The sequence below is a fragment of the Streptomyces mesophilus genome, from assembly GCF_040300965.1.
GTDB lineage: Bacteria > Actinomycetota > Actinomycetes > Streptomycetales > Streptomycetaceae > Streptomyces > Streptomyces mesophilus_A.
This window is the reverse complement of the sequence record NZ_JBEPEW010000013.1, coordinates 1-92,678: the sequence shown is the minus strand read 5'-3', so window position 1 is coordinate 92,678 and position 92,678 is coordinate 1. Positions and strand designations below refer to the sequence as shown.

General features: G+C 69.5%; 90 protein-coding genes and 1 pseudogene. 63 read left to right on the top strand and 28 right to left on the bottom strand.

Annotated elements, in window-relative coordinates; genetic code table 11:
* The first annotated feature begins 364 nt into the window (after positions 1-364).
* Entirely contained in the window at positions 365-1,387 is a 1,023-nt protein-coding gene (locus ABT367_RS07795; RefSeq protein WP_352250656.1) for an NADP-dependent oxidoreductase, read from the top strand.
* A 98-nt stretch (positions 1,388-1,485) separates the two neighbouring features.
* Entirely contained in the window at positions 1,486-2,037 is a 552-nt protein-coding gene (locus ABT367_RS07790) for an NAD(P)H oxidoreductase (protein WP_352250654.1), read from the top strand.
* A 54-nt stretch (positions 2,038-2,091) separates the two neighbouring features.
* On the opposite strand, the gene ABT367_RS07785 is transcribed toward ABT367_RS07790, so the two are convergent.
* Positions 2,092-3,549: an FAD-dependent oxidoreductase gene (locus ABT367_RS07785; RefSeq protein WP_352250653.1), complete on the bottom strand. Its 1,458-nt coding sequence runs from the start codon at positions 3,547-3,549 to the stop codon at positions 2,092-2,094.
* Positions 3,550-3,651: 102 nt separating this feature from the next.
* Between ABT367_RS07785 and ABT367_RS07780 the strand changes: the two genes are divergently transcribed.
* Entirely contained in the window at positions 3,652-4,326 is a 675-nt protein-coding gene (locus ABT367_RS07780; RefSeq protein ID WP_352250651.1) for a TetR family transcriptional regulator, read from the top strand.
* Between the two features lie 66 nt (positions 4,327-4,392).
* Here ABT367_RS07780 and ABT367_RS07775 read toward each other — a convergent pair whose 3' ends face one another.
* Positions 4,393-5,490, bottom strand: a complete 1,098-nt coding sequence (locus ABT367_RS07775) for a magnesium and cobalt transport protein CorA (protein ID WP_352250649.1) — start codon at positions 5,488-5,490, stop codon at positions 4,393-4,395.
* Positions 5,491-5,772: 282 nt separating this feature from the next.
* On the opposite strand from ABT367_RS07775, the gene ABT367_RS07770 reads away from it, so the two are divergent.
* The gene (locus ABT367_RS07770) at positions 5,773-6,321 is read left to right on the top strand and encodes a hypothetical protein (RefSeq protein ID WP_352250647.1); all 549 of its coding nucleotides are present in this window, start codon (positions 5,773-5,775) and stop codon (positions 6,319-6,321) included.
* 106 nt (positions 6,322-6,427) lie between these two features.
* Here the strand turns inward: ABT367_RS07770 and ABT367_RS07765 are convergent, their stop codons facing one another.
* A complete protein-coding gene (locus ABT367_RS07765; RefSeq protein WP_352250646.1) occupies positions 6,428-7,300 on the bottom strand; it encodes a YhjD/YihY/BrkB family envelope integrity protein in 873 nt (290 codons plus the stop codon).
* A gap of 209 nt (positions 7,301-7,509) precedes the next feature.
* Here ABT367_RS07765 and ABT367_RS07760 point away from each other — a divergent pair, with 209 nt between their 5' ends.
* Entirely contained in the window at positions 7,510-8,781 is a 1,272-nt protein-coding gene (locus ABT367_RS07760; RefSeq protein WP_352250644.1) for a DUF5979 domain-containing protein, read from the top strand.
* A gap of 193 nt (positions 8,782-8,974) precedes the next feature.
* On the opposite strand, the gene ABT367_RS07755 is transcribed toward ABT367_RS07760, so the two are convergent.
* Together ABT367_RS07755 and ABT367_RS07750 are read right to left on the bottom strand one after the other, a co-directional pair.
* Entirely contained in the window at positions 8,975-9,730 is a 756-nt protein-coding gene (locus ABT367_RS07755) for a L,D-transpeptidase family protein (protein ID WP_352250642.1), read from the bottom strand.
* Positions 9,731-10,007: 277 nt separating this feature from the next.
* Positions 10,008-10,613, bottom strand: coding sequence for a hypothetical protein (locus ABT367_RS07750; protein WP_199548583.1), 606 nt, complete (start codon positions 10,611-10,613; stop codon positions 10,008-10,010).
* A 238-nt stretch (positions 10,614-10,851) separates the two neighbouring features.
* On the opposite strand from ABT367_RS07750, the gene hemL reads away from it, so the two are divergent.
* From hemL to ABT367_RS07695, 11 genes are all read left to right on the top strand, one after another.
* Positions 10,852-12,168, top strand: a complete 1,317-nt coding sequence (gene hemL, locus ABT367_RS07745) for a glutamate-1-semialdehyde 2,1-aminomutase (RefSeq protein ID WP_352250640.1) — start codon at positions 10,852-10,854, stop codon at positions 12,166-12,168.
* Positions 12,165-12,857 (top strand): histidine phosphatase family protein, encoded by a 693-nt coding sequence (locus ABT367_RS07740; protein ID WP_352250638.1) that lies wholly within the window; start codon positions 12,165-12,167, stop codon positions 12,855-12,857. Before hemL ends, ABT367_RS07740 begins: the two co-directional genes overlap by 4 nt.
* A 157-nt stretch (positions 12,858-13,014) precedes the next feature.
* On the top strand, positions 13,015-14,238 hold the full coding sequence (locus ABT367_RS07735; RefSeq protein ID WP_352250636.1) for a hypothetical protein: 1,224 nt from the start codon (positions 13,015-13,017) through the stop codon (positions 14,236-14,238).
* 66 nt (positions 14,239-14,304) lie between these two features.
* Positions 14,305-14,904: a TlpA family protein disulfide reductase gene (locus ABT367_RS07730; RefSeq protein ID WP_352250635.1), complete on the top strand. Its 600-nt coding sequence runs from the start codon at positions 14,305-14,307 to the stop codon at positions 14,902-14,904.
* On the top strand, positions 14,901-15,674 hold the full coding sequence (locus ABT367_RS07725) for a cytochrome c biogenesis CcdA family protein (RefSeq protein WP_352250633.1): 774 nt from the start codon (positions 14,901-14,903) through the stop codon (positions 15,672-15,674). The genes ABT367_RS07730 and ABT367_RS07725 overlap by 4 nt, the downstream gene beginning before the upstream one ends.
* Positions 15,675-15,676: 2 nt before the next feature.
* The gene (gene resB / locus ABT367_RS07720; RefSeq protein WP_352250631.1) at positions 15,677-17,392 is read left to right on the top strand and encodes a cytochrome c biogenesis protein ResB; all 1,716 of its coding nucleotides are present in this window, start codon (positions 15,677-15,679) and stop codon (positions 17,390-17,392) included.
* Complete coding sequence (gene ccsB / locus ABT367_RS07715) at positions 17,389-18,465, top strand: c-type cytochrome biogenesis protein CcsB (protein ID WP_352250629.1); 1,077 nt, start codon at positions 17,389-17,391, stop codon at positions 18,463-18,465. Before resB ends, ccsB begins: the two co-directional genes overlap by 4 nt.
* A 79-nt stretch (positions 18,466-18,544) precedes the next feature.
* Positions 18,545-19,162 carry an RNA polymerase sigma factor gene (locus ABT367_RS07710; RefSeq protein WP_352250627.1) on the top strand — a complete coding sequence of 206 codons (618 nt, stop codon included), beginning with the start codon at positions 18,545-18,547 and terminating at the stop codon, positions 19,160-19,162.
* A complete protein-coding gene (locus ABT367_RS07705) occupies positions 19,159-20,115 on the top strand; it encodes a CU044_5270 family protein (protein WP_352250625.1) in 957 nt (318 codons plus the stop codon). Before ABT367_RS07710 ends, ABT367_RS07705 begins: the two co-directional genes overlap by 4 nt.
* A 37-nt stretch (positions 20,116-20,152) precedes the next feature.
* Positions 20,153-20,668, top strand: coding sequence for an SRPBCC domain-containing protein (locus ABT367_RS07700; protein WP_352250623.1), 516 nt, complete (start codon positions 20,153-20,155; stop codon positions 20,666-20,668).
* Between the two features lie 78 nt (positions 20,669-20,746).
* Positions 20,747-21,709 (top strand): isopenicillin N synthase family dioxygenase, encoded by a 963-nt coding sequence (locus ABT367_RS07695; protein ID WP_352250621.1) that lies wholly within the window; start codon positions 20,747-20,749, stop codon positions 21,707-21,709.
* 11 nt (positions 21,710-21,720) lie between these two features.
* Here ABT367_RS07695 and ABT367_RS07690 read toward each other — a convergent pair whose 3' ends face one another.
* A complete protein-coding gene (locus ABT367_RS07690; protein ID WP_352250620.1) occupies positions 21,721-22,119 on the bottom strand; it encodes a PLD nuclease N-terminal domain-containing protein in 399 nt (132 codons plus the stop codon).
* A 103-nt stretch (positions 22,120-22,222) separates the two neighbouring features.
* Here ABT367_RS07690 and ABT367_RS07685 point away from each other — a divergent pair, with 103 nt between their 5' ends.
* The 3 genes from ABT367_RS07685 to mqnP are packed head-to-tail and all read left to right on the top strand — an operon-like array spanning position 22,223 to position 25,049.
* Positions 22,223-23,674, top strand: a complete 1,452-nt coding sequence (locus ABT367_RS07685) for a menaquinone biosynthesis decarboxylase (protein WP_352250618.1) — start codon at positions 22,223-22,225, stop codon at positions 23,672-23,674.
* Positions 23,671-24,138: a hypothetical protein gene (locus ABT367_RS07680; RefSeq protein WP_352250616.1), complete on the top strand. Its 468-nt coding sequence runs from the start codon at positions 23,671-23,673 to the stop codon at positions 24,136-24,138. Before ABT367_RS07685 ends, ABT367_RS07680 begins: the two co-directional genes overlap by 4 nt.
* On the top strand, positions 24,135-25,049 hold the full coding sequence (gene mqnP / locus ABT367_RS07675) for a menaquinone biosynthesis prenyltransferase MqnP (RefSeq protein ID WP_434975423.1): 915 nt from the start codon (positions 24,135-24,137) through the stop codon (positions 25,047-25,049). Before ABT367_RS07680 ends, mqnP begins: the two co-directional genes overlap by 4 nt.
* A gap of 18 nt (positions 25,050-25,067) precedes the next feature.
* Here the strand turns inward: mqnP and ABT367_RS07670 are convergent, their stop codons facing one another.
* A complete protein-coding gene (locus ABT367_RS07670) occupies positions 25,068-25,511 on the bottom strand; it encodes an SRPBCC family protein (protein ID WP_352250614.1) in 444 nt (147 codons plus the stop codon).
* A gap of 160 nt (positions 25,512-25,671) precedes the next feature.
* Between ABT367_RS07670 and ABT367_RS07665 the strand changes: the two genes are divergently transcribed.
* The 3 genes from ABT367_RS07665 (at position 25,672) to ABT367_RS07655 (ending at position 27,769) form a co-directional block, all read left to right on the top strand.
* Positions 25,672-26,391, top strand: coding sequence for an SDR family oxidoreductase (locus ABT367_RS07665; RefSeq protein WP_352250612.1), 720 nt, complete (start codon positions 25,672-25,674; stop codon positions 26,389-26,391).
* Between the two features lie 198 nt (positions 26,392-26,589).
* On the top strand, positions 26,590-26,991 hold the full coding sequence (locus ABT367_RS07660; RefSeq protein WP_352250666.1) for a hypothetical protein: 402 nt from the start codon (positions 26,590-26,592) through the stop codon (positions 26,989-26,991).
* A 115-nt stretch (positions 26,992-27,106) separates the two neighbouring features.
* On the top strand, positions 27,107-27,769 hold the full coding sequence (locus ABT367_RS07655; RefSeq protein WP_352250610.1) for a deoxynucleoside kinase: 663 nt from the start codon (positions 27,107-27,109) through the stop codon (positions 27,767-27,769).
* Here ABT367_RS07655 and ABT367_RS07650 read toward each other — a convergent pair.
* On the bottom strand, positions 27,766-28,368 hold the full coding sequence (locus ABT367_RS07650) for a rhomboid family intramembrane serine protease (protein WP_352250608.1): 603 nt from the start codon (positions 28,366-28,368) through the stop codon (positions 27,766-27,768). The two genes, ABT367_RS07655 and ABT367_RS07650, sit on opposite strands and share 4 nt — an antisense overlap.
* A gap of 104 nt (positions 28,369-28,472) precedes the next feature.
* Between ABT367_RS07650 and ABT367_RS07645 the strand changes: the two genes are divergently transcribed.
* Complete coding sequence (locus tag ABT367_RS07645) at positions 28,473-29,153, top strand: UbiX family flavin prenyltransferase (protein WP_352250606.1); 681 nt, start codon at positions 28,473-28,475, stop codon at positions 29,151-29,153.
* Between the two features lie 13 nt (positions 29,154-29,166).
* On the opposite strand, the gene ABT367_RS07640 is transcribed toward ABT367_RS07645, so the two are convergent.
* Positions 29,167-29,304, bottom strand: a complete 138-nt coding sequence (locus ABT367_RS07640) for a hypothetical protein (RefSeq protein WP_352250670.1) — start codon at positions 29,302-29,304, stop codon at positions 29,167-29,169.
* A gap of 166 nt (positions 29,305-29,470) precedes the next feature.
* Between ABT367_RS07640 and ABT367_RS07635 the strand changes: the two genes are divergently transcribed.
* From ABT367_RS07635 to ABT367_RS07610, 6 genes are all read left to right on the top strand, one after another.
* Complete coding sequence (locus ABT367_RS07635) at positions 29,471-29,926, top strand: Lrp/AsnC family transcriptional regulator (protein ID WP_199548546.1); 456 nt, start codon at positions 29,471-29,473, stop codon at positions 29,924-29,926.
* Between the two features lie 106 nt (positions 29,927-30,032).
* Complete coding sequence (mqnE, locus tag ABT367_RS07630; RefSeq protein WP_352250664.1) at positions 30,033-31,199, top strand: aminofutalosine synthase MqnE; 1,167 nt, start codon at positions 30,033-30,035, stop codon at positions 31,197-31,199.
* 12 nt (positions 31,200-31,211) lie between these two features.
* Positions 31,212-31,736 (top strand): GNAT family N-acetyltransferase, encoded by a 525-nt coding sequence (locus tag ABT367_RS07625; RefSeq protein ID WP_352250604.1) that lies wholly within the window; start codon positions 31,212-31,214, stop codon positions 31,734-31,736.
* A 117-nt stretch (positions 31,737-31,853) separates the two neighbouring features.
* The gene (locus ABT367_RS07620) at positions 31,854-32,141 is read left to right on the top strand and encodes a DUF4229 domain-containing protein (RefSeq protein ID WP_352250602.1); all 288 of its coding nucleotides are present in this window, start codon (positions 31,854-31,856) and stop codon (positions 32,139-32,141) included.
* A gap of 365 nt (positions 32,142-32,506) precedes the next feature.
* Entirely contained in the window at positions 32,507-33,820 is a 1,314-nt protein-coding gene (locus ABT367_RS07615) for a dicarboxylate/amino acid:cation symporter (RefSeq protein ID WP_352250600.1), read from the top strand.
* Positions 33,821-33,887: 67 nt separating this feature from the next.
* Positions 33,888-35,057, top strand: coding sequence for a hypothetical protein (locus tag ABT367_RS07610; RefSeq protein WP_352250598.1), 1,170 nt, complete (start codon positions 33,888-33,890; stop codon positions 35,055-35,057).
* 90 nt (positions 35,058-35,147) lie between these two features.
* Here ABT367_RS07610 and ABT367_RS07605 read toward each other — a convergent pair whose 3' ends face one another.
* From ABT367_RS07605 to ABT367_RS07595, 3 genes are read right to left on the bottom strand one after another with little or no spacing between them, the layout of a single operon-like run.
* Positions 35,148-35,528 carry a DUF1801 domain-containing protein gene (locus tag ABT367_RS07605; RefSeq protein ID WP_352250596.1) on the bottom strand — a complete coding sequence of 127 codons (381 nt, stop codon included), beginning with the start codon at positions 35,526-35,528 and terminating at the stop codon, positions 35,148-35,150.
* 22 nt (positions 35,529-35,550) lie between these two features.
* Entirely contained in the window at positions 35,551-36,189 is a 639-nt protein-coding gene (locus ABT367_RS07600) for a disulfide bond formation protein B (RefSeq protein ID WP_352250594.1), read from the bottom strand.
* Position 36,190: 1 nt separating this feature from the next.
* A complete protein-coding gene (locus tag ABT367_RS07595) occupies positions 36,191-36,355 on the bottom strand; it encodes a DUF5993 family protein (RefSeq protein WP_352250592.1) in 165 nt (54 codons plus the stop codon).
* Positions 36,356-36,584: 229 nt separating this feature from the next.
* Here ABT367_RS07595 and ABT367_RS07590 point away from each other — a divergent pair, with 229 nt between their 5' ends.
* Complete coding sequence (locus ABT367_RS07590; protein ID WP_434975424.1) at positions 36,585-37,118, top strand: GNAT family N-acetyltransferase; 534 nt, start codon at positions 36,585-36,587, stop codon at positions 37,116-37,118.
* A gap of 220 nt (positions 37,119-37,338) precedes the next feature.
* Positions 37,339-37,956: a TetR/AcrR family transcriptional regulator gene (locus ABT367_RS07585; RefSeq protein WP_165334897.1), complete on the top strand. Its 618-nt coding sequence runs from the start codon at positions 37,339-37,341 to the stop codon at positions 37,954-37,956.
* A gap of 9 nt (positions 37,957-37,965) precedes the next feature.
* On the opposite strand, the gene ABT367_RS07580 is transcribed toward ABT367_RS07585, so the two are convergent.
* Positions 37,966-38,808 (bottom strand): MaoC family dehydratase, encoded by an 843-nt coding sequence (locus ABT367_RS07580; RefSeq protein WP_352250588.1) that lies wholly within the window; start codon positions 38,806-38,808, stop codon positions 37,966-37,968.
* A gap of 224 nt (positions 38,809-39,032) precedes the next feature.
* Here ABT367_RS07580 and ABT367_RS07575 point away from each other — a divergent pair, with 224 nt between their 5' ends.
* Positions 39,033-40,595, top strand: coding sequence for an alpha/beta hydrolase (locus tag ABT367_RS07575; protein ID WP_352250586.1), 1,563 nt, complete (start codon positions 39,033-39,035; stop codon positions 40,593-40,595).
* A 119-nt stretch (positions 40,596-40,714) separates the two neighbouring features.
* Here ABT367_RS07575 and ABT367_RS07570 read toward each other — a convergent pair whose 3' ends face one another.
* Together ABT367_RS07570 and ABT367_RS07565 are read right to left on the bottom strand one after the other, a co-directional pair.
* The gene (locus tag ABT367_RS07570; protein WP_352250584.1) at positions 40,715-41,878 is read right to left on the bottom strand and encodes a lipase family protein; all 1,164 of its coding nucleotides are present in this window, start codon (positions 41,876-41,878) and stop codon (positions 40,715-40,717) included.
* Between the two features lie 85 nt (positions 41,879-41,963).
* On the bottom strand, positions 41,964-43,007 hold the full coding sequence (locus tag ABT367_RS07565) for an AraC family transcriptional regulator (protein WP_434975422.1): 1,044 nt from the start codon (positions 43,005-43,007) through the stop codon (positions 41,964-41,966).
* Positions 43,008-43,116: 109 nt separating this feature from the next.
* Here ABT367_RS07565 and ABT367_RS07560 point away from each other — a divergent pair, with 109 nt between their 5' ends.
* Positions 43,117-44,943 (top strand): AMP-dependent synthetase/ligase, encoded by a 1,827-nt coding sequence (locus ABT367_RS07560; RefSeq protein WP_352250580.1) that lies wholly within the window; start codon positions 43,117-43,119, stop codon positions 44,941-44,943.
* Positions 44,944-44,985: 42 nt separating this feature from the next.
* Here ABT367_RS07560 and ABT367_RS07555 read toward each other — a convergent pair whose 3' ends face one another.
* Complete coding sequence (locus ABT367_RS07555) at positions 44,986-45,678, bottom strand: trypsin-like serine peptidase (RefSeq protein WP_352250578.1); 693 nt, start codon at positions 45,676-45,678, stop codon at positions 44,986-44,988.
* 36 nt (positions 45,679-45,714) lie between these two features.
* Positions 45,715-46,518: a thioredoxin domain-containing protein gene (locus tag ABT367_RS07550; protein WP_352250576.1), complete on the bottom strand. Its 804-nt coding sequence runs from the start codon at positions 46,516-46,518 to the stop codon at positions 45,715-45,717.
* A gap of 167 nt (positions 46,519-46,685) precedes the next feature.
* On the opposite strand from ABT367_RS07550, the gene ABT367_RS07545 reads away from it, so the two are divergent.
* A complete protein-coding gene (locus ABT367_RS07545; RefSeq protein ID WP_352250574.1) occupies positions 46,686-47,099 on the top strand; it encodes a hypothetical protein in 414 nt (137 codons plus the stop codon).
* Positions 47,100-47,218: 119 nt separating this feature from the next.
* Here the strand turns inward: ABT367_RS07545 and ABT367_RS07540 are convergent, their stop codons facing one another.
* Positions 47,219-47,422 (bottom strand): cold-shock protein, encoded by a 204-nt coding sequence (locus tag ABT367_RS07540; RefSeq protein ID WP_052580872.1) that lies wholly within the window; start codon positions 47,420-47,422, stop codon positions 47,219-47,221.
* Positions 47,423-47,746: 324 nt separating this feature from the next.
* Here ABT367_RS07540 and ABT367_RS07535 point away from each other — a divergent pair, with 324 nt between their 5' ends.
* The gene (locus tag ABT367_RS07535; protein WP_352250572.1) at positions 47,747-48,598 is read left to right on the top strand and encodes a menaquinone biosynthetic enzyme MqnA/MqnD family protein; all 852 of its coding nucleotides are present in this window, start codon (positions 47,747-47,749) and stop codon (positions 48,596-48,598) included.
* On the opposite strand, the gene ABT367_RS07530 is transcribed toward ABT367_RS07535, so the two are convergent.
* Both ABT367_RS07530 and ABT367_RS07525 read right to left on the bottom strand, forming a co-directional pair.
* Positions 48,595-49,446: a MerR family transcriptional regulator gene (locus ABT367_RS07530; protein WP_352250570.1), complete on the bottom strand. Its 852-nt coding sequence runs from the start codon at positions 49,444-49,446 to the stop codon at positions 48,595-48,597. The genes ABT367_RS07535 and ABT367_RS07530 overlap by 4 nt on opposite strands.
* A 41-nt stretch (positions 49,447-49,487) precedes the next feature.
* A complete protein-coding gene (locus ABT367_RS07525; RefSeq protein WP_352250568.1) occupies positions 49,488-50,501 on the bottom strand; it encodes an alpha/beta hydrolase in 1,014 nt (337 codons plus the stop codon).
* A gap of 207 nt (positions 50,502-50,708) precedes the next feature.
* Between ABT367_RS07525 and ABT367_RS07520 the strand changes: the two genes are divergently transcribed.
* The 6 genes from ABT367_RS07520 (at position 50,709) to ABT367_RS07495 (ending at position 58,854) form a co-directional block, all read left to right on the top strand.
* Complete coding sequence (locus tag ABT367_RS07520; RefSeq protein WP_352250566.1) at positions 50,709-52,379, top strand: serine/threonine-protein kinase; 1,671 nt, start codon at positions 50,709-50,711, stop codon at positions 52,377-52,379.
* An 84-nt stretch (positions 52,380-52,463) separates the two neighbouring features.
* Positions 52,464-53,663 carry a cyclic dehypoxanthinyl futalosine synthase gene (gene mqnC, locus ABT367_RS07515; protein ID WP_352250564.1) on the top strand — a complete coding sequence of 400 codons (1,200 nt, stop codon included), beginning with the start codon at positions 52,464-52,466 and terminating at the stop codon, positions 53,661-53,663.
* 7 nt (positions 53,664-53,670) lie between these two features.
* Complete coding sequence (locus tag ABT367_RS07510; protein WP_352250562.1) at positions 53,671-54,261, top strand: imidazolonepropionase-like domain-containing protein; 591 nt, start codon at positions 53,671-53,673, stop codon at positions 54,259-54,261.
* 130 nt (positions 54,262-54,391) lie between these two features.
* Complete coding sequence (locus ABT367_RS07505) at positions 54,392-55,084, top strand: demethylmenaquinone methyltransferase (protein ID WP_165334884.1); 693 nt, start codon at positions 54,392-54,394, stop codon at positions 55,082-55,084.
* Positions 55,085-55,112: 28 nt separating this feature from the next.
* Entirely contained in the window at positions 55,113-56,054 is a 942-nt protein-coding gene (locus ABT367_RS07500; protein ID WP_352250560.1) for a glutaminase, read from the top strand.
* A 187-nt stretch (positions 56,055-56,241) separates the two neighbouring features.
* Positions 56,242-58,854 carry a proline-rich domain-containing protein gene (locus ABT367_RS07495; protein WP_352250558.1) on the top strand — a complete coding sequence of 871 codons (2,613 nt, stop codon included), beginning with the start codon at positions 56,242-56,244 and terminating at the stop codon, positions 58,852-58,854.
* Positions 58,855-58,961: 107 nt separating this feature from the next.
* On the opposite strand, the gene ABT367_RS07490 is transcribed toward ABT367_RS07495, so the two are convergent.
* Both ABT367_RS07490 and ABT367_RS07485 read right to left on the bottom strand, forming a co-directional pair.
* Positions 58,962-59,282 carry a PASTA domain-containing protein gene (locus tag ABT367_RS07490; protein ID WP_352250556.1) on the bottom strand — a complete coding sequence of 107 codons (321 nt, stop codon included), beginning with the start codon at positions 59,280-59,282 and terminating at the stop codon, positions 58,962-58,964.
* Between the two features lie 137 nt (positions 59,283-59,419).
* Positions 59,420-59,950, bottom strand: a complete 531-nt coding sequence (locus tag ABT367_RS07485) for a GNAT family N-acetyltransferase (RefSeq protein ID WP_352250554.1) — start codon at positions 59,948-59,950, stop codon at positions 59,420-59,422.
* A gap of 99 nt (positions 59,951-60,049) precedes the next feature.
* On the opposite strand from ABT367_RS07485, the gene ABT367_RS07480 reads away from it, so the two are divergent.
* Positions 60,050-61,372, top strand: coding sequence for a geranylgeranyl reductase family protein (locus tag ABT367_RS07480; protein ID WP_352250552.1), 1,323 nt, complete (start codon positions 60,050-60,052; stop codon positions 61,370-61,372).
* A 13-nt stretch (positions 61,373-61,385) separates the two neighbouring features.
* Here the strand turns inward: ABT367_RS07480 and ABT367_RS07475 are convergent, their stop codons facing one another.
* Positions 61,386-61,718, bottom strand: coding sequence for a DUF952 domain-containing protein (locus ABT367_RS07475; protein WP_352250550.1), 333 nt, complete (start codon positions 61,716-61,718; stop codon positions 61,386-61,388).
* Positions 61,719-61,775: 57 nt separating this feature from the next.
* On the opposite strand from ABT367_RS07475, the gene ABT367_RS07470 reads away from it, so the two are divergent.
* The gene (locus ABT367_RS07470) at positions 61,776-62,288 is read left to right on the top strand and encodes a hypothetical protein (RefSeq protein WP_352250548.1); all 513 of its coding nucleotides are present in this window, start codon (positions 61,776-61,778) and stop codon (positions 62,286-62,288) included.
* Positions 62,289-62,378: 90 nt separating this feature from the next.
* On the opposite strand, the gene ABT367_RS07465 is transcribed toward ABT367_RS07470, so the two are convergent.
* Positions 62,379-63,167: a C40 family peptidase gene (locus ABT367_RS07465; protein ID WP_352250546.1), complete on the bottom strand. Its 789-nt coding sequence runs from the start codon at positions 63,165-63,167 to the stop codon at positions 62,379-62,381.
* A gap of 711 nt (positions 63,168-63,878) precedes the next feature.
* On the opposite strand from ABT367_RS07465, the gene ABT367_RS07460 reads away from it, so the two are divergent.
* The 15 genes from ABT367_RS07460 to recQ all read left to right on the top strand — a co-directional run bounded on the left by ABT367_RS07460 (position 63,879) and on the right by recQ (position 82,340).
* Positions 63,879-64,238, top strand: a complete 360-nt coding sequence (locus ABT367_RS07460) for an NADH-quinone oxidoreductase subunit A (protein WP_093617117.1) — start codon at positions 63,879-63,881, stop codon at positions 64,236-64,238.
* A gap of 14 nt (positions 64,239-64,252) precedes the next feature.
* Positions 64,253-64,807, top strand: a complete 555-nt coding sequence (locus tag ABT367_RS07455; protein ID WP_352250544.1) for a NuoB/complex I 20 kDa subunit family protein — start codon at positions 64,253-64,255, stop codon at positions 64,805-64,807.
* Positions 64,804-65,538 (top strand): NADH-quinone oxidoreductase subunit C, encoded by a 735-nt coding sequence (locus ABT367_RS07450; RefSeq protein WP_352250542.1) that lies wholly within the window; start codon positions 64,804-64,806, stop codon positions 65,536-65,538. Before ABT367_RS07455 ends, ABT367_RS07450 begins: the two co-directional genes overlap by 4 nt.
* A complete protein-coding gene (locus tag ABT367_RS07445) occupies positions 65,538-66,860 on the top strand; it encodes an NADH-quinone oxidoreductase subunit D (RefSeq protein WP_352250540.1) in 1,323 nt (440 codons plus the stop codon). Before ABT367_RS07450 ends, ABT367_RS07445 begins: the two co-directional genes overlap by 1 nt.
* Before the next feature lie 29 nt (positions 66,861-66,889).
* Positions 66,890-67,696, top strand: a complete 807-nt coding sequence (gene nuoE, locus ABT367_RS07440; protein WP_352250662.1) for an NADH-quinone oxidoreductase subunit NuoE — start codon at positions 66,890-66,892, stop codon at positions 67,694-67,696.
* Positions 67,693-69,057, top strand: coding sequence for an NADH-quinone oxidoreductase subunit NuoF (nuoF, locus tag ABT367_RS07435; protein ID WP_352250538.1), 1,365 nt, complete (start codon positions 67,693-67,695; stop codon positions 69,055-69,057). The genes nuoE and nuoF overlap by 4 nt, the downstream gene beginning before the upstream one ends.
* Positions 69,054-71,552, top strand: a complete 2,499-nt coding sequence (locus ABT367_RS07430; RefSeq protein ID WP_352250537.1) for an NADH-quinone oxidoreductase subunit G — start codon at positions 69,054-69,056, stop codon at positions 71,550-71,552. The genes nuoF and ABT367_RS07430 overlap by 4 nt, the downstream gene beginning before the upstream one ends.
* A complete protein-coding gene (gene nuoH, locus ABT367_RS07425; protein WP_352250535.1) occupies positions 71,549-72,904 on the top strand; it encodes an NADH-quinone oxidoreductase subunit NuoH in 1,356 nt (451 codons plus the stop codon). Before ABT367_RS07430 ends, nuoH begins: the two co-directional genes overlap by 4 nt.
* A 40-nt stretch (positions 72,905-72,944) precedes the next feature.
* Positions 72,945-73,610: an NADH-quinone oxidoreductase subunit NuoI gene (gene nuoI / locus ABT367_RS07420; RefSeq protein WP_352250660.1), complete on the top strand. Its 666-nt coding sequence runs from the start codon at positions 72,945-72,947 to the stop codon at positions 73,608-73,610.
* Positions 73,607-74,452, top strand: coding sequence for an NADH-quinone oxidoreductase subunit J (locus ABT367_RS07415; protein WP_352250533.1), 846 nt, complete (start codon positions 73,607-73,609; stop codon positions 74,450-74,452). The genes nuoI and ABT367_RS07415 overlap by 4 nt, the downstream gene beginning before the upstream one ends.
* The gene (gene nuoK / locus ABT367_RS07410) at positions 74,449-74,748 is read left to right on the top strand and encodes an NADH-quinone oxidoreductase subunit NuoK (protein WP_055529377.1); all 300 of its coding nucleotides are present in this window, start codon (positions 74,449-74,451) and stop codon (positions 74,746-74,748) included. Before ABT367_RS07415 ends, nuoK begins: the two co-directional genes overlap by 4 nt.
* A gap of 15 nt (positions 74,749-74,763) precedes the next feature.
* Positions 74,764-76,707 carry an NADH-quinone oxidoreductase subunit L gene (nuoL, locus tag ABT367_RS07405; protein WP_352250531.1) on the top strand — a complete coding sequence of 648 codons (1,944 nt, stop codon included), beginning with the start codon at positions 74,764-74,766 and terminating at the stop codon, positions 76,705-76,707.
* Positions 76,708-76,711: 4 nt separating this feature from the next.
* Positions 76,712-78,304 (top strand): NADH-quinone oxidoreductase subunit M, encoded by a 1,593-nt coding sequence (locus ABT367_RS07400; RefSeq protein WP_352250529.1) that lies wholly within the window; start codon positions 76,712-76,714, stop codon positions 78,302-78,304.
* Positions 78,301-79,986: an NADH-quinone oxidoreductase subunit NuoN gene (gene nuoN / locus ABT367_RS07395; protein ID WP_352250527.1), complete on the top strand. Its 1,686-nt coding sequence runs from the start codon at positions 78,301-78,303 to the stop codon at positions 79,984-79,986. Before ABT367_RS07400 ends, nuoN begins: the two co-directional genes overlap by 4 nt.
* A 389-nt stretch (positions 79,987-80,375) precedes the next feature.
* On the top strand, positions 80,376-82,340 hold the full coding sequence (gene recQ / locus ABT367_RS07390; RefSeq protein ID WP_352250525.1) for a DNA helicase RecQ: 1,965 nt from the start codon (positions 80,376-80,378) through the stop codon (positions 82,338-82,340).
* A 125-nt stretch (positions 82,341-82,465) separates the two neighbouring features.
* Here the strand turns inward: recQ and fahA are convergent, their stop codons facing one another.
* The gene (gene fahA, locus ABT367_RS07385; RefSeq protein ID WP_352250523.1) at positions 82,466-83,695 is read right to left on the bottom strand and encodes a fumarylacetoacetase; all 1,230 of its coding nucleotides are present in this window, start codon (positions 83,693-83,695) and stop codon (positions 82,466-82,468) included.
* Positions 83,696-84,039: 344 nt separating this feature from the next.
* Here fahA and ABT367_RS07380 point away from each other — a divergent pair, with 344 nt between their 5' ends.
* The 5 genes from ABT367_RS07380 (at position 84,040) to ABT367_RS07360 (ending at position 90,582) form a co-directional block, all read left to right on the top strand.
* Positions 84,040-84,846, top strand: a complete 807-nt coding sequence (locus ABT367_RS07380) for an HAD family hydrolase (RefSeq protein WP_352250521.1) — start codon at positions 84,040-84,042, stop codon at positions 84,844-84,846.
* 404 nt (positions 84,847-85,250) lie between these two features.
* Positions 85,251-86,261, top strand: a complete 1,011-nt coding sequence (locus tag ABT367_RS07375; RefSeq protein ID WP_352250519.1) for a polyprenyl synthetase family protein — start codon at positions 85,251-85,253, stop codon at positions 86,259-86,261.
* A gap of 123 nt (positions 86,262-86,384) precedes the next feature.
* Positions 86,385-87,425, top strand: coding sequence for a CHRD domain-containing protein (locus ABT367_RS07370; RefSeq protein ID WP_352250517.1), 1,041 nt, complete (start codon positions 86,385-86,387; stop codon positions 87,423-87,425).
* A gap of 261 nt (positions 87,426-87,686) precedes the next feature.
* Positions 87,687-88,973: a LolA family protein gene (locus tag ABT367_RS07365; protein WP_352250515.1), complete on the top strand. Its 1,287-nt coding sequence runs from the start codon at positions 87,687-87,689 to the stop codon at positions 88,971-88,973.
* Between the two features lie 166 nt (positions 88,974-89,139).
* Positions 89,140-90,582 carry an alpha/beta hydrolase family protein gene (locus ABT367_RS07360; protein ID WP_352250513.1) on the top strand — a complete coding sequence of 481 codons (1,443 nt, stop codon included), beginning with the start codon at positions 89,140-89,142 and terminating at the stop codon, positions 90,580-90,582.
* A 69-nt stretch (positions 90,583-90,651) separates the two neighbouring features.
* Here ABT367_RS07360 and ABT367_RS07355 read toward each other — a convergent pair whose 3' ends face one another.
* The 3 genes and pseudogenes from ABT367_RS07355 to ABT367_RS07345 all read right to left on the bottom strand — a co-directional run.
* Positions 90,652-91,104 carry a VOC family protein gene (locus tag ABT367_RS07355; protein ID WP_352250511.1) on the bottom strand — a complete coding sequence of 151 codons (453 nt, stop codon included), beginning with the start codon at positions 91,102-91,104 and terminating at the stop codon, positions 90,652-90,654.
* Between the two features lie 138 nt (positions 91,105-91,242).
* Positions 91,243-92,145, bottom strand: a complete 903-nt coding sequence (rarD, locus tag ABT367_RS07350) for an EamA family transporter RarD (protein ID WP_352250658.1) — start codon at positions 92,143-92,145, stop codon at positions 91,243-91,245.
* A 173-nt stretch (positions 92,146-92,318) separates the two neighbouring features.
* Positions 92,319-92,678, bottom strand: a pseudogene (locus ABT367_RS07345) (KR domain-containing protein); the annotation flags it as partial.

Genomic DNA, 92,678 nt, shown 5'->3' with positions numbered 1-92,678 from the left:
TTCCGATCTGCCGGGCTGGGCGGTGAGCGGGCGCCTGCGGCGGGCGGATTTCCCCTACCCGCCCCTTCCCGAAACCGGGGGCTTCGCCCCCGGCCCCCCGGCATCCGAACTTCGTTCGGATCTGCTCAATCGCCGCAGAGGCTCAATTTGCCGGACCGGCCGAAGACGCGAGACCTACCGAATGTGCCGGACGCGATCACGGCTCTTCGTGCGTGAGCCATCAGTGACCCGTGACCACCCGCCCGCACTGTGGTTTCCGTGACCAGGACCGGTTGCCTCGCCGTCCGAGAGGGCGGGGAGTCGTCAGTCCGCGCAGGGGTGGGAGTCCCGAGGTGCGGGCTAACTTGGAGCGAGAAGAGAAGCCATGTCCTCCACCCTGCGTTCCCGTGAGATCCGCCTCGCCGCCCGTCCGTCGGGTCAACCAGGTGCCGAGAACTTCGAGTCGGCGACCGTGGACGTGCCCGAGCCCGGTGCCGGCCAGATCGTGGTCCGCAACACCTGGATGTCCGTCGACCCGTACATGCGAGGACGTATGGACGATGTCCCCTCCTACATCCCTCCCTTCGCACTCGGCGCCGCCCTGGAAGGCAGCGCACTCGGTGAGGTCGTCGCCTCGCGTGCCGAGTCCGTGCCGGTCGGCGCGACCGTGACGCACTTCCTGGGCTGGCGCGAGTACGCCGTGCTCGACGCGGCCGGTGCCACCGTCGTCGACCCCGCACTCGCCCCGCCCGAGGCTTGGCTGGGCCCGCTGGGCACCACCGGACTGACCGCCTACGCCGCCCTCACCCGAACCGCCCCCGTACGAGAGGGCGATGTCGTGTTCGTCTCCGCCGCGGCCGGGGCCGTCGGCAGCGTCGCAGGTCAACTGGCCCGCAAACTCGGTGCGTCCCGGGTCATCGGCTCCGCGGGCGGGCTCGCCAAGACCAAGAAGCTGCTCGACACCTTCGGGTACGACGCCGCGCTCGACTACCGCCAGGGCGCACTGGACGAGCAGCTGGCCCAGGCCGCGCCGGACGGGATCGACGTCTATCTCGACGCCGTCGGCGGTGACCATCTGCAGGCCGCCATCGGTGCTCTGCGCACCGGCGGCAGGATCGCCCTGGTCGGCGCGATCAGCGGCTACAACACCGCGGCCCCAACGCCCGGTCCCGACAACCTGTTCCGCGCCGCGGCCAAGGAGGCCACTTTGCGAGGCATGCTCGTCAGCAGTCACTTCGACCTCTTCCCCGAGTGGATCGGCAAGGCCGCGGGCTGGCTCGCCGACGGCTCACTGCGCACCGAACAGACCGTCGTGGACGGTATCGAGCAGGCACCCGGCGCCTTCCTCGGAGTGCTCAGCGGCGCCAACACCGGCAAGATGCTGGTCCGTCTGGAGGCAGCCCGATGAGCCCCGCGACCACCCCCTCAAGCGGCGCCGGAACCCCAAGCGGCGCCGGAACCCCAAGCGGCAGCACCCCCGCAAGTGAGGACCGTACGGCGCTCCTCGTGGTGGGCCACCCCCGTACCGACTCGCTCACCGCGGAGCTGGCGCGGCAGGCCCAAGTCCGGCTCGAGAGCTCCGGGTTCACGGTCGACGTGCTCGATCTGTACCGCGAGGGCTTCGACCCCAGACTGGGTCCTGAGGACGAACCCGACTGGGCGGACCGGGACAAGGCGTACTCCGCGGAGGTGCACGCCCATATGCGCCGCGTCGAAGCGGCCGAGGTGATGGTCATCGTCTTCCCCCTGTGGTGGTTCGGTCCGCCGGCGATCCTCAAGGGCTGGATCGACCGGGTGTGGAATCACGGTTTCGCCTACGGCCGCAGCCGGCCGCGCCTGGCCGGGAAGCGGATGCTCTGGCTGACAGCGGTCAGTTACACCGAGGCCGATTTCACCTCGCTCGGCTGGGACCGGACGGTCACTCATGTGCTGCGGACGGGAATCTCCGAGTACTGCGGGATCACCGACGCGGCGGTCCATTTCGTCCACGACTCGCTCAACGCCGACGAGCCCACAGTCAATTCGGCGGGCGAGGCACTGACGAAGTTCCTCGGCTGAGCACCGCTGCCGGCGGGCGGCCGGAACCCTCCGACCGCCCGCCGGCAGCCGCACTCAGTCCCGGGCCCAGGCCACATACCCGTCGGGCCGCACCAGCACCATCGACCCGTTCCGCTCATCCGCCCACTGCACCCGTATGCACTCCGCCCCGGCCAGCGACTGAAGCTCGGCCGGGAGCGGTGTCTCCTTCGGTGCGACGAACACGAACTGCCCCGAGCGCAGCGCCTCGTACAGCCTGCTGCCGTCCATGAGCTGTCCGTCCTGTGCGCGCCGGCCGACGAGAGCGTGGGACCCGCGCGGTGCCTGATAGGCGTAGCCGATTCCGGTGATCTGGCCGATCGCCTTTCGCCTCAACGGCGCCGCGTGGTTGAGCGCCTTGGACGCCAGCCAACGCACCGCCAGCTGGGCCGGGTTGTGGGCCATCGCGAGGCGCACGATCGTGCCGCTGCTGCGCAGTACCGCGGAGCCGACCGGGTGGCGCTCGTCCTGGTAGGAGTCCAACAGTCCGTCCGGTGCCCGCCCGTTGAGGACCGCGGCCAGTTTCCAGCCCAGGTTGTTGGCGTCCTGCAGACCGGTGTTCATGCCCTGGCCGCCCGCGGGGGAGTGGGTGTGCGCGGCGTCGCCGGCGAGGAAGACCCGGCCCGTGCGGTACTGCGGGACCTGCCGCTCGTCGCTGTGGAAGCGGGAGATCCAGCGCTCGTCGTGCATCCCGAAGTCCGAGCCGAAGGCGCGGCGGATGATGTCGCGCAGCTCGTCGAGCGAGGCGGGGGCGTCGTCGGGGATCTGTGCGCGCTCGCGGTTCCAGCCGCCGACCCGCCAGTACCCGTCACCGAACGGGATCATGAAGCCGAAGGCTCCTTCGCCGCCCCTGACCGCCACGGTCAGGTCGGGCTCGCTCTCCAGGAGCACATCGGCGAGGACGATCGAACTGATCACGGACTTGCCGGGGAAGGGCTGCCCGAGCGCCTTGCGGACCGCGCTGCGCACACCGTCCGCGCCCACGGCATAGGCGGCCCGGTAGGCAGAGCTCTCCCCGTCCTTGTCCCGGACATCGACCGTCACACCGTCGGCGTCCTGCCGCAGCCCGGTGACCTCGGCATCGTGCACGAACCGCACCCCGTGCTCGGTCGCCCTGCGGTGCAGCAGCTTCTCCACCTCGTACTGCGGAGTGCTCAGGAGGTAGGGGAAACGGGACGGAAGGCCGGCGAGATCGAGGGAGAGCGAGCGGAACAGGCGCAGCTGAGTGAGCTTCTGCCCGGTGGGGACCAGTTCGTCGGCCAGACCGCGGGCGTCCAGGACCTCCAGGGTGCGGGCGTGCACACCGAAGGCGCGGGTCAGATTGCTGATCTTGGCGGGGCGCTTCTCCAGGACCGTCACCCGTATCCCGGCCGCCGCGAGATCGCCGGCCAGGAGCAGGCCGGTGGGGCCGGCGCCGACGATCACGACGTCTGCGGGGCCGGTGCCGTGCTGCTCGGTGCTGTGGGTCTCGTTCGTGCCGGTCGTGCCGTTCATTGCGGCCTCCTCGGGTGCCAACGCCTGTTGGTCAACGCTTGTTGGCAACAGTAGAACGCCTCGCGGTGGACTGTCAACACATGTTGGCCTACGCTCGTTGGCATGCAGGATTCAGAGACTCGCAGCACGCCCGCCACGCCTGAAGCCAAGCCCCGCCGCTCCGACGCGACTCCCGAAGTCAAGCCCCGCCGCTCCGACTCCACCCCCGAACCCAAGCCCCGCCGCTCCGACGCCACCCGCGCCGCGATCCTCGCCGCGGCGCGTGAGCGCTTCGCGGCCGACGGGTACGAGCGCGCCACCATCCGTTCGATCGCCAAGGAGGCGGGCATCGACCCGTCGATGGTGATGCGCTATTACGGCAGCAAGGAAGGACTGTTCGCGGCCGCGGCGGAAATCGATCTGAACCTGCCGGCGCCCATGGATCTGCGTATGCAGCCAACCGACCATGTCGGACGCTCGCTCGTCTCCCACTTCCTCGACCGGTGGGAGCAGGACGAGGTGCTCACGGCGCTGCTGCGCGTGGGCGCCACGAACCCTGCGGGCGCCGAGCGGATGCAGCAGATCCTCAAGGAGCAGATCGGCCCGATCGCCGCCCAGGTCTGCCCCGATCCGGCCGACGCCCCGCGCCGTGCCGCGCTCGTCGCCTCCCAGGTCCTCGGCATGGCGCTCGCCCGCTTCGTGCTGCGCTTCCCCGTGGCCGTAGCGATGCCGAAGGAGGAGGTCGTCGACTGGCTGGCGCCCACGGTCCAGCGGTATCTGACGGCGCCGGAACCGTAGATCCGCAGCCAGCCTCCAGGCCGGACCCGTACCCCTAAGACCAGCCCCCGCGCCGAAGCCGTACCCCTACAGCCAACCCCTGCGCCGGAACCCCCGGTGCACCAGAAAACAGGCCACCGCCGTCACCGACACCACCAGCAAGTAGCCGTAGCGCCAGCCGAGTTCGGGCATGTGCTCGAAGTTCATCCCGTACACACCGCACACCATCGTCGGCACGGCGATCACCGCCGCCCACGCGGTGATCTTCCGCATGTCCTCGTTCTGCGCGACCGTCACCTGTGCCAGATGGGCCTGCAGGATCGAGTCGAGCAGGGAGTCGAAGGACGCGATCTGCTCGACGGTGGTGGTCAGATGGTCGCCGACATCGCGGAAGTACGCCTGGACACCGGGATCGATCAGCGGGCTGCGCCGCTCCGCCAGGACCGCGAGGGGACGGGCGAGCGGGGCCACCGACCGCTTCAGCTCGAGGAGTTCACGCTTGAGCTGGTAGATACGGCCCGGGTCCACCCGGCCCGCGTCCGGTGAGAAGACCTGGGTCTCGACGGCCTCGACATCGTGCTGCACGGCGTCGGCGACGCTCAGATACTCGTCGACCACGAAGTCCGCTATCGCGTGCAGCACCGCCGAAGGCCCCTTGGCCAGCTGCTCGGGGTCCGCTTCGAGGGCCTCGCGCACCGGCCCGAGCGAGCCGTGCCGGCCATGGCGGACCGTGATCACGAAGTCCCGGCCGGTGAACACCATGATCTCGCCGGTGTCCACCACCTCGCTGGTGGCGGTGAGTTCATCGTGCTCGACGTAGCAGACCGACTTGAACACGGCGAAGAGCGTGTCGTCATACGGCGCCACCTTGGGCCGCTGATGCGCCTGCACCGCGTCCTCGACGGCCAGCGGATGCAGTCCGAACGGCTCGGCGAGCGCGGCTGTCTCCTGCTCGTCGGGCTCGTGCAGCCCGATCCATACGAAGCCGTCGCCCTCCTCGCGTACGCGCCGCAGCGCCTCCGGCCCCGTCAGGCCCGCCCAGGAGCCGGACTGCCGCTTGCCGCCCCGGTAGACCACGCAGTTGACCACCGCGCTGCCCAGCGGGGAGCGCGACGGATGGCTGAGGTCCACGGCCTTGCGCTGCACGCGGCGCACGATGCGGCGCAGCCTGCGGATCATCGGCATGCGTGGAGTCCCCCTCGGATCTCTGTGCGCGCCGGACTGCCCGGCTTCGGGGCAGCCTGCCACGCTCCTGCCCGTACGTCACCAGTCCATGCCCTCGCCATGAGGCCCTTGACCTGCGGTGATTACGGTACGAATCGGATTGCGCATGCGGGCCTACGGCAACCTGCTTACAGTCGACTCCCGGAGAACTCCGGCCGTACTACGGCTGCACGACCGCCGCCCACGGCCGTACGGAGCACTCCGGTTCCGGCAGGCTCGGGGAGCCGAAGGAGAGCAAGCGAAATGAGCAGCGGCATACCGGACGACGATAAGTACTCCCGCCGTAAGAGGCTGCAGGCCACCGCGAGAGTGCGCGCCCGGCGGGTGGAACTCGCCCTCGACAGAGCCCGGACCCGCGCGGCCCAGGCGATCGGCCCGGCCCCGGAGAGCGTCGCCGCACATCGGCAGGCCGCCGCGACCGCGGAGCGGGCGCTGGCCGAACTCGACGCCGAGGGGCGTGTGTTCACCCGGCGCGACACAGGGGCCCGAGTGGTGCTGCGGGACACGCTCGCGACCGCACAGGGAAGGCCCGCGGAGGCGACGTCGGCGCGCGGCGACCGCTACGAGGTCGAATGCCTGACGCACCGGAGCGACCCGCTGTTCTTCGACGAGATCGCCGCGGCCACGCGTGCGGCCCGGCACTCCGACACCTGGTGCGAGGCCTGCCGTCAGCTGGCATCCACCCCGCACACGGTGCGCGCCCGTGCCCGCAAGGTCCTGGCCCCGGCCAAGCCCGAGATCCGCTACACCCCGCCCGAGCCGCGGCTGCGGTTCGACCCGCCGGCCACATAGACCTCGTAGAGCCCACTCAGGCCTGGTACGGAGCCCACTCAGGCCTGGTACGGAGCCCACTCAGGCACGCATGCCCGCCACCTGCGTCGTCTTGAGAGCCCGCCACCTACGTCGCCTTGAGATACGTGCCCCGCCCGCGGTCCAGGAGCCGGTTCAGCGGCGGCTCCTGGGCCGCGACCGCGCCGATGGTCACCGCGAAAGTGATCGCGGTGCAGACCAGGATCAGCCAGGACAGCAGCGTCAGGACCAGGCCGAGGGAGCCGTACTCGCCCAGCGCGCGGTTCAGCGCGGCGGGCATGTAGAGCCGCGCGCTCAGGGCGAGGGCATTGGTGGCGGCCGCTGCGAGGAGCGCGCCCGGGAGCAGCGGCAGCCAGGCGACGCGGGCGGCCAGGAGCAGATGCTGGGTCCACAGCCATACGCCGGTGCTGAGCACGAAGAGCAGCGGGGCGCCCAGCCACATCCCGGCGCCGAAGCCGTCGCGTACCGGCCCCTGGAGCAGCAGGAAGAGCAGGAGCGCGAACAGCCACACCAGCCAGCGCCAGGCCGCGATCCTGGTCGACGCCTTCGGCAGCTTCCAGGCCCGCTCGCAGACCCGTGCCATGGCCCGGCTGAAGCTGGTCGCGGAGACCAGTGCGAGAGCCAGACCGATGACGCCGCTGGTCTCGCGCAGCGTGTTCTCGCCCGAGTTGCCGAGCACCTGCTGGAGCTCACCGTCGGCCTGCCCGGTCAGTCCGAACACGCTGCGCAGCGACTCCCGCAGTTGGTCGCGGACGCTGACCGGAGCGAAGGCGGCGACCGCGAACAACAGAGGGATCGAGGCCAGGAACGCCTGCGCCGCGAGCCGGGTCGCCGCGTCCAGGAGGTGCGAGGAAAGCAGTCGGCCCGTCAGCTCCCCCACCACGGGGAAGCGCGCCTCGGCGGTGCTGCGCAGGCGCTCGGCGTCGGTACGGAAGCGCTGCAGCCGCGCCGTCCACACCATGCCGCCTCCCGCTGTTCCGCCGGCCGGTGGGCCGCGCCGTCGAAGGCCAGTCAAGGCGTCGACCTGGGCGGGAGCGAGCGAAGCTGACCCGATCGGGGTGCACCCCGGGCCACTCGCACCGCGCCAGCGCGCGCCGCCCTCCTCGCGGTCCTGCGGCGACATATGTGTCGCATACCAGACGAAAGCCGCAGAACCAGGAGGCCTTCCCCATGATTCGCTTCAGCCGGCGTTCCCTCAGGCGGATCCGTTCCTCAGGACCCGTCGGACTGCTCGCTTCAGCCCTGACCGCGGCGATGCTGCTCAACGCGGCACCCGCGTCCGCCGTACCCGCCTCCGCCGCAACCGCGTCCGCCTCCACCTCCACCTCCGTCTCCACCTCCGCCGCACCGAACCCGGAGCCGTCCGACAGCCGGGCGCAGTTCGTGCCGGAGAACATCACCACCTGCGCCCAGGCCGGCTATCCCGACGACGTGCAGATCTCCGGCCAGAACAACGACGACGCGGGCGACACGTACGTGAAGGGCACGGGCACGGGGTCGAGTCCCACGATGGTCCAGGTCGAGATCACTCCCGCCGGTACGAGCGCCGGAGTCGTGGTCGACGCCGTGGTCATCAAGGGAGGCGACGCCTCCAATGTCTACAAGGCCCCGAACGTGCCGCCGCAGCTCCAGGCTCCGCAGAACTACATCTCGCCCAAGAACACGGGCGGCAACGTGGCCGACGTCAGCCACTACCTGATCTGCTACCACTTCGCGGCGATGCCGAGGGGTGTCCAGGGCGAGCTGCTCGTCCTCAAGCGGGTCGCCATGCCCGTGGGCACTCCGGCCGAGCCGCTGCCCACCGAGTACACCGTGGACGTCGTCTGTACGGCCCCCAGCGGCGACACCGGGGAGGAGACGCTCACCTTCGGCTCGGGCGGTGGCCTCGGTACGACCGCGGACGGCAGGCACATCCTCAGGAACATCCCCGCGGACTCGACCTGCACGGTCACCGAACAGGGAACGGACGACTTCCCCGAAGGCGCCACGGTGACCTACTTCCCGGCCGGCGCGCCGGACCCGGGGGTCAACACGGACCGGGTCAACACCGTGATCGTCACCAATGACTTCTCCGGTGTCCGGACCATGCCGTCCAGGTTCAAGATCACCAAGAATGTCGTGCCGCCCGCCCACGGCCAGGTGCCGTCGAGCTTCACGGTCACCTACTCCTGCCAGGACGGAACCGCGGGCGCAGCCGAGCTGAGCCCCGGTGAGATCGTGACCGTCAGGAACGTCATGGCCGGCACGTACTGCATCGTCCGCGAGGGCAAGGGTGAACTGCCGGCCGGCTGGAAGGTCTCCTACGCGGTCGACGGCCGGTCGAGCACCGACGCCCCGGTGTTCAAGGTCGAGGACACCCGGACCGTCACCGTCACCGTCAGCAACGACGGCACGGGCGCCTCGGACGGCGGCGCCCCCGACAAGGACGGCACGAAGGACTGACGCCGCCGCCCAGCACGGCAAGCGACACCAGCACGGCAACCGACACCAGCACGGCAACCGACACCAGCACGGCAACCGACACCAGCACCGCAAACCGCCCAGCACCGCACCCGCCCAGCACCGCACCCGCCCCACCCACTCGGCCATGAGGGCCGCGCCCACCCGTGCGCGGCCCTCATGTCGCCTCGGCCGTCTACGACTTGGGCGCCGCCGGTTTCCGCCCGAACACGAACACCGCGTCACCGGTACGCAGCACCTTCCAAAGCCGCTCCGCATCGCGGTACCCGAGGTTGACGCACCCATGGGACCCCGGCTCGTAGTAGATGGTCCGGTACCGCCCGTGGAACGCTTGGCCACCGGAGAAGAACTGGGCATACGGCATGGGGGCGTTGTAGAGCGTGGACGTGTGCTCCGCGCTGCGCAGATATACGGAGAATGTGCCGGTACGGGTGCGGTAGCCGGGCTTTCCGGAGCGGATCGCGGCGGGCCCGAAGACGATCTGCTTCCCCCGCTGCACCCACATCAGCTGGCGCGACAGATCCACACACGCCACCCCCCGCCCGGCCCGCACCGGGCACGTCCCGCCGGGGTTCGGGTGCTTCTTCGCGTGCAGGAGCTGCGCGGTGCCCCAAGTGTGCGGACCGGCATAGCCGAGCGGCGGCGCGATGCCGTGCCGCAGCTGGAACTTCTGGACCGCCTGGCAGTCGGCCGCGGACTGCCGGCCGTCGACCGGCCGCAGTTTCAGACGGCGTTCGAGCTCCTTCTGGTACGGCCCCGTCGCACCGGTGCAGTACGGGAAGAGCCGGCCCTTGCCCTGCTCCTGCCTCGGCACGACCTCCAACTCCCGCAGATCCCGGTACTTCCTGTACTGCGGGAACGGACCGTCAGGGCGCCGCGGCGCACCGGGGAGCGAGGGCGTGTGCTGCGGCACCGTGAGCCAGGGCGGCATCCACTGATCCGGGGTGTCCTCGGGAAAGGGCAGCGGCGAGTGCGAGTGCAACGTCGGCCCGGGGTCGGGTTCAGGTCGCGGTTCCGCTCCGACGGGCGCGCCGGCGCCCCAGGCCAACAGGACCACACAGAGGGCCACCGCCCACGGCCCCGACGGCCGTCTTCGCATCCGCACGGGTCCACCGTGCACATTCCCGTACGGAAAGTCGGCGCACCACGGCGCACGCGTCGCGCCACCGACCGTAAAAGCGTCAGCTCACCCGCGGGAACTCACGGACTCACGGCCACACCAGGCAATAGGGCTGATGCCCGGCCTCATGCAGCCGATGGCTGAAGTCCTGCCATTCGTGCAGCAGTTGGTAGACGTTGAACGCATCCCGCGGCCCCCCGCGGTCCGGGACCGTCGACCAGATGAAGGCGGCCGCGCCCACGGCCTCCTCGCCGATGCCCCGAAGGGGGTCGACGACGGTCATCGGAAGCTTGACCACCGCATAGTCGGGGTGCAGGACGACCAGTTCCAGCGGCGGGACCTTGTGCAGAGGTATGCCCTCGATGCCGGTGAGGACCATCGCGGCCATCGTCTCGGGCTTGATCTTGGTGAACATGCCGCCCATGCCGAGCTCATCGCCGCCGAGCTCCTCCGGGCGCATCGTGACCGGGACGCGGGCCGCCGTCGCCCCGTCGGGGGCGCCGAAGTACTTGTAGGTCACCCCCACTCGGCCACTCCTGATTCCCGTGTGCTCAGCATTCTCGCCTGCATGGGGGATGGCCGACTGTGCATCGTTCTCATGCGCCTCGCGCCTGTGCTTGCCCCGACGGGCACGTCGCGGTCCGAGGGCACCCTGGTCACCGGTCCCCTCGCCCAGCCCTCCACCGCGATGCATATCTTTCACCCAGACTGCTTTGTGGCCCGACTCGCTTTGTAGACGGCAGCGCCCCCGCCGCGCAACCCGATCATCGTGACAGTGACCTCCCCCACGGCCCGGCGGTGAAACGTGCGAGGGCCGCATTGCCCCGGGGGGTAACCCCCGGACCCCCAGCCGAGTCCACCGACTGCTGTCGATCTTCGTTCGCCCGATAAGGGAATCACCGGTCCGCAGGAAGTCCGGAGCCTCTGACACCATGGCTCGTGTGAGCTTTCCCTATGACGCCCCAGTTTCGCAGACGCTTTTCGACCGTGCGGCCCTCGTGACACCCGGCGGCGTGAACTCTCCGGTGCGCGCCTTCCGCGCCGTGGGTGGTACGCCCCGTTTCATGGTGTCCGGTCAGGGTCCGTACCTCACCGATGCCGACGGTCGCGAGTATGTCGACCTCGTGTGCTCGTGGGGACCGATGATCCTCGGCCACGCGCACCCCGAGGTGATCGCCGCCGTACAGGAGGCCGTCGGGCGCGGCACTTCCTTCGGTACGCCCGGTGAGGGCGAGGTCGCGCTCGCCGAGGAGATCGTGGCCCGGATCGGCCCGGTCGAGCAGGTGCGGCTCGTGTCCTCCGGTACCGAGGCCACGATGTCCGCGATCCGGCTCGCCCGCGGTTTCACCGGGCGCGCCAAGGTCATCAAGTTCGCCGGCTGCTACCACGGGCACGTGGACGCGCTGCTCGCCGCTGCGGGCTCCGGTGTCGCCACCTTCGGGCTCCCGGACACTCCCGGTGTCACGGGTGCGCAGGCCGGCGAGACCGTCGTGCTCCCGTACAACGATCTCGAAGCCGTCCGTGCCGCCTTCGCCGCGCACCCCGGCGAGATCGCCTGTGTGATCACCGAGGCCTCGCCCGGCAACATGGGCGTCGTCCCGCCGGCTCCCGGCTTCAACCAGGGCCTCAAGGACCTGTGCGCCGAGAACGGTGCGCTGTACATCTCCGACGAGGTCATGACGGGCTTCCGTACGAGCAAGGCCGGCTGGTTCGGTGTCGACGGTGTCGAGCCCGATCTGATGACCTTCGGCAAGGTCATGGGCGGCGGCTTCCCGGCCGCGGCCTTCGGCGGCCGCGAGGACGTCATGGCGCACCTCGCGCCGGCGGGACCGGTCTACCAGGCGGGCACCCTGTCCGGTAACCCGGTCGCGACCGCCGCCGGTCTCGCGCAGTTGAGGCTGCTCGACGACGCCGCGTATGCCAAGGTGAATGCTGTGTCCGGCGAGATCCAGTCCCTGGTGACGGCGGCGCTCACCAAGGAAGGTGTGGCGCACCGGCTGCAGACCGCGTCCAACATGTTCTCGGTGTTCTTCACCGACCAGGACGTGCGCAACTACGAGGACGCCAAGACGCAGGAGGCCTTCCGCTTCACCGCGTTCTTCCACTCGATGCTGTCCGACGGCGTCTACCTGCCGCCGTCCGCGTTCGAGTCCTGGTTCGTGTCCACGGCGCATGACGAGCGGGCCGTCCAGCGCATCGCGGACGCCCTGCCCGCCGCCGCCCGCGCCGCCGCGGAGGCCACCGCATGAGCAGCTTGCACGACGAGAACGAGATCACCGTCGTCCACCTGATGCGCCACGGCGAGGTGGAGAACCCGGACGGCGTGCTCTACGGCCGCCTGTCCGGCTACCACCTCTCCGAGCTCGGCCGGCAGATGGCCGACCGGGTCGCCGAGCACCTCTCCACGCGCGACATCACGCATGTCGTCGCATCCCCGCTGGAGCGCGCACAGGAGACCGCGACCCCGATCGCCAAGGCGCACGGGCTCGACCTCGCGTCCGACGAGCGCCTCGTCGAGGCGGACAACGTCTTCCAGGGCAAGACCTTCGGCGTCGGCGACGGTGCGCTCAAGCGTCCCGAGAACTGGAAGCACCTGGTCAACCCCTTCAAGCCGTCCTGGGGCGAGCCGTATGTCGAGCAGGTCGTGCGGATGATGGGCGCGCTCGACGCGGCCAAGGATGCGGCGCGCGGGCATGAAGCGGTGTGCGTCTCCCACCAGTTGCCGATCTGGATCGCGCGCAGCTTCGTCGAGAAGCGCCGTCTGTGGCACGACCCGCGCAAGCGGCAGTGCACGCTGGCGTCGCTGACCACGTTCACGTACCGCGGCGACAAGATCGTGTCGGTCGGCTACAGCGAGCCCGCCATCGATCTGGTCCCCGCGCATCTGCGGGCGGGCGCCAAGCCGGTGAAGGGCAAGGACAAGGCGTTCGGCGCGTAAACCGTACGAAGGAAAGGGCCGGTCACCGTCATGGTGAGCGGCCCTTTTCTCGTACGGAACGCAAAGTTTTGGCAAGTCGCAGGAACCTCCGTGTTCCCCCTGCCCTCTAAGGGGACGTGCACCGTAAACGGGGAGCAACACGGAGGCAGGGGACGTAATGCAGCAAATGAGCCGAAGGGGACTGATCGGCCTGGGACTTGGGGCCGCGGCGGCAGCGGGACTGACCGCGTGCAGCGGACGGGAAGGCGGGCCGCGCGGCGACGCCAACGACCATCAGCCCGCAGGCAAGGCGCGTTCCCAGTCCCCGGAGGGCAAGCCCCTCGGGGACGGTTCCACCGCCTACACCGGCAAGCAGCCGCATCAGCCCCCGGCGCCGATACCGCTCGAACCCGGCGAGATACCACCGCAGTTCGTCATCTTCTCCTGGGACGGCGCGGGCGAAATCGGCAACGGTCTCTTTCCGCGCTTCCTGAAGCTGGCCCAGGAGCACGACGCGAAGATGACCTTCTTCCTCTCCGGCCTCTATCTCCTGCCGGAGTCCAAGAAGCGTCTCTACCGTCCGCCGAACAATCCCGTCGGCGCTTCCGACATCGGCTATCTCAAGGACGAGAACATCAAGCGCACGCTGAAATACGTGCGTCAGGCCTGGCTCGACGGCCATGAGATCGGCACGCATTTCAACGGCCACTTCTGCGCGGGCTCAGGTTCGGTCGCCAACTGGAGCTCCGCGCAGTGGCGGGACGAGATCCGTCAGGCCAAGTCCTTTGTGCAGCAATGGCGTACGAACACGGGCTGGACCGATCTGCCGCCACTGCCCTTCGACTACGACAAGGAACTGGTCGGCGGACGCACCCCGTGCCTGCTCGGCCAGGACCGGCTCCTTCCCGTCGCGCGCGAGCTCGGCTGGCGCTACGACGCCTCCTCGCCCGGCGGCCGGCAGCGCTGGCCGGTGAAGAAGCAGGGGGTGTGGGATCTGCCCCTGCAGGCGATGCCGTTCCCGGGGCACTCCTTCGAGGTGCTCTCGATGGACTACAACATCCTCGCCAACCAGTCGCAGAACTCCACGAAGGCGCCGCCCGCCAACTACCCGCGCTGGCGCGAGCAGGCGACCGGGGCGTATCTCGCCGGGTTCAACCGAGCGTACGAGACAAATCGGGCGCCTTTCTTCGTCGGGAATCACTTCGAGCAGTGGAATGGCGGGATCTATATGGATGCCGTCGAGGAAGCCTTGAAGAAGATTGCCGACAAAAAGGACGTAAGGCTCGTCTCCTTCCGGCAGTTCGTGGACTGGCTCGATGTCCAGAAGCCCGAGGTGCTGGCCCGGCTGCAATCGCTCGACGTGGGCCAGAAGTTCCCGAAGGGCCATGACAAGGCCGCCTGAACTGGGTGTTCCGCGGCTTTCGGGGGGCGGCCGAAACCACTGAAACGGTCATGCGAAACTTTTCACATGAGTCATGGACGTCCTGCCTCCCGACGTGCCCTTTTCGCTGCGGGGACCGCGCTCGCCGCACTCGCGCTGAGTGCTTGCACCGACGGCGGTACGCAGGGCGGTGGTGGGGACACCAACTTCGTGGCCGGCAAGAGCGGCATCTCGGTCTCCGAGAAGGGTGAGCGGGCCGCGGCACCGGACATCAGCGGCGAGACCCTCGAAGGCGAGCAGCTCAGCCTCGCCGACTACAAGGGCAAGATCGTCGTCATCAACACCTGGGGTTCGTGGTGCGCGCCCTGCCGGGCCGAGGCCAAGTACCTCAAGCAGGTCTCCGAGGCGACCAAGACCAAGGGCGTGGAGTTCGTGGGCATCAACACCCGTGACCCGCAGAAGAGCTCGGCCGTCGCCTTCGAAGAGGACTACGAGATCGAGTACCCGAGCCTGTACGACCCGGCCGGCAAGCAGATCCTGAAGTTCCCCAAGGGCAGCCTCAGCCCGCAGTCCATCCCCACCACGATCGTCGTCGACCGTGACGGGAAGATCGCCGCCCGCTTCCTCGGGCCGGTCAGCGACAAGCGCCTGTACGAGATGATCGACCCCGTACTCGCGGAGAAGTGACGCACGTGCACGCCCTCGCCGCGGCCACCGACCCGAACTCCACCGTGCTCGGGGGAGCGCTGCTTCTCGCGATCCCGATCGCGCTGCTCGCCGGCCTCGTCTCCTTCTTCTCGCCGTGCGTGCTGCCGCTCGTCCCCGGCTATCTCTCCTACGTGACCGGGGTCACCGGCGCCGATCTGGAAGAGGCCAAGCGGGGGCGGATGGCGGCGGGGGCGTCCCTGTTCGTGCTCGGGTTCACCGCGGTGTTCGTGTCGTTCGGCGCGCTCTTCGGCGAATTCGGCCGGACGCTCCTCGAGCACCAAGCGGTGATCACCAAGGTGCTCGGCGCGCTGACCATCGTGCTCGGCCTGTTCTTCATGGGCGCCATGCCCTTCCTGACCCAGCGCGAGTTCCGCTTCCACAAGAAGCCCACCGCGGGTCTCGTCGGCGCCCCCATGCTCGGTGTCCTCTTCGGCATCGGCTGGACCCCGTGCATCGGCCCGACGCTCTCGGCGGTCCAGACGCTCGCCATCACCGAGGCCAGCGCGGGCCGCGGCGCCCTGCTCACGGTCGCGTACTGCCTGGGCCTCGGGCTGCCCTTCATACTGGCCGCCATCGCCTTCCGCCGGGCGCTCGGCGCCTTCGCCTGGGTCAAGCAGCACTATGTGTGGGTGATGCGGATCGGCGGCGCCATGCTGATCGTCACCGGCCTGCTGCTCGTCACCGGCGCCTGGGACCGCATCGTGCAGGAGATGCAGGTCTGGACTTCCGGCTTCACCGTGGGGATCTGACAATGAGCAAGACGGACACCAGCCCCAGCGCGGCGGCCGAGGACCTCGGGGCCGCGGGCTCGCAGCTGTCCACCGCCCCCAAGGAGGAGCTGCCGAATCTGCCCTCGCTCGGGGTGATCGGCTGGGTCCGCTGGTTCTGGCGGCAGCTCACCTCGATGCGGGTCGCGCTGATCCTGCTCTTCCTGCTCTCGCTCGGCGCGATCCCCGGCTCCCTGGTCCCGCAGAACAGCGTGGACGAGCTCAAGGTCGAGCAGTTCAAGATGGCGCACGAGACGCTCACGCCGATCTACGAGAAGCTGCAGCTCTTCGACGTCTACAGCTCGGTGTGGTTCTCGGCGATCTACATCCTGCTCTTCATCTCGCTGATCGGCTGCATCGTCCCGCGCACCTGGCAGTTCGTCGGCCAGCTCCGCGGCCGCCCGCCGGGCGCCCCCAAGCGGCTGACCCGCCTTCCCGCGTACACGACCTGGCGTACCGAAGCGGATCCCGAGGACGTACGGGAAGCGGCGCTGGGGCTGCTCAAGGGCCGCCGCTTCCGCTCGCACATCGAGGGCGACGCGGTCGCCGCCGAGAAGGGCTACGCGCGCGAAGCCGGAAATCTGCTCTTCCACATCGCGCTGATCGTGATGCTGGTGGCCTTCGCCGTCGGCGTCCTGTTCAAGTCCGAGGGCGGCAAGCTGGTCGTCGAGGGCGACGGCGGCTTCGCCAACGTCCTGCCGCAGTACGACGACTTCCAGTCGGGCCCGCTCTTCGACAACAACAACCTGGAGCGCTTCAGCTTCCAGCTCGACGAGTTCGAGGACGACTACGAGCGCAGCGGCCCGGGCACGGGCACCGCCCGTACCTTCAAGGCCCACGTCACCTACTCCGAGGGCGTCGACGGGCCGGCGAAGAAGAAGGCGATCGAGGTCAACTCGCCGCTCGAGGTCGGCGACTCCACGGTCTACCTGATCGCCCACGGCTACGCGCCCGTCGTCACCGTCAAGGACGCCGCCGGCAAGGTCGTCTTCAGCGGCGCGGTGCCGCTGCTCCCGATCGACGCCAACATCACCTCCACCGGCGCCATCAAGATCCCCGACGGCTACCGCAACAAGGCCGGCGAGAAGGAGCAGCTCGGCTTCAACGCCTTCTTCGTCCCGACGTTCGCGGGCCACGGCAAGGGCGACATGCTCTCCCAGTTCCCCGCCCCCGACTTCCCCGTCCTGGCTCTGTCCGCGTACCACGGTTCGCTCGGGATCGACTCCGGTCTCCCGCAGAACGTGTACCAGCTGGACACGACCAAGATGAAGGAGTTCAAGGACAAGAACGGGGACCTGCTCAAGCAGCGGCTGCTCCCCGGCGAGACCATGAAGCTCCCCGGAGGCCAGGGCTCCATCACGTACGAGAAGGAGCTCAGGGAATGGGCCTCCTTCCAGATCAAGCAGCAGCCGGGCAACATCTACGCGCTCGCCGGAGCGATCGCCGCGGTGCTCGGCCTCGTCGGCTCGCTGTTCATCCAGCGCCGCCGCGTCTGGGTCCGCGCCGTGCGCGGTGAGGACGGCGTCACCGTCGTCGAGATGGCGGGCCTCGGCCGCAGCGAGTCCGCGAAGGTGCCCGAGGAACTCGGCGACCTGGCCGCGCTCCTGCATGCCACGGCGCCGAGCGCGCCGGAACCCTCAGAAGACCCCGTATCAGACTCCGAATCCGAAGCTGTTCCTGCCGAAGGGGCTGAGAAGTGAATCTCGCCGCCGCCACCAACGAGAACCTGGCGAGCATCAGCAACACGCTGATCTATTCGTCGATGGCCGTCTACACCCTGGCCTTCCTCGCCCATATCGCCGAGTGGGTCTTCGGCAGCCGCAGCAAGGTCGGCCGTACGGCCGCGGCGCTCACCGCGCCCGAGGCCGCCGAGGCGCCGAAGGTGCAGGTCCGCGGGGCCGGCGGCACGACGGTCCTCGATCGCCCGAAGGTCGTCACGCGCTCCGCCGCCGGCAGCCGCGACGTGCCCGACGGCCCGGGTGCGCACGGCGGTACGGAGCAGGGCGACATGTACGGCCGTATCGCGGTCTCGCTCACCGTGCTCGCCGCCCTCATCCAGATCGGCGGTGTGGTCACCCGCGCCCTGTCCGTGATGCGGGCGCCGTGGGGCAACATGTACGAGTTCTCGATCACCTTCTCCGCGGTGGCAGTCACCGCGTACCTGGTGTTCCTGGCGCTCGGCAAGAACGTCCGCTGGATGGGCCTGATCCTCGTCACGACCGTCCTGCTCGACCTGGGCATCGCGACCAAGTGGCTCTACACGGCGAGCGACCAGCTGGTCCCGGCCCTCGACTCGTACTGGCTGTGGATCCACGTCTCCACCGCCATCTTCTGCGGCGCGGTCTTCTACCTGGGCGCCGTCGGCACGGCGCTCTACCTCTTCCGCGACTCCTACGAGAGCAAGCTGGCGTCCGGCGGACAGCCCGGCACCTTCGCGCGCTCGGTCCTGGAGCGCCTGCCGTCCGCGGCCTCGCTGGACAAGTTCTCGTACCGCATCAACGCCGCGATCTTCCCGCTGTGGACGTTCACGATCATCGCGGGCGCGATCTGGGCGGGCGACGCCTGGGGCCGCTACTGGGGCTGGGACCCCAAGGAGGTCTGGTCGTTCGTGACCTGGGTCGCGTACGCCTGCTACCTGCACGCGCGCGCGACGGCGGGCTGGAAGGGCCGCAAGGCCGCCTACCTGGCGCTCTTCGCCTTCGCCTGCTTCCTCTGGAACTACTACGGCGTCAACATCTTCATCTCCGGCAAGCACTCGTACGCCGGGGTCTGAGCAGCTCCTTTCCTCGACGGCCGGTTTCCGCAAGGGTCTTGCGGGAACCGGCCGTCGTGCTGCGGACAGGGGGGAGGGTGTGGACACGAATCTGCGCGCTTCCGTACAGGCGGGGGACCCCGATGCGTTCGGGAAGCTCTTCGACGCGTACGCACGGTCTGTGTACAACCACGCGTTCCGGCTGTGCGGGGACTGGTCGACCGCCGAAGAGATCGTCTCCCTGACGTTCCTCGAAGCGTGGCGCCTGCATGAACGCGTTGACGCGGAGGGCGGCTCGTTGCGGCCGTGGCTCTTGGGCATCGCCACGAACGTGGCGCGCAATACGCGGCGCGCGGCCCGCAGACACGCGGCCGCCGTCGCCCGGCTGCCGCGCGTGGAGGCCGTGGGCGACTTCGCCGAGGCGGTTGCCGGGCGGCTCGACGACACGGCGTATCTGGCCGCCGTTCGCCTCGCCGTACAGCGTCTGCGCCGTTCCGAGCGTGAGGTGCTCGCGCTGTGCGTCTGGGGAGATCTCGACTACGCGGCGGCCGCTGAGACCCTCGGCATCCCCGTCGGGACCGTGCGCTCCCGTCTCTCCCGCGCCCGTCGCAAGCTCGCCGCGGAACTCGGGCGCGACGTGGAACCGGGCCGGGTGCCCGGACAGGTCAGAGATGGCCGCAATTCCGCGGCCGGGCCCATCCAGGAGGGGACCCGATGAAAGAAGAACAGCTACCGGGCAGCCCGTCCCCGCACGACAGGGAGCTTCCGCCGGGGCGCCACCGCTCCTTGAGGGAGCACCTCGTGAACGAGATCCGCATGCGGTCGTCCGAGAAACCGCCGGAAGTACGCGCGCTCTGGCGCCGTCCGTCCGTCGGCTATCCGGTCCTGGCCGCCCTGCTCTCCGGAACCCTCGTCGTCACCCTCAGCCTGATCGGAGGCGGGTCGGCGCCCGATCCGGCCGACAGCCCTCGCCGTCTCCTCGAACGGATCGCTCGGGCCGCCGAGCGGGCGGAGGTGGAAGACGTCAGGGACGACCAGTTCATCTACCAGAAGAGCACGTCGGGGTATCCGCTGCGGCAGGCCGACGGCGCCGGAGGCCTCTGCGCACAGTCCGGGTCCGGCCGGCCGGTCGGAGACAGGGAGGAGTGGAAGTCGGTCGACGGCACCCGCTGGGGGCTGCGGAGGGAATACGGGGACGAGTTGCGGCTGAAGCCGGATGGAGCCGAGGGCTCACGCATCCCCCAGAACTACCGGGACCTGGAGAGGCTGCCCACCGACCCGGACGCGATGTACGACTGGTTGCACGGGACGGGCGAGTGGCAGAAAAACCTCGACGACTTCGCGGTGGCCGGAAACCTCCTGGCGGACAACCTGATGCCGCCCGAGGTCGGCGCCGCGCTCTTCCGGGCGGTGGCCGAGATCCCCGGACTGAGGGTGGTCCAGGACGTGGTGGACGAGGTTGGCAGGAGGGGCTTCGCGATCACTCGTGCCGACGAGAGCGACAGCGTCCGTACGGAGTGGATCTTCGACGGGACGTCTCTCGCGTACCTGGGCCAGCGGACGATCGTGGAGAAGGAGACGGGACCGTGCCCCTTGAAGCCCGGATCCGTGGCGGGCAGCAGGGCCCTCCTGGAGCGAGCCGTGACCGATGAGGCGGGACAGCGTCCGTAGTGGTGCAGATCGGGGCCGGCCGGGCCAGGCTGGTGTCATGACCGAGAACAGCGGAGCAATCGGGCATGGCACCAGCACCACCGACGGCACCACGCAGACGCTGCACTTCGTGCTGCACCTGCCGCACTCCGTGGAGCGCGTCTGGACCGCTCTGGTCAGGCCCGACGAACTGCCCGGCTGGCTCGCCGCCGCCGATGTCCTCGAACCGAGGCTCGGCGGCGCGGTCACGCTGCGGTGGCTGAACAACGAGGAGGACGGCGTGCACTCCGGGCACGTCACGGCCTGGGACGTGGAGCGGATCGTCGAGTACACCATCGATCTGCACGGCCGCTGCCGCTTCCACCTGGAGCACGCGGGGCCGGACACCCCTGCCACGACCGTCCGCTTCACCAACGAGTTCGAGGGCGACGACAGCCTGCGCCTGGACTGCCTTGCGGGCTGGCACAACCACTTCGAGTTCCTCCTCGACGCACTGGACGGCCGGCCCAAGGACTGGTCGACGTGGAGCCTGGACCGGTGGCGTGAGCTCAGGGAGTCGTACGCGAAGGGTTGAGCCGTTCCGTACGGGGAGGGCTGAGCCGTTCCGTACGAGGAGGGGTGACCGGAGCCCGGGAGTGGGCAGTCTGGTCCCGTGACCTCACGTATCCCGGCCATCGATCTGCGGCCCTGGCTCGCGGGCGACCCCGCCGTACGCGCCGGCCTCGCCGCCACCGTCGACCGTGCGCTGCAGAGCGCCGGGTTCCTTCTGGTGACCGGGCACGGGGTCGACCCCGGGGCGCGCACCCGGATCAGGGAGGCGGCCCGTGCGTTCTTCCGGCTGCCCGACGAGGCGAAGGCCGCGTACGCGGTGAAGGTGGGGGAGCGCGGCTGGCTGGGCCCGGGCGCCGAGGCCAACGGCTATGCGGAGGGCACCGAGACACCGCCCGACCTCAAGGAGTCGCTGTCCTTCGCGGCCGAGGAGCCGACAGGTGACAAGGCGGTCGACGCCGAGTGGTTCAAGCCCAACACCTGGCCCGCCGAAGTCCCGTATCTGCAAGGGCTCGTGGAGTCGTATCTCCGGCAGATGCGCACCCTCTCCGACCAGCTCCTGGAGCTGCTCGGGGCGGCGCTCGGCGAGCCGGAGGACTTCTTCACGCGGCACACCGGGCACCCCACCTGGGGGTTCAACATCAACTGGTATCCGGCGCGGGAGGTCGTGGGCGAGCCGCGGGAGGGCCAGTTCCGGATCGGTCCGCACACCGACTTCGGCACGGTCACCGTGCTCGACCGGCAGGACGGCAAGGGCGGTCTTCAGGTCTACACGGACGACGGCGGCTGGCAGGACGCGCCCTACGATCCGGCCGCGCTGACCGTCAACATCGGGGATCTGATGGCGCGTTGGACCGGCGACCGCTGGCGCTCCGGACGCCATCGCGTCCTGCCGCCGCCCGCCGCCGCACCGAGCGAGGAGCTGATGTCGCTCGTCTACTTCTACGAGTGCGATCCGGGCACCCGCGTCGAGTCGCTGCCCGCCCCCACCGGCCGGGTCTCCTACGAGCCCGTGGACTCGCACACGTATCTGCGGGCGAAGCTGGACGCGATCAGCGTGGACTGACCCGGGCGGCGCTACTTGCCGGGCTCGTCCTTGGGCTCGTCGCCGCCCTCGCGGTTCTTCAGCTCCTCCTCGCGGCGGCGCAGGTCCGCCTCCCAGTCCTTGAGGAGGGACTCGTCCTTCTTGTTCTCGTCCTTGATGGACTTCAGGAACTCGGGGTTGTCATCCGGCGCGACCCACGTCGTGCGGTGGTTGCGGTGCCATTCCGAGGGGGTGCGGCCGCCCTGCGGAGGCGTGCGCTGCTTGCCGGCGGCGAGCCAGACGATCGGGCCGACGACCCAGAAGAGAAGGATGATGAAGACCCACGCGATCTTCGGCAGGTGCTTGGCCTCGTCCTCGGGGGTGTTCAGACAGTCGATGAACGCGAAGATCGTCAGTGCGAGCGGGATCAGGATCATCAGGATCCGGAGCATGGTGTGCGCATTCCCCCTGAAGCGGTGGCGGGGCGGGCCCAGGACCTGTCCGAGCCGCCCCCGGTGACGGGGCCAGGGTAGCGGGTGCCGGATACTGGGACGTATGGCTTATGACGATCTTCGCTCCCTGCTCCGGGCCCTGGAGCGCGAGGGCGACCTGAAGCGCATCAAGGCCGAAGTCGACCCGTATCTGGAGGTCGGCGAGATCGTCGACCGGGTCAACAAGGCGGGCGGCCCGGCGCTCCTCTTCGAGAACGTGCGCGGCTCGTCGATGCCGCTCGCCATGAATGTGTACGGGACGGACCGGCGCCTGCTCAAGGCGCTGGGCCTCAAGTCGTACGCGGAGATCAGCGACAAGATCGGCGGGCTGCTCAAGCCCGAGCTGCCGCAGGGGTTCATCGGCATCCGCGAGGCCTTCGGCAAGCTCGGCGCGATGACCCACGTACCGCCGAAGAAGGTCAAGGACGCCCCGGTCCAGGAGGTCGTCCTGACCGGCGACGACGTGGATCTGGAGCAGCTGCCCGCGCTGTTCACCTGGCCCGAGGACGGCGGATCCTTCTTCAACCTCGGCCTCACGCACACCAAGCACCCCGAGACGGGCGTACGCAATCTCGGCCTCTACCGGCTCCAGCGCCACGACAAGCGCACTATCGGGATGCACTGGCAGATCCACAAGGACAGCCGCAACCACTACCAGGTGGCGGCCAAGCGCGGCGAGAAGCTGCCGGTCGCGATCGCCTTCGGCTGCCCGCCCGCGGTGACGTACGCGTCGACCGCGCCGCTGCCCGGGGACATGGACGAGTACCTGCTCGCCGGATTCATCCAGGGCAAGCGCGTCGAGATGGTCGACTGCAAGACCGTGCCGCTGCAGGTGCCGGCCAACGCCGAGGTCGTCATCGAGGGCTGGCTCGAGCCCGGCGAGATGCTGCCCGAGGGGCCCTTCGGCGACCACACCGGGTTCTACACGCCGCAGGAGCCGTTCCCCGCGCTGAAGATCGACTGCGTGACGATGCGGAAGCGTCCGCTGCTCCAGTCGATCGTGGTCGGCCGGCCGCCGACGGAGGACGGTCCGCTGGGCCGTGCCACCGAGCGCTTCTTCCTGCCGCTCCTCAAGATCATCGTGCCGGACATCGTGGACTACCACCTGCCCGAGTCGGGCGGCTTCCACAACTGCGCGATCGTCTCGATCGAGAAGAAGTACCCGAAGCACGCACAGAAGGTGATGCACGCCATCTGGGGCGCGCACATGATGTCGCTGACCAAGCTGATCGTCGTGGTCGACGCCGACTGCGACGTGCACGATCTGCACGAGGTCTCCTGGCGGGCGCTCGGCAACACGGATTACGCAAGGGACCTGACGGTCGTCGAGGGGCCGGTCGATCACCTCGACCACGCCTCGTACCAGCAGTTCTGGGGCGGCAAGGCGGGTATCGACGCCACGAAGAAGCTGCCCGAAGAGGGTTATACGAGGGACGGCGGCTGGCCGAACATGGTCGAGTCCGACCCCTCGACGGCGGCGATGGTCAACCGTCGCTGGAAGGAGTACGGCCTGTGAGCCCCGTGGCGATGGGCGGGCCCGCCCTCTTCCTCGGCGAGAGCGACTACGTGGCCCTGGTGCGGCCCGAGATCGATCCGGCCGACCCCGAGGTGCGGCAGGCCGCCGCGCAGGCCGGGGTCACACCCGAGGAGTTCGCGGGGCCGTCCGGGACCTGGGCCGTGCTGTGGGAGCTCGGCGGTGAGGGCGACGGCTTCGAGCTGCCCGGTGTGCGCGACGCCGAGCCCACGGCCTTCGCCGAGGCGCTGCGGGCCGAACTGGCCGCGGGGAGCGAGAAGTTCACCGTCGACGGCGGTGCCGTACTGCGTCTCGAGGGGGCCGCGCAGGGCGACGGCGCCTGGTCCCTGACCGCGCACCTCACCCCGCCCGGCGACGAGGCGGCCCCGCTCACCGTCGTGACCGGCCCGCTGCCCGCCGCCGGGCTCCTGGCAGACCTTGACGCGTTCCTGGAGAGCCTCGCATGATGACCACCGCCGACGAGGTCGTGGGCCCGACACCCTCGAGCAACAAGCTGAAGGCGTTCCTGCGCCTGGTGATGATCGAGCACTCGGTGTTCGCGCTGCCCTTCGCGTACATCGCCGCGCTGACCGCGATGTTCCAGCTCGACAAGAACATCCACTGGGGGCGGCTGCTCCTGGTCACCGTCTGCATGGTGGGGCTGCGGACGTTCGCGATGGCCGCGAACCGGATCATCGACCGCGAGATCGACGCCCGCAATCCGCGCACGGCCGGGCGCGAGCTCGTGACCGGTGCGGTGTCGGTGAAGTCCGCGTGGACCGGCGCGATCGTAGCGCTCGTGATCTTCCTGGGCTCGGCGGCGCTGCTCAACCCGCTGTGCCTGGCCCTCGCGCCGCTCGCCGTCGTGCCGATGGTGGTCTATCCGTACGGCAAACGCTTCACGAACTTCCCGCACGCGATCCTCGGCCTCGCGCAGGCCATAGGGCCGATCGGCGCGTGGCTCGCGATCACCGGCGAGTGGTCCTGGGACGCGGTCATCCTCGGGCTCGCGGTCGGCATCTGGATCGGCGGCTTCGACCTGATCTTCGCCTGCCAGGACGTGGCGGCGGACCGCGCCGAGGGCGTGAAGTCGGTGCCGGCCCGCTTCGGTATCGCGGCCGCGCTGTACGGGGCGCGGGGTGCGCATGTCGTCACGATGGCGCTCTTCGCCTGGTACGCGTACACCACCGACGCCGGCTTCTTCTTCTGGCTCGGCCTGATGATCGTGGCGGCGGCCTTCGCGTACGAGCACTCGATCGTGACGCCGAAGGACCTGTCCCGCCTCAACCGCGCGTTCTTCACGGTGAACGGCTTCATCGGGATCGCGCTCTTCGTGTGCGCGCTGCTCGATCTGATGGTGCGGGGCCTGACGGTCTAGCCGCATACGGGGCAGTGCCTACGACACCGTCATCCGCCGATTCAGCTCGGCGAGGCGGTGTCGTTGCACTTTGGTCGCCTGGCCGATCACCAGGGGGCGCAGCGGCCTCGGATACGTGACGCGGACGGTCTCGCGCACGTGGGTGCCCGTCCCGTCCTGGGCGAGGTCCACCGTGGCGGTCAGCCGGACGCGGCCGGGGCTGCGGACGTCGCTCACGATCCGCCGCCCGTGCTCGGGGAACGTCATCGTCACGCGGATCGGGTTGTCCCAGCGCAGCGGGCCGAGCACACGGAAGCGCTCCACCGCCACGTACCGGACCTCGTCGCCGTCGGTGACGACATCGCGTACCGCGACCAGCAGCGGAGAGAGCCCGATATAGCTCTCCGGATCCGCGAGGTGCGCGAAGATCCGGGCCGCCGGGGCGGGAACGGTGACGTCGTGGCTGAACTCCTCGGTGGTCACGGCGACATCATGCCCCGGTGATCGCGCAGGGAACAGGGGCGAGCCGGCGCGGGCTCGCCCGCGGCAGGCCCCGGCCTGCGGGGACGCGCGGTCGGTGGTGCGATGGAGAGATCCGAGGTCCACCGTCCGCACCCACCGGACCGTCCGAAAGGCGCCCCGCATGCCCGAACCCCTCGTCGTCGTCACCGGTGCCAGCTCGGGCATCGGCGCCGCCACCGCCCGGCTCCTTTCCACGCAGGGCCACCCGCTGCTGCTGCTCGCCCGCCGCGTGGACCGCCTCGAAGCGCTCGGGCTCCCGGACGCCATGTGCCGCAAGGTGGACATCACCGACCGCGCCGCCGTCGCCGAGGCCGTGACGGAGGCCGAAGCGGCGTACGGGCCCGTGGACGCTCTGATCAACAACGCGGGCGTGATGCTGCTCGGCCGGATCGCCGACCAGGACGCCGGTGAATGGGACCGCATGCTCGACGTGAACGTGAAGGGACTGCTCGGCGGGGTGCGTGCGGTGCTCCCCGGCATGATCGAGCGTGAGCGCGGCACCATCGTGAACATCGGCTCGGTGGCCGGGCGCAAGACCTTCCCGAACCACACCGCGTACGTGGGCACGAAGTTCGCCGTGCACGCGATGTCGGAGAACCTCCGCGAGGAAGTCGCGCCGCACGGTGTCCGCGTGACCGTCATCGGCCCCGGTGCCGTCGAGACCGAGCTCCTCTCGCACACCACCGACGACGGCATCAAGGCCGGATACGAGGAGTGGAAGAAGGAGAACGCGGCGCTCTCCCCGGACGCCGTGGCCCAGGCCGTGCTCTACGCGTACGGGCAGCCGCAGGAGGTGTGCATCCGCGAGATCGTGCTGGCCGGAACGCGCCAGCAGGCCTGAAATCCGGTGATACCGGCCGTAGTTGACCGCCCCGGGGCTACCACGGACGGCCCCGGAGCGGCCAACTGTCAGTCGCTGTCGTAATGTTCAGCGGATCATCAGCACGCTCACCGTGCGCCGGCCGATCCGCCGGGCGCCGCGACGAGGGGGAAGTCCGTGCAGTTCAAGCTCCTGCCGCGTTCGTTGTCCGGCTGGACCATGTCCGTATTCGGCGTACTCGCCGCCGGCATGGGCATCGTGGGCCTGATCGCGCCCGACGTCCTGATCAAGATGATGGGCTTCTCGGCCGCGCCGGACGGCGGACGCGGCGACGGCGATCACACGGTGGTCTTCCTGACGGCCTCGTCCATGGCCGCGCTCAACATGGGCGTCTACTACGTCCTCGCCGCGGCGGGCGACTGGACGGCCTTCTTCCGCTGGACCGTTCCGTTCCGGCTCCTCACGTGCACCGTCTTCACCCTGGCCGTGCTCGGCGACCGCGCTCCCGCGGGGTTCATCGGGGTGGGCCTGTGGGAGGGACTCGGCGCCGTGGCGACCGCGATCGCCCTGCGCAAGGACAAGCAGCGGGCCGCGCGATCGGCGCCTGCCGCGGCTGTCTGACCGGGTCCGTTCGTCCTTTAAGCTTCACTGCGGCTCCGGGGGTTGTCTCGTGGCTCGCGACTTGGTTCGTGACTTGGCTCGTACGAAGAGACGACCCCGCAGGGAGAAGTGAGGTATGCCGGTGATCTGCGTCGGAGGCATGATCGGAATCGGCAAGACAAGTGTCGCCGAGCTGATCGCCAAGGATCTGGGCAGCGAGGTCTTCTACGAGAGCGTGGACGACAACCCGATCCTGCCGCTGTTCTACACGGCGAGCCCCGAGGAGATACAGGCCAAGCGCTACCCCTTCCTCCTCCAGCTCTACTTCCTGCAGACCCGGTTCGCCTCCATCAAGCAGGCGTACAAGAAGGGCGACAACGTCCTCGACCGGTCCATCTACGAGGACTGGTACTTCGCCAAGGTCAACCATGACCTGGGCCGGATCAGCTCCCTCGAGATGCAGGTGTACGAGGGGCTGCTCGACGAGATGATGCGCGAGATCGACGGCCTGCCGTACCGCAAGGCGCCGGACCTCATGGTCTACCTCAAGGCGGACTTCGAGACGGTCCTGCACCGGATCGGGCTGCGGGGACGCGACTTCGAGCAGGACGAGAGCCTCGTCGCGTACTACCGGACCCTGTGGTCCGGCTACGACGCCTGGGTGCACGAGCACTACTCGGCCAGCGAGGTCCTCGTCATCGACATGAACCACACGGACGTGGTGAACAACCCCGAGGACGCCGCCCGCGTCGTCCAGCAGGTCAAGGACGCCCTGACGGCGGCCCGCGCCGCGCTCTAGCGCGCCCGGCGGAAGGTGAACGCCGCCACCACTCCGCCGAGCAGACCGAACAGGTGCCCCTGCCAGGAGATGCCGTCCGTCGTCGGCAGGACGCCCCACAGGATCGAGCCGTACACGGCGCCGACCAGCAGGCCGATCACGACATCGCCGATCCGGCGGTCCACGAAGCCGCGGACCAGCAGATAGCCGAAGAGACCGAAGACCACGCCCGAGGCGCCGGCCGTCACGGAGTACGCGGGCGCCGTGAGCCAGACGCCCAGACCGCTCACGAGCACGATCGTGGCGACCACCGCCGCGAAGCGCCGTATCCCCGAGAGCGCCGCCAGGAAGCCGAGCACGAGCAGCGGCATGCTGTTGGCGATCAGGTGGTCCCAGCCGTAGTGCAGGAAGGCCGCCGGGACCACGTCGCGGAGCTCGCCGAACTCGCGCGGGGATATGCCGTACGTGTCCAGGGCGTGGTCCGAGGCGACATCGACCGCTTCGAGCAGCCAGAGCAGCGCAAGCCACCCGGCCATGACCAGACCGGCCGCCTTCGCGCGGTCGCGGCGGCGCTCGGCGGGCGCGGGCGGCGGGAGCGGTGACGTGTACCCGTACGACATGAGCGGACCCCCAGGCTCGCGGGCCGCTCACGCAGCGCGGCCCTCACTTCGCTCAACGCATGGGAGGCGCGGCCTGGTTCCGGGCCGCCGGATAGGCTCGGGGTATGAAAGACGCCGAGCGCATCCCCTGGGTCGTAGGGGTCTCCGGAGCCTCCGGGACGCCGTACGCGGCAGCCGTCCTGCGCGGGCTCCTCGCGGCGGGCGAGAGCGTGGACCTGGTGGTCAGCCGGGCCTCGCGGCTCACGCTGCTCGACGAGACGGGCATCGCCTACAGAGACGCGCACTGGCGCGAGGACCTGGGGGAGTGGCTCGCCCGGGGAGCGGACGGCAAGCCCGAAACGTTCCCGCACCCCGACCTCGGCGACGTACGGCACTGGACCGCCGGTGACCTCGCGGCCGGGCCGAGTTCGGGCTCGTACAGGACGAAGGGGATGCTGATCGTGCCCGCCTCGACGGCCTGTGTGGCCGGAGTGGCACTGGGACTCTCGAAGGACCTGCTCCAGCGGACGGCGAGCGTGACGCTCAAGGAGAGCCGCAAGCTGGTGGTCGCGGTGCGCGAGACACCGCTGAACGGTCAGACGCTCAGGCATCTGGTGAGCCTGGACGAGGCGGGAGCCGTGGTGCTCCCGGCCTCGCCGGCGTTCTACGCGGGGGCGACGCACATCCAGGATCTGGTGGACTTCGTCGCGGGGCGGGTGCTCGATGCGGCAGGGGTGCCGCACGGGCTGTACCGCCGCTGGGAGGGTGAACTCGGCGGCGGCTCCCGCGAAGGGCCTCAGCGCTGACGCGCAGGGGCGTTCAGCGCTTCTTGCCGCGCACCGGGCGGGACACCTTGTCCGCGCGGGCAGCGGCGGTCGGGGACTTGTGGGCACGCGAGCGGTCGGCCAGCTCCTGCAGCGAGCGCATGTGGGCGTAGGCCATCTCGAGCGTGTACACGGTGAGGACACTCCTGTAGATCGTCGTTGATCTTCTGCAGACCCCAGGCCGCCGAAAACGCGAGAAACCCGAAAAGTTCTGCAAGAATCGCAGGGGAACTGCCCTGCATGCCTTAGATTTTACACCTAAACTCGCAGAATCGCTAAATAATGGAAGGTGCCGGCGCATGGACGCGGTGGACAGGCAGCTCATTCAGGCCCTGAGAGAGAACGGCCGGGCGTCGTACGCCGAACTGGGCCGTCTCGTAGGCCTGTCGGGACCCAGCGTCACCGACCGCATCAACCGGCTCGAGAGCGCGGGCGTCATCACCGGCTACCGCGCCACGGTCGACTCCGCCTCGCTCGGCCTCGGCGTGACGGCCCTCATCGGCATCTCGCTCTCCGACGCCGCCGACCACGAGGACGTGGCGCGCCGGCTCAGGGACCTCAGCGAGATCGAGGACTGCTGGTTCATCGCGGGCGACGACTCGTACATGCTCAAGGTGCGCGCGGGCGATGTGGACGGTCTGGAGAAGACCATCCGCCGGCTCAGCGGCACGAAGGGCGTCTCGCGTACGCGCACGACCATCGTGCTCTCCACCAAGTGGGAGAACCGGGTCGGAGAGCTGCCCGAGCAGCTCTGAGCCGTGGTTGTGCAGGGGGCGGTCGCCGGAGGTGTCGGTGGTGGGGCGTACCGTGGACGGTCGGCACAAGTAGTCAGGTTTGGGAGGCGGCCAGGTGACTGCATCTATTAAAGATGTGGGACTCAAGCGCGATCTTGAAGACAAGGTCCGCTCCGGGGAGCGGCTGACCCGTGAGGACGGCATCGCGCTCTACGAGAGCGACGATCTGGCCTGGCTCGGCGGGCTCGCCCACGAGGTGCGGACGCGGAAGAACGGCGACGTCGTCCACTTCAACGTCAACCGCCACCTCAACATGACCAACGTGTGCACCGCGTCGTGCGCGTACTGCTCGTTCCAGCGCAAGCCGGGCGAGAAGGACGCGTACACGATGCGCATCGAGGAGGCCGTCCGCCTCGCCAAGGCGATGGAGAACGACAACCTCACCGAGCTGCACATCGTCAACGGCCTGCACCCCAACCTGCCGTGGCGCTACTACCCGCGCTCCCTCAGCGAGCTCAAGAAGGCGCTGCCGAACGTCTCCCTGAAGGCCTTCACCGCCACCGAGATCCACCACTTCGAGACGATCTCCGGGATGTCGGCCTCCGACATCCTCGACGAGCTCATCGAGGCGGGCCTCGAGTCCCTGACCGGCGGCGGCGCCGAGATCTTCGACTGGGAAGTGCGCCAGCACATCGTCGACCACCGCACCCACTGGGAGGACTGGTCGCGCATCCACCGGCTCGCGCACTCCAAGGGTCTGAAGACCCCGTGCACGATGCTGTACGGGCACATCGAGGAGCCCCGCCACCGCGTCGACCACGTCCTTCGGCTGCGTGAACTGCAGGACGAGACCGGCGGCTTCCAGGTCTTCATCCCGCTGCGCTACCAGCACGACTTCGTCGACATGCAGGACGGCAAGGTCCGCAACAAGCTCCAGGCGCGTACGACGATGGCGACCGGCGCCGAGGCCCTGAAGACCTTCGCGGTCTCCCGCCTCCTCTTCGACAACGTGCCGCACGTCAAGGTCTTCTGGGTCATGCACGGCGTGCAGACCGCCCAGCTCGCGCTCCAGCACGGCGCCGACGACATGGACGGCTCGGTCGTCGAGTACAAGATCACGCACGACGCCGACAACTACGGGACGCCCAACAAGCTCTCCCGCGAGGATCTGCTCGACCTGATCCGCGACGCCGGCTTCCAGCCCGTCGAGCGCAACACGCGCTACGAGATCATCCGCGAGTACCCCGGCCCCGAGGCGGACCGCCGGGAGTCGCCGCAGCCGATGCGCGTCTGAGGCTCCCGGCCCATGTCCTTGCGTTTCGAACTGGACCCCGCCATAGGTCCGGAGCTCCGTGACGGCCTGCTCGCGCTCTGGGCCGATGTGTCCAACGCGGGCGGCGCCGTCGGGTTCGTCCCGCCCGTCACCGCCGAGGAGATACGGCCCGAGCTGGTCAAGCACTTCGCCGCGATGGCGGAGGGCAGGACCCGGCTCCTCGTCGGGTACGACGAGGAGGGCGCCGTCGCCGCGACGGCCTTCCTCACGTACAACACCCACCGCCTCATGCGGCACTGGATCTGGGCGTACACCGTGATGGTGCACCCGAAGCACCAGGGCAAGGGGTACGGGCGTGACCTGATGGCCGCCGTCGAGGAGGCCGCGCGCGGGTTCGACGGCATCGAGCTGATCCGGCTCACCTGCCGAGGCGGCACCGGGGTCGACCGGTTCTACGCGTCCTGCGGGTACAAGGACGGCGGCCGGGTGCCCGGTGCGATCCGGGTCGAACCCGGGGACGACCGGGACGACATCACCATGTACCTGCCGCTGTACTGAGCGGACGTACGGGCTCTGCTGTGCGGACGTACGGGCTCTGCCGACCGGCTGTACCGGCCCGAAATCGGACATGGTTCACTGGTCGGGCAGGATTCTCGGAATGAAAAGAGGCCAGCCGTGGCAGCCAAGGTGAACGCCACTCTCCGCTACAGCCTGATGCGTATCGGCATCTTCGTCGGCAGCTTCGCCGTGCTGTGGGCCCTGGTCTACTTCGGGGCCCTCCCGCGCGGCCTCGGCGACTCCAACTACCTGTGGGTGCTGCTGCTCGCCATCGTCATCTCCGCGCCGCTCAGCTTCGTGCTCCTGCGCAAGCAGCGCGACGAGATGTCCGAGCAGATCGTCACCCGCGTCGACCGCGCCAAGACCCGGCTCGCGGAGAACCGCAGCATGGAGGACGGCATCTGAGGCGCAGGCCGCGCCGCGGAAAGCCTGTAAGACTCGTCACACTTCGCAACCCCTGGGCCCTTCGGCCCAGGGGTTTCCTGGTCTTTGGGCCCTTCGGCCCCAAAGCAGCCCTTTGAGTTCCCCAAAGTTCAAGTGTTAACGTGTTCGACATGAAGACAGCAGCTGCGCCCCGCGACCCGAAGAGCATCCCGCTCGTCGCGCGCCTGCATGTCGATCTTTGCCGCTGCATGTCCGCGGCCTGTTGCCGCGCTTGAGCTAGCGACACAATGCAGCGGCGCCGCTTCACCTGACACTTGCGGCCGTCGCTCCACCTTGAAGTCCGTACGTCCCCCCATGCCCCCGCGCACCTCAACTGGAGTGCCCCCGTGTCCTCGACTGTCCAGGACTCCCCGCAGAAGCCCACCGGCTTCCGCATACCCCTGCCCTTCTGGGCGCAGATCCTCATCGGTCTCGTCGTGGGTGTCGGCCTCGGTGCCATCGCCCGTAACGGCGAGGTCGAGTGGCTGACCACGACGCTCGACCAGATCGGCTCGATCTTCGTCCAGCTCCTGAAGCTGGCCGTCGCCCCGCTGGTCTTCTTCGCGATCCTGGTGTCGATCACCAACCTGCGGAAGGTCAACAACGCGGCGCGGCTCGCCTCGCGCACGCTGCTCTGGTTCATGATCACGTCGCTGATCGCGGTCGTCATCGGCCTCGTCATCGGCCTCGTCACCAACCCGGGCGCCGGCACCGGCCTGACCCCGAAGGACGGTGCGAAGCCGGACTCCACGGGTTCCTGGATCGACTTCCTGACCGGCATCATCCCGACCGACATCATCACGCCGTTCACCGAGCTGAACGTGCTGCAGATCGTCTTCATGGCCGCCGTCGCCGGTATCGCGATCCTGAAGATCGGCGAGAAGGCCGAGCCGATCCTCACCCTGAGCGAGTCGATCCTGGAGCTGCTGCAGAAGGCCCTGTGGTGGGTCATCCTGCTCTCCCCGATCGGCACCGTCGGCCTCATCGGCAACGCCATCGCCACCTACGGCTGGGACCTGATCAGCAAGTACGCGACCTTCACCGCGGACATCTACATCGGTTGCGCCCTGGTGATGTTCGGCGTCTACCCGCTGCTCCTGTCGACCGTGGCCAAGGTCAACCCGCTGCAGTTCTTCAAGGGCGCCTGGCCCGCGATCCAGCTGGCCTTCGTCTCCCGCTCCTCGGTCGGCACCATGCCGCTCACCGTCAAGGTCACCGAGCGCCTCGGCGTCCCGAAGGAGTACACCTCCTTCGCCGTCCCGTTCGGCGCCACGACCAAGATGGACGGCTGCGCCGCGATCTACCCGTCGATCGCCGCGATCTTCGTCGCGCACATCTTCGACGTGCAGCTCGGCATCAAGGAGTACCTGCTCATCGTCTTCGTCTCGGTCATCGGCTCCGCCGCCACGGCGGGTCTGACCGGCGCGACGGTCATGCTCACCCTGACCCTCTCCACCCTGGGTCTCCCGATGGAGGGCGTGGGCCTGCTCCTGGCGATCGACCCGATCCTGGACATGATGCGCACCGCGACGAATGTGGCCGGCCAGGCCGCCGTCCCGGTCATCGTGGCCGCCCGTGAGGGCATCCTCGACAAGGAGGCCTACGACTCGGCCACCGCGTCCCCGATCGACGACCGCGAGTCGGTGGCTGTCGCCGCCTGACCGTTCCTCGGCAGACGTGCCCGTACCCCTGTGGGGGTGCGGGCACGTCGTCGTTAGGATCCCGGGCATGCCGAACGGGAAGCAGACCGTGCCGCCCAGGCCGCTGGCGGTCGGCGATGTGGTGGCCGCCCCGGCGCGGGTCCTCGGGGAGTGGACGGCCGCGCAGATCGTCCGTATCGACGCCGATACGCGGACCGCGGCCGTGCTCGAGCTGGACTGGTCCGGCCCCGAGCCGTCTTCCGTGGGCGAGCTCGGCGCCGTCGCTCCCCTGCGGCTGAGCCACCACGCATGGAACGGGGCACTCTCCTACTGCAACCACGCGTGGATCCTGCCGCGCAGCCACAAGGTCATCGGATCGACGGCCCTGCTCCATGACGCACCTTCGAACTCCTATGCCTCCTCATGGCGCCTGGGCGATCAACTCGCCCGGCAGCGGCGGTGGGACGCGGGTGTGCGCGAGGACCCGGCCGACGCCTGGACGGCGGAGTACACGGGTGCGGCGGTCGACGAGTTCCTCAGCCGGCCGGCGGCGCCCCGGCCGGAGGTGGCGCACCTGACGATCAGGGACATCGACGCGCTCGACTGCGCGCGGCTCGTCAAGCGCTTCCCCGGGGTGACGCGGCTTCAGCTGTACGGACGCCTCGGCCTGCTCACCGCTGCGGGCGAGCTGAACCGGCTGACCGCACTGCGGGGCATCGGCATCAGCGACCTCTTCGGGATGACCGGTGAGGACGTCCTCCGTCCGCGGTGTGTGCCACAGCTGGAGTCCGTCGATCTGTACAGCGTTCCCGCCGCGTACGCCTCGGCCATGCGCAGCACCTGGCGACCCGAGATTCCGGCAGGGACGTACGTGTCCGTCCTGCGCTCCCGCAAGCCCGAGTGGGTCGAGGAGAACCGGAACAATCCCCTCCGAGACTGGGACGGCCGCGAACACATCGGCGCCGCCACGTACAGGAGGGCCGTCTCCCAGTACAAGGCGACGCGGAAGGCGGTCCTTCAGGCGGCCGAAGGGCCCGCAGACGTCCGGCCGGCACGCATGGAGGAGATCGGGCGCGCATACGGCGAGGCGTTCAACCGGCTGGACCGCCGGTCCGGCTTCATCGAGACCGTCGAGCGGGAGGAGCTCTTCGAGGCCCTCGACCACATCGTGCAGGAAGCCGAGGCGCACCACGGCCCGCTCCCGCGAGCCGCCCGCGACAGCCTCATCTCCGGTGTGGAGGGCGTCCGGGACTGGTAGCGGGTGCCTGCACTCCTACCGTCCTACGAAGGTGCCCGCCCCCTCGGAACCGGGGGGCGGGCACCTTCGCGTTGCCGCTGCGGGATCGCCTCAGGCCCGGATCCAGCGCCCGACCAGGTCGATGAAGGCCTTCTCGTGTGCCTTCACATCGGCGAGGTCCTTGAACGTGACTGTCGCGCGGTCACTGGACCGCCACTGCATCAGACCGCTGTCCTCCTTGAAGGAGAAGTCGCCGGTGCCGTCCTTCACCTTGGCGCCCCGGTGGAAGATCAGCTGGACGTCCGGGGACTTGAGCTGGAAGGTGATCCGGTCGGTGCCCTCGTAGCAGAAGCTCGGTGCGTTCCACTTCACCTGCTCGGTGAGCTCGGGGTCGGCCGCCAGGATCGCGGTGCGGAGATATTCGACCGCCTCTTTGTGCGGGTGCTCGACCGTCTCCATGAACGTGTCGACCTTGCCGCTCCGGTTCGTCATCGCGTGGGCCCCTTGTCGTAGGTCAGTCGGTGATACCCACATCGTGGAAGAACTGGTAGCGGCTGGGGTCGTCCGGCAGGAACCAGTGGAAGCCCTCAAGGAAGAACACGGCCACCAGATTCACCGCGATCACCAGGCCGACGAAGCCGAGCACGGCCAGACCCGCCGTGCGGTACAGCGGGGACGTGGGGAGTTCGGTGTCGGACGTGAGGTGGGCGAAGGTGAGGACGATGCCGACGGCCACCACCGAGGCCATGAAGAGGATCCAGGCCCATACGTACATGTGCAGGCCGAGCACCGGACTTCCGTACCCCTTGTCGCCGGGCAGGATGTGCAGCATCGTCTGGCGCCAGGACGTGAAGCCGCCCGCCATGACGGCGACGAGCGCCATGCCCCAGCCCATCATGTAGTCGCGGCCGGTGATGGTCCCGCTCATGCCGCGGCGCACGATCCAGGCCGCGCCGAGCGCCGCGAGCAGCATGAACATCCGCTGCACCATGCACAGCGGACACGGATAGTCCCAGCTGATGAACTGCACGCCGAGTCCGCCGCAGACCACGCCGGTCCAGCCGACGGCGAAGAAGCAGGCGAACCAGAACTGGAGCCGGCCCAGGAGGCCGGGGCGGATGGTGTCCGCGGGCGCGGAGGTCGTCGCCGCCATGTCAGTAACTCAGTCCGAGCTTGAGGCTGCTGGTGATGTGGTGCGACAGCAGGCCGATGGTGGCCAGCAGCACCACCCACCAGATGGTGAGGATGATCTTTCTCGGGCGGTCCTGGTACAGGACCACCAGGGCGGCGAGCAGACCGCCGAAGATGAGGGTGTCCATGCGCGCGGACGGTAGGCGCCGAGGCCCGCGCACGGGGTGACCTGGCGGTCGGCGCCCCGGTGCGATCACCCGTGAGGCCGCCGGGTTGCGCCCTTCGGACCTGGGGACGGCAGGGCGTACGGCCCGCTGCTGAGGCGTCGAACGGGTCTGGCCCGGCGCCGTTCCCGTCGCCGAGGATGGAGGTCGCGACGGGAGTATCCGGTCGCGAAGGGAGCATCTGGTGAAGAGGATCGAGACCGGGCGGCTCGTGCTGCGGCGCTGGCGCGACGAGGACGTGGCCGCGATGGCCGCCGTCAACGCCGACCCCGAGGTGATGCGCTGGATCGGCGACGGGTCGGTGCGGGATGAGGCGCGGACCCGGGCCGGGATCGAGGCGGTCGAACGGGAGTGGGAGCACCAGGGGTTCGGGCTCTTCGCGGTCGAGGTGCGCGGGAGCGGCCGGCTTGCCGGGTTCACCGGGCTCACGGTGCCGCACTTCCTGCCCGAGGTGCTGCCGGCGGTCGAGATCGGCTGGCGGCTCGGGCGTGAGTTCTGGGGCAAGGGGTACGCGACGGAGGCCGCCGCAGCGGCGTTGCGCTTCGGGTTCCTCGACCGGGGTCTGAACCAGATCGTCAGCATCTCCCAGCCCGAGAACACCGCTTCGGAACGGATCATGGCCAAGCTGGGGATGCGGCTGCTCAGGGAGACGGTGGATCCGGGGGCCGGGCGGATCGCCCGGGTGCACGGTCTGAGCAGGGTCGAGTACGAGGCGGCCGCGGCGTAATCCGGCGACGGGGAGCAACGTGCGTGCCGGGGAGCAGCCTGCGCGCGGCCTGGGAGCAACACCGTGCCGCGGTCGGGCGGCAACGCCCACCCCCGGTCCGCCCTGGCATATGCATGCGTACGCTTGCCTCGACGTGCAGGGGCAGGACGCGGGGAGGGCGGGGCCGGTGCAGGAGACGGGCGCTGGGAAGAAAGCGGCCGGCGGCCGTAGAGGCAAGCGGATGCCGCGGGCCGAGCGGGAGCGGCAGATGATGGACGCCGCGGTCGCCACCTTCGGCAGGCGCGGCTACCGGTCGGCCTCCATGGACGAGATCGCCGAACTCGCCGGTGTCTCCAAGCCGTTGGTCTATCTGTATCTGAACTCGAAGGAAGACCTCTTCAGCGCCTGCATCCGGCGCGAGGCCGCCGCTCTGGTCGAGGCGGTGCGCAGTGGCATCACGCCCGGTGAGCCCGCCGATCAGCAGTTGTGGGCCGGCCTGCTCGCCTTCTTCACGCACACCGCCGAGAGCCCCGACGGCTGGGCGGTGCTGCACAGCCAGGCCCGCACCCACGGCGAACCCTTCGCGCGCGAAGTGGCCGTGATGCGCGAGGAGATCGTCGCCTTCGTGACGCTGCTCATCGCCGAGGCGGCCCGCGAGGCGCACAGCAATCCGACCCTTCCCGAGGGCGAGGTCGCCCCGCTCGCCGAGGCGCTGGTCGGCGCGGCCGAGGCGCTCGCCGTCTGGGCCAATGCGACCCCCGGCGTCACCGCCCGCGAAGCCGCCACCACCCTGATGAACTTCGCCTGGTCGGGCCTGGCCAACCTCATGCATGGAAAGCCCTGGTCACCTCCCAAGTGACGTGGGGGCTCACCCGCGCAGTGACACCTGGCCCGACAGATGCAACCGCCCGTCCCCGCCCCGCAGTTCGAACGCGCCGGCCTCCGCCCCGTACGCCACGGTGCTCGGCAGCAGTACGGGCGCCTTGAAGTCCACCCGTACATCCACCGGCCCTTCGAACGGCTGCTCCGCCAGACACCGCGCCGCCGTCCACATCCCGTGGGCGATCTGCCGCGGGAAGCCGAAGGCCCTGGCCGTCAGCGGGTGCAGATGGATGGGGTTGCGGTCGCCGGAGACGGCACCGTAGCGCCGGCCGAGCGAGGCCGGCAGGCGCCAAGTCGCCTGTACGGGAAGGGGGTTGTCCGCAGGGCGGTCCGGCGCCTGCCCGGGCTTCCCGTGCCGTGCCAGATACGTCGACCGCGACATCCACACCGTCCCGGCCCGGCCCGCGCACCGCACCCGCGTCACCACGGTCGCCTCCGTGCCGCGCCGATGGGGCGCCAACTTCTCGGCGTGTACGAAGAGTTCGAGCCGGTCCTCGACCCGCAGCGGCGCCGCCTCCTGCCGGATCTCGATCGACGTGTGGACCAGACCGAGCAGCGGGAGCGGGAAGTCCCGCGCGGCCATCAGCTTCATCGCGAGCGGAAAGCCGAGCACATGCGGATACGTGACGGGCAGCCGCCCGTCCGCCGGGAACCCGCACAGCTCCGCGTACGCGGTGAGCCGGGCCGGATCCACCGCGGCCTCGGCGAGCTCGACCGAGCGCTCGGGCAGGTGCGCGTCCGGGCGGGGCCGCTTCAGAGGTGAGCGCACGGCGCCCGCGAACAGCACGGGGGCGAGGCGAGGGGGGTGCCCCAGGCGTACGACGGTCATCGGCGGGCTCCCGGGCTGCGGATTGGTTGATTCTCGAATGATCTTCGGATGCGCAAGCTACTCGACGGTCGGGGTCCAGGTCGATGCCCTGAGCAGGGCCGATACCCCGACATCGGCCGGCTGCGCCACCAGGTACCCGGCCACCAGTGCCATCAGGCCGAAATGCCCGGAAAGCTCCCCCCACCTATCGTGGCCCAAGGGGCACCCCCAGCGAAGGGCTGCCGATGCACATACGCGTGATCGCCTCAGTAGCCGCCCTGACCCTGCTCGGGAGCGGCACCGCATGGGCCGGCTCCGCCGACGAGGACCGGCAGCCCGATCTGCGCAGCTTCTACAGCCAGCAGATCAAGTGGGGCGCGTGCAAGGGGCTCGCGCATGCGCCGAAGGGCCTGGAGTGCGGCACGGTCAAGGTCCCGCTGGACTATGCCGACCCCGGCAAGGAGACCCTGCAGCTGGCGATGGCCCGCTTCAAGGCCTCGGTGAAGAAGCCGCGCGGCTCGGTGGTGCTCAACTTCGGCGGCCCCGGCGGCCCCGGTGTGCCCGGCCTCGCGGGCGGCGAGAAGGTCTTCGGCGAACTGACCAACGCGTACGACGTGGTGAGTTTCGATCCCCGAGGTGTGGGCCGCAGCGCACCCGTGACCTGCGGTGACGGTTCGGATATGCCGGAGCTCGAGCCGCCGGGGGAGGACGGGGACGAGGCCGTGCTCGCGCTGGACATGCTGAAGGCGCAGTACGAGGTGTGCCGCAAGCACTCCGGTCCCGTCCTCGCGCACATGGGGACCGTGGACGTCTCGCGCGACCTCGATGTGATCCGCGCGGCGCTCGGCGACAAGAAGCTCAACTATCTCGGCTTCTCCTATGGGACGCGGCTCGGCGCCGTGTACACCGCGCAGTTCCCGAAGAAGGTCGGCCGGATGGTGCTCGACGGCGTGGACACCCTGACCGAACCGCTCGCCGAACAGGCCCTTGTGGGCGCCAAGGGCCAGCAGACCGCTCTGGACAACTTCGTCACCTGGTGCGCGGGCAACACCGGCTGCGCGCTCGGCCCCAACTCGCGCGAGGCCAAGGAGAACATCGTCAAGCTGGTGAAACAGCTCAACTCCGACCCCGTGCAGAGCATGTTCGGCCAGTTCACCGGAGAGGATCTGGTCGCCGCCATGGGGCATGCGCTCTACCAGCGCGATCTGTGGCCGTATCTCTCCCAGGGCCTGCTCTCCCTGCTCACCGACGGCGATCCGCGGACCCTGCTGCGGATCTCCGGTGCCTTGGTGCTGCCCGCACCGGACGAGGCTGCGCCCGTGCAGCGGCGTGACATCGGCCCCTACGAGGAGGATGTCCCCTTCGACAACTCCACCGCCGCACTGGTCGCCGTCAACTGCGCCGACGATCCGGACCGGTTGACCGCCGCCGACCTCAAGGACGAGGAAGGCATCAAGCAGTTGGAGGCCGACTTCACCCGGGCCTCGCCGGTGTTCGGCCCGGCCCGGCTCTACGAGGTGCTGCTGTGCGCCGGCCGCCCGAAGGGCACCGACTACATCCGCAACATCGAGGACGTGGACAGCCCGAAGTTCCTGATGGTCGGCACCCGCGGCGACCCGGCCACCCCGTACCAGTGGACGACCGAGACCGCCCGCCGGCTCGGCGACTCGGCCGTGGTCCTCGACAACAAGGGCGAGGGGCACACCGGTTACGCCTCGTCGAAGTGTGTGAGGGGCAAGGTCAACGCCTTCCTGCTGTACGGCTCGCTGCCGAGCGACGGGTCGTCCTGCGGCCCGGAAGTTCACTGAGGCGGGGCCCGGACGGGCACTGAGGCGGGGTCCGGGCGGGCACTGAGGCGGGGTCCGGGCGGGCACTGAAGCGGGGCCCGGCACAAAGCCGGGCCCCGCTTCCCGCCGCGTCCGCCCCGTCAGCAGTTGCCGGACGTCGGCTTGCCCGCGAACCGGTCCGCGAGCCAGTTCTGCACCCGCGTCACCTCGGTGATCACGCCGGACACATGCTCCCCGACCACGATCGTCCGCCAGTCCACGGCGGCCCCCCGCGCACACCAGTCCTTGCGCAGCCCCGTCCCCAGCGAGTACGGGATGAGCTCATCGGCCAGCGCGTGGTACAGGTACACCGGGTGATCCGGCTTGTGCGTCCCGAGATCCGACTCGTTGAGCCGCTGCTGCCACTCGGGTGTCGCCAGCGGGTTGCTCGTCGTCAGGTCCGAGATCCGCTTGAAGGACCCCACCGTCGAGTCGATGACCACGCAGTTGGTGCGGAAGAACCCGACCAGCGCCTTGCCCGCCGTATTGAGATACGAGTCGAGCTTCAGCTCCGGGTACGCGGCGTCCTGGCCCGCGGCCGCCATGAAGAGAAGGCCCGATCCGTAGCCGCCGTCGTGCACCGGCACCAGCTTCTCCAGATGCGCCGGGACGCCACCGGTCGCCGTGCCCTTGACGTTCAGCTCGGGCGCGTAGGAGTCCTTCAACTCCGCGGCCCAGGACGAGGCTTGACCGCCCTGCGAGTAGCCGACGATCCCGATCGGGCTCTGCGCGGTGATCCCCGAGGAGGCCGCGGCCGGGATGCGCTGGGCGGCGCGCGCCGCGTCCAGCATGGCGTGCCCGGCCGAGCGCCCGGCCGTGTAGGTGTGCTCGCCCGGGGTGCCGAGCCCTTCGTAGTCCGTGACGACCACGGCCCAGCCGCGCCACAGGTACTGCTGGATCAGACTGGCCTCCATCGTGGTGCCCTTGGGGAAGCCCGCGCTGGGCGCGCAGGAGTCCCCGAGTCCGACGGTGCCCACGGCGTAGGTGATCAGCGGGCGCGGCCCGCTCCTGCCGTCCTTGGGGACGATCACGGTGCCGGTGACGGTGTTGGCCGCCCCGGTCGCCGAGGTCGACCGGTAACTGATCTTCCAGGCCTTGGTGTTGGTGGGTTGCAGCGGAAGCGGGTGGAAGGATGAATCGGCGACGCTCAGCACGTCGCCGGGCTGCTCCGCGGCCTGGGGCGCCGCGGCGGCGGTGGCCGGCAGCAGGGCCACGGCAAGGACGGCGGTGCACAGTCCCGAGAGGAGCGATCTGGGGATACGCATGCGGCTCTCCCAACTGTCCTGTGGGGATGGGTCAGTTGAGGTGAAGGTAGTGACTGGCGAGTAAGTTACGGGCTGACCGGGCAGCTCAGCTTTGCTGACTCCGCGTCTCACCAGGTGCCGCGGTGGCCAGCCGGTACGCGCCCGGTGTCGTCCCCGTCCACCGCCGGAACGCCCGGTGGAAGGCCGTGTCCTCGGAGAACCCGAGCCGCGCCGCCAGCTCCGCGATCGGCTCGCTGCCCTCGGCGAGCCCCGCGATCGCCGCGTCCCTGCGCACGCTGTCCTTCAGTTCCTTGTACGAGGTGCTCTCCGCCGCCAGCCGCCGCCGCAGCGTCGCCGGGCTCACCGCGAGGCGCGCCGCGATCTCGCCGAGCGCGGGCAGCCGCGGCGAGTCCCCGAGCGCCCGCACGAGCGCCCGCCGTACCTGCTCGGCCACCGTCGTCCCGTACTCGCGACGGCTGAGCAGCTCGAACGGCGCCCGCCGCAGCATCTGCGCCAGCTCGCCCTCGTCGCGTACGAGGGGTGCGGCGAGGTACCGGGCGGGGAAGGCGGCGCCCGTACGCGAGGCCCCGAAGTGCACCGGGCAGCCGAAGAGTTGGGGGAACTCATCCTTGTACGGGGGCGCGGGAGAGGTGAAGGAAGCCCAGCTCAGCGGGATGCGCCGCCCGATCAGCCAGCTGCAGAGCCGGTGCCAGATGATCACCACGCACTCGGCGAGGAAGCGCTGCTCCTCGGATGCGAAGTCATTGCGTACGACGAGCACCGCCTCGTCGCCTTCCCGTACGAGGGTCAGATCCGGACCGCCGGGAAAGAGCCCGTAGAACGTGACCCCGCGTTCGATCGCCGCCCCCAGGTCGCGACTGCCGAGCGAGGCGTGGCACATCATCGCGAAGGTGCCGGGCCGGCTGGGTGCGGTGCTGAGCCCGAGGAACTCGTCGCCCGTCAGCTCGTACAACTCCCGGAAGAGGCGGACGAACTGCGCCGGGGTGACCCGCGCCCGCTCGTCGCCGAGCAGCAGCGGAGGTATCTGCGCCCGCTGCAGCAGGGGAACGGTGTCGACGCCTCGGCGCCGGACGCCGCTCAGCAGCGCCCGCACCTGGTGCACGGTGATCGTCCGCCTCGCCATGGTCATGACGGTAGCGGGACTGAGCTCCAAGGTCAGTGGTGCTGACGTCACCGGTCATCCCTTCTCGTCGCTCAGCGTCCCTAGCGTCGTACGCACCGTGGATCCGGGAGGCGCCGTGCAGCAGTCCGAACACCCCAAAACCGCAGTGCAGCAGTCTGAACACCATGAAACCGTCGCGCATCAGACCGAACACCCCAAGACTCTGGCGCTGTTGGCCGACTGGGCGGGCGAGCGCTACGGCGAACGCCCCGCCCTGCGCTTCAGGACTCCCGAGGGCCCGCGCTCCCTCACATACACCCAACTGCGCACCACCGTGCGGCAGGTGGCCGCCGGTCTGATGGGGCTCGGGGTGTGCGCCGGCGACCGGGTGGCGATCCTCGCGGAGACCCGGCCGGAGTGGACGTATGCGCATCTCGGGGCGTTCGCGGCGGGCGCCGTGGTGGTGCCGGTGTATCCGACGGCGGGGGACGAAGAGGTCGTCTGGGTCCTCACCGACTCCGGTTCCTCGGTGGTGATCTGCGAGAACGCCGCGCAGGCCGCCAAGATCGACCGCCTGCGCGAGCGGCTGCCCGGGGTGCGCGAGGTGGTCCTGATGAGCGAGGCGGGCGAGAAGGACCACGACCTGCTGCGGCCGGCGGACCTGGCCACGGACGACGCGCTGGACGCCCGCGCGGACGCCCGCACCGACGGCGATGTGGCCACGGTCATCTACACCTCGGGCACCACCGGCATGCCCAAGGGCTGCCTGCTCACGCACGGCAACTTCGCGGCGGTACGCGACGGAACCCTCGATCTGATCCCGGAGTCCGAGGGGGACTCCACGTATCTCTATCTGCCGCTCGCGCACGCGATGGCGCAGCTGGTGCAGTTCAAGACGCTGCTCAAGGGCACGGAGCTGATCTACTTCGGCGGCCGGATCGAGGACATCGTCGGGGAACTGGCCGAGGCCCGGCCGACCCATCTGCCGTCCGTACCGCGCCTGTTCGAGAAGATCCACTCGGTGGTGCTCTCGCTCGCCGAGTCCCAGGAGGGCGGCGCGGAACGCTTCGAGGAGGCGCTTCGGGTCGGTGTCGAGGTCGCCGACCTGCGCGAACGGGGAGAGGAGCCCTCGCCCGAACTCCTCGAGGCCTGGCGGTCGGCCGACGAGAAGCTCTTCTCCCTCGTACGGGGAGCCTTCGGCGGCCGGCTCACGTGGGCGCTGACCGGAGCGGCCCCGATCGCCCCGGCCACCCTCAACTTCCTGCGCGCCTGCGGTATTTCGCTCTTCGAGGGATACGGGATGACCGAATCGGGCGGCGTCATCTCGCTCAACCACCCGGCCGCCTGCCGCTACGGCTCGGTGGGCCGCCCGATGCCCGGCTGCGAGGTGCGGATCGCCGAGGACGGCGAGGTCCTCACCCGCGGCCCCCACGTCTTCCCCGGCTACCACGCCGACCCGGCCGCGACCGCCGAGGCGCTGGACGCCGACGGCTGGCTGCACACCGGTGACCTCGGCCGGCTCGACGAGGACGGCTATCTCTTCATCACCGGCCGCAAGAAGGACCTGATCATCACGTCCGGCGGCAAGAACCTGACCCCCTCGCTCACCGAATTCGCCCTCCAGGAGTCGCGGTTCATCTCGCGCGCGGTGATGGTCGGCGACCACCGCCCGTACCCGGTCGCCCTGCTCACCCTGGACGAGGAGGAGATCCGCGGCTGGGCGTCCCGCGCGGGCATCACGCTCACCTCGCTCGAGGACCCGCAGGTGCACGCCTTGATCGAGAAGGCCGTCGAAACCGCCAACGCCCAACTCGCCCGCCCCGCCCGCATCCGCGCCTTCGCGCTCCTGGACAAGGACTTCGACGTCGAGGGCGGGCTGCTCACCCCGAGCATGAAGGTGCGGCGCAAGGCGGTCATCGACCGGTACGCGACGGAGATCGACGCACTGTACGAGCAGAACTGAGCCGCGCCGCACGAGCGCAGTTGACGTGCCGTACGAGCAGAGCTAGCTGTTCGCGTGTTCGTACAGGCGGGCCGTCAGTTCGCCCAGCACGATGCTGTACGAGGTGTCGTCGGTCTCGCCGCCGGCCTCGTATCCGCCGAGCACCCCCACGAGCCGGCCGTCCCCGGTCACCCAGGGGCTGCCGCTGGTGCCGGTCGTGAAGTCGGGGCAGTCGATGCGCTGCTGGGTGCCGGACACTTCGACGGCGTCGACCGTGCAGGTCAGCGGATGGTCGAGGTCGCTGGGATAGCCGGTCACGGTGACCTTCTCGCCGGTGCTGCCGCCGGAATCGAGGGTGTTCGCCCCCGTGACGTCCTCGATTTCCTGGCCGTCCAGGGGCGCGAGCGTCGCGAAAGCGATATCCGCGTCCTCGTCCTCGCGCTCCAGCCAGGACGCGTCCTCGTGGATTTCCTCCACGGTCCAGACGCCATAAGGAGCCTGGCCGTTGTGATATCCGGGCGCGAACACCTTTCCGTCCGCGTCCCCGAGACAGTGCGCCGCGGTGGCGATGAGATTGCGGCCCTTGCTCTGCACGACCGAGGCGGTGCAGAAATGTCCGCCGTCCAGATCATTGCTGAAGAGCGCGCCCACGTACGACGGAATGTCCGGGTCGGGTTCAGGGGCGTCCCGCACATCCGAGAGCGCGACGATGGAGACAAGCGCGGCCGCGGAGGCGAGCGCCCGTAGTTTCCACACCCATCGCCGCCGGATGACGCACTCCTCGCTCGTGAACTACTTGATGTTCTCGTCCACGAGCTCGGTGAACTGCTCGGGCGAAATGGACTCGATCCCCTTGCCCGAGTTTACCTGGATCTTTTTGCCGTCGATCAGGACCGTCGGCGTCCCGTTGATGTCCTGCTCATAGAACTGCTGCGAGACCTTCTCGACCCACGGCATATACGTGAGTTCCTTGACGGCCTTGTTGAATGCGGGCGTCCGCAGTCCGTCGACCTTGTCCGCGAGTTCGAGCAGCGTGGCGGTCGAGCCGAACTTGTCGTCCGACTCCTTCTCGGGGTGGTTCGCGTACAGGACATTCATGTATTCCATGAATTTCTCGGGGCTCTCGTTCACCGCGGCGCCCAGCGCGTTCAGCGCCCGCTTGGAACCCTTGCCGCCGAGCGACCCGTCGAGGAAGGTCGCGAAGTGGTATTCGATCCGGTACTCACCGTCATCGGCCTGCTGCTTCATCGTCTTGCCGAGCCCTGTTTCGGCGCCCGCGCAGTAGGGGCAGCGCGGATCGAGCCAGACGGTGAGCACGTGCTCGTTGTCCGCCTTCCCGTACGGGATGACCACCCCGTCCTTGCCGGTGGTGTGGGCCGGGCGCACCAGCGGTCCCTCGGCCGCCGCGGCGTCCGCGGTCGGCTGCGTGACGTACCAGGCGACACCGCCGACGAGGGCGAGCGAGGAGACGATCGCGGCCGACACGAGCACGCGCCCGCGCACCTTCGCCTTGCGCGCCGCGGCCGCCCGCTCCGCGTGCAGCCGTTCACGGGCCGCCCTCTGCCGGTCCTTCTTGCTGCCGCTGTTGCCGCTCATGCGTGTGCCGGTCCCTTTCACGATGCAGTACGCGTTCACCGTAAGAAGAGAACCGGCCCGCCCGGCAGGGTAGTTCGGCCCGCAGTGAAGGGGCCTTTGACCAGGACGTACGCTGAAAGAAGCAGCGGTGGGGGCCGTTGGGCACCAGAACATCCGGGGGGATGGACATGACCATCGGCGAGAGAGCACCGCTCGGGAGCTTCGGCCCCAGGACGCGTTGGACCTGGCTGAGCATTCTGCGGCACGGGCTGCTCTTCGTGGCGGGGATCGTGCTGTACGGCGTGATCTACACGGCCGTGTCCGGGGAGCTGCCGATGGTGGCCGAGCTGCTGTTCGTGTTGGGGCTCGCCACCGTGTGGATCGGCGTACCGTCGGCCGCCGTGCTCGCCCTGATCGCGGGCCGCCGCGACGCCGTGCCGCCCTGGGTCTTCCGGGCCGTGACGGCCGCACTCCTCGTGCTCGTGCTCGCGCCGGTCGCCGCCGCCTTCTGGGATGTGGAGCCCGCCGTGCCGCTCGCCTTCGCCGGCGGCCAGCTCGCCTATGCGCTGCTGCTCCTGCCCGTACCGAAGAAGCAGAAGTAGCGGGCAGGGAAAAGGCAGGAGCCCCGCATCCCCGCCGAGGCGGGGAGGGGGCTCCTTGGGTACTGCAATCCGTTGCCCGGCCAGGGCAGGCCGGGCGGATCAAGCGAATGTCGCCCGAATTAGATCGGGGTGACGTTCTCCGCCTGCGGGCCCTTCGGGCCCTGCGTGACGTCGAAGTTCACGGCCTGGTTCTCCTCGAGGGAGCGGAAGCCGGACGCGTTGATCGCGGAGTAGTGGACGAAGACATCCGGGCCGCCGCCTTCCTGGGCGATGAAGCCGAAGCCCTTTTCAGCGTTGAACCACTTCACGGTTCCGGTAGCCATAAAGCCCTCCTATGGGCCAAAGGGTGTCCCTGCTCCCAGAACCCGCGAGTGTCACCACTACTGCAAAAGTCTGAAAACGACGAGAGCCCGCGGTTACATGCTCCGCAGGCTCTGTACTGCAAGGGAAACCAAACTGCAACTTGCGCCGAGCGTAGCACGCAGTCTGTGGGAAGCGATAGAGGGCAAGATCACGTCACTCGTATGTTTGACAGGCGCCTCGCACGTGTTGACGAAACTGTGACGTAATGGATGAAAGTGGACAAGTCTGAAGGTCGGGGCCGCCCCGGGCTCCGTGCCGCGCGGCGCCGGGTCTAGCCTCGCGATGTGGACAATTCTCCCCGCAGCCGGCCACGAGTCGGTCACATCCAGTTCCTGAACTGTCTGCCGCTGTACTGGGGCCTTGCCAGGACCGGCACCCTGCTCGACCTCGAGCTCACGAAGGACACCCCGGAGAAGCTCAGCGAGCAGCTCGTACGCGGCGATCTGGACATCGGTCCGATCACCCTCGTCGAGTTCCTGAAGAACGCCGACCAGCTGGTCGCCCTGCCCGATATCGCGGTGGGCTGCGACGGTCCGGTGATGTCCTGCGTGATCGTCTCGCAGCTGCCGCTGGACCGGCTCGACGGGGCGCGCGTGGCGCTCGGCTCCACCTCGCGCACCTCCGTACGCCTGGCGCAGCTGCTGCTCGCCGAGCACATCGGCGTGCGGCCCGACTACTACACGTGCCCGCCCGACCTCGGCGTGATGATGCAGGAGGCCGACGCGGCCGTCCTGATCGGGGACGCGGCACTGCGCGCGAACCTGCACGACGCACCGCGGCTCGGTCTGCAGGTGCACGACCTCGGCGCGATGTGGAAGGAGTGGACCGGGCTGCCCTTCGTCTTCGCGGTCTGGGCGGCCCGGCGCGACTACCTGGAGCGCGAGCCCCATGTCGTACGGCAGGTGCACGAGGCGTTCCTGGCCTCGCGCGATGTGTCCCTCGAAGAGGTCGCGAAGGTCGCCGAGCAGGCGGCGCGCTGGGAGAGCTTCGACGCCGGCGTGCTCGAGCGCTACTTCACGACCCTCGACTTCCGCTTCGGCCCCGACCAGCTGGCCGGCGTCACCGAGTTCGCCCGCCGGGTCGGCCCGACGACGGGCTTCCCGGCGGACGTGAAGGTCGACCTGCTGGACGGCTAGACCAAGTCGCCGGTGGGTTCGTCGATCGGCCAGGCGATTTCCAGGCGGTTGCCCGGGGCGGCCGGTGTCCCGGTCCACCGGCGGTAGATCAACCGGACGGGTCCCGCGAAGGCGAAGCCGTGTTCGGTGATCCAGTTGGCGACGGCGTCGTACGCGCCGAGGATCTGCGGGAACGCGGCGGCCGCTCCCTCGACCTTCGTGCAGGCCACGGTGGTCTCGGGCAGCTCGCACACAACCATGCCCTCGGGCAGGTCCGCGGGCTGCGCGCCGTCCTCCCGGAACGGCAGGCACGCCTCGACCAGCGTCTCGTTCTCGTCGTCGCATACTCCGTGGAAGCGGACGAACGCGGGCCCGGTGAAGGTGAGCGGGCCGCGACCGGCGACCTCGTACATCTCCTGGTAGGCACCGCGAAGGAAGGGGTCGAGCCCGGAGTTGTCCAGGGTTGCCCCGCGGACGAGGATCCGGTCGGCGGCTACCTGGCGCACGGTGACGTGGTGGGTCATCTCTGCTCCTTCGGTCAGTCGGCTCAACAGGCTGTGGACCAAGGAACGCTGTACCTCCAGTCGCCGTTCGGCCGCCCTCAGATGCGCCCGCAGGGCGGCGACCAGCTTCTCCTCGCCGCCACCGAGCAGCCGCCGCACCTCTTCGACCGGGATGTCCAACTGCCGCAGCGCCCTGATCGACTGCGCCGTACGCACCTGGTCACGCCGGAAGTACCGGTAGCCACTCGCCGGGTCGACGAAGGCCGGTACCAGCACGCCGCTGGCGTCGTAGTGCCGAAGGGCGGTGACGGAGAGGCCGCTGGCCTGCGAGAACTGCCCGATCGGCAGCAGGTTTGTCCTGTCCACGGCATCGACTGTGCCGTCTCTCGTAACCCGAGAGTCAAGCCCTAGCCGGCCACGGGTCCCGGGACGTGCTTGCTGATGTTCTCCAGGGGGCCCTGGAAGAGGGCGGTGCCGTACTTGTAGCCATCGTGGCCGGCGTTCGGGATCATGTGCAGGTCGATGGCGACCGGGCCCTTGTTGTACATCGCGATGAAGTCCTTGATCCGCTCGAGGTCCTTCGCGGGCTCCTTGTCGCCCATCAGCATCGTGATGCGCACCTTGGTGGGGCCGCCCTTCTTGATCAGATCGGCGGCCAGCTGCTCCGGGTTGTTGGCCTGCTTCTCCTTCTCGTGGCCCTTCCAGAGGGGCGAGTCGGGGAAGGTGTCCGGGCCGCCGGCGATCGCGAAGCTGAACTTGTCCGGGTGCTCCAGCGCCATCTTCATGCCGATGTAGCCGCCCGAGGACGAGCCGAAGAAGCCCCAGCCCTCGGGGGACTTGTACGTGCGGAAGTTCTCCTTGACGAGGTTCGGCACGTCCTCGGACATCCAGGTGCCCATCTTCGGCTGGCCTGGGATGTCGGCGCCGTCGTAGTAGTGGTCCCGGTTCGGGTTCTGGACGGGCATCACGATGATGTACGGCTTGCTCTTCCCCTGGGCCGCGGCCTGCGCGACCTTCTCCTGGAGCGAGAAGTCCTTGCCCCACCAGTAGTTGTTCGGGAAGCCGTACGCACCGGGCAGTGCGATGAGGACCGGGAAGGCGCTGTTCGCGTACTTCGGGTCCTTGTACTCCTTGGGCGCCCACACCCAGACCTTGCCCTCGAAGCCCGACTTCGCGCCGTGCAGGGTCGTGACGCCGATCGTCGTGCCGTCGGCGAGCGTGCGCTGGGTCTCCCAGTCGCGCGGGTTCGTCGGCAGCTGCACGTCGGCGGCCGGGTTGGCCTTGGCCTGCTGCGTCGAGTGCGTACCGCCGAAGCTGACCTCGTCCTTCCCACTGCCCGGCCGCAGGACGGCGACGAGGGCGGCGGCGATGGCGAGGGTGGCGATCACCGCCGTGATGTACGGACGCTTCAGGCGCTTCATGGTCTTCTCCGGCAGGGCAAGGGCAGGGGCAGGGACGTTGATTTTCCGGACAGAAAGAGGCAAACGGGATACATCGGGTTGCCTGTGACGGAAGGTGATCCGGGCCACTGCACCCGCACCCTTCGGGCCTACGCTGCTGGGTAGCGCATCGCGGCCGGGGAAGGGCGGTGCGCCGAGGGCCAGTGACATCCGGGGGAGGCCGACACCATGCAGCCGCTCGAAGCGGGCGAACCCGCCACCATCGGCCCGTACCGGCTGCTCGGACGTCTGGGCGCGGGCGGGATGGGGCGGGTCTATCTGGGCCGCAGCGCCGGCGGGCGGACCGTGGCCGTCAAGGTCGTGCATCCGCACTTCGCCCTGGACGAGGAGTTCCGCGCCCGCTTCCGGCGCGAGGTCGACGCCGCCCGCAGGGTCGGCGCCGCCTGGACCGCCCCCGTGCTCGACGCGGACGCCGAGGCCTCCGTGCCGTGGGTCGCCACGGGCTATGTCGCGGGGCCCTCGCTGTCGGACGCGGTCGGCGAGCGGGGAGCACTGCGGTCGCTGCCGGACCATTCCGTACGCGTGCTCGGCGCCGGACTCGGCGAGGCACTCGCGGCCGTACACGCGCTCGGCCTGGTCCACCGGGACGTCAAGCCGTCCAACGTGCTGCTCGCCCTGGACGGCCCGCGCCTGATCGACTTCGGTATCGCCCGCGCCACGGACGGCACGGCCTCGCTCACCTCCACCGGCGTCTCGATCGGGTCGCCCGGCTACATGGCACCCGAGCAGATCCTCGGCAAGGGCGTCACCGGCGCATCGGACGTCTTCTCGCTCGGCGCGGTCCTCGCGTACGCGGCGACCGGCACCGCACCCTTCACCGGCGACTCGTCGGCGGCGCTCCTCTACCAGGTGGTGCACACCGAACCCGAAGTCGCCCTGCCCGGCGGTGACTTGCGCGAGGTGATCCTCGACTGTCTGGCCAAGGAGCCCTCGGCCCGTCCGGCTCCGGCGGAGGTCGCACGGCGGCTCGCCCCCGCCGGTGCGGCAGAGCTCGCGGCGGCGGGCTGGCTGCCGGGGCCGCTGGTGGAACAGGTCAGCCGAAGCGCCGTACGCCTGCTCGACCTGGAGCCCTCGTCGGATGCCTCGGGTCCTGTGGCGTTCAGCAAGCCCGGCGTATTCGGGCCGCCGGACCCCACGTATGCGGCCCCGGTCGTGCATGCGGCGCAGGCTCCCGAGGACCGGGGGCCCGCGGCGGCCGACACCCCGCCGCCGCCCGGCAAGGTCTCCGTCTCGATGACCGCTGCGAGCACGCAGGGGGACAACGGGCGGGGGCGCAAGGTCAGTTGCACGCTTGCCCTCGCGGTCGCGAGCGCCGTCGCGGCGGTCACTCTGGGCGGGGTGTTCGTCTTCAACATGCTGCCGGACGACAACGGCGGCTCCGACGGCACCGACCAGGGCAGGAAACCGCCGGCGGCCACGCAGTCCTCCGAGCCCGGGGAGACCTCCGAGCCCGGAGGGAACGGCGGCGGCTCCGGCGAGTCGCTCGAAGAGATCCCCGAGCGCTATGCGGGCGCCTGGGAGGGCAAGGCGCAGATACTCGAGGGCCTGCCGGCGGGAACGGTCAAGGTGACCGTGAAGCAGGTGAAACCGGGTGCGGAGCTGGGCAGCGCGAGCATGACGGACGAGCTCGGCCTCAGCACCTGCACCGACATCCTGATCCTGAAGTCCGTCACGGACAAGGAGCTGATCGCGACGGGCAAGGCGAAGAACAAGAACGACTCGCGCTGCACGCAGAACGACCACACGGTGCGTCTGACACCGGTCGGCGACGACCTCCAGTACTCCTCGGAGAATCCCGAGGGAGGGAACGCGCAGGCCCGGCTCTCGAAGACCGGCTAGCCGGGGCCCGGCCCCCGGAAAGGTCCCGACCCCCCTGGCGTACGCTGGATCGGTCCGCTCTCCACGTCCGAAAGGGACCAGCCGGTGACCGAGAAGGCCGCACTCCAGTCGATTCTCGACCGCGCCGCCGAGGGCGGTCGGATCACCCCGGAAGAGGCCCTCGACCTCTACCGGCACGCGCCGCTGCACGCGCTCGGCGCGGCCGCCGACGCCGTACGCCGCCGCCGCTACGCAGGTACGGAGCACATCGCGACGTACATCATCGAGCGGAACATCAACTACACGAACGTCTGCGTGACGGCTTGCAAGTTCTGCGCCTTCTACGCCCCGCCCAAGGACACGGACAAGGGCTGGACCCGCGACCTCGACGACATCCTGCGCCGCTGCGCGGAGACCGTGGAGCTCGGCGGTACGCAGATCATGTTCCAGGGCGGACACCACCCGGACTTCGGCGTCGAGTACTACGAAGAGCACTTCTCGGCGATCAAGAAGGCCTATCCGCAGCTGGTCATCCACTCCCTCGGCGCGTCCGAGGTCGAGCACATGGCCCGTATCTCCGGGGTCTCCGCCGAAGAAGCCATCCGCCGGATCCACGCGGCCGGTCTCGACTCCTTCGCGGGCGCCGGCGCCGAACTGCTTCCCGAGCGTCCCCGCAAGGCGATCGCCCCGCTCAAGGAGTCGGGCGAGCGCTGGCTGGAGATCATGGAGATCGCCCACAACCTGGGCGTCGAGTCCACCTCGACCATGCTCATGGGCACGGGCGAGACCAACGCCGAGCGGATCGAGCACCTGCGCATGATCCGTGACGTGCAGGACCGCACAGGCGGCTTCCGCGCCTTCATCCCGTACACGTACCAGCCGCAGAACAACAAGCTGAAGGGCCAGACGCAGGCGACGCTCTTCGAGTACCTGCGGATGATCGCGATCGCCCGGCTCTTCCTCGACAACGTCGCCCACATCCAGGGCTCCTGGCTCACCACCGGCAAGGAGGTCGGCCAGCTCACGCTGCACTACGGCGCGGACGACCTCGGCTCGGTGATGCTGGAGGAGAACGTGGTCTCGTCGGCGGGCGCCAAGCACCGCTCCAACCTGCACGAGATCATCGAGATGATCCGCACCGCCGACCGCGTGCCGGCCCAGCGCTCCACCACGTACGAGCACCTGGTCGTGCACGACGACCCGGCGAACGACCCGGTGGACCACCGCGTGGCCTCGCACATCTCGTCCACGGCGATCGAGGGCGGCACGGCTCATCCCGAGCTCAAGCTGCTCTCGGCCAACTGAGCGCGCTTTGCTGACCCTTCACGCCACGGACGACGGCTCGGTCCTCGTCGACGGTGACACGATCGCGGCCCTCGGGTCGTACGAGGACCTGGCCGCCGCCCATCCCGCCGTGCGGGTGCGGCGCTGGCCCGGGATCCTCACGCCCGGGCTGCTCAACCCGTACGGTCCGGAGATCCTCGAGACCACGTACCACCCGGACCCGCGCGAGGCCGGTACGTACGGCACGACGCCGATCGGCGGTGCGCGCGCCCGGGAGATCTTCCTCGCCGAACCCGCGCGGCTCGGCCCGAGCGCACGTCGCGGCGTCCAACGGCTGCTCGCGCACGGCACGGTGGCGATCGGCGGCGAGCTGAAGTCAAAGGCCGCGCTGGACGCGGCACGCGGAGTGGGCCTGGCCTTCGGGGGCCGTCCGCCGAAGCTCCCCGGCCCGGTCTCGCTGTCCCCGAGACCGCTGGTCCTCCTGCCCAAGCTCGCGGTGGGCGGCCCGGCCCGCTTCGCGGTCTTCGACGTACCGTCCCGCGAGGAGCTGGTGCAACGGGGCGCGTCGACCTGCGTGGCGACGGTGCTCGGCGGACGGCTGGTGTACCGGGGGCAGTAACCGCTCGGCCCCGCCGGCGTTCGAGGCGGTCCGAACGAAGTTCGGCTGTGACATTGTGCGGCTCCGCCGCGTGGGGCCCGGGGCGGAGCCCCGATGGGGAACAGGACCCCCCACCTGAGAGGATGCAGAAGTGACCCGCGCATCCCTGGACAAGCAGCCGCACGAAGTCGCCTCGATGTTCGACGACGTCGCGGAGAAGTACGACCTCACCAACGACGTGCTCTCCCTCGGTCAGGACCGGGTGTGGCGCAAGGCCGTCGCGCAGGCGGTGGACGCGCGGCCGGCACAGAAGGTGCTCGACCTCGCGGCCGGTACCGCGACGTCGAGCCTGCCCTTCGCGCAGACCGGCGCGTACGTCGTGCCCTGCGACTTCTCGCTCGGCATGCTCCGCGTCGGCAAGCGCAACCACCCGCATCTGCCGCTGACCGCGGGCGACGCCACGAAGCTGCCGTTCAAGGACGACGTCTTCGACGCCGTCACCATCTCCTTCGGCCTGCGCAACGTGCAGGACACCGACCAGGCCCTGCGCGAGCTGTACCGCGTGACCAAGCCCGGCGGCCGGGTCGTCATCTGCGAGTTCAGCCACCCCACTTGGGCGCCGTTCCGCACCGTCTACACCGAGTACCTGATGCGCGCGCTGCCCCCGGTCGCGCGGGCCGTGTCGTCCAACCCCGACGCGTACGTCTATCTCGCCGAGTCCATCCGCGACTGGCCGGATCAGCCCGCGCTCGCCGCGAAGCTCCAGGGCGCCGGCTGGTCGAAGGTGGCCTGGCGCAATCTGTCCGGCGGCATCGTGGCGCTGCACCGGGGCTTCAAGGCCTGAGCGCGGCAAGGACCGGGAGGACCGAGCCATGCCGTTCGCACACGACGCGCCGAAGGCCGGGACATATCTGCCCGTACTGGAGGAGATCGCCGCCGAGGTCTCCGCCGTGCCGGGCCGCGGCCGCTCCGCCGACTACATCCCCGCGCTCGCCTGCGTGGACCCGGACCGCTTCGGCATGGCCGTCGCGGATCTCGACGGCGGCGTGTGCGGGGTGGGGGAGTGGCAGACGCCGTTCTCCACTCAGTCGATCACCAAGGTGTTCGCGCTCGCCCTCGTCCTCGCGCACGAAGGCGGCGCGCTGTGGGAGCACGTCGGCCGCGAACCCTCGGGCAACCCCTTCAACTCCCTTGTGCAGTTGGAGTACGAGAACGGCGTCCCGCGCAATCCGTTCATCAACGCGGGCGCCCTCGTCGTCACCGACCGGCTGCAGACCCTGACCGGTGACGCGAGCGCCGATCTGCTCGAATTCCTGCGTGCCGAGAGCGGCAATCCGCAGATCGGCTTCGATCTCGAAGTAGCCGCGTCGGAGGCCGCGCACGGCGACCGCAATGCCGCGCTCGCGCACTTCATCGCTTCGTACGGTCACATCCGCCAGCCGGTTCCGCCGCTGCTCGACCACTACTTCCGCCAGTGCTCGATCGAGATGAACTGTGCCGATCTCGCCCTGGCCGGGGGTTTCCTGGCCCGCCACGGCGTACGCGCGGACGGCTCGCGGCTGCTCAGCCGCAGCGAGGCCAAGCAGGTCAACGCGGTGATGATGACCTGCGGGACCTATGACGCGGCGGGCGAGTTCGCCTACCGGGTCGGGCTGCCCGGCAAGAGCGGTGTGGGCGGCGGCATCGTCGCGGTCGTGCCCGGTCGGTGCACGGTGTGCGTATGGAGTCCGGGCCTCGACGAGCGCGGGAACTCGGTGGCAGGGGTCGCGGCGCTCGACCGGTTCACCACCCTCACGGGTCTTTCGGTCTTCTGATGCCCAAGGGGTCTTCGGTGAAGGGGAGTTGACGGGAACCGCGGCAGGGGCAGGCTGAGTCCGTACGGATGCGGAACACCGCTCCCGTCCCCGGATCTGACGCCAGGAGCCCGGCTTGTCCCCTCAGCGGCCACAGTGGCCTTGCCCTGACTGCGGCACCCCCTTCCAGGAGGAGGCCCGCTTCTGCATGAAGTGCGGGCGGGCGAGAGGGGAACTCCCGGCGCCTCCTGCCGACGCGGCCCCCGGCACTCCGCCTGCGGACGCGGCCCCCGGCACTCCGCCTGCGGACGCGGCCCCCGGCACAACGCCGCCGCCGCCGAACGCCCCCGCACCGAGCGTCCCCACGCCGCACGCCCCGCCTCCGCCCACCGCTCTGCCCGGCGCCCCGGCCGGACCCCTGGGACCGCCTCCGCCCGCGTACGTTCCCGCGCCCGCGGGCCCCTCGCCCGTCGGCGCCTTCCTCGGGCGTGCCTTCCGCGGCGGCTGGGCCGCGTCCGCGCAGGCCGCGCTCTGGCCCGTCGGGATGCTGCTCATCGCCTCCGCCGCGATCGCGATTCCTTCGTACGGGCAGGAGGACGAGGTCGTCGTCTCCTTCACCGACCGTTTCCGACTGGTCCTGGCCCTGCTGTTGCAAGGGGTCGGCGGCGGGTTCGAGGTGAGCGGGCCGGGTGAGGACTCCAACCCCTTTGGATCCGGCGGTGATTCGGGCCTCTTCGAGGGCAGCGGAGGGGACTCCGGCACCGCCTCCCTCTCAGTGGTACCGCTCACCCTCACGGCCCTGTGGATCGTGGCCCTGCTCATCGGCGTCCGCATGCTGCGCGCCCGCCAGGCCCTCGTGCCGCGGACCTCCCGTACCGCCGGTCTCGAAGCGGCCGTACGGATCGCGCTCCTGACGTGCGGTGCGGTTCTGGTGCTCGCGCTGTTCGCGGCGCCCACCATCGACGGCGTCGAGGTGTCCTCGGCCCCGCTGCTCTCCGCGCTCGGCGCCCTGGGCCTCTCGCTCGCGACGGCCGCCGCGCTGCTGCACCGGGACGATCTGGCGGAATGGCTCGCGGTACGCCCGGGTGTCCACGCCTTCGTACGGGCCGGGGCAACTGCCCTGCGCGCCCTGGCTGTCGTCCTGGCGCTCGGCGCACTCGTCGCGTATCTCTGCCTCGCCGCCCAGGAGGACATGGAGAAGGAGGGCCTGCTCGTCCTGCTCGCGTTCCTGCCCAATCTGGGCGCCGCGGCGGTGGGTCTGGGCTGGGGCGGTGCGCTGGAGTTCAGCGCGCGCGGCAGCAGCGGCTTCTCGGGCGGAACGGAGTCCGAGACCGTCGATCTGTCCGAGCTCGCCGATCTGACCAACGACTGGGCGCTGGCCGGCGGGCTCGCGCTCGGCGCGGTGTGCGCGCTGACCGTCGGTGTGCTCGCCGCTCGCCGGCACGCCGGGCGGGGTGAACAGGTCCTGGTGGCAGGGCTGTTCTTCGCCGTCCTGCTGATCGTGGGCGCCGTCTCCGGGCCGGCCCTCGAGGGATCGTCCGGCGAGATCGCGGAGCTCAGCGGACAGGGCAGCTTCGAGGCCGGCCTGAGCATCCCGGAGATGCTCCTCTTCGGCCTGCTGTGGCTTTCGGCGGCCACCTTCCTCGGGCCGTACGTGCTGCGGATGACCGGCAACGGCAGCGTGCCGCCCGCGCCCTACGCCCCGCCGACGCCGCTGTACGCACCGCCGTTCACCGGTGCCCCCGCCGCTCACCCGGTGTACGAACTGGGGATGCTGGGGGGACCGGCCGCCGACCAGGACGTACCCGACGCCGCGCGGCCGCCCGGTCAGGAAGCTCAGACCGGTCAGGACGAGCAGGCGCCGGGTCAGGGCGAACCGGTCCCCGGTCAGGGCGAACCGGTCCCCGGGCAGGGCGGACCGGTGCCCGGTCAAGGCGAACCGGTCCCCGGGCAGGGCGGACAAGCGCCCGGTCAGGTAGGACAGGCGCCCCACCCGCAAGGTGCGCCCCCGCCGGGCCCGTACACCCCCTTCGCCGCCCAGCCCACCCAAGTCCCCTCCGCCCCCGACGCGTTGTACAGCCACGGCTACGGATACCCGCCCCCTGCGCCGACCCCCGCCGGACCGCCCGCGCAACGCTCCCGCGTCGCGCTCTGGGTCGTCACCCTCACCGCCGCGCTCGCCCTCGGCGGTGGCGCGACGGCCGGTTTCCTGCTGCTCCAGAACGAGGACGGCGGGGATCCGGGTACGGACGATGCCAAGCCCTCGGTCTCCGCTTCCCCGTCCCCCAGCGCTGAGCCGCCCACCACAGAGCCGCCCACCACCGACCCCGTCCCCTCCGAGACGCCCGCGACCGACGCGTCCGGGAGCCCCACCGCAGGGACCAGCTCGCGGATCGTCACCGACCCCGCCGGCTTCTCCTTCGCGGTCCCGGACGTCTGGAGCCGCGTCGGCGAGGAGAACGGGCAGATCACCTATGCCGGTTCGACCGGGTTCGGGCACTTCCTGATCGGTGTCGTCCCGGACGCCCCCGTCTCCTCGTACGAGAACTTCCTGACCATCGAGCAGAAGTCGCAGAATCAGCCCGACTATCAGCGGGTGCGGCTGGAGGAGAACACCTTCCGCGGGCTGCCGGGCGCCATCTGGGAGTACACGTACACCGAGAAGGAGACCGGCCGCACCGTGCACGCCATCGACCAGGGGTATGTGGCCGAGGACGGCACGGAGTACGCCATCTACTTCACGGACTACGAGGAGAACTGGGAGCTCGGCGGCCAGGAGATCTTCGACGAGGCGCTCGCGACCTGGCGCCTCACGAACTGACGCCTGGCACGGCATTTCGCCGAACTGACGCCTGGCACGGCACCTCGCCGAACTGACGCCCGCCGCCCGGAGGTTGAGCATCCGGGCGGCGCCCGCACGGCACCGGCTCACCGCACGGGCAGGATCCACTCCCCGCTGCCGCCGGGCTCGTCCAGCTCCCGCTGCATCCCGCCGTGCGGTGGGCGGGGTGTGCGCGGTTCGCGGACCCCGCTGCCGCCCTCGCCCTCGTCGGGACCGAAGTCGAACCAGAGGGTGACGACCGCGCCGAAGGGCACCCGCGCGCCCGGCTCGGGGAACTGCCGTACGACATAGTCGGTGACCATGAACGGGAAGTCGGGCTCCTGCGGAGCGTCGACCAACAGGCCGACGAGCGCTGCCTGTTCACGTACGTCCATCGCCATCTGACCGACGAACTTCGGGACCGTCACTTCGGGTTTTCTGCGCAAAGCCGTCACCCCCAGGCGTACCGGAAGGGTAGACGGCAACCGGTCCGACCGGAAGGCGGCGGACCGGTCACAGCGGGACCCCGGGAACCGGGCGGGAGGTCAGAGCGGCACGCGGAGACTCACAGCACCAAGCGGTACCGGCGTCCGCGCTTGTTGCCCACGGGCGTGACGTACTCCTCGGCCAGCTCCATCCCGAGCCGCTCGATCACGGCGATCGACCGGTGGTTCTCGGCGTTGACCATCGCGACGACCTCCGGCACACCGGCCGCCTCGAGGCGTTCCAGGGTGGTGAGCGCGGCCCCGGTCGCCAGGCCCTTGCCCCACGCGGACCGGCCGAGCCGCCAGCCGATCTCTATGGCACCCACCGGCCCCCACTGCGGATGCGGCCAGGGCTGTGCGCCCGTGAAGCCGGCCACCCGGCCGTCCTCGCCGAGGATCGTCCAGAAGCAGAAGCCGAGTTCGGCGTCATGGCGGCGCTGGCGGGCCGTGAGCTCCTCGTACACCGAGACCTCGGCGGACTTCCCGCCGTGGAACTCCATCACCTCGGGGTCGTCGAACACCTGATGCCAGGCATACGCGTCCTCCTCGGTCGGGACGCGCAGGCGGTCGGCGGGCAGGGGCACGAGCGATCGAGGCGTGGGTGGTGTCATGCGGGCGGCCCTCCGATTCGTGATCAAGCGGCCCCCATAGACTGCCCCTGTCCAGTGCTGTTCAGCACGCAGATTCTTTACGCCAGGGGAGAACCCGCCGTGACCGAGCCCCTCTCCGAGCCCGTATCCGACGCCCTCACCAAACCCCTGTCCGAGAACACCGCCGATGTCATCGTGGTCGGAGCCGGACCGGCCGGAGCCACGACGGCGTACTACCTGGCGAAGGCCGGACTCGACGTCCTGCTCCTGGAGAAGACCGCGTTCCCGCGCGAGAAGGTCTGCGGCGACGGCCTGACCCCGCGCGCCACCAAGCAGCTGGTGTCGATGGGCATCGACATCTCCGAAGAGGCCGGCTGGCTGCGCAACAAGGGGCTGCGCATCATCGGCGGCGGCGTGCGGCTCCAGCTCGACTGGCCCGAGCTCGCCTCGTATCCGGACTACGGGCTCGTCCGCAAGCGCGACGACTTCGACGAGCAGCTCGCACGCCAGGCGCAGAAGGCGGGCGCACGCCTCTACGAGCGCTGCAACGTCGGCGCCCCGATCCTCGACGACCGCACGGGCCGCATCACGGGCGTGCACGCCAAGCTCGGCGAGGAGAAGAAGGAAGTCACCTTCCACGCCCCGCTGGTGGTCGCCGCGGACGGCAACTCCACGCGGATCTCCCTCGCGATGGGCCTGCACCGCCGCGAGGACCGTCCGATGGGCGTCGCGGTCCGTACGTACTTCGAAAGCCCCCGCCATGACGACGACTACCTGGAGTCCTGGCTGGAGCTGTGGGACCGCCGCGGTCCGGGCGAGGACCGGCTGCTGCCCGGCTACGGCTGGATCTTCGGCATGGGCGACGGCACGTCCAACGTCGGCCTCGGCATCCTCAACTCCTCGAAGGCCTTCCGCGAGCTGGACTGGCGCGAGGTCCTCAAGGCCTGGTGCGCCTCGATGCCGGAGGACTGGGGCTACACGCCGGAGAACATGACGACCCCGATCCGGGGCGCCGCTCTCCCGATGGCCTTCAACCGCCAGCCGCACTACACGAAGGGCCTGCTGCTCGTCGGTGACGCGGGCGGTCTGGTGAACCCCTTCAACGGCGAGGGCATCGCGTACGCCATGGAGTCCGGCCAGATCGCGGCGGACGTCATCGTCCAGGCGCACTCCCGCCAGACCCCCTCGCAGCGCGAACTGGCCCTGCAGCGCTACCCGAAGATCCTCAAGGAGACCTACGGGGGCTACTACACGCTGGGCCGCGCCTTCGTGAAGCTGATCGGCAACCCGAAGGTCATGAAGATCGCGACGCAGCGGGGCCTGACGCACCCGATGCTGATGCGCTTCACGCTCAAGATGCTCGCGAACCTGACGGACCCGTCGGGCGGCGACGCGATGGACCGGATCATCAACGGTCTGTCGAAGGTGGCCCCGAAGGCCTGACCGCGTACGCGGCTCAACCGGTGGCGGGCCAGGGCTCCAGAGCGACGACGGCTTCCGTGGGGATCGGACCGTAGACGTGCGGGAACTCGGGCCCGCCCGGCGACGCGGCCTCGTAACGCACGGGAGCCGTCAGGCGTTCGGCCTCGACGACCAGGACGACCAGCTCGCCGTGGTGCGGATCCTCGCCGTACAGGAACCGCGCCACGGCCGGGAGCTGCTGCCGGGTCGAGCAGTGGATGAATCCCTCCTCGGCGAGGGTCCGGCCGCGGGTGGACTGTTCGTACGAACCGGTGCGAACGGCCTCGTCCCACAGGGCGCGTTCGGTGAGATGCAGGAGCTCCGTCATGGCGGCCGAGCCTAACAACGGCTCCGGGGGCGGGGGTACGGGACAAGGGGTGGGACTGTGAACGAGGCGATACCGGACGGCTCCTGGCAGCTGGAGCCCCGGGTGGGCGGCGCGCTGGCCGGGCGCTGGTGGCAGTGGGCGCTGTCCGCGCCCGAGGAGCTGAGCCCGGTCCGGGACGAGACGGGGGAGCACGCCGCCTGGAACCAGCCGGACGACCTGTGGTTCCTGGCGGGGACGTACGGGGGCAAAGTCACCCGCACCTGTGCGATCCCGGCGGACCGGCCGGTGTTCTTCCCGGTCTTCAACATCCAGACCGTACGGGGCCGGCTCGACCAGGAGCCGCCGAGGATGCCCATCGCGCGGGCCGAGGCCTGGCTCAACGGCGTGCCGCTGCGACTGACGCAGTTCTCCGGGCAGTTCGGCCCGGACGGCGAGCGCCGCCACACCTGGGGCCTGTGGGGCGCGCTCGCCCCGCTGCACCCCGGCGAGTACGTCCTGGAGATCAAGGCGGACACGGGCAGGGGCTTCTGGGTGGACACGACGTACCACCTGACCGCGTCCATGGACTGACCGCACGGAAAAGCGAAGGGCCGCTGCACCCCCGAGGGTGCAGCGGCCCTTCGCCGTACGCGGTGTGACGCGGAATCAGGGAACGCGGACTCAGAGAACGCGGACCGCGCCCGAAGCCGGGTAGCCCGACAGGTCCTGGATGACGACACCCTTCGAGGGGTTCGCGGCGTCCAGGTACTGGCCGTTACCGATGTAGACGCCCGTGTGGTACGCCGAGCCCTTGCCGCCCCAGTAAAGGATGTCGCCCACCTGGAGGTTGGACGTGCCGACCTCGGTGCCGACCATCGACTGGTCCTGGGAGACGCGCGGCAGATCCACGCCGGCCTGCTTGAACGCGGCCTGGACGAGGGAGGAGCAGTCCCACGCGTTGGGGCCGGTGGCACCCATGACGTAGGCGTCGCCGAGCTGGGCCTTCATGAAGGAGATGACCGCGGAGACCGAACCGGAGGCGGGGGCCTCGGCGGTGGCGGAGGCGGAGGCGGTGGAGAGCGTGGTGCGCTCGGAGTCGCGGGCGGCGCGCTCCTTGGCGGCACGCTCGGCGGCGCGCTTCTTGGCGGCGGCCTTGGCCTTGGCCTCGTCCTTGGCCTCCTTGGCGTCCTTGGCGGCGGCCTCGATGGCCGCGTCCTTGTCCGCCTGGAGCGTGTACGCGTCGGCCGCCTGCTGCGTGGCGTCCGCGGTGGCGGCCACCTGGGTTGCCAGGTCGGTGGTGAGCGTCGGCATTTCGATGGTCTCGGTCACCGGCTCGGCCGCGTTCGCCATGCCAGTGGTGCCGGCCACCGCGAGGGTGCTGAGGACGCCACCGGCAACTCCGGCGCGCAGCTTGGTGACGCGCTGCGGGCGGGGCTTCCGGTGGCTGGGTATGTGAGCGGTGTGGGACATGAGAACAACCGGTATCAGGGCGTCAGGGTTCCCTTCAAGAAACGTGTGCTGCGCCACAGTTGTGGCCGATCGAGCCGAATCCCGCGCGTGTCGACGCTTATTGACGCCGTAACGGGCAATTTGGACAGCCATGATCGGCGCTGTGATCATGGGTTTTCCAAGTAACGCCCGTTTTGCCCCGCACTTACCACTGCTCGCTGTTGTTGGCCAAGCCCGGTTCTTCACGGTCCTCACAGAAGTGGCACAGGTCACGAACAGGTCTCCATCGCGAGCTGGCGAACGGGCACGGAATCGCTCGTGAATGTGTGCACGCGTCAGCAGCCGTACAAAAGGGTCCCCCGAGCGAGGGAAGGCTGCCCTTATCAGGTTGCCGATCAAGGCGCCAATTTGCTTGCAGCTGCCATCACTTGATAGTGAGCGCACCCTCGTGACCAGCGGTAACTGGCTAATTGATCACCATTGGTGATCACTCCGGAGCTTCGCGTATGAAGATCACCGCTCATCCGACTTCATGATCCTTCGTCAGGTGGTGGAGATCACAAAGGCGTTGTCGTACCCCGTGTCGCAGATCACAGACCGGCAGGCATAGGATGCGGGGCAGTTGGGCTTGTGAACTGCCTCACATAAGCACGATCTTGGTGAGTCGGGGCACGCGCCCCAAGAAGTCAGTCCGCCGAAGCAGTCAATGTCGACTGAGAGGAGCGAGGAGCGGTGAACGCTTATGCGCCCATCCTCGTACTGGGAGCCCTAGCGGCAGGCTTTGCGATCTTCTCCGTGGTCATGGCCACGCTTATCGGTCCAAAGCGGTACAACCGCGCCAAACTCGAAGCCTATGAGTGCGGTATCGAGCCGACGCCGACTCCGGCCGGCGGTGGGCGCTTCCCGATCAAGTACTACCTGACGGCGATGCTCTTCATCATCTTCGATATCGAGATCGTCTTCCTCTATCCCTGGGCGGTCACCTTCGACGCCCTGGGTGTTTTCGGGCTCGTGGAGATGTTGCTCTTCGTGCTCACCGTCTTCGTCGCCTACGCGTACGTCTGGCGACGCGGCGGCCTGGAATGGGACTGAGGGGCTAGGGACCTATGGGACTCGAAGAGAAGCTGCCGAGCGGTTTTCTGCTGACGACGGTCGAACAGGCAGCGGGCTGGGTGCGCAAGGCATCCGTCTTCCCCGCCACCTTCGGCCTCGCCTGTTGCGCCATCGAGATGATGACCACGGGCGCAGGGCGTTACGACCTCGCCCGTTTCGGCATGGAGGTGTTCCGCGGTTCGCCCCGCCAGGCGGACCTGATGATCGTCGCGGGCCGGGTCAGCCAGAAGATGGCGCCGGTCCTCAGGCAGGTCTACGACCAGATGCCGAACCCCAAGTGGGTCATTTCCATGGGCGTCTGCGCCTCCTCCGGCGGCATGTTCAACAACTACGCGATCGTCCAGGGCGTCGACCACATCGTCCCCGTCGACATCTATCTGCCCGGCTGTCCGCCGCGGCCCGAGATGCTCATGGACGCGATCCTCAAGCTGCACCAGAAGATCCAGGGTTCCAAGCTCGGTGTGAACGCCGAAGAGGCCGCTCGCGAGGCGGAGGAGGCGGCCCTCAAGTCGCTCCCCCTGATCGAGATGAAGGGGCTGCTCCGGTGAGTGACAGCAATGGCGTGAACCCCGAGAAGGACCTCGGCGCCTCCAACCTCCCCGGCCAGCGCGGTGAGCACGGCGAGGAGATCCGCGTCCAGCGCGGCATGTTCGGCGCCAACAACGGCGGCGACACCTCGGGTTACGGCGGCCTCGTCCGCTCGGTGCGGCTGCCCGGTCCCAGCAACCGCCCGTACGGCGGCTGGTTCGACGAGGTGGCCGACGAACTCGAAGGCGCCCTGGAGGAGCAGGACCTCCTCCCTTCGAGCGCGATCGAGAAGACGGTCGTCGACCGCGGCGAGCTCACCTTCCACGTCGTACGAGAGCACCTGCTCCAGGTCGCACGCACCCTGCGCGACGACCCGGCCCTGCGCTTCGAGCTGTGCACCGGCGTGAGCGGTGTGCACTACCTGGAGGACAAGGGCCGTGAGCTGCACGCGGTGTACCACCTGCGCTCGCTCACGCACGGCCGGCTCATCCGGCTCGAGGTCAGCGCTCCCGACAGCGATCCGCATGTGCCGTCCCTGGTCGGCATCTATCCGACCAACGACTGGCACGAGCGTGAGACGTACGACTTCTTCGGGCTGATCTTCGACGGTCACCCGGCGCTGACGCGGATCATGATGCCGGACGACTGGCAGGGCTTCCCGCAGCGCAAGGACTATCCGCTCGGCGGTATCGCCGTCGAGTACAAGGGCGCCCAGATCCCGGCTCCGGACCAGCGGAGGTCGTACAGCTGATGAGCACTTCACACGCTTCCGCCCGCGAGACCACCGAGGGGACTGTATATACAGTCACCGGCGGCGACTGGGACGAGATCGCGCAGGCCGCGGCCAAGTCCGACGACGAGCGCATCATCGTCAACATGGGCCCGCAGCACCCGTCCACTCATGGGGTTCTCCGCCTGATTCTTGAGATCGACGGCGAGACGGTCACCGAGGCCCGCTGCGGCATCGGCTATCTGCACACCGGCATCGAGAAGAACCTCGAGTACCGGACCTGGACGCAGGGCACCACCTTCGTCACGCGCATGGACTACCTGACGCCGTTCTTCAACGAGACGGCGTACTGCCTCGGCGTCGAGAAACTGCTCGGCATCGAGGAGCAGATCCCGGACCGCGCGAGCATCATCCGCGTCCTGCTCATGGAGCTGAACCGGCTTTCCTCGCACCTGGTCTGCATCGCCACCGGCGGTATGGAGCTGGGCGCGACCACGATCATGATCTACGGGTTCCGGGACCGCGAACTGATCCTGGATCTCTACGAGTTGATCACAGGGCTCCGGATGAACCACGCGTACATCCGCCCCGGCGGTCTCGCCCAGGATCTGCCGCCAGGCGCGGTGGACCAGCTGCGCGAGTTCGTGAAGACCATGAAGAAGAACCTTCCCGAGTACGACAAGCTCGCGACCGGGAACCCGATCTTCAAGGCCCGTATGCAGGACGTCGGTTACCTCGACCTCGCGGGCTGCATGGCCCTCGGGGCCACGGGCCCGATCCTGCGCTCGGCCGGTCTGCCGCACGACCTGCGCAAGACCGACCCGTACTGCGGCTACGAGACGTACGAGTTCGAGGTCCCGACCTCCGAGACCTGCGACTCGTACGGCCGCTTCCTGATCCGGCTCGAAGAGATGCGGCAGTCGCTGCGGATCATCGAGCAGTGCCTGGACCGGCTCGCGCCGGGACCGGTCATGGTCGCCGACAAGAAGATCGCCTGGCCCGCGCAGCTCGCGCTCGGCCCGGACGGACTCGGCAACTCGCTCGACCACATCAAGAACATCATGGGCACCTCCATGGAGGCCCTGATCCACCACTTCAAGCTGGTGACGGAGGGCTTCCGGGTCCCGCCCGGCCAGGCGTACACGGCCGTCGAATCGCCCAAGGGCGAGCTCGGCGTCCATGTCGTCTCCGACGGCGGCACCCGCCCCTACCGGGTCCACTTCCGCGACCCGTCCTTCACCAATCTGCAGGCCATGGCGGCGATGTGCGAGGGCGGGCAGGTCGCCGACGTCATCGTCGCCGTCGCGTCCATCGACCCCGTGATGGGAGGCGTCGACCGGTGACCACTTCTCAAGAGGGCGTCAGCCTGGGCATGCCCCAGCTGCCGGCCCCCGACTACCCGGCCGATGTCCGTGCCCGGCTCGAAGCGGACGCGAAGGAAGTCATCGCCCGCTACCCGGACTCGCGCTCGGCGCTGCTTCCGCTGCTGCACCTCGTGCAGTCCGAGGAGGGGCACGTCACCCGGACCGGCATGCAGTTCTGCGCCGACGTGCTCGGTCTGACGACGGCCGAGGTCACGGCCGTCGCGACCTTCTACACGATGTACCGGCGCAAGCCGTCGGGCGACTACCAGGTCGGCGTCTGCACCAACACGCTGTGCGCCGTCATGGGCGGCGACGCCATCTTCGAGGACCTCAAGCAGCACCTCGGCGTCGGCAACAACGAGACCACCGAGGACGGCAAGGTCACCCTCGAGCACATCGAGTGCAACGCGGCCTGCGACTTCGCGCCCGTGGTGATGGTCAACTGGGAGTTCTTCGACAACCAGACCCCGGGCAGCGCACGGCAGTTGGTCGACGACCTGCGGGCCGGACGCGAGGTACAGCCCACGCGCGGTGCGCGCCTGTGCACCTTCAAGGAGACCGCGCGGATCCTGGCCGGTTTCCCGGACGAGCGCGAGGGCGCGGTGGACGAGTCCGGCGGCGCCGGTCCCGCCTCGCTGATCGGTCTGCGGCTCGCCAAGGGCGAGGCGGTCCCCGCCCGCGTGGTGCACCCGCGCGGCGAGGCCCCGCAGGGCGAATCCGCCCCCGAGCACCTGTCGTCGCACGACGCACCGCAGCAGACGTCGGCCTCAGACCCTGCCCACCCGGCAGGTCCGACCGCCGAGGAGGGGGAGTGATGACCTTGGCAGCCGAGATCGATCACGAGATGAGCCCCGAGAAGCTCCTGGCCCCGGTCCTCTCCGCGTTCTGGGACGAGGACAAGCCGTGGACTCTTGAGACGTACAAGCGGCACGAGGGATACGAGGGCCTGCGCAAGGCGCTCGCCATGACGCCCGACGACCTCATCGCGTACGTCAAGGACTCCGGTCTGCGCGGACGTGGCGGCGCGGGCTTCCCGACGGGCATGAAGTGGCAGTTCATCCCACAGGGAGACGGCAAGCCGCACTACCTCGTGGTGAACGCGGACGAGTCCGAGCCGGGCACCTGCAAGGACATCCCGCTGCTCTTCGCCAATCCGCACAGCCTGATCGAGGGCATCATCATCGCGTGTTACGCGATCAGGTCGAACCACGCGTTCATCTATCTGCGCGGTGAAGTCGTCCCCGTACTGCGGCGCTTGCACGAGGCCGTACGCGAGGCATACGAGGCCGGATACCTCGGCGAGAACATCCTGGGCAGCGGACTGAACCTCGAACTCACCGTGCACGCCGGCGCCGGCGCGTACATCTGCGGTGAGGAGACCGCGCTCCTCGACTCGCTCGAAGGCCGCCGCGGCCAGCCCCGCCTGCGTCCTCCCTTCCCGGCTGTCGCAGGTCTTTACGCGTGCCCCACTGTGGTGAACAACGTGGAGTCCATCGCGTCTGTTCCCGCGATCCTGAACAAGGGCAAGGACTGGTTCAAGTCGATGGGCAGCGAGAAGTCCCCGGGCTTCACGCTGTACTCGCTCAGCGGCCATGTCTCCTCGCCGGGCCAGTACGAGGCCCCGCTCGGCATCACGCTGCGCCAGCTGCTCGACATGAGCGGCGGGATGCGGCCGGGCCACCGGCTCAAGTTCTGGACGCCGGGCGGCTCTTCGACCCCGATGTTCACGGACGAGCACCTCGACGTCCCGCTGGACTACGAGGGTGTGGGCGCCGCGGGTTCGATGCTCGGCACCAAGGCGCTGCAGTGCTTCGACGAGACCACCTGTGTCGTACGGGCGGTCACGCGCTGGACCGAGTTCTACGCCCATGAGTCCTGCGGCAAATGCACACCGTGCCGCGAAGGGACGTACTGGCTGGTCCAGTTGCTCCGTGACATCGAGGACGGCAAGGGCCAGATGTCCGACCTCGACAAGCTGAACGACATCGCCGACAACATCAACGGCAAGTCCTTCTGCGCCCTCGGCGACGGCGCCGCCTCGCCGATCTTCTCCTCGCTCAAGTACTTCCGCGAGGAGTACGAGCAGCACATCACCGGCAAGGGCTGCCCGTTCGACCCCTCCCGGTCGACTCTCTGGGCCGACAAGCACGCTTCAAGCGCGGAGGTGAACGTATGACCGTCACGACCAACGCTCCCTCCGGGGGCGGAGAGGCGGCGGTTCCGCCGGAAGATCTCGTCTCGCTGACGATCGACGGCGTGGAGCTGAGCGTGCCGAAGGGCACCCTCGTCATCCGGGCCGCCGAACAGCTCGGCATCGAGATCCCGCGCTTCTGCGACCACCCGCTGCTGGACCCCGCGGGGGCCTGCCGGCAGTGCATCGTCGAGGTCGAGGGCCAGCGCAAGCCGATGGCCTCCTGCACCATCACCTGCACCGACGGGATGGTCGTCAAGACGCATCTCACCTCGCCGGTCGCGGAGAAGGCGCAGAAGGGTGTGATGGAGCTCCTGCTCATCAACCACCCGCTCGACTGCCCGGTCTGCGACAAGGGCGGCGAGTGCCCGCTGCAGAACCAGGCGATGTCGCACGGCCAGTCGGACTCGCGCTTCGAGGGCAGGAAGCGCACGTACGAGAAGCCGGTGCCGATCTCGACACAGGTGCTGCTCGACCGCGAGCGCTGTGTGCTCTGCGCCCGCTGCACCCGGTTCTCGAACCAGGTCGCGGGCGACCCGATGATCGAGCTGATCGAGCGCGGGGCGCTGCAGCAGGTCGGTACCGGTGAGGGCGACCCCTTCGAGTCGTACTTCTCCGGGAACACGATCCAGATCTGCCCGGTGGGCGCGCTGACTTCGGCCGCGTACCGCTTCCGCTCGCGACCGTTCGACCTCGTCTCGTCGCCTTCCGTGTGCGAGCACTGCGCGGGCGGTTGCGCGACCCGCACCGACCACCGGCGCGGCAAGGTCATGCGGCGGCTCGCCGCCGAGGACCCCGAGGTCAACGAGGAGTGGGTCTGCGACAAGGGGCGGTTCGGGTTCCGGTACGCGCAGCAGCGCGACCGGCTCACGACTCCTCTTGTACGCGGCGCCTCGGGTGAGCTCGAACCGGCTTCGTGGCCCGAGGCATTGGAGGCGGCGGCCCAAGGTCTGCTTGCCGCCCGTGGCCGGTCCGGCGTGCTGGCCGGCGGCCGGCTGACCGCCGAGGACGCGTACGCGTACAGCAAGTTCGCGCGCGTGGCCCTGGACACCAACGACGTCGACTTCCGCGCCCGCGTGCACTCCTCCGAGGAGGCCGACTTCCTGGCCGCCGCGGTGGCCGGACGCGGCCGAGACCTCGACGGCTCCGGAGTCACGTACACGAAGCTGGAGAAGGCGCCCGCCGTCCTGCTCGTCGGCATCGAGGCCGAGGAGGAGGCGCCCGGCGTCTTCCTGAAGCTGCGCAAGGCCTGGCGGCAGTCCAAGCAGCAGACCTTCGCGCTGGCGCCCTACAGGACCCGCGGTCTGGAGAAGGCCGGCGGCACGCTGCTTCCCGCCGCTCCCGGCACCGAGACCGAGTGGCTGGACGCGCTCGCCTCCGGCGTCGGGCTCGAAGGGGAGGGTGCGAAGGCGGCCGAGGTGCTGCGCGCCGAAGGCTCCGTGATCGTCGTCGGTGAGCGGCTCGCGTCCGTCGCGGGCGCGCTGACCGCGGCGATGCGTGCGGCCACCGCGATCGGCGCCCAGCTCCTGTGGATCCCGCGCAGGGCGGGTGAACGCGGCGCCATCGAGGCGGGCGCGCTGCCCTCGCTGCTTCCGGCCGGCCGCCCCGCGACGGATCCGCGGGCGCGCGAGGAGGTGGCCGTCGCCTGGGGCGTGGCCGAACTCCCGCACCGCTACGGCCGCGACACCGGCCAGATGATCGAGGCCGCGGCGACCGGCGAACTCGGTGCTCTGGTCGTCGCCGGCGTCGAGGTCGCGGACCTGCCGGACCCGGCGCGGGCGCGTGAAGCGCTGAGCGCGGCGTTCGTGGTCTCCCTCGAACTGCGGCCAAGCGAGGTCACCGCGGTCGCGGATGTCGTCCTTCCGGTGGCCGCGGTCGCCGAGAAGGCGGGGACCTTCCTCAACTGGGAAGGCCGGGCAAGGCCGTTCGAAGCGGCCCTGAAGCCCGACCACATGACCCGCGCCCTGTCGCCCACCGACGCCCGCGTGCTCCACATGCTCGCGGACGCCATGGACGTCCACCTCGCGCTGCCGGACAACACGTCCATCCACCGTGAGCTGGAGCGCCTCGGCCCCTGGGACGGACCGCGCGCGACCGAACCGCTCGAGACCGCGGGGCAGTTGCCCCGGCCGGCCTCCGGCGAGGCGGTGCTCGCGGGACACCGGCTGCTGCTCGACCAGGGCAGGCTCCAGGAGGGCGACGAGGCGCTTGCCGGCACACGGCACGCGGCCGTCGCCCGGGTCTCCGCCGCCACGGCCGCCGAGGCCGGGGTCAAGGACGGCGACGAGCTCGCCGTGACCGGGCCCGCCGGCTCCGTACGACTGCCGCTGCAGGTCACCGAGATGCCCGACCGCGTGGTCTGGCTCCCGCTGAACTCGGTCGGCGGAGGCGTCGCCTCCGACACCGGGGCCCACCCGGGCGAGCTGGTCAAGATCGGCCCGGCCACGGGCACTTCGGATGTCGCGGAGGTGGAGGCATGAGCCCCGCAGTGACTCTCGCCGCGGAAGACCTGTCGATGTTCGGCACCGACCCGTGGTGGCTGGTCGCCGTCAAGGCGGTCTTCTGCTTCGCGTTCCTGATGGTGACCGTGCTGCTCTCCATCGTGTGGGAGCGCAAGGTCGTCGCCTGGATGCAGCTGCGCATCGGCCCCAACCGCCATGGCCCGTGGGGACTTCTGCAGTCCCTCGCGGACGGCGTGAAGCTGATGCTCAAGGAAGACGTCATCGTCAAGCGGGCCGACAAGGTCGTCTACGTCCTGGCGCCGATCGTCGCGGCCATCCCGGCCTTCATGGCGATCGCGGTGATCCCCTTCGGGCCCGCCGACAACCAGGTGTCGATCTTCGGCCAGCGCACCACGATGCAGCTCACCGACCTGCCGATCGCGATGCTCTACATCCTCGCGGTCGCCTCGGTCGGCATCTACGGCATCGTGCTCGCGGGCTGGTCCTCCGGGTCCACGTACCCGCTGCTCGGCGGCCTGCGCTCCTGCGCCCAGATGATCTCGTACGAGATCGCGATGGGCGCCGCGTTCGCCTCGGTCTTCCTCTACTCCGGCTCGATGTCGACCTCGACGATCGTGGAGGCGCAGGGGGACCGCTGGTACATCCTGCTGCTCCCGGTGTCGTTCCTGCTCTACATCGTGACCATGGTCGGTGAGACCAACCGCGCTCCGTTCGACATGCCGGAGTCCGAGGGCGACCTGGTCGGCGGCTTCAACACCGAGTACTCGTCCATCAAGTTCGCGCTCTTCATGCTCGCCGAGTACGTGAACATGGTGACGGTCTCGGCGGTCGCGACCACCCTCTTCCTGGGCGGCTGGCGGGCCCCGTACCCGATCAGCACCTTCTGGGAGGGCGCCAACTACGGCTGGTGGCCGATGCTCTGGTTCATCGTCAAGGTCCAGCTGCTGTTGTTCTTCTTCATCTGGCTGCGCGGCACGCTCCCGCGTGTGCGCTACGACCAGCTGATGAAGCTCGGCTGGAAGGTGCTCATCCCGGTCTCCGTGGTCTGGCTGATGCTCGTCGCGACGGTGCGCACGCTGCGCAACGAGAACTACGACTTCGCCGAGATCGTGATGTACGTGGCCGGCGGAGTCATCGCGCTGCTCCTCCTTTCCTTCGTGGTGGACATGTTCCGCGGCAAGGAGAAGGACACGGAGCTCAAGCAGGCTCCGGAGGTCTTCGACCCGATGGCCGGCGGCTTCCCCGTACCGCCGAAGCCCGGTCAGAGCCTGCCGCCCGTGCCACGCCGACGGTCGCGCCAGGAGCGGGAGTTGGTTGTCAGTGGTGGCCCCGATACTCCCAGTGACGGAAAGGAGGCGGACGGTGTCTGAGGAAACAGGAAAGTCCATCGAGCCGACCGGGTCCGCCGGGCTGCCCGCACAGGCGGCCGGGTCGGGCTCCGGCGAAGGCAAGGACACGGCGCAGGGGTTCCAGAACCCCGTGGCCGGGTTCGCCGTGACCTTCAAGGCCATGTTCAAGAAGCGGCTCACGGAGCAGTACCCGGAGCAGCAGAAGACCACGGCGCCGCGCTTCCACGGCCGGCACCAGCTCAACCGGCACCCCGACGGGCTCGAGAAGTGCGTCGGGTGTGAACTCTGCGCCTGGGCCTGTCCCGCCGACGCCATCTACGTGGAGGGCGCGGACAACACCGACGAGGAGCGCTACTCGCCCGGTGAGCGCTACGGCCGCGTCTACCAGATCAATTACGCGCGCTGCATCCTGTGCGGACTCTGCATCGAGGCGTGCCCCACGCGGGCGCTCACGATGACGAACGAGTTCGAGCTCGCCGACTCCAGCCGCGCCAACCTGATCTACACCAAGGAGCAGCTGCTCGCCGGGCTCGAGGACACCATGGTCGACAGCCCGCACGCGATCTACCCGGGCATGGACGAGAGCGACTACTACCGCGGTCTGGTCACCGAGGCGGCGCCCGGGACCGTGCAGCAAGTCGCGCACTCCAAGGGCGAAGTGGTGCAGGAGGGCGACTCCACCTTCGGCGGGACCGAGCCCGCGTCCGGGAAGGTGATCGGCCGATGAGCGCGCTCGCCTCCCACGCGGTGACCGACCTCGCCGCCTACACCACCTCCACAGGTGAGGCCTTCCAGTTCTGGGTGCTCGGCACCGTCGCCGTGATCGGCGCGCTGTGCACGATCCTGATGAAGAAGGCCGTGCACAGCGCGCTGTGCCTGGCCGGCACCATGATCATCCTGGCGGTGTTCTACCTCGCCAACGGGGCGTACTTCCTGGGCATCGTCCAGGTCGTCGTCTACACCGGCGCGATCATGATGCTCTTCCTCTTCGTGGTCATGCTCGTCGGTGTCACCGCGGCCGACTCCCTGAAGGAGACCATCAAGGGGCAACGCTGGCTCGCGGCCCTGTGCGGTCTCGGCTTCGCGGTGCTGCTCACCGCGGGCATCGGGAACGCCGCGATCACCGAGTTCAACGGGCTCGGCGCGGCCAACGCGGGCGGGAACGTCGAGGGCCTCGCGGCCCTGATCTTCACCAAGTACGTGTTCGCCTTCGAGATCACCGGCGCGCTGCTGATCACCGCGGCCGTCGGCGCCATGGTGCTCACGCACCGCGAGCGCACCGAACGCGCCCTCACCCAGCGGGAGATGGCCGAACGGCGCGTACGCGAAGGCAAGCACCTGCCGCCGCTGCCGGCGCCCGGTGTCTACGCCCGGCACAACGCGGTGGACATCGCCGGTCTGCTCCCCGACGGCACCCCGTCCGAGCTCACCGTGATGAGGACGCTGCGGGACCGCGGTCAGATCCGTGATGTGTCCAGCGAGGCGCTGAAGGACCTGGCGGCCCTCGAGCAGCGCTCCGCGGAGCGGCTCGGCAGGGACAACGACCGGGAAGAGGAGGCCGCGAAGTGAACCCCGTCAACTACCTCTATCTCGCCGCCCTGTTGTTCGCGATCGGCGCCACAGGCGTGCTGATCAGGCGGAACGCGATCGTCGTGTTCATGTGCATCGAGCTCATGCTCAATGCCTGCAACCTCGCGTTCGTGGCCTTCTCGCGGATGCACGGCAATCTCGACGGCCAGATCATCGCGTTCTTCACGATGGTCGTCGCCGCCGCCGAGGTCGTGGTCGGGCTGGCGATCATCGTGTCCCTGTTCCGTTCCCGCCACTCGGCCTCGGTCGACGACGCCAGCCTGATGAAGCTCTAAAGGGGTCGCTGAATCGTGGAGAACTTGATTGCGCTGCTCGTCGCGGCGCCTCTGCTCGGAGCGGTGGTCCTGCTGTGCGGTGGGCGCCGGCTCGACCGGACCGGCCACTGGCTCGGCACGCTGCTCGCGCTCGGCTCGTTCGTCGTCGGCGTGGTCCTGTTCCTGGACATGCTGGGCCGCGACGGCGAGGACCGGGCGATGCACCAGCATCTGTTCAGCTGGATCCCGGTCGGCGGCTTCCAGGCCGATGTGGCCTTCCAGCTCGACCAGTTGTCGATGACCTTCGTGCTCCTGATCACCGGTGTGGGTTCGCTGATCCACATCTACTCGATCGGCTACATGGAGCACGACGAGCGGCGCCGCCGCTTCTTCGGCTATCTGAACCTGTTCCTCGCGGCGATGCTGATCCTGGTCATCGCCGACAACTACCTGCTCCTGTACGTGGGCTGGGAGGGCGTCGGTCTGGCGTCGTACCTGCTCATCGGGTTCTGGCAGCACAAGCCCAGCGCGGCCACCGCGGCCAAGAAGGCCTTCCTGGTCAACCGCGTCGGCGATATGGGCCTGTCCATCGCGATCATGCTGATGTTCACCACGTTCGGGACCTTCGCCTTCGGCGATGTACTCGCGGCGACCGGTGAGACCAGCGAGGGCAAACTGACCGCGATCGGGCTGATGTTGCTGCTCGCCGCGTGCGGCAAGTCGGCCCAGGTGCCGCTGCAGTCCTGGCTCGGGGACGCGATGGAGGGCCCGACCCCGGTCTCGGCCCTCATCCACGCCGCGACCATGGTGACCGCGGGCGTCTACCTGATCACCCGGTCCGGCGCGATCTTCAACGGCGCTCCGGACGCCCAGCTGGCCGTGGTCATCGTGGGTGCGGTCACGCTGCTCTTCGGTGCGATCGTCGGTTGCGCCAAGGACGACATCAAGAAGGCCCTCGCGGGTTCGACGATGTCGCAGATCGGCTACATGATCCTCGCGGCCGGCCTCGGCCCGATCGGCTACGCCTTCGCGATCATGCACCTGGTGACGCACGGCTTCTTCAAGGCCGGGCTCTTCCTCGGTGCCGGTTCGGTCATGCACGGCATGAACGACGAGGTCGACATGCGCAAGTACGGCGGTCTGCGCAAGTACATGCCGGTCACCTTCGCGACCTTCGGGCTCGGCTATCTCGCGATCATCGGCTTCCCGGGTCTGTCGGGCTTCTGGTCCAAGGACAAGATCATCGAGGCGGCCTTCGCGTACGACGACGGGATCCGCGGCTGGATCTTCGGCGGCGTGGCCCTGCTCGGCGCCGGCATCACCGCGTTCTACATGACCCGCGTGATGCTGATGACCTTCTTCGGCGAGAAGCGCTGGCAGCCGACGCCCGACCCGCACAAGGAGCCCAGCGCGGAGCCCGCGGCGGACGGTCACGGCGGAGAGATGCCGCACCCGCACGAGTCGCCCAAGTCGATGACGATCCCGATGATCGTGCTCGCCTTCGGCTCGGTCTTCGCGGGCGGTCTGTTCTCGCTCAACGAGTCGTTCGTGCACTGGCTCGAGCCGGTCACCTCGTTCGAGCACCCGCACCCGGTGATCAGCGTCCCGGCCATCACGGCCTCCACGATGGTGGTGCTGCTGATCGGTGTCGCGATCGCCTGGGCGATGTACGGGCGCAAGCCGATCCCGGTCACCGCGCCGCGCGGCTCGCTGGTCACCCGTGCCGCCCGCCGCGACCTGCTCCAGGACGACTTCAACCACGTGGTCCTGGTCCGCGGCGGCGAGCACCTCACGCGCTCGCTGGTGTACGTGGACCACACCCTGGTGGACGGCGTCGTCAACGGGACGGCGGCCGGCTTCGGCGGGCTCTCCGGCCGGCTGCGCAAGCTGCAGAACGGCTACGCCCGCAGTTACGCGGTCTCGATGTTGGGCGGTACGGCGGTACTCGTCGCCGCGACCCTGCTGATGAGGGCGGTCTGATCCGATGTCCGACGTAGTGAACGCAGGATTTCCCCTGCTGACGGCGACGGCAGCGGTGCCGGCGCTCGGGGCGATCGCCACCGCCGCCGTACCCGCCGCCAAGCGCACCGCGGCCAAATGGCTCGCGCTGTTCTTCTCCCTGGTCACGCTGGCGCTCGCGGTGGTCGTCGGGATCCGGTTCAACACCGGCTCCGGCGCCGACCGTTACCAGCTGACCGAATCGCACTCCTGGATCGCGGACTTCGGGGTCCGCTACGAACTGGGCGTGGACGGCATCGGGGTGGCCCTCATCGGCCTCACCGCGCTGCTGATCCCGTTCATCATCGTGGCGGGCTGGCACGACGCGGACCCCCAGGAGACCGGGAACACCCGGTGGCGTCCCACGCAGGGCTTCTTCGCGCTGATCCTGATGGTGGAAGCGATGGTGATCCTCTCCTTCGAGGCCACCGACGTCTTCCTCTTCTACATCCTGTTCGAAGCCATGCTCATCCCGATGTACTTCCTCATCGGCGGCTTCGGCGACCGCGCCCACGCGGGCTCGGACGAGAACGCGGCGGCCCAACGCTCGTATGCGGCCGTGAAGTTCCTGCTCTACAACCTGGTCGGCGGCCTGATCATGCTGGCCGCGGTGATCGGGCTCTATGTGGTGGCCGGGACCTTCTCCCTCTCCGAGATCGCCTCGCTCCGGGCCTCCGGTGAACTGGAGATGGCGACCAACACCGAGCGCCTGCTCTTCCTCGGCTTCTTCTTCGCCTTCGCGGTGAAGGCCCCGCTCTGGCCGCTGCACACCTGGCTGCCGAACGCGATGGGCGAGGCCACGGCCCCGGTCGCGGTGCTGATCACGGCGGTGGTCGACAAGGTCGGCACCTTCGCGATGCTCCGCTTCTGCCTCCAGCTCTTCCCGAACGCCTCGGAGTGGGCGACGCCGGTCATCCTCGTCCTCGCCCTGATCTCCATCGTGTACGGGGCGCTGCTCGCGGTCGGCCAGCGGGACATCAAGCGCCTGGTCGCGTACGCGTCGATCTCGCACTTCGGGTTCATCATCATGGGCATCTTCGCGATGACCAGCCAGGGCCAGTCCGGCGCGACGCTCTACATGGTCAACCACGGCATCTCCACCGCCGCGTTGATGCTCGTCGCCGGGTTCCTGATCTCCAGGCGCGGCTCGCGGCTCATCGCGGACTACGGCGGGGTGCAGAAGGTGGCGCCGGTCCTGGCCGGCACCTTCCTGATCGGCTCGCTCGCCACGCTGTCGCTGCCGGGACTCGCCCCGTTCGTCAGCGAATTCCTGGTCCTGGTCGGCACGTTCGCGCGCTACCCGGTGATCGGCATCATCGCGACCTTCGGCATCGTGCTCGGCGCTCTGTACTCCCTGGTCCTGTACCAGCGGACGATGACCGGCCCCGTGAAGCTCGAAGTCGCCAAGATGCCCGATCTGAAGCTGCGCGAACTTCTCGTCGTGGGGCCGCTGATCGTTCTTCTCGTCTTCCTCGGCGTGTACCCGAAGCCGGTCACCGAACTGGTCGACCCGGCGGTCAAGCACACGCTCTCCGACGTAAAGCAGCATGACCCCGAGCCGGAGGTGGCGGCCAAGTGAGCGCAACAGCCGTCCACAGCCTGTGGACAACCAATGGCCTCTCGGCCCCCGAGGGCCTTTGGGCCGCCGCGGCGGAGCCGGTCGCCAAGATCGACTCTCCGCAGATCGAGTACAGCCTGATCGCTCCCACGCTGATCGTGATCGGCGCCGCGATCCTCGGCATCCTGGTCGAGGCGTTCGTGCCGCGGGTGGCCCGCTACTACGTGCAGGTGTTCCTGTCGGTGGTCGCGCTCGTCGCCGCGTTCGCCGCGGTGGTCGCGCTCGCGGCCGGCGGGCACGGCACCACCGAGTCGGGCATCGTGGCCATGGGGGCGCTCGCGGTCGACGGTCCCGCCCTGTTCCTCCAGGGCACGATTCTGCTCGCCGGTCTGGTCGCGATCTTCACCTTCGCCGAGCGCAGGCTCGACCCGGAGGCGCACGGCAACCGCGTCGACTCGTTCGCGGCCCAGGCCGCGTCCGTGCCGGGCAGTGAGAGTGAACAGGCCGCGGTACGGGCCGGGTTCACCACCACCGAGGTGTTCCCGCTCGCGCTGTTCGCGATCGGCGGCATGCTGGTCTTCCCCTCGGCGAACGACCTCCTGACGCTCTTCATCGCGCTGGAAGTCTTCTCTCTCCCGCTCTATCTCCTCTGCGCCCTGGCCCGCCGCAAGCGGCTCATGTCGCAGGAGGCCGCGGTCAAGTACTTCCTGCTCGGCGCGTTCTCCTCCGCGTTCCTGCTCTTCGGCATCGCGCTCCTCTACGGATACGCGGGCACGGTCTCGTACGCCGGGATCGCGGACGTCGTCGATGGCACCGTGCAGAACGTGAACCCGGCGCTCGCCGGCACGATGGGCAACGACGCACTGCTCCTGATCGGCGCGGCGCTGATCCTGATGGGCCTGCTCTTCAAGGTCGGCGCCGTCCCGTTCCACATGTGGACCCCGGACGTCTACCAGGGCGCTCCGACCCCGGTGACGGGCTTCATGGCGGCGGCCACGAAGGTAGCCGCCTTCGGTGCGCTGCTCCGTCTCCTGTACGTCGTACTCCCGGGCCTGCGCTGGGACTGGCGGCCGGTCATGTGGGGCGTGGCGATCGCCACGATGCTGCTCGGCGCGATCGTCGCGATCACGCAGACGGACATCAAGCGGCTGCTCGCTTACTCGTCGATCGCGCACGCGGGCTTCATCCTGGCCGGTGTCATCGCCACGACGCCCGACGGCATCTCGTCGGTCCTCTTCTACCTGGGTGCCTACTCCTTCGTGACGATCGGTGCGTTCGCCGTGGTCACGCTGGTGCGGGACGCGGGGGGCGAGGCGACGCACCTGTCCAAGTGGGCGGGTCTCGGGCGCCGTTCACCGCTGGTGGCGGCCGTGTTCGCGGTGTTCCTGCTCGCCTTCGCCGGCATTCCGCTGACCTCCGGGTTCGCCGGCAAGTTCGCGGTGTTCAAGGCGGCGGCGGAGGGTGGCGCGGGCGCGCTGGTCGTGGTCGGCGTCATCTCGTCGGCGATCGCGGCGTTCTTCTACATCCGCGTGATCGTCCTGATGTTCTTCAGCGAGCCCAGGCCGGAGGGTCCGACGGTGGCGGTCCCGTCGCCGCTCACCATGACGGCGATCGGCGTCGGCGTGGCGGTCACGCTGGTCCTCGGTGTCGCCCCGCAGTACTTCCTGGACCTGGCCAACCAGGCGAGCGTCTTCGTCCGCTGAGCTGAGTGATCCGGCCTGACCGCCCGGTGCCCTTTGGGTGCCGGGCGGTTGGCTTTGCGTGCGGCTCGGCAACTGCACCGCCGCGGAGCGGCGGAGCATCTGGGGGTGCAGGGGGCGGAGCCCCCGCGAAGGGGGCGCGGGGCGTCAGCCCCGAGCCACCACCCCGCCGCGGAGCGGCGGAGCATCCGGGGGTGCAGGGGGCGGAGCCCCCGCGGAAGGGGTGTGGGGCGTCAGCCCCGCACAACACACCCCGCCGCGGAGCGGCGGAGCACGTCGAGGCGGACGGCGCCGTCCACAGGCCTGTGGATAACTCGGAGACTGTCCGCGCGGACCCCTATCGTGAGGGGCGTGGTCGAAAAGCGGCCGAGGGCACACGGGGGAACACAACCATGGACGGGACCGCAGTGATGGAAGAGGTCAGCCTGACGCTGGTCGAGCACACCGACGCAGAAAGCGAAGCACTCCGCACGCTGAACCGCGTCTTCGGATACGACAGCTTCCGCGGCGACCAGGAAGCCGTCATCGAGCACGTGGTCGCCGGCGGCGACGCCGTCGTCCTCATGCCGACCGGCGCCGGAAAGTCGCTCTGCTACCAGATCCCGTCCCTCGTCCGGCCCGGCACCGGCGTCGTGATCTCCCCGCTGATCGCCCTGATGCAGGACCAGGTCGACGCCCTGCGCGCCCTCGGCGTCCGCGCCGGGTTCATCAACTCCACGCAGGACTACGACGAACAGCGCCTGGTCGAGGCCGAGTTCGTGGCGGGCGAGCTCGACCTGCTCTACCTCGCCCCCGAGCGCCTCCGCCTCGAATCCACCCTCGACCTGCTCTCCCGCGGCAAGATCTCCGTCTTCGCGATCGACGAGGCCCACTGCGTCGCCCAGTGGGGCCACGACTTCCGCCCCGACTATCTGGCCCTCTCCCTGCTCGGTGAACGCTGGCCCGACGTCCCGCGCATCGCCCTGACCGCGACCGCGACCCGCGCCACCCACCAGGAGATCACCAAGAACCTGGGCATGGACGGCGCCCGCCACTTCGAGGCGAGCTTCGACCGGCCCAACATCCAGTACCGGATCGTCTCCAAGGACGACCCCAAGAAGCAGCTCCTGCGGTTCCTCAAGGAGGAGCACGCCGGCGACGCGGGCATCGTCTACTGCCTCTCGCGCAACTCGGTCGAGAAGACAGCCGAGTTCCTCTGCCGCAACGACATTCCGGCCGTCCCGTACCACGCCGGCCTGGACGCGCGGACCCGCGCCCTGCACCAGTCGCGCTTCCTGCGCGAGGAGGGCCTGACCGTCGTCGCGACCATCGCCTTCGGCATGGGCATCGACAAGCCGGACGTCCGCTTCGTCGCCCACCTCGACCTGCCGAAGTCCGTCGAGGGCTACTACCAGGAGACCGGCCGCGCGGGCCGCGACGGCCTCCCGTCCACGGCCTGGATGGCGTACGGCCTTCAGGACGTGGTCCAGCAGCGCAAGCTGATCCAGAGCGGCGAGGGCGACCTGGCCTTCCAGCGCAGGGCCGCCTCCCACCTGGACGCGATGCTGGCGCTCTGCGAGACGGTCCAGTGCCGGCGCGCCCAACTCCTCGCGTACTTCGGGCAGCAGCAGGAGAGCCCGGCCTGCGGCAACTGCGACAGCTGCCTGACACCCCCGGAGACCTGGGACGGCACGGTCGCCGCGCAGAAGGTGCTCTCCGCGGTCGTACGGCTGCAGCGCGAGCGCGGCCAGAAGTTCGGCACCGGCCAGATCGTCGACATCCTGCTCGGCCGCAAGACGGCCAAGGTCATCCAGTTCGACCACGATCAGCTGTCGGTCTTCGGGATCGGCCAGGAGCTGTCGGAGGCCGAATGGCGCGGTGTGGTGCGGCAGTTGCTCGCCCAGCGGCTGCTCGCCGTGGAGGGGGAGTACGGGACGCTCGTCCTGACCGAGGACAGCGGGGCGGTCCTGGCCCGGCAGCGTGAGGTGCCCCTGCGCAAGGAGCCCAAGAAGGCGCCTTCGGCAAGGGGTTCGTCCTCGAAGGGGGAGCGGAAGTCCAAGGCGGCGATCGATCTGCCCGAGGACCTGCTGCCGCTCTTCGAGACGCTGCGGACCTGGCGGGCGACGCAGGCCAGGGAGCAGGGCGTGCCGGCGTACGTGGTCTTCCCCGACGCGACGCTCAAGGAGATCACCCTCACCGCACCGTCCACGATCGACGAGCTCGGGGGGATCAGCGGGGTCGGCGAGAAGAAGCTGGCGACGTACGGGGAGGCGGTGCTCGGCGTGCTGGCCGAGTGGGCCGGAGCGGACGGGGCGGCCGGGGCGCAGCCCTCGGGAGAGGACGAGCCGCCGCTGGACGAGCCGCCGTTCGACGAGTGAGCGCAGGCACCCGGTCCGCTGTGGACCGGGTGCCTGCGGGGCGGCCCGCCTCAGCCGGCGGCCACCTTGCCCGTCTCAGTCGGTGACCGGCCGGCTCGCCTCAGCCTGCGAACACCTGGTCCACCTCAGCCGGCGACCACCTTGCCCGTCACCTCGCCCAGACCCACCCGTACGCCGTCGGGACCGGGCGCCCAGGCCGTCAGCGTGACCTCGTCGCCGTCCTCGAGGAATGTGCGCTTGCCGGAGGGGAGTTCGAGGGGCCGGGTGCCGTTCCAGGTGAGCTCGATCAGCGAGCCGCGCTGGTGCAGTTCGGGGCCGCTGACCGTGCCCGAGCCGTACAGGTCCCCGGTGCGCAGCGAGGCGCCGCCGACCGTCATATGGGCGAGCATCTGGGCGGGGGACCAGTACATGCCGGAGTACGGGGGCTCGGAGATCACTTCGCCGTTGAGGGTGACCGTGATCCGCAGGTCGTAGCCGCCGGGCTCCTCCTCGCCGGAGTCGTCCAGATACGGCAGGAGCGGGACGTCACGGGCGGGCAGCACGGCACGGGCCGCGTCCAGCGCTTCGAGCGGAGTGATCCATGCGGACACCGACGTGGCGAAGGACTTCGCGACGTGCGGGCCGAGCGGCACGTACTCCCAGGGCTGGATGTCGCGGGCCGACCAGTCGTTGAGCAGGCAGAGGCCGAAGACATGATCGCGGAAGGAGGACAGCGGGACGGGCGAACCCATCGCCGAGGGGGCGCCGACCACGAAGCCCACCTCGGCCTCGATGTCCATCTTGGCCGACGGACCGAAGCCCGGTGCCGCGTCCGAGGGCGCCTTGCGCTGGCCGCTCGGGCGGATCACATCGGTGCCGGACACCACCACGGTGCCGGCCCGTCCGTGGTAACCCACCGGCAGATACTTCCAGTTGGGGAGCAGCGCGTCGCCGTCCGGGCGGAACATCCGGCCCAGGTTGGTCGCGTGGTGCTCGCTCGCGTAGAAGTCGACGTAGTCCGCGACCTCGAAGGGGAGGTGCAGCTCGACCGTGTCCAGGGGGTGAAGCAGCGGTTCCACGACCTCGCGGTGCGCGGGCACCGTCACCCACGCGGTCAGCGCCCTGCGCACGTCCCGCCAGGTCTGCCGGCCCGCGGCGAGCAGCGGGTTCAGCGAAGGCTGGGCGAGCAGCGACGCATACGGCGAGCCCAGGGCGTGCGCGGCCGCACCGGCGTCCAGGACGCGGTCGCCGAGGCGTACGCCGACCCTGCGCAGCGGTTCACCGCTCGCCGTGGGCAGGGAGAAGACGCCGTAGGGCAGATTGTGCGGGCCGAAGGGGTCGCCCTCGGGAAGGTCGAGCGGGGTGGGCTCGGGCATGGGACGCTGCCTCGCTTTCCATGTGCAGGTTGGCCACACCGTACAAGTGCCGGGCGGCTATGCGGCAGTGTGTGCCCGGCCCTGCGGCAGTGCGTGCCGGGGGCTGGGGCAGTACGGGTCCGGCCGTGCGGTAGTGCGTGCTCGGCGGTGCCGGCGGTGTGCTCGGGCCTGCGGCAGTACGTGCCCCGCCCTCTGCGGCAGTACGTGCCCCGCCCTACGCAGTGTGCGCTCGGCCCTGCGGTTGAGGGCCTCCGGGTCCCTTGGGACCTCTGGGGACCAAGGTCCTCCCTTTGGCCAAAGTCCACTTTTCCTTGGTTTGTTGGTATCTCCGTATCCTGGGGCCCATGGCAAGACCATCCGCGTACACACTGATCGCCACCGACCTCGACGGCACCCTGCTCAGGCACGGCGACACCATCTCCCCGCGCTCGCGCACCGCTCTCACCAGGGCGACCGCGACCGGCGCCCGGCATATCGTCGTCACCGGACGGCCCGTCCCCCAGGTGCGGCATCTGCTGCTCGAGCTCGACTACCAGGGGCTCGTGGTCTGCGGCCAGGGCGCACAGGTCTACGACGCGGGTGCGAACCGGATGGTCAGCTCCCTGACCCTCGACCGTGAGCTCGCCGACGTGGCGCTCGGCAAGATCGAGGCCGAGGTCGGCGAGGTCTTCGCGGCGGTGAACCAGGACGGCATGGAGGGCCTGATGCTCATGGAGCCGGGTTACGAGATGCCGCACCCGACGCTGCCGGCGGTACGCGTCGCCAACCGTTCCGCGCTGTGGTCGGACCCGATCAACAAGGTCCTGATGCGCCATGCCTCGCTCTCCGACGACGAGCTCGCCGCCGCGGCCCGGGCTGCCACGGACGGTCTGGTCACGGTGACGATGGCCGGGCCCGGCACGGTGGAGCTGCAGCCCGTGGGCGTCACCAAGTCGACCGGTCTGGCGCTCGCGGCCGAGCGGATGGGGATCGCGCCGCAGTCGACGATCGCGTTCGGCGATATGCCCAACGACATCCCGATGTTCCACTGGGCCGGCTACGGCGTGGCGATGGCGAACGCCCATGAGGAGCTCAAGGCCGTGGCCGACGAGATCACCTCGTCCAACGAGGAGGACGGCATCGCCGTGGTCCTGGAGCGGCTCTTCGCCTGAGCGCGAGTGGGTACTCGTCCGGGCGTCGGTCTGCGAGTGGGTACTCGTCCGGGCGTCGGCCTGCGAGCGGGTACTCGCCCGAGCGCCGGACGACCGGACGGCAGACAGCCGGACAGCCGGACAACCGGTCCTCGCCCAAGCGCAAGCGGCTTTGCGCCCGAGCGCGGAGGGTCAAAGAGAACTAAAGCCGAGCCTTACCTCCCCTTTACTTCGGGCCTTTCGCCCCAACGCCCACAAGACCGCCGCTTGAGCCGCTTGCGACCGGGCAGGCGCTCGCTGTGATCGAAACGCGACCGGATACGCTGACTTGAGTGATGACAGCGACACATCGACAAACCGCGTCATCGACCGTGTGAGTGCCGCGTGACCGACCTTGTGTTTGTCAGCAGACAGGAGAACCCCTCGTGACCGTCGTCGGGCCGTTCGGGCTGAGCGTGCGGGACCAGGCCCTCGAAGCCGATGTCCAGGCCGGGTTGGCTGCTGTCGAGGAGGGGCTCCTCGAGGCCACCAAGAGCGAGGTCCCGTTCATCACGGAGGCCGCGCAGCATCTCGTACGCGCCGGCGGCAAGCGCTTCCGGCCGCTCCTGGTCATGCTCGCCGCGCAGTTCGGTGATCCGCACGCACCGGGTGTCGTGCCGTCCGCTGTCGTCGTCGAGCTGACGCATCTCGCGACGCTGTACCACGACGACGTGATGGACGAGGCGGACGTCCGCCGCGGTGTGCCCAGCGCCAACACCCGCTGGGGCAACTCCGTCGCGGTCCTCACCGGCGACTTCCTCTTCGCGCGCGCCTCGCACATCCTGGCCGACCTCGGCCCCGAGGCCGTACGGATCCAGGCCGAGGCCTTCGAGCGTCTGGTCACCGGCCAGATCCTGGAGACCGCGGGGCCGCGCGACGGCCGCGACCCGGTCGACCACTACCTCGATGTGATCGCCGGCAAGACCGGTTCGCTGATCGCCGTCTCCGGCCGCTTCGGCGCGATGATGTCCGGCGCCGACGAGACGGTCGTGGACGTCCTCACGCAGTACGGCGAGCGCCTCGGTGTCGCGTTCCAGCTCGCGGACGACGTCCTGGACATCGCCTCGGACTCGCACGAGTCGGGCAAGACCCCCGGCACCGATCTGCGCGAAGGCATCCCGACCCTGCCGGTCCTCCTGCTTCGCGCCCAGGCCGACCTGTACGGACGGCCCGACGATCTCGCCCTGTGCGAGCTGCTCGACGGTGACCTCACCGACGACGCCCGGCACGCCGAGGCCCTGGCCCGGCTGCGCGTGCACCCCGCTCTCGAGCAGGCCCGCCGCGACACCGTGCGCTATGCCGAGGACGCCCGCGCGGCCCTCGCCCCGCTGCCCGAGTGCGACGCCAAGATCTCGCTCGTGGAGCTGTGCGACGCGGTGGTCCACCGGGCGGGCTGAGACCCCTCCCGTTCGTGTGACGCAGGTCACTTTTCTGGATTGAGTCCAAGCCAGGAATCGTTCCGTACTCATGCCCAGAAGCTGACGCAGGGGGTGTCAGCCGGCATACGGGGGATTTCTGTCATGGGTACTACGCGTGCGTTCACCAGCAGCCGTCGTCGTCCGGTCCTGATCGGTTCCGCAGCCGCCGTCGCGGCCGCCGCGCTGGCGGTCGCGGTCCTGCCGGCGGTCGCGGACAGCGGCTCCGGCGAAGGTGCGGACAGGGCGAGTTCGGCGCTCGGCGTGCAACACGGCAACGGCCACGGGGGGCACGAGGGCCGACCCGGCACCCCGGGCGTGACCACCGGCAACGGCACCATCCTCGCCGCGAGCCTGAACGGCGCCAACGAGGTGCCCAACGACGAGGGCAAGGCCGTCGGCGACAAGGACGGCGCGGCCCTGCAGTTCGTGAAGGTCAGCGGCGACAAGGTGTCCTTCGCCGTGAAGTGGCGGGGCACCGCCGAGCCGACCGCGCTCCACATCCACCAGGGCGCCAAGGGCGTCAACGGCGGCATCAAGGTCGACTTCACCAAGCTCCTGTCGTACGCGAAGGGCCACAGCGCCACGGGCACGGTCACCGTCGAGGACCAGGCCCTCCTGAACGAGCTCAAGTCCAACCCCGGTGGTTTCTACGCGAATCTGCACACCGCCGAGTTCCCGGGCGGAGCGGTCCGCGGGCAGCTGCACAAGGTCACCGATCCGTTCGACTTCCGCCGTGCCCTGACCAACTTCCAGGCCTCGGTGGTCAAGGGCGAGCAGATCTATGAGTGCAAGCGGGGCGAGGACGGCACGCTCTCGTTCCAGCAGCGCGATGTCCGTGCGGTGCTCGCCGGCCGGATCGACCACTCCTTCGTGGCGCCGAACTCCGGTACGCCGCAGTGGATCGCCCGCGACGGCAGCGCGGTCAAGGCCAAGGTGATCTCCAGGACCCCGAACGGGGTGGCCAACATCCCCGAACTGGACCTGGACGCCGAGCAGACCGGCAAGCACCACGGCCTGCTCGCGGGCACCGCCGAGATCCTCCGCCTCAACACGGTGGGCGGCGTCGCCCCGTCCGGCGCCTGCGACCAGGGCGTTGTCGTGGGGGTCCCGTACAAGGCGGACTACGTGTTCATCCAGGACTGATCACAGCCTGATCCAGCACTGATCCAGCACTGATCCAGCACCGATCACAGCCTGATCCAGCACTGACCGGCCCGCGGACCAGGGCCAGGTGCGGTGGCGCATCCCCTACGGGTGGGGGTATGCGCCACCCCCGTTTGTCATCCCACAGCAGTACATGGAGTTGAGTCCGGGGGCTGACGCTTCCAGGCGGGCGATTTGGTCGTATGGAGAGGCACAGACGACGACGTGATCCGCCCGCCGCACCACGGAGGTAAGGCACCCATGGCACCCAACGCACCCTACGAACCGGCACCTGTACGCGACGAGGCCGACGACCTGCGCGACGGCCGGCGCAAGGCGGCGCGTTACATCGTGCCCATCGCCGTGGCCGGCGTCGCGGCGGCCACCATCGGCCTTGTCCCGGCGCTCGCGAGCTCCGGCGACCCGGACCTGCCGAAGATCAGCGCGCAGGAGCTCATCGAGAAGATCGCCGCCTCGGACACCGAGCAGCTCTCCGGCAACGTGAAGATCACCACCGACCTGGGCCTGCCCTCCTTCGCCGGTCTCGCCGACTCGCTCGGCGGTCTGGCCGACGAGGGCGGCAAGGACGGCAAGGGCGCCACCGCCGACCCGCAGAGCAAGCTGCTCGAACTCGCCACGGGCACCCACAATCTGCAGGTCGCCGCCGACGGCCCCGACAAGCAGAAGCTGACCATCCTCGGCAAGGGTTCCGACTACAGCCTGATCCACAACGGCGACGACGTCTGGGCGTACGACAGCGGGTCGAAGGAAGCCGTGCACACGAAGGGTGACGCGGGCGAGGGCCACGAGGCCGAGCCGACCGCGACCCCGAAGGAGCTGGCCGAGCAGGCGCTCAAGGCGGCCGACCCGACGACCGAGGTGACGGTCGACGGCACCTCGCGGATCGCCGGCCAGGACGCGTACCAGCTGAAGCTCGAGCCCAAGCAGTCCGGTTCGACGATCAGCTCGATCACGATCGACGTGGACGCGGACACCTACGTACCGCTGAAGTTCTCGCTCAACTCGAGCGACGGCGGCAAGCCCGTCATCGACGCGGGCTTCACCAAGGTCGACTTCTCGAAGCCGGCCGCGTCGAACTTCACGCTGCCGAAGGGCGCCAAGGTCACCGAGGGCGACGAGCTGGAGAAGAACGCGCCCGAGGGTGAGCTTCCGAAGGACGTCGAGAAGGACCTCAAGGACCTGGAGAAGGAGTTCGGCAAGGGCGGCCCGAAGCACGGCGAGCCCGCCGAGGGCGACTTCGAGGGCATGAACGGCATGAAGGTCATCGGCGAGGGCTGGGCCACCATCGCCACCTTCGACACCGGCGGCCAGGGCCTGCCGGCCGCCGGCTCCGACGAGATGAAGGACATGCCGGCCGGGGTGTCCGGGCTGCTGGACTCCTTCGGCGACAAGGTCAGCGGGAAGTTCGGCGAGGGCACGGTCTTCAAGACCCGTCTGATCAACGTCCTGATGACCGACGACGGCAAGGTCTACGCGGGCGCGGTCACCAAGGACGCGCTGGTGAAGGCGGCGAACGAAGCGAAGTAGGCGCAGCGGCAAGCGAGTCGGGCCGGAGGGCGACATGCCCTCCGGCCCTCGCGTGTTCGCACACTATGAACGCAATCGACGGACCCATGGAGCGAGAGCGATCCGCTTCCTAGCATCACAGCGCTCGGCGCGACGACGGCGTGCCACCGAGGTCAGGAGCGTTGTTTTGAGGGCACTTTCGATACGGGGACGGCTGCGGCACACCCTGGCGGCGACCGCGGCGGCAGCGGGTCTCGTCGCGGGCACCCTGACCGTCGCGAGCCCGGCCCAGGCCGAAGTGCGGCCGTCGGACGCGGTCGCCTGCCCGGCGGACATCGGTGACAAGGCCGCCTGTTACACCGGCCAGGACGCGAACGGCGCGTACTACGCGATCGCGATCCCCAAGAACTGGAACGGCGACCTCGTCGTCCACGCCCACGGCGGTCCCGACCTCGGGGAGGCCTCCGACCCGGCGCGCAGCGTCGAGGACCTGGACCGCTGGTCGGTCATGGTCGACGAGGGCTATGCGTGGGCCGGCTCCTCGTACCGCCGCGGCGGCTACGGGACGCGGATGGGCGCGATCGACACGGAGAACGTGCGCCGCCAGTTCGTCGCCGAGTTCGGTACGCCGGAGCGGACCTTCCTGCACGGGCAGTCCTGGGGCGGCAACGTCGCGGCCAAGGCCCTGGAGATGTACGGCGGCAAGCGCGGCCCCTACGATGCGGCGCTGCTCACCAACGGCGTGCTCGGCGGCGGCTCGCGGGGCTATGACTACCGGGTCGATCTGCGCGTGGTCTACCAGTACTACTGCGAGAACCTGCCCCGTCCCACCGAGCCGCAGTACCCCCTGTGGCAGGGGCTTCGCGCCGATTCGACACTGACCACGACCGGGATGCGGTCGAGGCTGCGCGAGTGCACCGGCTACGACCTCGCCCCCGCGGAGCGCACGGCCCTCCAGCAGCGCAACCTCGACGACATCCTCGCCGTGACGAAGATCCCCGAGCGCACCCTCGAATCGCATCTGCGCTTCTCGGTGTTCACCTTCCGCGACATCGTGCACAGCCGGCTCGACGGCCGTAACCCCTTCTCCAACGCCGGTGTCCGGTACTCCGGTTCGCACGACGACAAGGCGCTCAACGCCGGGGTCGCACGCTTCGAGGCCGATCCGACCGCCAAGCGCGACCTGTCGTACGACAGCGATCTGACCGGTGACGTCGAGATCCCCGTGCTCACGCTGCACGCGATCGACGACCCGACGGCGTTCGTCGAGCACGAGTCGGCGTACCGGATGACGCTCGAAGAGGCCGACTGGGACCATCTGCTCGTGCAGACCTTCACCAGGGAGAGCGAGCACAGTGGGCTGAGCAAGGCCGAGTACGCCAACTCCATGGCGCGGCTTGCGCAGTGGGCCGAGACCGGGAAGCGGCCCTCGGTCCGCTCCATCGCCGAGTCGTGTGCGCGGTTCGACGCGACGTACGGCACTGGCTGCTTCTACGACGCGGGCTTCCGTCCCGGCTCGTACGCCTCACGGGTCGAGGCCCGTCCGGACGGCGGCCGCGACTGGCCGGCGATGACCTCCGGGCAGGAACGGCGCTGGAGCAGGATCGAGGGCGTCGGCATCGCGCCGTAGATCAGCCGGTGGCGGTGGACCGGACGCCGCAGGGCATCCGGTCCCGGTGGACCGGAGGGGAGCCCGAGCTCACTCCACGCAGAACTCGTTCCCCTCCGGATCCGCCATCGTCACCCACTCGCCGATCGGCTCCTTGATCCGGTACAACTCCCGCGCCCCGAGCGCTTCGAGCCTCGCGACCTCCTCGTCGCGGTCACGGCCTTCGGCGGTGTGGACGTCGAGGTGCAGCCGGTTCTTGACGGTCTTCTTCTCCGGCACGCGCTGGAACAGCAGCCGCCGTCCCTTGCCCATGCCCGTGTTCTCGTCGTACGGGTCGTCGGGATGCCGTACGGCGGCGTAGTCGCGGAAGGCCGGGCGGCCGTTCCACTCCGGGGCCTCCTCCGGCTTGACCGCTCCGGCCGCGAGCAGCTGCCCGATCAGGGCGCTGTGGTCCTCCAGCTCATAGCCGAGTGCGGCGGCCCAGAAGTCGGCCTGGCCCCGGGGCTCCTCGGCGTCGATGACGAGTTTCCAGTGCAGAGTCATGCCACCAGTCCTACCCGCCATGTAGGACACCTGGAGTCCTCCATACGCGGACTGCTTACGCGGCCGTCCATACGCGGCCGTCCATACGCGGCCGTCCATACGCAGCCGTCCATACGCAGCCATCCATACGCGGACGACTTACGCGGCCGGCTCCCGCGGCGGCACGGGCGCCGTCGCCTGGGCCTGCACCGCGAGCCGCAGCGCCTCGGACCGGTTCCTGCGCGCCGTACGCAGCGCGTCCCAGGTCAGCGTGACCAGCGCCAGCCATACGAGAGCGAAGCCGGCCCAGCGCTCGGGCGGCATCGCCTCGTGGAAGTACCAGACGCCGAGCAGGAACTGGAAGACCGGCGCCAGGTACTGCAGCAGACCGAGTGTCGACAGCGGTACGCGGATCGCGGCCGCTCCGAAGCAGATGAGGGGGAGCGCGGTGACCACACCGGTCGCGGCGAGCAGCGCCGCATGCCCGGCGCCGTGCGTGCCGAAGGCCGCGTCCCCGCGCGAGCCCAGCCACAGCAGATAGCCGAGCGCGGGCAGGAACTGCACCGCGGTCTCGGCCGCGAGGGACTCCAGGCCGCCGAGGTTGAGCTTCTTCTTGACCAGGCCGTACGTGGCGAAGGAGAAGGCGAGCGTCAGGGAGATCCACGGCGGCTGCCCGTACCCGATCGCGAGCACGAGCACGGCCGCGAAGCCGATGCCGACGGCGGTCCACTGGGCGGGGCGCAGCCGTTCCTTGAGCAGGAGGACGCCCATCGCGATGGTGACCAGGGGGTTGATGAAGTAGCCGAGGGAGGCCTCGACGACCTGGCCGGAGTTCACGGCCCAGATGTAGACGCCCCAGTTCACGGTGATCACGGCGGCGGCGACGGTGATCAGGGCCAGCTTGCGGGGCTGGCGGATCAGCTCGCCCGCCCACGCCCAGCGGCGCATCACCAGGAGCACGAGTCCGACGAGGACCAGAGACCAGACCATCCGATGGGCGAGGATCTCCAGCGCGCCGGCCGGTTTGAGCAGCGGCCAGAAGAGCGGGACAAGACCCCACATCCCGTACGCGGCAAAGCCGTATATGAGCCCCGCTCGCCCTTCGCCCGACGGCTTCAAGGCCCCTCCTCGTCTCGCACCTCGACCCCTTCGACGGTAGCGGGACAAGGGCCCGGCTGTCATGTCCGTATCGCTATACGGTCATGACAGCCAGGCCCTGCTTTCGATACGCGGGGTCAGGCCGCGAGCGCCTGCTTGATCGCGTCCGCGATCGGCGTGGTCGGGCGGCCGGTCAGCCGGGCCAGATCGCCGTTCTGCCGCGCGAGGAGGCCGCGGGCGATGGCCGCGTCCACGTCCACGAGGATCTCGGCGAACGGCTCCGGCACACCGGCGCCGGTGAGGACGGCGAGGTGCTGCTCGCCCGGGACGTTCGCGTACGAGATGGTCTTGCCGGTCTGGCGGGAGAGCTCGGCCGCGTACTCCTCGAAGCTCCAGGCTTCGTCGCCGCTCAGCTCGTACGTGGCGTTCTCGTGGCCCTCGCCGGCCAGGACGGCGGCGGCCGCGGCGGCGTAGTCGGCGCGCGAGGCCGAGGCGAC

What these genes read in the sequence shown, in the direction of transcription:
- ABT367_RS07705 (WP_352250625.1), top strand. Translation starts at nt 19,159, where the DNA reads ATGAAAGAAGAACAGCTACCGGGCAGCCCGTCCCCGCACGACAGGGAG.
- ABT367_RS07570 (WP_352250584.1), bottom strand. Translation starts at nt 41,878, where the DNA reads ATGCGTATCCCCAGATCGCTCCTCTCGGGACTGTGCACCGCCGTCCTT.
- ABT367_RS07700 (WP_352250623.1), top strand. Translation starts at nt 20,153, where the DNA reads ATGACCGAGAACAGCGGAGCAATCGGGCATGGCACCAGCACCACCGAC.
- ABT367_RS07740 (WP_352250638.1), top strand. Translation starts at nt 12,165, where the DNA reads ATGAGCAGCTTGCACGACGAGAACGAGATCACCGTCGTCCACCTGATG.
- ABT367_RS07735 (WP_352250636.1), top strand. Translation starts at nt 13,015, where the DNA reads ATGCAGCAAATGAGCCGAAGGGGACTGATCGGCCTGGGACTTGGGGCC.
- ABT367_RS07520 (WP_352250566.1), top strand. Translation starts at nt 50,709, where the DNA reads ATGCAGCCGCTCGAAGCGGGCGAACCCGCCACCATCGGCCCGTACCGG.
- ABT367_RS07500 (WP_352250560.1), top strand. Translation starts at nt 55,113, where the DNA reads ATGCCGTTCGCACACGACGCGCCGAAGGCCGGGACATATCTGCCCGTA.
- ABT367_RS07780 (WP_352250651.1), top strand. Translation starts at nt 3,652, where the DNA reads ATGCAGGATTCAGAGACTCGCAGCACGCCCGCCACGCCTGAAGCCAAG.
- ABT367_RS07610 (WP_352250598.1), top strand. Translation starts at nt 33,888, where the DNA reads ATGCCGAACGGGAAGCAGACCGTGCCGCCCAGGCCGCTGGCGGTCGGC.
- ABT367_RS07355 (WP_352250511.1), bottom strand. Translation starts at nt 91,104, where the DNA reads ATGACTCTGCACTGGAAACTCGTCATCGACGCCGAGGAGCCCCGGGGC.
- nuoE (WP_352250662.1), top strand. Translation starts at nt 66,890, where the DNA reads ATGCCCCAGCTGCCGGCCCCCGACTACCCGGCCGATGTCCGTGCCCGG.
- ABT367_RS07750 (WP_199548583.1), bottom strand. Translation starts at nt 10,613, where the DNA reads ATGCATCGCGGTGGAGGGCTGGGCGAGGGGACCGGTGACCAGGGTGCC.
- ABT367_RS07565 (WP_434975422.1), bottom strand. Translation starts at nt 43,007, where the DNA reads ATGACCATGGCGAGGCGGACGATCACCGTGCACCAGGTGCGGGCGCTG.
- ABT367_RS07600 (WP_352250594.1), bottom strand. Translation starts at nt 36,189, where the DNA reads ATGGCGGCGACGACCTCCGCGCCCGCGGACACCATCCGCCCCGGCCTC.
- ABT367_RS07430 (WP_352250537.1), top strand. Translation starts at nt 69,054, where the DNA reads ATGACCGTCACGACCAACGCTCCCTCCGGGGGCGGAGAGGCGGCGGTT.
- ABT367_RS07455 (WP_352250544.1), top strand. Translation starts at nt 64,253, where the DNA reads ATGGGACTCGAAGAGAAGCTGCCGAGCGGTTTTCTGCTGACGACGGTC.
- ABT367_RS07730 (WP_352250635.1), top strand. Translation starts at nt 14,305, where the DNA reads ATGAGTCATGGACGTCCTGCCTCCCGACGTGCCCTTTTCGCTGCGGGG.
- resB (WP_352250631.1), top strand. Translation starts at nt 15,677, where the DNA reads ATGAGCAAGACGGACACCAGCCCCAGCGCGGCGGCCGAGGACCTCGGG.
- hemL (WP_352250640.1), top strand. Translation starts at nt 10,852, where the DNA reads ATGGCTCGTGTGAGCTTTCCCTATGACGCCCCAGTTTCGCAGACGCTT.
- ABT367_RS07665 (WP_352250612.1), top strand. Translation starts at nt 25,672, where the DNA reads ATGCCCGAACCCCTCGTCGTCGTCACCGGTGCCAGCTCGGGCATCGGC.
- ABT367_RS07765 (WP_352250646.1), bottom strand. Translation starts at nt 7,300, where the DNA reads ATGGTGTGGACGGCGCGGCTGCAGCGCTTCCGTACCGACGCCGAGCGC.
- rarD (WP_352250658.1), bottom strand. Translation starts at nt 92,145, where the DNA reads ATGTGGGGTCTTGTCCCGCTCTTCTGGCCGCTGCTCAAACCGGCCGGC.
- ABT367_RS07760 (WP_352250644.1), top strand. Translation starts at nt 7,510, where the DNA reads ATGATTCGCTTCAGCCGGCGTTCCCTCAGGCGGATCCGTTCCTCAGGA.
- ABT367_RS07585 (WP_165334897.1), top strand. Translation starts at nt 37,339, where the DNA reads ATGCCGCGGGCCGAGCGGGAGCGGCAGATGATGGACGCCGCGGTCGCC.
- ABT367_RS07575 (WP_352250586.1), top strand. Translation starts at nt 39,033, where the DNA reads ATGCACATACGCGTGATCGCCTCAGTAGCCGCCCTGACCCTGCTCGGG.
- ABT367_RS07370 (WP_352250517.1), top strand. Translation starts at nt 86,385, where the DNA reads ATGGGTACTACGCGTGCGTTCACCAGCAGCCGTCGTCGTCCGGTCCTG.
- ABT367_RS07495 (WP_352250558.1), top strand. Translation starts at nt 56,242, where the DNA reads ATGAAGTGCGGGCGGGCGAGAGGGGAACTCCCGGCGCCTCCTGCCGAC.
- ABT367_RS07545 (WP_352250574.1), top strand. Translation starts at nt 46,686, where the DNA reads ATGACCATCGGCGAGAGAGCACCGCTCGGGAGCTTCGGCCCCAGGACG.
- ABT367_RS07795 (WP_352250656.1), top strand. Translation starts at nt 365, where the DNA reads ATGTCCTCCACCCTGCGTTCCCGTGAGATCCGCCTCGCCGCCCGTCCG.
- ABT367_RS07775 (WP_352250649.1), bottom strand. Translation starts at nt 5,490, where the DNA reads ATGCCGATGATCCGCAGGCTGCGCCGCATCGTGCGCCGCGTGCAGCGC.
- ABT367_RS07625 (WP_352250604.1), top strand. Translation starts at nt 31,212, where the DNA reads ATGTCCTTGCGTTTCGAACTGGACCCCGCCATAGGTCCGGAGCTCCGT.
- nuoH (WP_352250535.1), top strand. Translation starts at nt 71,549, where the DNA reads ATGAGCCCCGCAGTGACTCTCGCCGCGGAAGACCTGTCGATGTTCGGC.
- ABT367_RS07685 (WP_352250618.1), top strand. Translation starts at nt 22,223, where the DNA reads ATGGCTTATGACGATCTTCGCTCCCTGCTCCGGGCCCTGGAGCGCGAG.
- ABT367_RS07785 (WP_352250653.1), bottom strand. Translation starts at nt 3,549, where the DNA reads ATGAACGGCACGACCGGCACGAACGAGACCCACAGCACCGAGCAGCAC.
- ABT367_RS07550 (WP_352250576.1), bottom strand. Translation starts at nt 46,518, where the DNA reads ATGAGCGGCAACAGCGGCAGCAAGAAGGACCGGCAGAGGGCGGCCCGT.
- ABT367_RS07755 (WP_352250642.1), bottom strand. Translation starts at nt 9,730, where the DNA reads ATGCCGCCCTGGCTCACGGTGCCGCAGCACACGCCCTCGCTCCCCGGT.
- ABT367_RS07650 (WP_352250608.1), bottom strand. Translation starts at nt 28,368, where the DNA reads ATGTCGTACGGGTACACGTCACCGCTCCCGCCGCCCGCGCCCGCCGAG.
- ABT367_RS07475 (WP_352250550.1), bottom strand. Translation starts at nt 61,718, where the DNA reads ATGACGGAGCTCCTGCATCTCACCGAACGCGCCCTGTGGGACGAGGCC.
- ABT367_RS07770 (WP_352250647.1), top strand. Translation starts at nt 5,773, where the DNA reads ATGAGCAGCGGCATACCGGACGACGATAAGTACTCCCGCCGTAAGAGG.
- ABT367_RS07485 (WP_352250554.1), bottom strand. Translation starts at nt 59,950, where the DNA reads ATGACACCACCCACGCCTCGATCGCTCGTGCCCCTGCCCGCCGACCGC.
- ABT367_RS07465 (WP_352250546.1), bottom strand. Translation starts at nt 63,167, where the DNA reads ATGTCCCACACCGCTCACATACCCAGCCACCGGAAGCCCCGCCCGCAG.
- ABT367_RS07645 (WP_352250606.1), top strand. Translation starts at nt 28,473, where the DNA reads ATGAAAGACGCCGAGCGCATCCCCTGGGTCGTAGGGGTCTCCGGAGCC.
- recQ (WP_352250525.1), top strand. Translation starts at nt 80,376, where the DNA reads ATGGACGGGACCGCAGTGATGGAAGAGGTCAGCCTGACGCTGGTCGAG.
- ABT367_RS07595 (WP_352250592.1), bottom strand. Translation starts at nt 36,355, where the DNA reads ATGGACACCCTCATCTTCGGCGGTCTGCTCGCCGCCCTGGTGGTCCTG.
- ABT367_RS07400 (WP_352250529.1), top strand. Translation starts at nt 76,712, where the DNA reads ATGTCCGACGTAGTGAACGCAGGATTTCCCCTGCTGACGGCGACGGCA.
- ABT367_RS07525 (WP_352250568.1), bottom strand. Translation starts at nt 50,501, where the DNA reads ATGAAGCGCCTGAAGCGTCCGTACATCACGGCGGTGATCGCCACCCTC.
- ABT367_RS07660 (WP_352250666.1), top strand. Translation starts at nt 26,590, where the DNA reads ATGTCCGTATTCGGCGTACTCGCCGCCGGCATGGGCATCGTGGGCCTG.
- ABT367_RS07415 (WP_352250533.1), top strand. Translation starts at nt 73,607, where the DNA reads ATGAGCGCGCTCGCCTCCCACGCGGTGACCGACCTCGCCGCCTACACC.
- ABT367_RS07635 (WP_199548546.1), top strand. Translation starts at nt 29,471, where the DNA reads ATGGACGCGGTGGACAGGCAGCTCATTCAGGCCCTGAGAGAGAACGGC.
- ABT367_RS07365 (WP_352250515.1), top strand. Translation starts at nt 87,687, where the DNA reads ATGGCACCCAACGCACCCTACGAACCGGCACCTGTACGCGACGAGGCC.
- fahA (WP_352250523.1), bottom strand. Translation starts at nt 83,695, where the DNA reads ATGCCCGAGCCCACCCCGCTCGACCTTCCCGAGGGCGACCCCTTCGGC.
- ABT367_RS07605 (WP_352250596.1), bottom strand. Translation starts at nt 35,528, where the DNA reads ATGACGAACCGGAGCGGCAAGGTCGACACGTTCATGGAGACGGTCGAG.
- ABT367_RS07580 (WP_352250588.1), bottom strand. Translation starts at nt 38,808, where the DNA reads ATGACCGTCGTACGCCTGGGGCACCCCCCTCGCCTCGCCCCCGTGCTG.
- mqnP (WP_434975423.1), top strand. Translation starts at nt 24,135, where the DNA reads ATGATGACCACCGCCGACGAGGTCGTGGGCCCGACACCCTCGAGCAAC.
- ABT367_RS07540 (WP_052580872.1), bottom strand. Translation starts at nt 47,422, where the DNA reads ATGGCTACCGGAACCGTGAAGTGGTTCAACGCTGAAAAGGGCTTCGGC.
- ABT367_RS07690 (WP_352250620.1), bottom strand. Translation starts at nt 22,119, where the DNA reads ATGCTCCGGATCCTGATGATCCTGATCCCGCTCGCACTGACGATCTTC.
- ABT367_RS07380 (WP_352250521.1), top strand. Translation starts at nt 84,040, where the DNA reads ATGGCAAGACCATCCGCGTACACACTGATCGCCACCGACCTCGACGGC.
- ABT367_RS07445 (WP_352250540.1), top strand. Translation starts at nt 65,538, where the DNA reads ATGAGCACTTCACACGCTTCCGCCCGCGAGACCACCGAGGGGACTGTA.
- ABT367_RS07655 (WP_352250610.1), top strand. Translation starts at nt 27,107, where the DNA reads ATGCCGGTGATCTGCGTCGGAGGCATGATCGGAATCGGCAAGACAAGT.